Source organism: Streptomyces sp. NPDC047081 (assembly GCF_040643775.1).
Lineage (GTDB): Bacteria > Actinomycetota > Actinomycetes > Streptomycetales > Streptomycetaceae > Streptomyces.
The window spans coordinates 1-112,710 of sequence record NZ_JBEYUY010000020.1; the positions used below are offsets into that span (position 1 = coordinate 1).

Below are 112,710 nucleotides of genomic sequence, written 5' to 3' on the forward strand. Positions count from 1 at the left end.
GGACCGGCATGCCGAGGCCGCCCGCCGGGGTGCCGGACGCCGGGGCGCCGGCCGGGTCGCCCTGCATCGCGGCCAGCTCCGCCCGGCGCTCCGGCGTCGGCCGGGAGGCGGACGGGCGGGCCGCGCCGCGCAGGACGTAGGCGACCACGCCGAGGATCGCCGCGGTGATCAGCGCGGCGGCCCAGTCGGGCAGGCCGATCGCGAGGGCCAGCCCGACGGTGAGGGCGAGCGCCGCGCCCGCGTAGAGGGCGACCGCGCCGGACGCGGCGTACAGCATGGCCGTACGGCGCTGCTTGCGAGTCTGTTCGCGCAGTTCCTCGCGCACGGTCTCGCGCGCCACCTGCGCCAGCTCGTCGACCAGGTGCTTGTCCAGATGTTCCAGATGATCCAAGCCTTCCATGGCCGCCGAGTACCCGTACACCCGTACGCATAACGCGGCCCGTGACGACCGGAAAGCGCTGCGTCGGCGCCGGACCCCCGGGTACCCGCCCGCCCGCACAACCGGACGCACATCCCCTACCGCAGGAAGAGAAAGAGGATGACCGAGCGCACCGATGTGGTGGAGCTGCTCAAGGGGCAGCACACCAGGATCCGAGAACTGCTCGACGAGGTGGCGAACACCAAGGGCCAGGACCGGGCGCGCCACTTCCACGACCTCGTCCGGCTCCTCGCGGTGCACGAGACCGCCGAGGAAGAGGTCGTCCACCCCTTCGCCCGCAAGAACATCGACGGCGGCGAACTGGTCGTCAAGGACCGCGTCGAGGAGGAGGAGCACGCCAAGCAGGCGCTGTCCCGCCTCGACGACATGGATCCGGACTCGCCCGAGTTCCTGGACCAGTTCGCGGCCCTGCGCCAGGACGTGCTCGCGCACGCCGAGAACGAGGAGCGGTACGAGTTCGCGCACTTCGACCGGGTCGCGGACCGCGGCAGGCTGGAGACCCTGGCCCGCGCGGTGCAGGCCGCCGAGGCCCTCGCGCCGACCCGCCCGCATCCCGGCACCGACAGCGCCGTCAAGAACATGGCGGTCGGTCCGGTCGCGGCCGTCGTCGACCGCACCCGGGACGTCGTGCGCAAGGCGATGGGCTGACCCGCGCGCAAGGCGGCCGGAAAGGGTGACGATCATGCGAAGCGATCTCCTCTTCCGGCCGCCCCAACTAGGCTCGTCCGCATGGACATTCTGGGAGCCACGCTGCGCGTCTGCGTCGACGACCTGGAGACCGCGGTCCCCTTCTACGAACGACTGGCGGGCGGCACCGCGCTGCGTTTCGAGCGCGGTGGCGTCCAGGTGGCCGCGGTCGGCTGCTTCCTGCTGATGAGCGGGCCCGAGGCGGAGCTGGAGGTGCTGCGCAAGGTCGCCGCGACGATCGCCGTCAAGGACGTCGAGGAGGCCCACCGGGTCCTCACCGAGCTCGGCGCCCATGTCGTCGCCGGCCCGGTGGCGACTCCGGCGGGCCGCAACCTGATCGCGGTGCATCCGGACGGCATGGTGTACGAGTACGTGGACCGCAACTCGTAAGCCGCTCACCGCTCCTGTGCGATCGAGCGCGCCAACCGCCGTGCGGAGGGCCGCAGTTCACGCTCCACCGCCTTCTCCGTCCGCCGGTCCAGGACGACCTTCGGCGCGGACGGGCCGCGCCGGTCGAGGAGTTCGACGCGTAGGTGCGTCGGCGGATGGGTGGCGTCCTGCTGGTGCCACTCCAACGCGCTGACCCGGCGCAGCCGTTCACGCTCGCGCGCCGGTACGGCCGCCAGGCGGGCGGCGAGTTGCGGCCACAGCGTCTCGTGGGGGCCGGACAGGTCGGCCGCCAGCCGGTGCAGTTCGTCGTCGATCCGTCCCGCGTGCAGCAGCGTCTCCATCAGGTCCCGGGCGCCCTCGGTGGACGCGACCTCGGCGGCGAGGTCGTCGGCCAGGTACTCGCGCCGCGGGAAGCCGCGCAGCGACACCTTCTCCAGGAGGGTCAGGGCGCTCTGTGCCGCGCGGTGCGGGATCGTGAGCGGGGCCGCGATCAGCACACGGGTGACCGGCCTGTTCCAGCGCTCGGGCCTGAGCACCTCCACCCACAGCCGCAGCGTGTACAGGGCGCTGCCCACCACGCTGCCGTGCCGGGTGTCGCCGCCCGCGAAGTGGCCGAGTTCGTGCCCGAGCACGGCGACCTTCTGCTGCGGGGTGAGCACGGCCCACAGCCCGAGCCCGAGGTGCAGCACGCGCTGCCGCAGCCCGTGGGTGAGCACCCCGGCGTTGACCCGCCCGTCCACCACGATCACGTCGACGCTGCGCGTGCCCACTGCACTCGCGACCTTGTCGACGAGCCCGAACAGCCTTGGCGCGTCGGCGCGTTCCAGCCGCGGCACCCCGGAGCCGAGCCGCGGAAAGCGCGGCAGCAGGACCAGGAACAGCAGCACCAGCGGCACACCCACCGCCCAGGCGACCGGATTGCCCCCGCCCGCCACCAGCAGCCCGACTCCCGCCCCCAGCAGCGCGAACGACAGCCCGTGCACCACGAAGGCCAGGGTGTACGACAGGACGTAGGAGGCCGTCAGCCAGGCCCGCCGCCCCCGCGTGCCCTCACGGGCCAGCTCCTCGAAGGTCCCGGCGCTGTGCCGTCCGGCGAGCTCGCGCCGGCGTGCCGCGGTGCCGCCGAGGCCGTACACGAAGAGCTCGGGCGCCACGTTCCACTCGCAGCCCGTGCACCACACGGGATATCCCTCGTCGACGGGCATGCCCGCCCCGCACTGCGGACAGGTCTGTTCGGTCGTCTGCTCGGCCATGCGTGCCCCACCCCCGTCGCCGCCGTGTCGTACTCGTGTGCGGCGACGAGGGCGGGTACCGCTCCGGTTCGGCCGGGGCGGGGCCGACTTCCCTACGTCTCAGGACTCGGGCGGCCGCATACGGAAGTCGTAGTGCGCCGGCAGCGGTTCGTCGGTGACATGGCTCCACAGCCGGCCGATCGCCTCGGCCCCCTCCCGCAGGTCGGCCACCTCGAAGCCCGCGCGGAACACGTCCAGCGCCTCCTCGTCCCGCCCCTCCGCGCGCAGCAGCCCGGCCTCGATCAGCCGGAACCGGCCGCGCCCGCGGGTGGCCGGATGCAGCCGCCGCCACACGTCACGCGCCTGGGCGGTGCGGCCCACAGCGAGCAGCGCCTCGATCGTCTCGCGGCCCAGCCCGGCCGTGGCCGCCGTCCACGACTCGCCGTTGTCGCGCCGCTCGTGGCACAGGTCGTCGAAGGCGTCGGCGTACCGGTCGGCGGCCCGCTCGTGGTTGCCGCTCTCCTGGTCGGCGACGGCGAGGCAGCGCAGCAACGGCCAGAGGGACGGGGCGAGTTCGAGCGCCCGCTCCCAACTGCGCACGGCCTGCGCCCGGTCGCCCGCGTGCCACTGGGCGACGCCCAGGTGGTACTCGGTGAGCGGAGTGGCCGGCGCGGTCTCCAGCATGTCCCGCCAGTGCGCGGCGACGAGCGTCTGCCCGGGCGGCCGCACCCGGCGCGGCTCGGGGAAGGACCCGGCCCGCAACAGCTGCAGCCACGGCTCCTGCGCCTCGCCGAGCGTGTCCTCGTCGAAGGGCGTGCCGGGCAGCTTCCAGTCGGCGCGCAGCACTTCGAGCGCCCCCCAGCCGGAGCCGGTGGCGAGCACCTCGCCGGGTTCGGTGTCGGCGCACGGCTTCCAGGCGGCGTACGCGGCGTCCAGTTCGGCGCGCGGCAGGGCCGCCTCCAGCCGCACCTCGGCGCCCCGCAGCATGGCCGCCCACTCCCCCTCGGGGCGTGCGTCCAGCGGCCCGTACGCCTCCAGCCAGCTCAGCTCGCTCTCCGGTTCCAGCCGGACATGCTCCAGCTGGGTGCGGGCGAGCCCCGCCTGGATCTCGCAGTAGCCGCCGGTGCCCGGCTCGGTGAGCCACTCCTGCCAGCGCCGCCCGCCGGGGCCCGTCCCCCACACGAAGAGCTTGCGTCCGCGCAGCACGTCGGTGGACGTCTGCACCAGCCCGTGCCCGTCGGCGTCGAGGGCGGCGATCCAGCGCCGCCGCTCGTCCTCGATCTCATAGAAGTAGTCGGCGGCGTAAGGGCTGTTGAGCGGATACGTGCGGTCGATCCCGTCGTACGACGGCACGGGTACCCGGCGCAGCCGCCGCTCGTACCCGAAGTGCCAGGCCTCGTCGGCGGGCGCCAGCACCCGGCACTCCTCGGGCACGGCGATGTTGGACCACCAGTAGGTCGGCACGGGCCGCTCGTGCGGGTTGCGGATGCGGACGCCGACGTACAGGAAGTCGGAGCCGTCCGGCAGCCAGAGGTCGATCTGGAAGGGCAGGTCCCGCAGCCGGTCCCACTCCCACAGGCGGAGCATCTCTCCCCCACTGCCTGAAGGGCGTGGGAGGTGCCCCCACCCGTCGGGGGCGGGGACGCGGGCGGCGTGCAGGGGGGCGCAGGAGAGGGGCGTGTGGCCGGTGGCGCCGATGTTCCATTCGATGCCGCCGGAGAACCAGGCGCCGTTCAGCGCGAAGTTCGCGGGCTGGAACACCGGGTTGCGGTACAGGAGTTCGCGTCCGGTGGGCTTGTGGAGGAGGGAGGCGACGCGGCCGCCCAGGCCGGGCAGGACGGTGGCCTTCAGGCGGTCGTTCTCGATCACCAGGGTGTCGATCTCACGGGGCTCGCGTGTTCTGCCGTAACCGTCCCGGACGCGGACGGGCAGCAGGCTGCGCAGAGGCTCGTAGCCGACCTGCCGCGCCATCTCGCGGGGCAGTTCCTCACGGTCCCGTTCGTCGATGCGGTGCACCTCGTGCAGGAGTCGCAACGGGGGCAGCGGGTTGTCCGGGCCCAGCTCCGCTGCGGGCAACGTCAGTACCTCACGTCGGATCGTCGTCACGATCACCATGGAAGCCGCTCGCCGATGAGCTGACCAGGGGAGGTACCGGTCAGGATTCCGCAAAGGCGGACACGAGGGCGTCGGCGAGCAGCGCGCCGGCCGAGCCGCCCGGGTCGAGATCGGGGTCGTAGATCGTGACGTTGAGCCCGACGCACTGCGGGGAGGCGAGCAACGGCCGCAGCACCGCGACGAGTTCCTCCGGGAGCAGCCCGTCCGGATCCGGGCTGTCGACGGCCGGCATCACCGACGGGTCGAGCACGTCGGCGTCCAAGTGCACCCAGAACCCCTGGAGTTGGGGCACGGCGAAGGCCTGAGCGGTGGCCGTCGCGAGCGCGTCCCCGCCCCACTCCCGCACGTCACCCACCGTCACGACCGGAATCTTCAGGGCGGCGAGTTCGGCCCGCTCCTCCTCGAAGCAGTCCCGGATGCCGAAGTACCGCACGTCCTCGTCGCGCAGATACGGCTTCAGCCCCTCCAGGTCCGTCAGGTCGTCCTGCCCGCGCCCGGTGGCCAGCGCGACCTCCTCCCCGCCCGCCGCGCCGATCCGGTCGGAATTGCCGGGGTGCCGGAAGTCGGGCGAGGCGTCCAGCGAGACCAGCCCGTAGCGCCCGACGCGCCTCAGCGCGAGCGAGGCGCCGAGCTGGATGGAACAGTCGCCGCCGAGCACGACGGGAAAGTCCCCGGCCCGCACATGCCGCTCGATGCGGTCGGCGAGCCTCACGGTGTACGAGGCGATGGCGGCGGCGTTGAAGACCCCGTCGCCCTCCTGCCACTCCCCCCGGTCGTACCGCGGCGGCACGACGACCCCGCCCTCCAGCGCCCCCAGCCGCTGCACGATCCGCTGCTCCCGCAGGGCCCCGGCAAGCTTGTAGCAGCCGGGCACGGTGCCGGGGGCGGGCGGGCGCAGGCCCAGGTTGGAGGGGGCGTCCAGCACGACGAAATTCCGCATGCGGTTCATCCTCGTCGACGTACAGTCGGGCCTTCAACGCGATTCGAGGCGGGAGCGGACGGATGGGCGAGCAGCACACGTACCGGGTGATCGTCCGGGGCACGTGGGACGGGCTGAGCGAGGAGGCCCGCGGGCGGCTGCTGGCCGAGGCGGCGGACCACGGCATGGCGAGCATGCGGTTCTCCGAGGAGGGCTCGCTGTCGTACGAGCCGGCGCCGCTCAAGCACTTCTCCATGCGGTACGTGGTCGTGTCGGACGCCGCCGACGGCGAGGAGATGGCGGGCGCGATCGCGGAGGACCGGGCGGAGACGGTGCTGCGGGAGCTGGGCTACGGCTTCCGGGGCCTGAAGTCCACCGTCACGGACCTCGACACCATGAAGATCAACTTCAAGCCCGCATCTCGGCGGTGATCGCCCAGCGCTCGTGATCCCGCCAGGCCCCGTCGATGAAGAGCATGGCCGGCGAGAAGCCTTCGAGCCGGAAGCCGCACGAGCGAGCCATGGCGATCGACGCGGCGTTCTGCGGCTGTACGTTGATCTCCAGCCGGTGCAGCCGCATCGCGCCGAAGGCGTACCCGACCACCAGGTCGAGCCCCTCCCGCATCAGCCCCCGCCCGGCGGCGTGCGCGAACGCGCCGTAACCGAGCGCGCCGCTCTGGAAGCCGCCCTCGACGATGTTGTTGATGTTGATGAACCCGGCGATGGCCCCGTCGCCGTGCTCGCTCTCCTTCTCGCACACCATGAACCCGGCCTTGGTCCGGTCCTCGATCAGCCGGGCCGCGTACGCGGTGTACCCGTTGGCCGTGTCCGGCGGGAACAGCCAGGGCTGGTGCAGGTCCTTGCTCTCCCGGGCCCGGGCGGCGAACTCGGCGCCGTCCTCGTAGGTGAAGTGACGTATCCCCACGCGGGGGCCCTCGGCGAGATAACGGGATGCATGCGGCATCCAGCCACCCTACGGCGTGCCAAGCGCTCCGCTGGGAGAGCAGCGAGGGGTTGTCGGTCGGCTGCGGCGCCATCGTGGCTGGTCGCTCCCCCACTCTCGGCTTCGCTCGAGCGGGAGGGATATGTCACAGCCCCGCTCCCCTGACGGCGTTGCCGAACCGCAGCCGGCTTCCCCAGGACGGCTCAGTTCCGCCGCCTCATGAAATACGCCCCGCACAGAGCGCCGATGACGCCCGTGGCCAGCAGCGCCATCCACAGCGGCATCGTGACCTCGGGGATCAGCAGCCGGATCCTGGTCGCGCGGGTGTTCTCGAAGATGAAGATCAGGGCGAGAACGGCGAGGAGCAGCACGATGATCCGGGAGGGGGTCATCAGCTGCCGGCCCCGGCCCCCGCTCTTGGCGCCGCTCTCGGCGGTCTTCGGGCTCATGCGACCAGGGTGGGCCCGGGGCCCCGCGCCCACACGGCGGGGGCCGCCGTCCGGGTGACGGAGCGGCCCACCCGGACGGTCAGCGCAGGGCGGGCCGGTCGAGGGTCAGCGTGCCCGCGCCGGCGTCGAGTTCGGCGCTCACCCCGAAGGGCACGGTCAGCGCGCCCGCGCAGTGCCCGAACCCGAACTCCTCGGCGACGGGCACCCCGAGGCCGCCGAGCCGGTCGACGAGCATCGCGCGGACCTTCTCGTACGGATCACAGTCCTGCCACGACCCGAGCAGCACCCCGCTCACCCCGTCGAGCCAGCCCGCGCACAGGAGTTGGGTGAGGTAGCGGTCAAGGCGGTACGTCTCCTCGCCGACGTCCTCCAGGCAGAGCAGTCCGCCGCGCGCACCGGGCCGGACGTACGGCGTGCCCAGGTCCGCGGCGAGCAGGGACAGACAGCCGCCCAGGGTCACGCCCCGCGCCCGGCCGGGGACGAGGGCGGTGCCGCCGGAGGTGATCGTGCGGACCGTCTCCGGGGCGAGAAGCGTGGCCTTGAGGTGTTCCTGGGCCTGAGTGTTCTTGATGAAGTCGATCCCTGCCGCCATCGGCCCGTGCAGGGTGACGAGGCCGAGCCGGGTGGCGAAGGCCTCGTGCAGCGCGGTGATGTCGCTGAAGCCGACGAAGACCTTGGGCCCGGCGGCCCGCATCGCGTCCCAGTCGAGGAGTCCGACCATGCGCTGGACGCCGTAACCGCCCCGCGCGCACAGCACCACGTCCACCGCAGGGTCGCACCAGGCTGCCTGGAGGTCGGCCGCGCGGTCGGCGTCCGTGCCCGCCAGGTAGGTGAACTCCCGGTGCCGGTCCAGCACATGGGGTGCCACGACCGGGTCGAGGTCCCAGCCGCGCAGCACGTCGAGGCCGGCCTGGAGCCGCTCCTCCGGCACCGGCCCGCTGGGCGCGACGACGGCGACCCGGGCGCCGGGCGCGAGCCGGGCCGGACGGACGAGTTCCCGTACCTCTTCGGTCACTTGGACAGCTCCAGGGTCGGGATGTCGCGCGGGTTGAGGCCGAAGACCTGGGCGTAGAGGGAGAGTTCGGACTCCAGGGCGCGGATCATGGTCTCCGCGCGGCGGAAGCCGTGGCCCTCCCCCTCGAAGGCGATGTACGCGTGCGGCACCCTCCGTCCGGCCATCCGTTCCAGGAACCGCTCGCACTGGGCGGGCGGGCAGATCACGTCGTCGAGGCCCTGGAGCAGCAGGAAGGGCGCGGTGATGCGGTCGGCGTGCTCGGTGGGCGAGCGTTCCGCGTACCGTCCCGGCACCTCGGCGAGGGGTCCGACGAGGGTCTCCAGGTACTGCGACTCGAAGTCGTGGGTCTCCCCGTCGCCCCAGGAGGCGAGGTCGAGGATGGGGTAGATGATCGTGCCGCACGCGTAGACGTCGGTGCTCGTGAGCGAGGCGGCGGCGGTCCAGCCGCCGGCGCTGCCGCCGCGGACGACCAGCCGGTCGCGGTCGGCGGTCCCCTCGTCGGCGAGGGCGAGCGCGACGGCCGCGCAGTCCTCGACGTCGACGACGCCCCACTGCTCGCGCAGCCGCTCCCGGTACTCCCGCCCGTACCCGGTCGAGCCGCCGTAGTTGACCTCGGCGACGCCGATGCCTCTGGAGGTGAAGTAGGCGATCTCCAGGTCGAGGACGAGGGGCGCGCGGCTGGTGGGGCCGCCGTGCGCCCAGACGACGTAGGGCGGCAGTTCGTCGCCTGGCGGGACGCAACCCGGGTTGTGCGGCGGGTAGATGTGCGCGTGGATGTCGCGTCCGGCGGGGCCGGTGAAGGTGCGGATCTGCGGCTCGGGGTAGTGCGCGGGGTCGACGGCGTCGTCGTGCTCGGCGCCGATCACGCGGGCTCTGCCGATGGGGGCGCCCCCGCGCGAGCCTGTTCGAGCGTGGGGGAGTGCGTCCAGCTCTACGACCTCGTAGGCGCTGCGCGGGCTCGCGCCGACGGCGACCACGCGCTCGCCGTGCACCGCGAGGGTCGGCGCGAACTCGGTCCAGGGGCCGGCCGCGTCGACGATCTCGCCGGTCTCCGGGTCCAGTATCCCGAGGGCGGTGGCGCCGCGGCCGTGCACGACGGCGATCAGGCCGCCGTCCAGCGGGGCGAACCAGCGCTGGCCGAGCTTCCACAGCGGTCCGGCGAACTCCTCCTCGCGGGCGCAGAGCGGGCTGCCGTCGCGGTAGAGGTTCCACCAGCCGGTGCGGTCGCTCGCGTACAGCAGGGAGCCGTCGGCCGCCCAGTCGACCTGCGCGATCGACTCCCGGGGTCCGCCGGCCACGGTCCGCTGCCGATGGAGCGTGCCGTCTTCGGCGACCCCGGCGACGACCAGTTCCGTGCCGTCCCACGGCATCCGCGGATGGTCCCAGGCCAGCCAGGCGGCGCTGCGTCCGTCGGGCGAGAGGCGGGGGCCGGTGACGAACCGGTGCCGGGCATCGGTGAGTTCACGTACCGCGTCCCGGTCCTGGGCGGCCGAACCGTCCAGGGGTACGGCGGCCGGCACGCGGCGCAGATCGGTGGGCCCGTCGCCGGTGAACTCCTCCAGGACGCACCACACTTCGCCCCGGTCGAGCACCAACCGCGGTTCCGCCCAGCGCAGTCCGCCGCCCACGAGGGAGAGGGGCGTCAACGGCACTGGCTCGCCGTCGAGTTCGTACCGGTAGAGCCGCTGGTCGGCGAAGTTCACGAAGACCACCAGCGGGCGGCCGTCCACGACCGCCCCGGCCCAGGGGTGGCCGCCGTACTCGATGACACGGCTGCGGACGTTCCACGGCGGGGGCAGCACCGGCTCCTCCCGGCCGCCGACGAGCCGCCGCACAAGCGTGCGCCGGCCGCCCTCGGTGGGCCGTGGCTCGGTCCACCACGCCTCGTCGCCGACGAAGCCGACGTACTCGGGGTGCCCGTCGTGCGCGGCCGCGAGGGCCGCGTCGATGGGCGAGGGCCAGGATCCGTACGGCAGGGTCTGCACGTTCTCCCCCAACTCGCCTAGGCCGTGCGCAGAAAGCGGTCGAGTACGCGTACCCCGAAGTGCAGCGCCTCGACCGGGACGCGCTCGTCGACGCCGTGGAACATGGCCTGGTAGTCGTAGCCCTCGGGCAGCTTCAGCGGGGTGAAGCCGTAGCCGGTGATGCCGAGGCGCGAGAACTCCTTGGCGTCGGTGCCGCCGGACATGCAGTACGGCACGACCTGTCCCTCGGGGGCGAACTCCTCGACGGCCGCCCGCATCTTCGCGTACGTGGGCGAGTCGAGGGGGGCCTGGAGGGCGATCGACCGGTGGTGGTACTCCCAGTCGACGTCAGAGCCGGTGAGCTTGTCGAGCGTGGCCCTGAACTCGTCCTCGACGCCGAACAGATGGCGTCCGTCGACGTACGCCACGGCCTCGCCCGGAATGACGTTGACCTTGTAACCGGCCTCCAGCATGGTCGGGTTGGCGCTGTTGCGGACGGTCGCCTCGACCAGCTTGGCCGCGGGCCCGAGCTTGTCCAGCAGGCCGTCCACGTCGTCCAGGTCGCTCTCGATGCCGTAGAGCAGGGCGAGTTCGGTCAGCGCGGCCCGCACGGTCGGGGTGAGCCGCGCGGGCCACTCGTACTCGCCGATCCGGGTGATCGCGGCGGAGAGCCGGGTGACGGCGTTCTCCCGGTTGACCTTGGAGCCGTGCCCGGCGCGTCCGCGCGCCGTGAGCTTCAGCCAGCCCGTGCCGCGCTCGCCCGCGGCGATCGGATAGAGCTGCCGCCCTGCGCCGTCGTGGAAGGTGAAGGCCCCCGACTCGCCGACGCCCTCGGTGCAGCCCTCGAAGAGGGCCGCGTGCTCGCGGGCGAGGAACTCGGACCCGTCCCGGGCGCTGTCCTCCTCGTCCGCGGTGAACGCGACGACGACGTCCCGCCGGGGCCGGATGCCCGCACGCGCCCAGCCGCGTACGACCGCGAGGATCATCGCGTCCATGTTCTTCATGTCGACCGCGCCGCGCCCCCAGACGACCCCGTCGCGGATCTCCCCGGAGAAGGGGTGCACGCTCCAGTCCTCGGCCCGGGCGGGTACGACGTCCAGATGACCGTGGACCAGCAGCGCGTCGGCGGTCGGGTCGGAGCCCTCGATGCGCGCCACCACGTTGGTCCGGCCCGCGGTGCGCTCCAGCAGGACGGGTTCCAGGCCCGCTCCGGCCAGTTGTCCGGCCGCGTACTCGGCGGCGGGCCGCTCCCGGCAGTCCCCGCCGCCGCGGTTGGTGGTGTCGATGCGGATGAGGTCGGACGTGAACCGCACGACCTCGTCCAGTGCCTGCTCGTCAGCCATACTGCTCCTCCACGGCGGCCGAGACGATGGTGGTGACCGCCTTGAAGGTACGGATCCCCTCGTACATGGTCTCGCTGGTGTACGCCACTTTCCGCTCCCCGATCCGGCTCACGCCCGGCACCACGGTCGCGGCCAGGGCGAGATGCTCGGCGTCGAACTCGAGCGCGACGGTGAACGGCCCTGCCTGCACCGGTTGTTGACGGACCGCCAGCCGCGCCGCCTCCTTGGCGGCGGCCCGGATGTCGGCGGCGGTGCGGGCCGGGGTGCGGCACACGGCCGCGTACCGCGAGACATGGTCCTTGACGGCGACCTTCAGCGCCTCGGGTGCGTACCCGAGGGCGTCCTCGCAGGCCACGTCGTCACCGGTCACCAGGACGACGGGTACCCCGTACTCGGCGACCACGCGCGCGTTCAGCAGCCCCTCGCTGGCCCGTTCGTCGTTGAGCCACACGCCGGTGATGGAGTTGGCGAGGTAGGTGTGGGCGAGCACACCCTCCATGCCGGCGCCGGCGTGGTAGCCGACGAACGCGATGCCGTCGACGTCTCCGTGCTGCACGCCCTCCACCATGGACAGCGACTTGTGCCGCCCGGTGAGCATCTGCGTGCGCTCGTCGAGCTGTTCGAGGAGCAGGTTCCGCATCGTCCAGTGCGCCTCGTTGACGAGCACCTCGTCCGCGCCGCCGTCGAAGAACCCGAGCACGGCGGCGTTCACGTCCGAGGTGAACATCGACCGGCACCGCTCCCACTGCGGCGTCCCCGGCAGCACGTCGGCCGGCCACGTCACCCCCGTGGCACCCTCCATGTCGGCGCTGATCAGGATCTTCATGGAGCGTCACGTTACGCGCCACGGGGGAAACGGGCCAGGAAGCGGCGGCCGGAGCGCGCCTCCGAAAGCAGCCTCAGAGGGTGCGGCCCAACAGCTCCAGCAGCGCCGTCCAGTGCCGCTCCGACGCCTCGGCGCCGTACATCGCGGTGTCGGCCTGGGTGAAGCCGTGGTGGGCGCCCGCGTAGACCTCGCTGCGATGGCGCACCCCGGCCGCGGTCAGGGACTTCTCCAGGCGGTCGATCTGCTCCGCCGGGTTGGTGGAGTCCTGGTCGGCGTGGCCGAAGTACAGCTCGGCCGTGACGCGGTCGGCGAGCAGGTGGGGGCTGTCCGGCGCGTCGGTCGCGAGGTAGGCGCCGTGGAAGCCGGCCGCGGCGGCGACGCGGTCCGCGTGCGTGCCGGCGGTGCGCAGGGCGAGCCCCGCGCCCATGCAGTAGCCGGTGACGCCGACCGGGCCGTCGGTGGTCAGCGGGGACGCGGCCAGCCAGTCGAGGTAGAAGGCGGCGTCCCGCATCGCGCCCTCGGGGGTGAGGGTGCGCGCGGCCGGCCCCAACTGCCCGATGATCTCCGGGCGTTCGGCCGGGTTGATGAAATCGGGGAGCTCGACCACGGGCGCGGGCCCGAACCGGTAGAAGACGTTCGGGACCAGCACCGCGTAACCGGCCGAGGCCAGCCGGTCGGCCATCGACCTCAGGTGCGGGCGCAGGCCGAAGGCGTCCATGTAGAACAGGACGGCGGGGCGCGGGGTGCTGTCGTCGGGGGCGGCGAGATAGGCGTCGACGGTCCCGTCGGGGGTGGTGATCTCGACGGCGGTGCCCTGTACGGCGGTCATGGGCTCTCTCAGTTCTCGCGGATCGCGGCGTCGGTCAGTTCCTTCACCCGGGCGGCGGGGACGGGCACGCCCGGCGACTGGAAGAACCAGCGCTGCGCCTCCTCCTGGCTCAGCCCCTCCGGCCGCTCCCCCATGTACGGCCCCACATAGGCGGGCGTCCCGGGCGCGAGCCGCCAGCTGTCGGCGAGGCCGCCGATGTCGACGGCGTCGTACCCGAAGGCGTCCAGCAGGTCGACGACCCGCGCCTTGGCCTCCGTGTCGTCACCGGCGACGGGCAGCGCGCTGCGGTCGGCGGCGCCCGCGGGGCGGGCGAGCGTGACCAGGTGGTGGAAGTCGATGGTCGCGAACGTCTTCACCACCCGGGAGTCCGCCAGGTGCCGCTGCACCAGGTCGCTGGAGGTCAGCGCGCCCCCGTCCAGTTCGGCGATGTCGCCGTCGCGCTGCGGGTGGAAGACCATCGCGTCGACGACCGCCTTGCCCGCGAGCGCGGCAGCCGGCAGTTCGCCGTAGGCCTTCAGCGGTACGGCCGCCACGACCAGGTCACCCGCCTGGGCGGCCTCGGCGGGGGTGGCCGCGCGGGCGCTCGGGCCGAGGTCGCCGACGAGGTCGGCGAGGGTCTCGGGGCCGCGGGAGTTGCTGAGCACGACGTCCAGTCCGGCGGCGACGGCCAGCTTGGCGACCGCACCGCCGATCATGCCGCTGCCGATGATTCCGAGGGTCTTGGTCACTCTGGCGCACCTCCGCGTCGTATGTGAAACTGAGTGTCACGCTAGCCACTGAGTTTCGACACTGCAAGCGAGGTTCTACGAGGGAGTTAGGATCGCGGGGTGACGGGAGCAGCGCGTACGAACACGAGGGACATCGCCCGAGCCGCCGTACGGGCCGAACTGGCCCAGGTGGCCTTCGAGCTGTTCCGTCGGGAGGGATTCGACAAGGTCACCCTGGACGACCTCGCGGCGGCCGCCGGCGTCTCCCGCTCCACCTTCCTGCGCTACTTCGGCACCAAGGAGGACGCCGTCCTGGGCGCCTTCGACGGACATGACCGGCGGGTCGCCGACGCCCTGCGCGCCCGGCCGGCCGGCGAGGACGAGTGGACGGCGCTGCGGCGGGCGCTGGACACGGTGATCGAGCGGTACCACCTGGATCCGGCCGGCTCCCTGGAGACGACCCGGCTGGTCCGGGACACCCCGGCGCTGTGCGCGCGACACCTGGAGAAGCAGTACAGCTGGCGCCCGGCCCTGTCCGAGGCCCTGGCCGAGCGCGCGGGCGCCGAGCGGCCCACGCTCGCGCAGTCCGTCCGCGCGGCGGCCGCCCTGGACTGTCTGAACGTCGCCCTCGACCACTGGCTCGCCTCGGACGGCGGCCAGGACCTGGTCGCCCTCCTCGACGAGGCCTTCTCGGCGTTCACGACGGGCTGACCCCCACCCACCCCCAACCCCTCTCCCCTTGCCGGGAGTTGGGGTTCTTTGCCGTGCGTTGACAAAAACCAGGAGCTTGCACTTAGGTTTGCCTTACCTAAGTTTCACCTGTCCTTCGAGAAAGGTGCGCTCCCGTATGAGAGCCGTTCCGTCCGCCCGTACCGCCGCCCGCGCGGGCCTCGCCGCCGTCGCCGCCGCCTCGCTCACCCTGGGCCTGGCCACCTCCGCCTCCGCCGCGACCTCGACCCGCACGGTCACGGACGCGGGCACCACCTACAACCTGTCGCTGACCGCGCCCGACACCGCGGCCGCGTCCGGCCAGACCATCACCGTCTCCGGATCCGGCTACAACACGAGCCAGGGCGTCTACGTCGGTCTGTGCGTGGTCGAGGGCGCGCCGGGAGCGAACAAGCCGAGCCCCTGCCTCGGCGGCCAGGACGAGTCCGGCACCACCGGTGCCTCGCACTGGGTCAACAACACCTTCGGCGGGCTCTTCGCCAACAGCTCCAAGTTCGGCACCGGCGGCACCTTCAGCGTGCAGATCTACGTGAAGGCCACGCTCGACGACGGCAGCGTCTGCGGCGAGGACGTCACCTGCGCCGTGGTCACCCGCGCGGACCACTTCGACAGCGAGGACCGCAACTACGACGTCCACGTCCCGATCACCTTCCAGTGAACCGCGTCCATCACACCGGCCCGGCGGCGCTCCTCGGCGCCGCCGCGCTCGTGACCGCCTCCCTCGCGACGGGCTCCACGGCCAGTGCGGCCGGCAGTCCGGCCACCGGGGTCGGCCAGGCGGGCCAGCGGCTCACGGTCTCCGCCACCGCCGGCCTGGACCCCGAGGGCGAGACGATCCGCGTCACGGGCGAGAAGTACGACGCGACCAAGGGCATCTACGTCGCCCTGTGCAAGGACAACGGCGACGACCGGATCCCCGGCCCGTGCCTCGGCGGCGCGGACACCAGTGGCGGCGCGAGCGCCTCGAAGTGGATCGTCCCGAAGGGCGACCCGAACGAGGGCGAACTCGCGCTCGCCTACGGCGACGGCGGCACCTTCGACGTCGAACTCGCGCTCAAGGCCAAGGACACCAACGTCGACTGCACACAGGTCGCCTGCTCGGTCGTCACCCGCGTCGACCACCGCGGCACCGGCGACCGCTCGCAGGACGTCCGGGTCCCGGTCGCCTTCGCGGGCACGACCCCCGGCGACGGCGAGGGCGTCGACGTACCCGCGGGCACCGTCAGCTACGTCCGCACGGCCGAGTTCACCACCGCCGGCCGACCGCAGGACCTCCTGCTGCATCCCGACTCCGGGAAGCTGTACGTCGGTTCGGCGGACATCCCCGACACGGCGGACGTCAACGAGCGCGGCCTGTACGCCCTCGACCCCGCGGACGGCAGAGTGCTCTCCCACGTCGCGCAGGCCCCCGGCTCGACCGGTGCCCTGGCCGCCCGCAACGTCCCGCTCCTGATCGCACCGCTCGCGGGCGACGGGGTCGTCTTCCACTACCCGTTGCGCGGCATCGGCACCGCCAAGGACGGCGACACCGCCGCGCAGGGCGTCTGGCTGACCGGCGCCACGGTCACCGGCGCGGGCCCCGGCACCGACGCAAGCACGGTGCTGGTCGCCCAGGGCCCGGCCCTCTCCGAGATCGAGACCGCCACCGGAGCAGTCCGGCGCACGGTCACCCTCGACGGCGGCTCGGCCCTCGGCGTGGACGGCGCGCACGGCGCGGCCTGGTCCGCCGGTGCCACCGGCGGCCTGCTGCGCCGCGTCGACACGGGCTCCTTCACGGTGACGGCCACGGCGCAACTCCCCGACGGTTACGTCACCTTCCTCGAAGCCGACCCCGCGACCGGCAACATCTGGGTGGGCAGCGGCACTTCGGTGCTCGTCCTCGACCGCGACGCCAGGCTGCTGGCCACCCTGGAGGGCCAGGACCGGCCCACGGCGGCGGCCTTCGACACGGCCACGGGAGAGGCCTTCGTCCTGCGGGAGGACTACGGCAACGCCGACAACGGCGCGGACAACGTCGGGTCCCTGGAGGTCTACGACACGAGCACCTTCCAGCCGGCGGCCGAGCCCGTCGCCCTGCCGGGCAACCGCGCCGACGCCTACGCGGGCGTCGCCGTCACGCCCGGCGGCGGGTCCGTGTACGTCACCGATCAGGCCGAGAGCAAGGTCGTACGCCTCGACCGGCGGATGTCCCCGAAGGTCGCGCGGTCCCCCGCCGACCAGTCCGTCGCCCCGGGTGAGGAGGTCACGTTCACGGCCACCGCCGAGGGGACCCCGGAGCCGACCGTGCGCTGGCAGGTCAGTACCGATGCCGGACAGACCTGGTCGGCGGTCGAGGGCGCGACGGACACCACGTACAGCTTCACCGCCCTGGCCTCGCACGACGGCCACCGCTACCGCGCCGAGTTCACCAACTCCGCGGGCACGACCCGGACCGCGCCGGTGACGCTGACGGTCACCGAGGCGGGGGGCGGGGAGACGGGCGGGGACGACAGCGGGGGCGTGACCGGCGGGGAGGACAGCGGCGGGACCGACCCGGGCGAGAGCGGCGGCACCACAGGCGGCGACTCCGGCACCGCTGCCAGCGGCGGAACCGGCTCGGGCACGGCGGCGACCGGTGGCACCGGCTCCGAGACGACCGGCGGGTCCGACGTCTCACCGTCCGGAACCGCCGGGACCGGTACGGAGGCCACGGACACGTCCGCCACGAGCGGCAGCCTCGCCGCCACCGGTGTCGGCGCGCTGTCCGTCGCCGCGCTCGCGGCCGCCCTGACGGGCGCGGGCTGGGCGGCCTACCGCCGGGGACGCTCCGTCAACTGACCCGCCCCCGGCGCCTCCTGGCCCAAGTCCGCCCCGCGGCAGCAGCTTCACGCCGCTGGGCGGACCCGACCCGTCGGACGGGGTCAGATGGACACGGCCACCGCGTTGAACGTCGTCTCCGGGGTCTGCGGGCTGGTGAAGCGCGCGTTGACCAGATACAGCCGGTTGCCGAACCGGGCCGCGGTGGTCGGGACGTCGAAGCGCGGGTCGGTGATCGTGCGGCGCAGGGTCGCGGTCGTGGCCCTGGCGTCGAGGTCGAACACGCTGATCAGGTTGAGGCGGTTCTGCACGACGTACAGGGTGCGGCCGATGCGCCACAGCCCGTCGCCGTTGGCCACGTCGGCCGCGCCGGACAGGGTTATCTCGGTCGCGTGGCCGGTCTTCGGGCTCACGTTGTAGAGCTTGCCGGGTGTGCTGCTGACGACGATCAGGCCGCGGCCGTCCGGCGCGGCGACGATGCCGTTGGCGTTGTTGACGTCCGGCGTCTGCACCCAGTCGCCGGTCAGCGGCAGGGCGCGCACCTCGCCGTCACGGCCGCGCGGGACACCGTACAGGGAGGCCGCGCGGGAGTCGGTGAACCAGGCGCGGTCGCCGAGCAGGGTGACGTCGTTGATGAAGTGGCCGGTGGCCTCGGTGAGTTGGTGCGTCTTGAGCAGCTCGCCGGTGCGGGAGTCGTGGACGCGGGCCACTCCCGTGCTGCCGGCGACGTAGAGCAGTCCGTCGCGGTCCAGCTTGAGGCCGACGGCGACCTGGCCGGTCGCTCCGGCGTAGAGGACTCCGCCCGCGCCGGTGCGCAGGTCGGTGCGGTAGATGGCGCCGTTCGCGCGCGAGCCCATGTACGCGAAGGGCTTGCCGCCGATCGCGATGCCCTCGGGGAGCCAGCCGTCGGGGAGCGGGAACTCGGTCGGCCAGGTCGACTCACCGGCGGACGGGGCGGCACTCGCCGTACCGGCGCCGGCCGCGACGGCGAGACCGGCCAGCGCGGCCGAGCCGAGCAGTGCTCTCCGGGACGGATGGTGGGGGTGGGTCCGGGTCATGGTTCGGGCCTCCGGGGATGGGGGGACGGGACGGCGAACACGTGGCTGGACGAACATCGGGAAGTCGATGACCCGGCCTTGACCGAGATTTCGATTCCTGTTCGTGTCAAACGAACCACCGCACACGGGAGTTCCCCGCCGCCCCACCCCTTCCACACGTCGATCAGCGCGCTCCGCGCAAGCGCCGGCGTCAGCTCGTCCGACCCGCCACCACCCACTTGGACGGCAGCACGATCCGCGTGCCCTCGGGCGTGAACTCGGTTGTCGTGAGCGGGAGTTCGCCGCTCGCCAGGATCGTCAGGCCGGCCGTGCGGAAGTACTCGGGTACGGACGCGTCGGCCACCTCGCCGGGGGCGATGCCGTGCTGGAAGATCGGGGCGAGCTTGGGCGGCGGTCCGGCCGGGCTCTGTGCCAGGCCCAGCAGCACCGGCTTGGCGTCCTCGGAGAGTTCGACGAGGAAGGCGCGCCCCCGGTCGCCGAGGAGCGCGGCGATCCCGTCCACCATGGGCTGCCGGTCGTCGGGTTCGGCCTGGTGCAGGACACCGCGCATATAGACGTTGGCGTCGCCGAGCTCCGCGTGCAGCGACTCCGTCTCGTTCTTCTCCACGGCGTCCAGCACCCGGTAGGTCGCCTGCCCGGCGGGGTCGGCATGCCGGGCGTGCTCGATCGCGGCCCCGGACAGGTCGGCGCCGACGACATGCCGGAAGCGGTCGGCGAGGAACCGCGTCTGGGTGCCGTTTCCGCAGCCGAGGTCGACCATCGCGAGGCCGGGGTCGGCGAGGTGCGGCTCGAACAGCGCCAGATGGAGGGCGGCGGTCAGAGCCGGCTCCGCGTCCCAGAAGACGGCCCCCTCCTCCTCGGGGGCGTCCCGCCAGAAGCCCTCCCAGGCCTCCCGGTACCGACTCGTCACGCTCATGGCCAACTCCCCAGGGTGCGCCGCGAACCCCGCCGCAAGTGACGGGCCAGTACGGTCTATCGCGCCCTGGTCACGGCTACAAGCGCGTCGCGCATTCCTTCACTCCGCATTCGACCCGCGTCCGCCCCTGTGCGCCCCTCGCGCCCCTGTGGTGCTGTCGGCCGGGGTGCGGTTCAGCGCCGCGGCAGGGTCAGTTCGAACCAGACAGTCTTGCCGGTCTTCGTACGACTCGTGCCCCACTCGCGGGCGAGCGTGCTGACCACGCGCAGGCCGCGCCCGAACTCGTCGGTCGGCCCGGCGCTGAGCAGCGTCGGCAGCTCGTGGTCGTCGTCCTCCACCTCGCACAGCAGGGTGTCGCCGCGGACCAGCCGCAGTTCCACGGGGCGGCTGTGGGAGTGCCGTACGGCGTTGGTGACGAGCTCACTGACCATCAGCTCGGCGTTGTCGGCGAGCTTCGCGAGCCCCCAGTCGTGCAGTTGCTCGCGGACCGCGGCACGCGCGCGTGGCACCTCGATCGGGTCGAGGGTGATGCGCCATTCGGCGACGTCGTCCGTCTCGATGCCGTTCAGGCGGGCCATCAGCAGGGCGACGTCGTCCTTGCGGCCGCCGCGGGTGTTGAGGGCGCGGATGATGGAGTCGCAGGCGTCGTCCATGGACGCGGCCGGGTGGGCGGCGGACTCGCTGAGGGTGGCGAGACCCACGCCGATGTCCTCGCCGCGCACCTCGACCAGGCCGTCGGTGCACATCACGAGCCGGTCGCCGGGCTCCACGCGCACGCGTACCGCCTCGAAGGGCACCCCGCCGACCCCGATGGGCGCGCCGGTCGGCAGGTCGAGCAGCTCGCTGTGGCCGTCCTCCGCACGGACCAGCACGGGCGGGATATGGCCCGCGTTGGCGATGTGCAGCTCGCTCGCGATCGGGTCGTAGACGGCGTACACGCAGGTCGCGAGGTAGTTGTCGCCGAGGCGCTGGGCGAGGTCGTCGAGATTGCGCAGCAGTTGGGCGGGCGGCAGGTCGAGCGCGGCCATGGTCTGCACGGCCGTACGCAACTGGCCCATCATGGCTGCCGAGTTGAGGCCGTGGCCCATGACGTCGCCAACGACCAGGGCGGTGCGGGCGCCGGGGAGCTTCACGGAGTCGAACCAGTCGCCGCCGACGCGGCCGAGGAGTGTGCCGGGAAGGTAGCGGGTGGCGATGTCGCAGCCCGCCATGCGCGGCGGGATGTGCGGCAGCATGCTGTCCTGGAGGGTCTCGGCGACGCTCTCCTGGTAGGTGTACATGCGCGCGTTGTCGAGCACGAGGCCCGCGCGGGCGGCGAGTTCGGCGCCGGTGACGCGGTCCATGTCGTTGAAGACGGGCCGCTCCGGGTGGCGGAGCAGGATCATGAAGCCCAGGACGACGTTCCGTGCCTTCAGGGGTACGACCAGCATGGAGCGGCCGGTGATGAGGGGCCGGATGTCGCGCTTCTCGAACTGCGCGGCGATGGCGTGGCCCATCTCCTCGCTGATGCGCGGCACCAGGACGGGTTCGCCGCTGGTCATGCACTGGAAGAAGGGCGTGTGCGCCGGGAACGGCATGGCCTCGCCGACCGGCACGACGTCGTCCCAGCGGCCGGGCTCGTCGGTGTGCTCGACGGCGACCCGGTGCCACATCGTGGTGGTGTCGGGCACGCCGTCCGGGAACCCCTCGCCCGCGACGACCTGTTCGCGCAGATAGGTGCCGGCGACGTCGGTGAAGCGCGGTACGACGGCCTTGCTGACCTCGATGATCGTCCGCGAGAGGTCGAGGGAGGTGCCGATGCGCCCGCTGACCTCGTTCAGGAATTCCAGGTGCTCACGGACGGCCGCGTACTCCAGGTCCTCGCCCTCGTCGGCGGTCTCCTGCGGCACCGGCAGGCCCTCGGCCACCGCGCGGGCGGCCCGCTCGCGGCGCGCCCTGCGCTCGGCGCGCCGGGGCACGCCCCAGTCGGGGGTGACGGGCACCCGGTCGTTCTGGCTGAACTCCAGGACGGGATAGCCCAGTTCGAGGACCTGCGCGACGATGCGGGCGCTCTCGTCGACGCTCATGCTGGGCAGGATCTCGGGCAGCCGGCGGGCCAGCTCCTCGGCGCCGGGGAAGTCCGTGTGCAGGGCGAAGCCCGGGGCGATCCGCTCGAAGGCCATGTCCCCGTCGACGCCGTCGGCCTCGTCCTGACGCAGGCCCGCGGTGTCGGCGGCGAGCACCAGCAGCCGCTCGTACCCCGGCCCCACCAGGGGGTACGCCCACCACAGCACGTCGACCCGATTCCTCCCCCACCCTTCGGGCGGGGGGACCCCCATCTCGCTTCGCGAGGGGACCGTGAGCCGGGCGCGGCCCGCGGCCGGGTAGGAGAGCCGGCCGCCGAGGGAGGATTCGAGGTCCGGGCCGAGTCCGCCGTAGTCCGCGTACGGGCCGTAGAGCGGGGTCTCGTCCTCGTCGGGCAGGGCGCCGGAGACGGGCAGCAGGTCGACGGCCGGGTGTCCGATCGCCTCGTCCTTGGCGACTCCGAACAGACGGCGTGCGCCGGTGCTCCAGTGCGAGACGAGGCCGTCGCGGTCCACCACGACCACGGCCAGCGGGACACGACCGGCGTGCCCGGCCGGCGCGCCGTTCCCAGCAGCAGGGCTGGGAGGTGCGTCCCTCTCGGTGCCACGATCCATGGCCCAGGCCCTCTCTCCGCACGGCTCCGCAAGATCTGTGTCGCCCACTCCACGGTACGGCTCCCGTCATCGGTGATGTGCGGCAATACGGGAATTGATGCGGGGCGGGCGCACGGGCGCCTGGGCGTGTGCGCCGGAGTGGTTCAGTCCTCGTGCCCCAGCTGCAGGTCCCGCTCGGTGCGCCCCCCGCCGGCCACCTGGAGCACGGTCGCGACCGGCGGGTAACCGGCGGCGATCACGGTGTACTCGCCGGAGGAGAGATCGACGAACCGGAACGTTCCGTCGGCTCCCGTGGTGAGCGTGTCCACGACATTCCCGGCCGCGTCGAGCAGCGTCACGCGCGCGTCCTCGACGGGCCGCCCGCCCCCGGCCCGCACGGTCCCCCGCAGTACGGCACCGCCCGCGAGCTCGACGTCCTGGCGGGTCTCCCGGGAGGCCTGGACGCTGACGGGGAGCGCGGCCGGGCGGAACGCGGGCGCGCTGGCCGCGAGGGTGTACTCGCCGGCGACCAGCTCGGTGATGACGTAACCGCCCTCGCGGGAGCTGCGGGTGGTGGCGACGACCTCGCCGTGCACGTTGGTGAGGGTGACGGTGGCGTCCCGTACGACGCTGCCGTCCGCGGTGACCACGCTGCCGGCGAGCCGCCCGGCGCCGCCGAGGACGATGTCCAGCTCGACGGGGCGCTCGCCGACGGTGACGGAGACGGCCTGCGGCTGGTGGCCGCCCGCTGCGGCGATCAGCACGTACGACCCCGAACCGGGCGTGGACAGCGCGTACCGCCCGTCCTCGCCGCTCGCGCCCCGCCCGATCTGCTGCCCGGCCACGTCGATGAGCGTGAGCGCCGCGCGCGGCACGACGGTGCCGTCGGGGTGCTGCACCGTGCCGCAGACAGGGATTCCGGCGGCGTACGGCGAACGCGCCTGCGGGATCGGGGCGTTCACGGGCGCGGGCTCGGTTTCGGCGGCGTTGTGGGACACCAGCGGTTTCTCCTTGAGGAAGAAGGCGATGAGCAGGCCGAGGGCGAGCACCGGCACCAGGTAGAGGAAGATCCGGGGCATGGCGTCGGCGTACGCCCGGATGTAGCCGTCGCGCAGCGGCGCGGGCAGGGCGTGGACGAGCTGCGGTGTGATGGACTCGGGGTCGGGAAGACCGGCACCCGCGCGCGTGGGCAGCCGTTTCGCCAGAGCGTCGGAGAGCCGGTCGGCGAAGAGGGTGCCGAAGATCGCGGCGCCGACGCTGCCGCCGATCTGCCGGAAGTAGTTGTTGGCACTGGTCGCGGTGCCGAGGTCGGCGGGGCGCACCGAGTTCTGCACGGCGAGGACCAGTACCGGCATGACCAGGCCGATTCCGGCGCCGAGGACGGCCATCCAGATGCTGTAGTGCAGCCGCGGCGTGTCGACCTGGAGCCGGGACAGCAGCCACATGCCGACGACCGAGAGAGCGCTGCCGAGCAAGGGGTAGATCTTGTAGCGCCCGGTGTGGCTGATGAGCTGCCCGGAGATGATCGAGGCGCCGACGATCCCGCCCATCATGGGCAGCATCAGCAGTCCGGACCCGGTGGCGGAGACGCCGTCGACCATCTGCAGGAAGGTCGGCAGATAGCTGGCGGCCCCGAAGAGCGCGACGCCGATCACCAGGCCCACGAGACCGGTGACGTTGAAGACGGAGTCCCTGAACAGCCGCAGCGGGATGAGGGGTTCGGCGGCGAAGCGCTCGGCGACGAGGAACAGCACGCTGGCCGCCGCGGCTCCGGCGCCGAGCCCGAGGATCACCCGCGAGCTCCACGCGTACTCGGTGCCGCCCCAACTGGTCAGCAGGACCAGGCATGTCGAAGCGGCAGCGAGCAGCAGCGCACCGAGGATGTCGAGGCGCGGCCTGGTCCGCGGCTTCGGCAGCTTCAGTACGACGGTGACGACGGCCAGGGTGACGATGCCGAAGGGGACGTTGAAGTAGAAGCACCACCTCCAGGAGAGGTGGTCCGTGAAGTAGCCGCCCAGCAGGGGTCCCGCGACGGAGGCGAGCCCGAACGCGGCGCCGATCAGGCCCATGAACCGGCCGCGCCGCCGGGGCGGCACGATGTCCGCGATGATCGCCTGGACGCCGATCATGAGCCCGCCCGCGCCGACGCCCTGGACGGCGCGGAAGGCGATCAGCTGGTCCATGGACTGCGCGCGGCCGGCCAGCGCGGAGCCGATCACGAAGACGACGATGGCGAACTGGAAGACGCCCTTGCAGCCGAGCAGGTCGCCGAGCTTGCCGTAGACCGGCAGGCCCACGGTGGAGGTCAGCAAATACGCGGTGATAGCCCAGGACATCCGGTCGAGGCCGTGCAGCTCGCCGACGATCTTCGGCAGCGCGGTGGCGACGATCATCTGCTCCAGCGCGGCGAGCAGCAGCGCGAGCATCAGCCCGAGGAAGACCAACCGCACCCGGCGCGGGCTCAGTTCGGCCGGTGTCGCGGGTGCGGGGGCGGCGGCCCGCGCGGGCGCCGGCGGCGCCGTTTCCTCGTGCACCAGAGTGATCCCGCCCACGTACCGCTCCCCTCGTCGCGCCGCCTGACAAATTCCCGCTTAAAGCGACAACTCCGAGCAAGCGCGACGAGTTACGGCGGATCGGTGTAACGCACCGAGATCCACTCGATCCGGTGAGGGAGGTCAACGACCCCCGCTCACCGGGGACTTACTTCTCGACCTCGGTCGCCAGGTTGGCGAGCACGGCGTCGTAGATCCGGCCGAGGCCCTTGGGTGCGAAGGTCTTCTCGAAGAAGCCGCCGATGCCGCCGGCGCCGTTCCAGACCGTGCTGACGACCACGCGGGACTTGCCCTCGCCGGCCGGGGTGACCGTCCAGGTGGTGACCATGGAGGAGTTGCGGTCCTTCTCGACGAGCTGTCCGTCGGTGGGCTCGGTGACCTCCAGGAGGCAGTCACGGACGCGCTTGCTGGTGGCCTGGAGCTTCCAGTGGACGAGGGTGCCCTCGCCGTCGCCGCCCTCGCGCACCTCGTACTCGCTGAAGTGCTCGGGCAGCAGCTTCCGCCGGGTGCCGCTGTAGTCGGCGAGGGCGTCGAACACCTTCTCCGCGTCCGCCGCGACGACCCGCTCCGTAGTGGCCTCGACCTGCGCCATCGATTTCCTCCAGGACTTGCGTTCTCGGGGTTGGGGCAAGCCAACCACCCCCGCCCAGGGCCGCCCAAATCGGGGTGCCCGAGGGGGTCGGAAGCGATCAGAAAGAGCACTTGCCCCGTAATTCGAACACGTGTTTCACTCTGGGGGCAGCGCTACCAAGGAGGCGTCATGCGCTGGGAGAACCTCACAGTGGACTCCGGCGGTCACAGCCGGGCGGCCGACTCCGCGCTGTTCGGCGCGGACGCGGTCGTGAGCAGGACCTTCGACACACCTGAGTTCCGCGGCATCACGTTTCACGAGGTGCGGGCGCGCTCGATCATCAACCGGGTGCCGGGCGCCTCACGGATGCCCTTCGAGTGGACAGTCAACCCCTACCGCGGCTGCTCGCACGCGTGCGTTTACTGCTTCGCCCGCAAGACGCACACCTATCTGGACCTCGACTCGGGGATCGACTTCGACTCGCAGATCGTCGTCAAGGTGAACGCGCCGGAGCTGCTGCGCCGCCAGCTGGGCTCGCGCCGCTGGCTGGGCGAGCACATAGCGATGGGCACCAACGTCGACTGCTATCAGCGCGCCGAGGGCCGCTACCGGCTGATGCCGGGCATCCTGGCCGCCCTGCGCGACCACGCGAACCCCTTCTCGATCCTGACGAAGGGGACGCTGATCCTGCGCGACCTCGACGTGCTGGTGCAGGCGTCCCAGGTGACGGACGTCGGCATCTCGGTCTCGGTCGGCTTCACCGACCCCGAGCTGTGGCGAACCGTGGAGCCGGGCACGCCGGCCCCCGAGCGCCGCCTGGACGTCGTGCGCACCCTGGCCGAGCACGGCATCGGCTGCGGTGTGCTGATGGCCCCGGTGATCCCGTTCCTGAGCGACCACCCCGCCCAACTGCGTGCCACCGTGCGGGCGATCGCGGCCGCGGGCGCCACCTCGGTCACGCCCCTGGTGCTGCATCTGCGCCCGGGCGCCCGGGAGTGGTTCATGGCCTGGCTGGCCCACCACCACCCGCACCTGGTGCGCCGCTACGAGCGCCTGTACGCGGACGGCGCCTACGCGCCGAAGTGGTACCAGCGCCGGATCACCCGTCAGGTCCACGAGCTGGCCCAGGAGTACGGGATCGGCCCCACGCGCGCGGGGATGCCGCGCCGGATCCCGCCGCCGGAGCCGGTCGAGGCGGCCGTGTCCGAATCGACCCAACTCACGTTGATTTGAGAGCGTTCGAGCGCATCCCTCGATCCGATTGGGTCAAGTATTGCCAGAACGCGTTCCTCCGGTGCCGCTTTCCGGGACGATGCGGCGAGGACCGTGAGACTCGCGGTCCGCTGCCCCTCCGTCCTGGGAGGACTCCATGAGAAAACGCGCAGCCGTGCTGTGCGGCGCCGCCGTCGTCGTGGCCGGGACCGTCACGGCCGTCCCCGCCGACGCGAGCGCCCCGAGCAGCGCGGCAACCGCTCAAGCCGCGAAGATCACCTGGAAGAAATGCGGCACCACCGACTACCCGACGCTCCAGTGCGCGTCCCTCAAGGTGCCGCTCGACCACCGGAACCCGTACGGGAAGAAGATCACGCTCGCGCTCTCGCGCGTGCCGCACACCGCCAAGAAGTCCCAGGGCCCGCTGCTGGTCAACCCCGGCGGCCCCGGCGGCAGCGGTCTCTCGCTCGCCGGCTTCGTCGCGACCTCGCTGCCCAAGGCGGTCGCGGCCCAGTACGACGTCATCGGCTTCGACCCGCGCGGGGTGGGCAAGAGCACGCCGGCCCTGGACTGCAAGCCGGGCTACTTCAACCCGGTGCGCCCGGACTCGGTGCCGAGCACGCCCGCCATCGAGAAGGCCAACCTGGAGCGCGCCAAGTCCTTCGCCGCGGCCTGCGGCAAGAAGTACGCGAGCGTGCTGCCGTACATCAACACCATCCAGGCCGTGCAGGACATGGACTCGATCCGTGCGGCCACGGGCTACAAGAAGACCAGCTACTTCGGTTACTCGTACGGCACCTACCTGGGCGCGGTCTACGCCAAGCTCTTCCCGCAGCGCGTCAAGCGACTGGTCCTGGACTCGATCGTCGACCCGACCGGCGTCTGGTACGACGACAACATCGGGCAGGACTACGCCTTCGACGCCCGCCAGAAGGCGCTGATGGCCTGGATCGCCAAGTACGACTCGACGTACAAGCTGGGCACCGACCCGGCCAAGATCGAGGCCAAGTGGTACGCGATGCGCAAGGCGCTCGCGAAGAAGCCGGCGGGCGGCAAGGTGGGGGCCTCCGAGCTGGAGGACACCTTCATCCCGGGCGGCTACTACAACGGCTACTGGCCCTACCTGGCCGAGGCGTTCGCGGCCTACGTGAACGACAAGAACGCCGATCCGCTGGTCGAGGCCTACGAGAACTTCGCCGCCGTCGACGCGTCCGGGGACAACGGCTACAGCATCTACACCTCGGTGCAGTGCCGTGACGCCTCCTGGCCGCGCGACTGGAACCAGTGGCGCAAGGACAACTGGGCGGTCTACGACAAGGCACCGTTCATGACCTGGAACAACGCCTGGTACAACGCGCCGTGCGCGTTCTGGCCGACCGACTCGTTGCGGCCGGTCAACGTCGCCAACGGCAAGCTGCCGCCGACGCTGCTGTTCCAGGCGACGAACGACGCGGCGACCCCGTACGAGGGCGGCGCGACGGTGCACGAGCTGCTGGCCGGTTCGAGCTTCGTGGTCGAGCAGGGCGGCGGCAACCACGGCATCACGCTGAGCGGGAACGCCTGCCTGGACAAGTACCTCGCGAAGTACCTGACCGACGGCACCGTGCCGCGCAGCGGCGGCGAGATCGACGCGGTCTGCCCGAAGCTGCCGGACCCGAAGCCGCTGGCCTCGACGGCCGCGGCGTCGAGCTCCGAACGCGGGTCGACCCTGCACGGCCTGCTCGGCTTCCGCGGCTGAGCAGTTGACCGACCGTCGGGGGCGGGCGTTGTCAGACCCGTGGTCCACCATGGACGCATGAGTGAGCTGACCAGGATCCCCGCCCCCGACGGCGTCTTCCCCGCCGCCCAGTACAGCCACGTCGTGCTGGGCACCGGCCGTCTCGTCGCGATCGCCGGCCAGGTCGCCGTGGACGAGGACGGCAAGCTCGTCGGCGAGGGCGACCCCGAGGCCCAGGCCCGCCAGGTCTTCGAGAACCTCCGCCGCTGTCTGGCCGCCGCCGGCGCGAGCTTCGACGACGTCGTCAAACTCACCTTCTTCGTCACGGACATGGCCCACATGCCGGCGATCCGCACAGCCCGCGCCGCCCACATACCCGACGACCGCCTGCCTGCGGCCTCTGCCGTACAGGTGGCCGCGCTGGTCCGGCCCGAATTCCTGATGGAGATAGAGGCGTTCGCGGTCGTGGCACTGTGAGCGGTCTCCACGTCCGCGAGATGACGTTCGACGACTGCGACCGCGTGGCCGAGATACGCGTCGGCGGCTGGCGAACCGCGTACCGCGGCCTGATCCCCCAGTCGTACCTGGACTCGATGAGCGTCCCGGACGACGCCGAGCGCCGCCGCGCGCGTCTCCTGGAAGGCAACCCGGGCGTGGTCAACGTGGTGGCCGAACGGGACGGCGAGGTCATCGGCTGGGCCTGCCACGGCCCGTACCGGGACGGTGAAGTCCCCACCGGGGGCGTGGAGTTGTACGCGATCTACGTCCACCCGGAGCGGTACGGCGCGGGCGTGGGACGGTCTTTGATCGAGGAGTCGATACGACGCTGCACGGCCGCCGGCCACACGCGACTGTATCTGTGGGTGCTGGAGGGCAACGCACGCGCCCGCCGCTTCTACGAACGCTCCGGCTTCCACCCGGACGGCGCCGCCGAGCCCTTCGAGGTGGACGGCGTCCCGGTGCCGGAGGTGCGGTACGTCAGGGAGTTGACGGGCTGAGCCCCGCGTCACCGCTGCTTGGGAATCCGCGCCAGCGCCCGCACCGCCGCCTCCGCCAGCGCCGGATGCGCGAGAGCCTCGTTCAGTACGGGTCTGGCGCGAGCGTCCTCCAGGCTGCCGAGCCCCTCCACGCAGGCGAGGGCGACGCGGCGGTAGGGGTCGTGCGGGCGCAGCCGCCGCCCAAGGGTGGTGATCAGGGCCGGTACGGACTCGGGGGCGCGCAGCTCCGTCAGCAGGCGGACCGGGTGCAGGGCGTAGGCGACGCGCAGTTCGTTCGTGGCGAGGGCCGCCGCCGCGCGGGCCGTGCGAGGGTCGCCGAGGCGGGCGAGGGCGTACGCGGCGGAGGCGCAGCGCTGCGGATCACGGTGGTTCAGGAACAGGACGAGGGACTCGAAGGCCCGCCGGTCGCCCGCGAGGCCCAGCCGGAACGCGGCCAGCTCCCTGGCCCACAGCGGCTGCCCGGGCTCGGTGAGCACTCCGGCCAGCTCGTCGGTGTCCTCGGTCGCCGCGAGCCGGTCGCAGGCGGCGCTGCCCGCGGCCTCCGCCCGTAAACGCTCCGTGAGTGATCGCAACTCTTCGTCCATGGCACCGAGATTAGGGGCCTGGTGGATCTGTCGGGACCTACATCACAAACACGGGGACTAGCGCGCTCGTTACCCGCCGGTTAAGCTCAATCGAGCGAGTCACCCACTCGCACCTGCTTACGTCGGCCTGGTGACGCAGCCGTCGTAAGGGCAGTCGGTTCGGTACCACAGGTACCGCAGCACGACCCGGCCTCGGGACAGGGCCGGTCGGTTTCCCACCGTTCGCTCCAGGCGTGTGCACGCCCATGGCGACGGCACCGGGCGTGTGCGCTCGCAGCCCGGCAACACCCGCATCCCTTTTCACGCACCCGGTGCGCCAGTGGTCCGGCCGCGAGACGGCCGCCCTTCGGCGCACCCGGGGGCGCTCCCAGTCGTCACCCTCATTCCTGGAGTCCCGCGATGGCCACTCCCCTGTCCGACACCCCTCTGTCCCCGCTGCAGACCATTGCCGTCGTCGGTCTCGGCACCATGGGCACCGGTATCACCGAGGTCCTCGCCAAGGCCGGTCGCGCGGTCGTCGGCATCGACATCAGCGAGGCCGCGGCCGCCAAGTCGGTCGCCGTCCTGGAGGCCGCCACCGCCCGCGCCGTGGAGCGCGGCCGGCTGACCGGGGAAGAGCGCGCCGAGCTGCTGGCCCGCGTGCGCACCTCCACCGACCTGCGGGCCGCGGCCGACGCCGACCTGGTCATCGAGGTGGTTCCGGAGTCGTACGAGATCAAGCACCAGATCTTCCGTGAACTCGACGGCATCGTGCGCCCGGAGACGATCCTGGCGACCGGCACCAACGCGCTGTCCGTGACCCGCCTGGCCGCCGACTCGGCGCGTCCGGAGCGTGTGCTCGGGCTGCACTTCTTCAACCCGGCGCCGGCCATGAAGCTGGTCGAGGTGGTCTCCTCGGTGCTGACCGCGCCGGCCGCGGTCTCCGCGGTCACCAACCTCGCCCTCGACCTGGGCAAGGAGCCCGTCGCGGTCGGCGACCGGCCCGGCTTCGTCGCCGACGGGCTGCTGTTCGGCTACCTGAACCAGGCCGCGGCGATGTACGAGGCGAAGTACGCCTCCCGCGAGGACATCGACGCGGCGATGCGGCTTGGCTGCGGTCTGCCGATGGGCCCGCTCGCGCTGCTCGACCTGATCGGCGTCGACACCGCCCGTACGGTCCTGGAGGCCATGTACTCCGAGTCGCACGACCGGCTGCACGCCCCCGCCCCCATCCTCAAGCAGCTCAGCGAGGCGGGCCTGACGGGCCGTAAGTCGGGCCGCGGCTTCTACACCTACGAGGCTCCCGGCAGCGCCACCGTCGTGCGGGACGCGCTGACGCCGCTGGCCGGCGCCGAGCGGGCCCCGGGCCGCGAGGTCCGCTCCGTCGGCGTCGCCGGCTCCGGCACCATGGCCTCCGGCATCGCCGAGGTCTTCGCCAAGGCCGGCTACGAGGTCGTGCTCGCCGCCCGCAGCGAGGAGAAGGCGCAGACCGCCAAGGCCCGTATCGGCAAGTCGCTCTCGCGCTCCGTCGACAAGGGGCGGATGACCGCCGAGGCCGCCGCGCAGACCCTGGACCGGATCACCGCGGCGGGCTCCTACGACTCCTTCGCCGAGGTCGACCTGGCCGTCGAGGCGGTCGCCGAGGACCTGGAGATCAAGCAGCAGCTGTTCCAGGCGCTGGACAAGGTCTGCAAGCCGGGCGCGGTCCTGGCCACCACGACGTCCTCGCTGCCCGTCGTCGCCTGCGCCCGCGCCACCTCGCGTCCGCAGGACGTGATCGGCATGCACTTCTTCAACCCGGCGCCGGCGATGAAGCTGGTCGAGGTCGTCCGTACGGTGTTGACCGCCGAGGACGTCCACTCAACGGTTCACGAAGTGTGTGGACGGATCAAGAAGCACGCCGTCGACTGTGGAGACCGTGCGGGCTTCATCGTGAACGCACTGCTTTTCCCGTACCTCAACAACGCGATCAAGATGGTGCAGGAACACTATGCATCTCTTGACGACATTGACGCGGCGATGAAGCTGGGCGGCGGCTACCCGATGGGCCCGTTCGAGCTCCTGGACGTGGTCGGGCTGGACGTCTCCCTTGCGATCGAGAAGGTCCTGCACCGCGAGTTCCGCGACCCGGGCCTCGCTCCGGCCCCGCTCCTGGAGCACCTGGTGGCCGCGGGCTGCCTCGGCCGCAAGACCGGCCGTGGCTTCCGCGAATATGCCCGCCGCTGAGGGCGCCGGCGACTGGTTCAGAGGCGGCGAGGACTGGGGTGGACTGCTCGACCCGGGCAGTCTTCCCCCGCCCCCGGGACCCGGCTCTCCCCCGCCCGCTCCGGGCGGGGGAAGCCCCGTACATGCGCAGCAAGCTGCGCACATGCAGTACGTTCGGGTCATGTCCCAGCCCGCCAAGTCCTCACGTACACCAGCTACGCCCGACGCGCCGGAAAGTGCCGCAGGCAGTCGCGCGGCCGCCCAGCGGCTCAAGATGCGCCGAGAACTGGCGGCCGCGGCGATGGAGCTGTTCTCGACCAAGGGGTACGAGGCGACCACCGTCGACGAGATCGCGGCCGCGGCCGGAGTGGCCCGCCGCACCTTCTTCCGCCACTTCCGCTCCAAGGAAGAGGCGATCTTCCCCGATCACGACGACACGTTGATCCGCGCGGAGGCCGTGCTCAACGCGGCCCCGCCGCACGAGCACCCGCTCGACACGGTGTGCCGCGGCATCAAGGAAGTCATGCGGATGTACGCGGCCCGGCCGGAGATCTCGGTCGCCCGCTACAAGCTCACGCGCGAGGTGCCCACCCTGCGCGAGGCGGAGATCGCGTCGGTGGCCCGTTACGAGCGCCTCTTCACCCGCTACCTGCTCGGCCACTTCGACGAGCACGCGCACGACGACGACGCCAACGACGACCCGCTGCTGGCGGAGGTCGCCGCGTCCGCGGTCGTCACCGCCCACAACCACGTCCTCAGACGCTGGCTGCGGGCCGGCGGCCAGGGCGACGTGGAGGCACAGCTGGACCACGCCTTCGCGATCGTGCGCAAGACGTTCGGCACGGGCATCGGGGCGGGCCGTACGACGCCTCCGCAGCCGTCCGCCCCCGCGACGGTCTCCACCCAGGGCGAGGTGCTGGTCACGGTCGCCCGCACCGACGCGCCGCTGGACGAGGTCATGCGGACCATCGAGCAGGCGCTCAAGGACCGCTGAGGGGCCCTGGGAGGCTCCTTCGCCGCTGTGATGACGGCCACCCTTCGGGGTGGCCGTTTTGGCATGTCAGGGCACCTTTTCGAGCAGATTTCAGAGCGCGTTCGATCGATCATCGCTCATTTGTTACGTAAAGATTTCACCTGAGAAGAATCTCTGGCACTCAGTGCCTTGCACGGTGGCACGCGGTGTCTTACGTTGAAGGAGTCCGGGCGGCCGGCGAGCAGAGACCTTTCGCTCGCCGGCTGTCCCAGCAAGTCATCGACTCGCCCGCCCGGACGCCTGCGTCACAGGCAACCTCCCGCGCCACAAAGCGCTGCCGAAGCACCACCAGCCGAACCGACGGCACTTCCCAACACCCTCAGCAGCACACCGACGTAACCCTCAGCACCCCTCCCTCAGGGTGCGTATCGCCGGAGGCAACACCGTGACCACGAAGGACATCCTGGACGCGATCCAGTCGCCGGACTCGACGCCGGCCGACTTCGCCGCCCTGCCGCTCCCCGAGTCGTACCGCGCGATCACCGTGCACAAGGACGAGACGGAGATGTTCGCGGGCCTGGAGACCCGCGACAAGGATCCGCGCAAGTCGATCCACCTGGACGAGGTGGCGCTGCCGGAGCTCGGCCCGGGCGAGGCCCTGGTCGCCGTCATGGCATCGAGTGTCAACTACAACTCGGTGTGGACCTCGATCTTCGAGCCGCTGTCCACCTTCGGCTTCCTGGAGCGCTACGGCCGCCTCAGCGAGCTCACCAAGCGGCACGACCTGCCGTACCACATCATCGGCTCCGACCTCGCGGGCGTCGTCCTGCGCACCGGCCCGGGCGTCAACGCCTGGAAGCCCGGTGACGAGGTCGTCGCGCACTGCCTGAGCGTGGAGCTGGAGTCGAGCGACGGCCACAACGACACCATGCTCGACCCCGAGCAGCGCATCTGGGGCTTCGAGACCAACTTCGGCGGCCTCGCCGAGATCGCCCTCGTCAAGTCCAACCAGCTGATGCCGAAGCCGGACCACCTCAGCTGGGAGGAGGCCGCCGCTCCGGGGCTCGTGAACTCGACCGCCTACCGGCAGCTGGTCTCCCGCAACGGCGCCGGCATGAAGCAGGGCGACAACGTGCTGATCTGGGGCGCGAGCGGCGGCCTCGGCTCGTACGCCACGCAGTTCGCGCTGGCCGGCGGCGCCAACCCCATCTGTGTCGTGTCCTCGCCGCAGAAGGCGGACATCTGCCGGGCGATAGGCGCCGAGGCGATCATCGACCGCAACGCCGAGGGCTACAAGTTCTGGAAGAACGAGCAGGAGCAGGACCCGCGCGAGTGGAAGCGCTTCGGCAAGCGCATCCGCGAACTCACCGGCGGCGAGGACGTCGACATCGTCTTCGAGCACCCGGGCCGCGAGACGTTCGGCGCCTCCGTCTACGTCACCCGCAAGGGCGGCACCATCGTCACCTGTGCCTCGACCTCGGGCTACAACCACGAGTACGACAACCGCTACCTGTGGATGTCCCTGAAGCGGATCATCGGCTCGCACTTCGCCAACTACCGCGAGGCCTGGGAGGCCAACCGGCTGGTCGCGAAGGGCAAGATCCACCCGACGCTGTCGAAGGTCTACTCCCTGGAGGAGACCGGGCAGGCCGCCTACGACGTGCACCGCAACCTCCACCAGGGCAAGGTCGGCGTGCTGTGCCTCGCCCCCGAGGAGGGCCTCGGCGTGCGCGACGAGGAGATGCGCGCCAAGCACCTCGACGCCATCAACCGCTTCCGCAACATCTGAGACACCCGGGGTCATAGATGACTGAGCGTCAGAACGCCGACGGGGCAAGGGAGAAGGACCGGCCGTGGCTCATGCGCACGTACGCCGGTCACTCCACGGCCGAGGCGTCCAACGAGCTGTACCGGCGCAACCTCGCCAAGGGCCAGACCGGCCTGTCGGTCGCGTTCGACCTGCCGACGCAGACCGGCTACGACTCCGACCACATCCTCGCCCGCGGCGAGGTCGGCCGGGTCGGCGTGCCGATCGCGCACCTCGGTGACATGCGCCGGCTGTTCCAGGACATCCCCCTGGAGCAGATGAACACCTCGATGACGATCAACGCCACCGCCATGTGGCTGCTGGCGCTCTACCAGGTCGTCGCCGAGGAGCAGGGTGCGGACATCACCAAGCTCCAGGGCACGACCCAGAACGACATCGTGAAGGAGTACCTGTCGCGGGGCACGCACGTGTTCCCGCCGGGTCCCTCGCTCCGTCTGACGACGGACATGATCTGCTACACGGTCAACCACATCCCCAAGTGGAACCCGATCAACATATGCAGCTATCACCTCCAGGAGGCGGGGGCGACCCCGGTCCAGGAGATCGCGTACGCCATGTCGACGGCGATCGCGGTGCTGGACGCGGTGCGGGACTCGGGGCAGGTGCCGGCCGAGAAGTTCGGTGACGTCGTCGCCCGGATCTCCTTCTTCGTGAACGCGGGCGTCCGCTTCATCGAGGAGATGTGCAAGATGCGCGCCTTCGGCCGCATCTGGGACAAGATCACCCGCGAGCGCTACGGCATCGAGAACGCCAAGCAGCGCCGCTTCCGGTACGGCGTCCAGGTCAACTCCCTCGGTCTGACCGAGGCGCAGCCGGAGAACAACGTCCAGCGGATCGTCCTCGAGATGCTCGCCGTGACCCTCTCGAAGGACGCGCGCGCGCGTGCCGTGCAACTCCCGGCCTGGAACGAGGCGTTGGGCCTGCCCCGCCCCTGGGACCAGCAGTGGTCGCTGCGCATCCAGCAGGTCCTCGCCCACGAGAGCGACCTGCTGGAGTACGAGGACATCTTCGAGGGCTCGCACGTCATCGAGGCGAAGGTCGCGAAGCTCGTCGAGGAGTCCCTCGCCGAGATCGACCGGATCCAGGAGATGGGCGGCGCGATGGCCGCCGTCGAGTCGGGCTACCTGAAGTCGCAGCTCGTCTCCTCGCACGCCGAGCGCAGGGCTCGTATTGAGTCCGGTCAAGAGAAGATCGTGGGCGTCAACATCTTCAATACGACCGAGCCCAATCCATTGACCGCCGATCTCGATACAGCCATCCAGACAGTCGATCCAGCTGTCGAGGCACGGGTCATCGCATCACTGCAGAACTGGCGCGACACCCGCTACCAGCCGCCCTTCAACCACCCGCGCCCGTGCAAGGCGCTGGAGAAGCTGAAGGAGGCGGCCAGGGGCACCGGCAACCTCATGGAGGCCACCCTGGAGTGCGCCCGTGCGGGGGCCACGACCGGTGAGTGGGCCGGTGCCCTGCGCGAGGTGTTCGGCGAGTTCCGCGCCCCGACGGGTGTCTCGTCCGCGCCGGTGGCGGTCCCCGCCGAGGAGGGCTCGGCCATGGCCGAGGTGCGGCGCAAGGTCGAGCTGACGGCGAAGGACCTGGGCGTCGGCAAGCTCCGCTTCCTGGTCGGCAAGCCGGGCCTGGACGGGCACTCCAACGGCGCCGAGCAGATCGCCGTGCGGGCCCGGGACGCCGGCTTCGAGGTGGTCTACCAGGGCATCCGGCTGACGCCGGAGCAGATCACGGACGCGGCCCTCGCCGAGGACGTGCACGCGGTCGGCCTGTCCATCCTGTCCGGCTCGCACGCCCAGCTGGTCCCCGACGTGCTGGAACGGCTCCGTGTGGCCGGTGCCACAGACATCCCCGTCATCGCCGGTGGGATCATCCCCAATGGTGACGCCGAGCAGCTGAGGGCCGCCGGAGTGGCCGCCGTCTTCACCCCGAAGGACTTCGACATCACCGGAATCATCGGCCGCATCGTCGACGAGATCCGGAAAGCGAACAAGCTCGACCCCCTGGAGGTCCCCGCATGACCACGCCCGTCAACCGTCTGCGTCCGCGACGCTCGTGCCTCGCGGTCCCCGGAAGCAACCCCCGCTTCCTGGAGAAGGCGCAGGGCCTCCCCGCCGACCAGGTCTTCCTGGACCTGGAGGACGCGTGCGCCCCGCTCGCCAAGCCCGAGGCCCGGCACACGATCGTCAAGTTCCTCAACGAGGGCGACTGGACGGGCAAGACGAGGGTCGTGCGCGTCAACGACTGGACGACCGAGTGGACGTACCGGGACGTCGTCACGGTCGTCGAGGGCGCCGGGCAGAACCTCGACTGCATCATGCTGCCCAAGGTGCAGACGGCCCAGCAGGTCGTCGCCCTCGACCTCCTGCTGACCCAGATCGAGAAGACCATGGGCTTCGAGGTCGGCAAGATCGGCATCGAGGCGCAGATCGAGAACGCCCAGGGCCTCAACAACGTCAACGAGATCGCGACGGCCTCCCAGCGCGTCGAGACGATCATCTTCGGCCCGGCCGACTTCATGGCGTCGATCAACATGAAGTCGCTGGTCGTGGGCGAGCAGCCGCCCGGCTACCCGGCGGACGCCTACCACTACATCCTGATGAAGATCCTGATGGCCGCCCGCGCCAACAACCTCCAGGCGATCGACGGCCCCTACCTGCAGATCCGCAACATCGACGGCTACCGCGAGGTCGCCCAGCGCGCCGCCGCCCTCGGCTTCGACGGCAAGTGGGTGCTGCACCCGGGCCAGGTCGAGGCGTCCAACGAGATCTTCTCGCCCTCGCAGGAGGACTACGACCACGCCGAGCTGATCCTGGACGCGTACGACTACTACACGTCCGAGGCGGGCGGCAAGAAGGGCTCCGCGATGCTCGGCGACGAGATGATCGACGAGGCCAGCCGCAAGATGGCGCTGGTCATCTCCGGCAAGGGGCGTGCGGCCGGCATGCAGCGCACGTCGAAGTTCGAGATCCCGGAGGCCTGAGCGCGATGCAGTTCGGACGCACCTACGAGGAGTTCGAGGTCGGGGCGACGTACAAGCACTGGCCGGGGAAGACGGTCACGGAGTACGACGACCACCTCTTCTGTCTCCTCACCATGAACCACCACCCGCTCCACATGGACACCAACTATGCGGAGAAGACGACGGACTTCGGCAAGAACGTCGTCGTCGGGAACTACATCTACTCACTGCTGCTCGGCATGAGCGTGCCGGACATCTCCGGCAAGGCGATTGCCAACCTGGAGATCGAGTCGCTGAAGCACGTGGCGCCGACCTTCCACGGCGACACGATCTACGGCCAGACGAGCGTGCTCGACAAGTGGCCCTCCAAGTCGAAGAACGACCGCGGGATCGTCTACGTCGAGACCAAGGGCTACAAGCAGGACGGCACCCTGGTCTGCGTGTTCCGCCGCAAGGTGATGGTGCCGACCGAGACGTACATCAAGGAGCGCGGCGGCGAGCAGCCCGGCCGCCCGGAACTTCAGGAGGGCTGAGCCCCATGGCACGCCTCGCCCAGACCGCCGGTCTGACCGACGTCCAGCAGGAGATCCTCTCCACCGTCCGCGACTTCGTGGACAAGGAGATCATCCCGGTCGCGACCGAGCTGGAGCACCGTGACGAGTACCCGCAGCAGATCGTCGACGGGCTCAGGGAGTTGGGCCTGTTCGGTCTGATGATCCCGGAGGAGTACGGGGGTCTGGGCGAGTCGCTGCTCACCTACGCCCTGTGCGTCGAGGAGATCGCCCGCGGCTGGATGTCGGTCTCCGGCATCATCAACACCCACTTCATCGTGGCCTACATGCTCAAGCAGCACGGCACGCAGGAGCAGAAGGACCACTTCCTGCCGCGCATGGCGGCCGGCGACATCCGCGGTGCCTTCTCGATGTCGGAGCCGGGCCTCGGCTCGGACGTGTCCGCCATCACCTCCAAGGCGGTCAAGGACGGTGACGAATACGTCCTCAACGGCCAGAAGATGTGGCTGACGAACGGCGGAACGTCAAGTCTGGTCGCCGTACTCGTCCGAAGTGATGAAGGACACCCCGAGGGCACGGCGCCCCACAAGTCGATGACGACCTTCCTGGTCGAGAAGGAGCCCGGCTTCGGAGAGGTCCGCCCCGGCCTCACCATCCCCGGGAAGATCGACAAGATGGGCTACAAGGGCGTCGACACCACCGAGTTGATCATGGATGGCCTGCGGATTCCGGCCAACCGCGTGCTCGGCGGCGAGACCGGCCGAGGTTTTTACCAAATGATGGACGGGGTCGAGGTCGGCCGCGTCAACGTGGCGGCGCGTGGCTGTGGCGTCGCTCAGCGTGCCTTCGAACTCGGCGTCCAGTACGCCCAGCAACGCCACACTTTCGGCAAGGCGATCGCCCAGCACCAGGCCATCCAGTTCAAACTGGCGGAGATGGCCACCAAGGTCGAGGCCGCCCATGCGATGATGGTGAACGCCGCACGCAAAAAGGACTCCGGCGAACGAAACGACCTTGAGGCAGGGATGGCGAAGTACCTCGCCTCCGAGTACTGCAAGGAGGTCGTGGAGGACGCCTTCCGGATCCACGGTGGCTACGGCTTCTCCAAGGAGTACGAGATCGAGCGCCTCTACCGCGAGGCGCCGATGCTGCTCATCGGTGAAGGTACCGCCGAGATCCAGAAGATGATCATCGGTCGCAGGCTGCTCGAAGAGTATCGATTCCAGGGCTAGATGTCCGGATACGGGGTGTTTTCTTGGAGAAGAAGATCACACCCCGTAGGCACTCTTCAGCCGCCGACTCGGCTTCCTGGCTTGCCCAGTTGTGGCCGTCGACCGGTACGATCCCCGGAAAGCCGCCGTCCCCCGTTACAGCGCGGCATCATCCGCTACGAAGGTCATCCATGCCCCACAGCCAAACCTCTGCACCACGCGACAGCCTGGCAGGCGTACGTCTTGCGCGCGGAGCATCGCCGTGGCTTCTGCCGACCGTCGCCACCGCAGCCCTCAGCCTGGCCCGGGCGCGCCGTTCCGGCGTCGCCAAGGCCGTGGCCGTGCCCGCCACCGCGCTCGCGGCGGGCATGCTGTGGTTCTTCCGCGACCCCGAGCGCGAGATCGCTCAGGGCCGGGTCATCTCGCCCGCCGACGGTGTGGTGCAGAGCATCATGCCGTGGAAGGACGGCCGTACCCGCGTCGCGATCTTCATGAGCCCGCTCAACGTCCACGTCAACCGCGCGCCGCTCTCCGGCGAGGTGACGTCGGTGGAGCACATCCCCGGCGGGTTCGTTCCGGCGTTCAACAAGGAGAGCGAGAACAACGAGCGCGTAGTCTGGCATTTCGACACCGAACTCGGCGACATCGAGATGATCCAGATCGCCGGCGCGGTGGCCCGTCGCATCGTGCCCTACATCCCGCAGGGGACGAAGGTCGAGCAGGGCGACCGCATCGGTCTGATCCGCTTCGGCTCGCGCGTCGACATCTACCTGCCCGAGGGCGTGGAGGTGGCGGTCGAGGTCGGTCAGAAGACCGTGGCTGGGGTGACTCGCATTGACCGTGATTGATCCTTCAGATACCCAGGCGGGCTGGGTTCCCGAGGCCGAAGAGGTGGACGACGAGGAGGAGATGCCTCTTTCTCTCCGCCTCTCAATAGCGGACACCCTCACCCTCGGCAACGCGACGTGCGGCTTCATGGCGGTGTACTTCACCACCACCGGCATCCTGATCCCGCACCTGACCGACAGCCAGGAATCCGGCATGGCCCGCAACAGCGCGGCCACCGCGGTCATCCTGATGCTGTGCGCGGCGGTCTTCGACCTGTTCGACGGCCTGGTCGCCCGCAAGCTGCGCTCCTCCCCCATGGGCGCGGAGCTGGACAACCTCTCCGACCTGATCAGCTTCGGCCTCGCACCGGCGTACTTCGTGCTGGTCTACGGCATGGTCGCCGACGACGCGTACCAGAAGGTGGCGGCGGTCGGGGCGATCGTGGTGCTCCTGGCCGTGGTGCTGAGACTCGCGCGCTTCTCGTGTGTGACGCCGACGAACGGCATGTTCCAGGGCATGCCGTCCCCGTTCGGCGCGCTCACGGTCGTCTCGATCGTGCTCCTTGAGCTCCCGTTCTTCGCGACGCTCCTGGCGATCCTGGGCACGGCCTGGCTGATGGTGAGCCGCGTCGAGTACCCGAAGCCGCGCGGGCGCAGCGCGGCGGCCATGCTCACCTGGATCGTGCTGAGCATGGGCCTCCTGGCGGCGTGGGCCTTCGACGCCCCCAGCGGCCAGCTGCTCCTCCAGACGGGCTGCGCGCTGCAGCTGGTCATGGGCGCGGTCATCCCGCTGTTCGCCACGGCCCGCCGGGTGAACAACTTCCGCGACAACCGCCGAGAGGCGCGGGCGGCCCAGCTTCCGTAGCGGATCCCGTACGACGACGAAGGGCCCCGAGCCGACCGGCTCGGGGCCCTTCGTCATGCCGTCCGGCTCCCGCTCAGGTCAGGAAGTCGCGCGCGATCTGCTCGGCGACCCGCTCCAGGATGGGCCCGGCGTCCGAGATGCACTTGGCGACGTCCGGCTCGGCGTCCGTCAGCGGGTACGCCCGGCGGATCCCGGCCCGGCCCAGCGCCTCCGGGGGCAGGGCGAGGCGGCCGCAGACCGCGACGACCTCCTTGTCGGCGGCGCGGGCCGCGGCGGCGACGCCCGCGGGGGCCTTGCCGTGCAGGGTCTGCTCGTCGAGGGAGCCCTCGCCGGTGATCACCAGTTCCGCGCGCTCCAGGGCCGGCGCGAAGCCCAGGACGTCGAGCATGACCTCGATGCCGGGGCGGAAGCGGGCGCCGAGCAGGAGGGCGCCGTAACCGATGCCGCCGGCCGCACCCGCGCCGGGCGAGGCGGCGTACTCGGCGGCCTTCGCGCCGATCGCCCCCTCCAGCACCTTGGCGTAGTGGGCGAGGGCCGAGTCCAGGGTCTCCACGTCGTCCGGGGAGGCGCCCTTCTGCGGGCCGTACACGGCCGGGGCGCCCTTGGGGCCGGTGAGGGGGTTGTCGACATCGCTGGCGAGGACCAGCTCGACGGAGGCGAGGCGCGGGTCCAGGCCGGACAGGTCGGCCGAGGCGAGCTCGCCCAGGCCGCCGCCGCCCGGCGGGACCGGCTCGCCGTCGGCGTCCAGGAAGCGCGCGCCCAGCGCGGAGAGCATGCCGGCACCGCCGTCGGTCGTGGCGCTGCCGCCGACGCCGAAGACGATCGTCCGCGCGCCCGCGTCGAGAGCGGCCCGCAGCACCTCGCCGGAGCCGTACGTGGAGGCCGTCAGCGGCGCGAAGACGCCTGCTGGGAGCCGCTGGAGGCCGCTGGCCTCGGCCATCTCCACGACCGCGGTGTCGCCGCGCAGCGCGAAGGCCGCCGTCACGTCGTTGCCGAGCGGGCCCGCGACCAGGAGCTCGTGCCGCTCGAAACCGGCCGCGACGGCGGCGTCCACGGTCCCGTCACCGCCGTCCGCCACGGGTAGCGAGGCCACCTCGGCGTCCGGCACGACCCGGCGCAGCCCGGCCGTCACACGCTCGGCGACCTGCACGGCCGTCAGCGACCCCTTGAACTTGTCCGCGGCGATGAGCACGCGCTGTGTCACCTGTATCCCCTTGCTCTCCGGGCCTCACGCACGTCAAGGCCAGTCGCGCCGCTGCGACCTTAACCGGAGACCGCCCCCGCCGTCATGCACCGCCCGGACCCTGAGAACGGCGTGGGAACAACGTACGAGCGCCGTGTCAGGCGCCTGTGCGGACGCCCAAAACCCGCGCGGGCGCCCCCGGAATTGGGTAAACCGGTCCTATGACCCCTGTGGGCACCGAGCCAGAGCTCGCCGACCGCGTCCTCGGGGGCTGGCTCGGCCGGATCGCGGGCAACATGCTCGGCAAGCCGGTCGAGCAGGGCGACCTGTGGACGCGGGACCGTATCGACCGCTATCTCCGGCAGGCCGCCGCCCTGCCGCTGACCGACTACCTCCCCGAGCCCGCCGACGAGAGCGACGGCTTCGAGCTGCGCCCCGAGTGGCGCGAGTGCGTGCGCGGGCGCATCCACGGCAGCTGCCGGGACGACGACGTCGACTACGCGATCCTGGGCCTGGACCTCCTGGAGACCCACGGTTTCGGCTTCAGCACCGAGCAGGTGGGCGACCTGTGGCTGCTGAGACTGCCGTACCTGCAGACCTTCACGGCGGAACGGGCGGCGTACCGCAATCTCGCGAACGGCCTCAAGCCGCCGCTGACCGCCACCTACGACAACCCCTACCAGGAGTGGATCGGCGCCCTGATCCGCGCCGACATCTACGGTTGGACCAGCCCCGGCCTGCCGCGTCGCGCGGCCTCGCTGGCCCGCCGGGACGCGGTGCTGTCGCACACCGGGAACGGGGTGTACGGCGCGATGTGGGCGGCCGCGCTGATCTCGGCGGCGTTCACGGCGCCGACGGTCCGGCACGCGGTCGACGAGGCGCTGTCCGTCGTCCCGGCCTCCAGCCGCCTGGCCCGTACCGTACGGCGGGTCGTCTCGCTCCATGACACCCGGATGACCTGGGAGGACACGCTCACCACGGTCGCCGAGGAGACCGCCGGGCTCGGCTGGATCCACACCATCCCGAACGCGGCCGTCCTCACCGCGGGCCTGCTGTACGGCGACGGCGACTTCACCCGCACCATCACGCTCACCGTCCGCGGCGGCCTCGACACCGACTCCAACGGCGCGACGGCGGGCTCGGTGGCGGGCGTGCTCACCGGCGCGGAGGCGATCCCGGCGCAGTGGAAGGAGCCGCTGGAGGACACGGTCCGCAGCGCGGTCTTCGGCTTCGACGGGGCCCACATCAGCGAGCTGGCGGAGCGGACGCTGCAACTGGCGGAGGCGGAGCCCTAGGGAGCGGGGGGTGCGTTCGTCGGAGCCTGCGCCGTCGCTTCCGTGAACACCCCGGCCGTCAGTCCCATCGCCCGCAGCACCAGACGGTCGCGCAGTCCGTCCGGCAGGAACCGCAGCAGGGCGAGTACGCGGCCGTCGCGGCCGGTGGTGCGGAGCGTGGCGGGGCGACGTGCGGTCAGGGCGCGGACGACGGCGTTCACGGCGGGCTCGACGGAGCCCAACGTCTGCCGCGCGGCGGTCGCTCGTACGGCGTCGAGGGCGGCGGCGTAGTACCGCTGGGTCTCCGCCGAACCCACCCGTCCGAGCGCCGCACTCGCCTTGTCGGCCGTCGCGAAGATGGCGGTGTCCATGGCGCCGGGTTCGACGAGGGAGACCTTGACGCCCTGGTGGCGCAGTTCCGCGCGCAGGGACTGGGTGAGCGCCGACAGGGCCGCCTTGGACGCGGCGATCGGGCCGAAGAAGGGCGGCGGGACGCGCGCGGAGACGGCGCCGATGTTCACGATCCGGCCGCCCGCGGTCCGCAGGGCGGGCAGGAAGGCACGGATCACGGCGGCCTGCCCGATCACGTTGATCTCGAACTGCCGCCGCCATGCCTCGGCCGGCGTCAGTTCGACGGGGCCCTGCCCCATGACGGCGGCGCTGTTGACGAGGCCGTCGAGACGCGACCCGACCGCTTCAGCGGCAGCGTGGACGGACTCCTCGTCGGTGAGGTCCAGCCGTACGGGCTCGAAGCCGGCGTCCCGCAGCGCGGTCGCGTCCGCGGGCCTGCGGTGGGCGGCGTACACGATCCAGCCGTCGGCGTGCAGCCTGCGGGCCACGGCGGAGCCGACGCCGCCGGTGGCGCCGGTGACAAGGACGGTTCGGGGCGGGGTCAGCTCAGCCACAGGGGCCGCCTCTCACAAGGGAGTTCGGTGTCCCTTCACCCTCCGCCGGACTGCGGGCCGCTTGAAGAGTGCAGAATTTACTGGTGGCAGCGACACCACCACCAGAGGCGAAGGATCATCCGCGCAAGGCACTCGGCGCGTTCCTGCGCTCCCGCCGCGAGCGCGCCGATCCCGCGGGGACCGGGCTGCCTCCCGGTGGGCGGCGCCGTACGCCCGGCCTGCGCCGCGAGGAGGTCTCGCTGCTGTCCGGTGTGAGCCTGACCTGGTACACGTGGCTCGAACAGGGCCGCGACATCAACGTCTCCCCGCAGATCCTGCTGGCCCTCTCCCGCGCGCTGCAGCTGGACGAGGTGGAACGCGCCCATCTGTTCCGCCTGTCGAGCCTGCCCGTCCCGGAACCGACCGAGCGATCGCGCGACGTCCCGGACGCGATCCGCACCTTCCTGGACACCCTCCTGCCCAACCCGGCGTTCGTGATCGACCGCTGCTTCGACGTCCTGGCCTGGAACCGGGCGCAGGAGCAGATCCTGGGCGACGCCCTGCTGGACCGTGCGCCGGGCGAGCTGAACAGCGTCTGGATGCTCTTCCGCGAACCGCTGCTGCGGACCCTGATGCCCGAGTGGGAGGCGGAGGCGCGCTGGCTGACCGGGCTGCTGCGCCAGCAGGCGGCGTACGAACTCGACAACCCCCGCTTCACGGAACTGATCGACGAACTCCTCGCCACCAGCGCGGAGTTCGCGGCCCTGTGGCCGCAGCACGACGTCGTCGAGTTCCGCTCCTCCGTCCGCCGCTACCGTCACCCGGACGTCGGCGACATCGAGGTGTCGTACGTGCGCATGGCACTGGAGGAAGCCCCCTGGCTGAGCCTGATCTGTCACTTCCCCGAGCCGGGCAGCGAGGACGAGAGGCGTCTGCGCAAGCTGGTTGCCCTTCCTGGATGACCAGCCTGGTTACCCTGCACTCATGACCAGCTCCGAAGAATTCGCCGCGTACATCGCGGGTCTGCCCCGCGTCCTCTCCGGTGCCGCCGCCCTCTTCCGCGACGCGGAGGGGCGGGTGCTGCTCGTCGAGCCCAACTACCGTGAGGGGTGGGCGCTTCCGGGCGGCACGATCGAGTCCGACGGCGGCGAGACCCCGCGCCAGGGCGCGCACCGCGAGACGCTGGAGGAGATCGGCCTCGACCGCAGGCTCGGCCGGCTGCTCGCGGTGGACTGGGTGTACCGCCCGGGCTGGCCGCCGCTGGTGGCGTACCTCTACGACGGCGGAGTCCTCACCGAGGACGACTTCAAGGCGATCCGCCTCCAGGAGGAGGAGCTGCTGTCCTGGCGCCTGGTGGCCCCCGAGGACCTCCCGGACTACCTCCCCGGCCCCTTCGGCCACCGCGTCCTGGCGGCCCTGGACGTCCTGGCGGCGGGCTCGGGCACGGCGGAGCTGGAGAACGGCCGGCGGGTGGACCTCGACCTGTGAGCGACGGCCGCCCGCCGATATCCATTAGCCCCCGCCCCCGGCCCGTCCTACCCTCGGCCCCATGAACAGGCCTCTCGTCGCCATCCTCAGTGGCGCCGGCATCTCGACGGACTCCGGCATCCCCGACTACCGCGGCCCGGGCGGGCTGTGGCGGAAGGATCCCGAGGCCCAGAAGCTGGTGACGTACGAGTACTACATGGGCGATCCGGAGATCCGGCGGCGGTCGTGGCAGATGCGGCGCAAGAACCGCACGCTGAAGGCCGAGCCCAATGCCGCGCACCTCGCGGTGGCCGAGCTGGAGAGGTCCGGCGTGCCCGTGCGGGTCATCACGCAGAACGTCGACGGGCTGCACCAGCTCGCCGGGATGCCCGCCCGCAAGGTGCTCGAACTGCACGGCAGCGCACGGAGTTTCGTGTGCACCGGGTGCCATGCGCGCGGACCGATGGAGGACGCCATCGCCCGCGTCGAGGCCGGCGAGGACGATCCGCCGTGCCTGGAGTGCGGCGGAATCCTCAAGTCGGCCACGGTCATGTTCGGGGAGCGGCTCGACCCCGTCGTGCTCGGCGAGGCCGTCGCCATCACCAAGGCCTGCGAGGTCTTCGTCGCCGTCGGCAGCAGCCTGCAGGTGCAGCCCGCCGCCGGGCTCGCGGGTGTCGCCGCCGATCACGGGGCGCGGCTCGTGATCGTCAACGCCGAGCCGACGCCGTACGACGACCGCGCCAACGAGGTCGTACGGGAGCCCATCGGGACCGCCCTGCCCGCGGTGCTGCGCGCGCTCGGCGGTGGTTAGAACAGGGCCGTTCCGCTCTCGAACTCCAGCAGTCGGCGCTTGCGGTCCAGGCCGCCGCCGTAGCCGGTGAGGCTGCCGTTCGCGCCGACCACGCGGTGGCAGGGGACGACGATGCCGATCGGGTTCTTGCCGTTGGCGAGGCCGACCGCGCGGGAGGCGGAGGGGTTGCCGAGGGCCTCGGCGAGTTCACCGTAGGAGCGGGTCTCGCCGTAGGGGATGCGGCGCAGCTGGTCCCAGACAGTGCGCTGGAACGGGGTGCCGTTCAGGGAGAGTTGGAGGGTGAACTCCTTCAACTCCCCCTTGAAGTAGGCCTCCAGCTGTTCCTCGGCCTCGGCGAAGAGGCTCTCGTCCCGGCCGCCGAAGGTCTCCTCCGGTGGGCGGTGGCGCTGTTCGGTCATGTAGAGGCCGCACAGGACGCCGTCCTCGGCGACGAGGGTGAGGGGGCCGTAGGGGCTGTTCATGACGGTGTGCTGCTTCATCGGTTTTCCTTATGCGGGCTCATACAGGCTTATACGGGCAGGAAGTTGATCGGGTGGCTGTCCGTCGCCCACAGGTACTGGACCGCGTACGCCCGCCAGGGGCGCCAGGCCGAGGCGCGGGCCGTGAGGGCCGCCGGGGTTGAGGGCAGGCCCAACTCCTGGGCGGCGCGGCGGATTCCGAGGTCGGTGGGGAGGAAGGCGTCGGGGTCGCCGAGGGCGCGCATGGCGATGACGTCGACCGTCCAGGGGCCGAAGCCGGGGAGGGCCAGGAGGCGGGCGCGGGTTTCCGACCAGTCGCTCTCCACGCCCAAGTTGACGGTTCCGTCGGCGAGTTGGCGTACGAGTGTGGTGAAGGTGGTGCGGCGGGTGCGGGGCATCGCCAGGGACTCGGGGTCGAGGGAGGCGAGGGCCTCGGGGGTCGGGAAGAGGTGGGTGAGGCCGCCTTCCGGGTCGTCGACCGGGTCGCCGTGCGTGAGGACCAGGCGGGCGGCGTGGGTGCGGGCCGCGGCCGTGGAGACCTGCTGGCCGAGGACCGCCCGTACGGCGAACTCGGCCTCGTCGACCGTGCGCGGGACGCGCCGGCCGGGCGCCTTGTCGACCAGCGGCGCGAGCAGCGGGTCCGTGCGCAACTGGTCGTCGATGGCGACCGGGTCGGCGTCGAGGTCGAGCATGCGGCGGCAGCGGCTGATGGCGACGGGCAGGTCACGCAGGTCGCTGAGGGTGAGGCGGCAGGCGATGTGGTCGGACCTGGGGGTGAGGGTCGCGATGCCGTGGCCGTACGGGAGTCGGAGGGTGCGGCGGTAGGCGCCGTCGAGCCACTCCTCCACGCCGGGTACGGCGGTGGCGGCGAGGTGGCCGAAGAGGTTGTCGGGGTTGAGGGGGCTGCGGAAGGGGAGGCGGAGGGTGAGCGTGCCGGGGGTGCCTGCGGTCGAGAGCGCCTTCGTCTTCGGCAGGCGGGCGCGCAGTTCGCTGGGTGTGAGGGCGAAGACCTCGCGGACGGTGTCGTTGAAGGTGCGGATCGAGGAGAAGCCGGCGGCGAAGGCGATCTCGGCCATGGGCAGCGGGGTCGTCTCGATCAACAGGCGTGCGGTCTGGGCGCGTTGGGCGCGGGCGAGGGCCAGGGGGCCGGCGCCGAGTTCGGCGAGCAGCTGGCGCTCGACCTGCCGGGCGCTGTAGCCGAGGCGGGTGGCGAGGCCTGGCACGCCCTCGCGGTCGACCACGCCGTCGGCGATCAGACGCATCGCGCGGGCCACGAGGTCGGCCCGCTGGTTCCACTCCGGGGAGCCCGGGCTGGTGTCGGGACGGCAGCGCTTGCAGGCCCGGAAGCCGGCCTGCTGACAGGCGGCCGCGCTCGGGTAGAAGGTCATGTTCTCGGGCCTGGGCGGTACGACCGGGCAGCTGGGCCGGCAGTAGATCCGGGTGGTCAGGACCGCCGTGAAGAACCAGCCGTCGAAGCGGGCGTCCTTGGACTGGACGGCGCGTACGCAGCGCTCTCGGTCGGTGTGCATCCCGTTCTGCATGCGTCCAGCATCGACGATGGGCCGGGCGTGGGCTGGCGAGAATCCGACATCAACCTCGCGCGGGCTGGGACGCCACGGATCACCTACCGAAGGCGGCCGCACGCAGCCCACATGAACAGTCGTTCATACGTTCCTGTGCGATGGGTAGGATGCCCTCATGGGTCATGGAGCCGTCACCGCCGCGCAGGACGCCACCGAGCGCGTACGTCTGGACGCGGGCAATGTCGCCAAGGTGGCCACCACGCTGCAGGCCCTGTCGACGCCCTCCCGGCTGCTGATCCTCGCGCGGCTGCGTGAAGGGCCGCTGCCTGCCACGGAGTTGGCGGCCGAGGTGGGCATGGAGCAGTCGGCGTGTTCGCACCAGCTGCGGCTGCTGCGCAACCTGGGGCTGGTCGTGGGTGAGCGGCGGGGCCGGTCGGTGGTGTACGCGCTGCACGACCACCATGTCGCCGAACTCCTCGACCAGGCCGTCTACCACGTCGAACATCTGCGGCTGGGGATCAGTGACACTGGCGAGTGAGCCGTCCGTCGCCTCGCGGCGGCAGATGTGGCCCCTGTACGCCGCCGGTTTCACCACGGCCTTCGGCGCGCACGGCATCGCCGCGAACCTCGGGGGCGCCGGGAAGGACACCGTCACCTCGCTGCTCGTGCTGGGCGGGCTGCTCGCGCTGTACGACGGTGCCGAGGTGCTGCTGAAGCCGGTGTTCGGGACGCTGGCGGACCGGGTCGGGGCGCGGCCGGTGCTGCTCGGGGGGCTGGTGGCGTTCGCGGTCGCGTCGGCGCTGTACGTACTCGCGGACAGCCCGGGGTGGCTGTGGGCGGCGCGGCTGGGGCAGGGGGCGGCGGCCTCCGCCTTCTCACCGTCGGCGTCGGCGCTGGTGTCACGGCTGAATCCGGCCGCCAAGCAGGGGCGGGCGTTCGGGAGTTACGGGTTCTACAAGTCGATCGGCTACACGCTGGGGCCGCTGCTCGGCGGGGTCCTGGTGTGGGCGGGCGGGCTGCGGCTGCTGTTCGCCGTGCTGGCGGTGCTCGGTGCGGGTGTGGCGCTGTGGGCGCTGGCCGCCGTACCCGTCGTACCGCCGCTTCCCCGGGCCCGGCAGACGGTGCTGGACCTGGCGCGGCGGCTGGCGGACCCGGCGTTCCTGGGGCCGACGGCGGCGCTCGCGGGGGCGACGGCCGCGCTGTCGGTCGGGGTGGGTTTCCTGCCGGTGTCGGGCCGGGCGGCGGGGCCCGGGACGGTGGCGACGGGGGCGGCGGTGTCGGTGCTGGCGGCCTGCGCGGCGGTCGTACAGCCGCGTGCGGGACGGGCGTTGGACGCGGGGCGCCTGACCGCGTGCGGCGGACTCACGGCCGGACTGTTGCTGGCTGCAACCGGGCTGGCCTGCGCGATGCTCCCGGGGCTGACCGGCGTACTCCTCGCCGCGGCCCTCATCGGCGCCGGCACGGGCCTGATCACCCCGCTCGGTTTCGCGGCCCTGGCCTCCTCGACCCCGAAGGAACGGCTCGGCCAGACCATGGGCGCGGCGGAACTCGGCCGCGAACTGGGCGACGCGGGCGGCCCGTTGCTGGTGGCGGCGGTCGCCACGACGGCAACCCTGACGTACGGGTATGCGGCGCTGGCGGTGGTGCTGGGCGGGGGGACTGCGGTGGTTGCGATGGTGCGGGGGCGGGTGCGCGGTGGGGCGGGGGCGTGAGCGGGCCGAGGGCATGAGCGGGCTCAAGGTGCGGGGTGGAGCGAGGGCCTGAAACCGCTCCGGGCCCCGGATAGGGCGAGGGCCAGAGACAGCTCGGGGCGCGCACGTAAGCCGCGCACCTGCGCCACCACGCGCCACGCGCGCTAAGCCGAGCGCATGCGCCGCGCGCCCGCCCTCCCCCGGCGCGCGGCGCGTTCAATCGCGGCGGCGGACACGCGCCCGCTGCCCACCCCACCCCACCCGATCGACGCGCCCCCCGCCCACCACACCCGCCAGCCCCGTCACACCGCGCGGCGCCCCACCGCCTCCTGCTCGGAAGCCAGCGCCCAGATCACGAAAACATCGATCGCCATCATGATCACGGACCACACCGGCGCGTACGGCAGGAACAGGAACTGGGCGATCAGGCTGAGCGAGGCGAGCAGGATGCCTGCGAAACGTGCCCAGGAGGCGCCCTTGAGCACGCCGTAACCGGTCGCGGCGACCAGGGCGCCCAGGATGACGTGGATCCAGCCCCAGCCGGTGAGGTTGAGCTCGTACACGTACGTGCCGATACGGCCGTACACGTCGTCGTCGGCGATCGCGGCGATGCCCTGGAGGATGGCGAGGACGCCGTTGCAGAGCATCAGCACACCCGCGAACACGGCGCCGCCGGTCACCCAGCCGTCACCGCCGCCCCGAGGCGAGTGCGGCGGCCGACCGGCCGTCCACGGTTCGCCGATCTCGCTCCGGGAGGTTCCGGGCTTGCGCGGTGCGTCCTGGCTCATCGGCGGTGATCCCTTCTCGCTCCCCCGCGGTCGGCTCAGTCCGAGCCTTCGGGTGAGCGATGGGTACCGCCATTCGGGGTACGCCGACCGGGTGAGGCCCGGCTCGTCAGCCGTCGCTCTCGCCCAGCAGCTCGCGCAGGGCCTTCTCCTCCGCCGGGCTCAGGCCGGTGACGAAGTGCTGCAGGGCGGCGATGGGATCGGGGCCCCGGTCCAGGGCCCGGTGCATGGCCTCGGCGGTCATCTGCGCCGCGTTCTTCACCGGGCGGTAGGCGCCGCGCCGGCCGTCCGCGTCCCGATGCACGAGACCCTTGTCGTGCAGGCGCCGCAGGATGGTGTGCACGGTGTTGTAGGCGAGGTCGCCGCGGAGTTCCGCCTGGATCTCGGCGGGGGTGAGCGCCCGGTCCGTCGCCCACAGGGTCGCGAGGACCTCGCTCTCCAGCTCGCCCGGGTTGCGCCGTTCGGCCCTGCGGCGAGGGGTCGTGCCTGCCATGGCCACCACCTTACGGCGCGTAGGGTCCGTCGGTCACCGACTCGTACCTCCCCCTTACCCGCCTCCGACCCTCGTCCGACCTACGGGTTGTAGTGTGACGATTTGGGTAGACCCTACAACCTGTAGGGCCGGAGGGATGAGCGATGGCAAGGGCCTCCGACGCCGCAGCCGCGCGGGCGGGCGCGACCGCGCTCTCGCGGACGCGCACACCCGCCCGGCGCACACCGTCCTGGGCGCGGCCACCCGCCGGCGAGGCACCCCACAAGCCGACGGCCGACCGCCTGCTCATGGCCGTACCGGCCGCCTTCACCCTGCTCCAACTCGTCCTGGTGCGCGCCGGAATGGGCCTCGGCTGGGACGAGTCGGTGTACGTCAGCCAGGTGAGCGGGCACGCCCCGGCGGCGTTCTTCAGCGCGCCGCGCGCCCGTGGCATCAGCCTGCTGGTCGCCCCGATCGCCTCCTGGTCGTCGTCGACCCCCTTGCTGCGGGTGTACCTCGCGGTCATGTCCGGCCTCGGCCTGTACTGGGCCCTGCGCGCCTGGCGCGGCCTCTTCCCGACCGGCGTGCTCGCGGCGGGCGGCGCCCTGTTCGCGTCCTTGTGGATCACTCTCTTCTACGGTCCCCAGGCCATGCCCAACTACTGGGGGGCCGTGGGCGCCCTGGCCGCCGTGGGCTTCGTCCTGCACGCGCACCGCGAACGCGACCGGCGCGGACCCCTGTGGGGCCTGGCCGCGGGCGCGGCGCTGATGGCGTGGATGCGGCCCACGGACGCCGTCTGGGTCACCGTCCCGCTGCTCGTCCTCTGCCTCCGGGACCGCCGCCCGCGCCTCCTGCTCGCGCTCCTCGGCGGTCTGGCGGCGGGCGCGGCCGAGTGGATCGTCGAGGCGTACGTCCGTTACGGCGGCCTCGGCGCCCGGCTCTCCGCCGCCTCCCGCATCCAGGGCGGGCTGGGCCTGCACGACGCCGTGACCGACCAGCTGCGCAGCCTGGGCGGACGGGCGCTGTGCCGGCCGTGCACCGGGGCGGTGCCGAGCGCGCCGGTGATCGCCTGGTGGTTCGTCCTGCCGCTGCTGGCGGCCGCCGCACTGGTGATCGCGGTACGGGGCCGCCGTACGACCGCCACGGCGCTGCCGCTGGCCTGCGCCGTGACCGCGGCCGTGCCCTATCTCTTCCTCATCGGGTACGCGGCGCCTCGCTTCCTGCTGCCCGCGTACGCGCTTCTCGCGATCCCGGTCGCGGACGCGCTGACCCATCTGGTGACCGCGGCGGCGGGGCGGTGGCGGCTGGTCGCGGTGACGCTGGTGGCCGTCGGGGTGGCCGGTCATCTGGCCGTGCAGTTCGCGGTGTTGGAGGTCACGGTGTCGCGCACGACGGCCGACCACCGCGTCTGGGCCGACACGGCCGTGCAGCTGCGCCGCCTCGGAGTGCGTCCGCCGTGTCTGCTCACCGGGGGCGATTCCGTGCCCGTCGCCTTCTCCGCCGGGTGCGCCTCGGCGTACACGGCGGGCCATGACGCGAGCACGACCGCCGCGGCCCTCGCCCGCACCGCGCACCGCATGCCGGTCGCGTTCCTGACGACAGGCCCCGACCGTCCGCCGGCGTACGCGCGCGGTTGGCAGCGGTCCCGGGTGGCCGACGGTTACGTGTACGTCGCGCCAGCGGCTGTCGGGGAGCACGGGCAGGCGTGACGGGGCGGCTCGTGGTGTGTGCGTTGTGTGCGTTGTGTGCGGTCAGGAGGGGTTCAGGTCTCGGGTGACCGTGTCGGCCGTATGACATCGGACCGTGGTCCGTCGCCCTCCGTCGGCTCAGGTCTCGGCCATCCGGTCAGGCCCCATCGGCACAGGCCCAGCCAGGTGGCGGCGAGCAGCCAGCCCGCGAGGACGTCGCTGGCCCAGTGGACACCCAGGTACACCCGCGTCGCTCCGACGGCGGCCGCCCAGCACACGGCGAGCGCGCAGGTCGTACGGGCGAGGTCCGGGCGGGTGTGCCGGGTGACCGCCCAGCAGACCAGGCCCGCGGTCAGGGCGGAGGTGGTGGCGTGGCCGGAGGGGAAGGCGAAACCGGAGGCGTGCGTCGCCCAGTCGGTGCGGGCGGGGCGGGCGCGGGCGAACAGCTCCATGAAACCGCTGCGCACCAGCTGCCCGGCGAACAGCACGGCCAGGACACCGACGACGGCTCTCAGGCGGCCTTCGGCCCCGCGACCCGCGAGCAGCCCGGCCGCCGCGACGATCAGATACGGCCAGGGCCCCGTCCCCGTCGCGGTGATCCCGCGCGCGAGCGCGTCCGCGACCGGCGGCCGATGACGGAGCGCCCACACGTGAGCCGCCCCGTCGCCGGGCAGCGGGGCGCCGTGTCGTACGCCCACGGCGGTGGCGAGGGCGACGAAGAGCAGGGCGCAGACGAGGACCGGCAGCAATGGCCCTCGCCACGGATGCCCCGGCGCCTCCACCTCAGCCACCGCTGCTCGCCTCACACCGATCACCCCTCCAAGCCGCTCACTGCGAGGCCCCCGGAGAGGCGCGGCGGGCGCGGGCGCGGCGGGCCTCCAGGGCGAGGGGGGTGAGGGAGACCAGGACGATCAGGGCGACCACGGGGAGGAGGTAGCGGTCGACGTTCGGGATCGAGGAGCCGAGGGCGTAGCCGCCCAGGGTCAGGCCGGTCGTCCAGAGGAGGCCGCCGGTCAGCTGCCATACCGTGAAGACCCTCGGCGGTACGTCGAGTGCGCCGGCCAGTGGGTTCAGCACCGTCCGCACCACCGGGACGAAGCGGGCCAGCACCACCGCCTTCGCATGGCCGTACCGCGTGAGGAGCTCCTCCGCGCGCGCCGCGCCCTCGTGCAGTTTTCTCGCGCGGCTGCGGGCCAGCAGGGCTCTGCCACCCCGGCGCCCCGCCCAGTACCCGAACTGCGCTCCGGCCAGCGCTCCCACCGCCGCGGCGACCAGCACCTGCGGCAGCGACAGGTGTACGGACCCGCCCGCGCCGCCGGCGCACACCAGACCTGCCGTGAACAGCAGGGAGTCGCCGGGCAGGAAGAACCCGACCAGCAGACCCGTCTCGGCGAACAGCACGACAGCGATGCCGATCGCGCCGTAGGCGGACAGCAGGGATCGGGCATCCAGGACGTTCACCGCCTGCGCGACGGCGAACTGTGCGGCTGCCATGGGGCGGCCCCTCTCATACTGGACGTGGACGGAGCGGGCACGGACCCGAACCGAGCGACTACAGTCACGTAGACCGTCTACCGAACTGTAGACGACTGAGAGCCGAGGAGCGTTCCCATGCCCGAGGGGCAGATCGACGAGTCGGGCGACGGCCGGACGGACCGTCGGCCGGCGGGTGAGCTGGAGGCCGGTGTGCTGGCCGCGCTGTGGGCCGCCGACGGGCCGCTCACGCCCGGCGCGGTCCAGCTGGAGCTCGGCGGCGGCCTCGCCCGTACCACCGTGACGACGATTCTCACCCGGCTGCACGCGAAGGGCGTGGTCAGCCGGGCGCGTTCGGGCCGCGGCTATGCCTACGCCCCGGTCCAGGACTCCCACGGCCTCACCGCCCGCCGTATGCACGCCGAACTCGACAAGGACGAGGACCGGCGCACCGTCCTCGCCCGTTTCGTCTCGGACCTGAGCCCCGAGGACGAAGAGCTGCTGCGCGCGCTGCTGGAGGGCGATCCCGGGGCGGCGGACGACAGCCGGTGAGGCGGAGCCCGTTGTCGGTGGCGCCTCGTACGCTGGTCGCAAGGGAATGGGCCGCCAGGGACAGGAGGGGAGGGACAGCGTGATCTACGCCGTGTGGCTTCCGCTGCTCGTGCCGCTGCTCGCCGCGCCACTGGCCCGGCGCGGCGCCGAGTCGCTGCCGCCCCGGGCCGCCGCCTGGGCGCTGACCTGCCTCGCGCTGGTCCTCGCCCTGTCCAGTACGGCGGCGCTGGCGCTGCTGGCTCTCGACGGCGCCCTCCGGCTGCCGTTCGTGGCGGCGCTGGGCCATCTCTCCCCGAACCTGCTGGGCGACGGCTCGCCCGCCATGGCACCGGCCGCCGTCCTGGCCGCGGTCGCGCTCGTCGGGCTCGGCGGTCTGGTGCTGCACCGGACTCGCCGTCATGTGCGTGAACTGCGTGTCGTGCACGGGCAGTTGGACGGTCAGGCGAGTGCGGGTGATCTGACCGTACGGCAGGACGAGTGTCCCGACGCGTACGCCCTGCCGGGGCGGCCGGGCCGCATCGTGGTGACCACCGGCATGCTGCGGGCGCTCAGCGCGCCCGAGCGCGAGGTGCTGTTCGCCCATGAGCGCGCCCATCTCGCCGGGCGCCACCATGTCTTCCTCGCCGCCGCCGAGTTCGCCGCCGCCCTGCACCCGGCCCTGCGCGGGCTGCGCGTACCGCTGTCGTACGCGCTGGAGCGCTGGGCCGACGAGTGCGCCGCGCGCGTGACGGGCGACCGTGCGCTCACCGCCCGTGCGGTCGGCCGGGCCGCGCTCGCCGTGAGTGCGTCGGGTCCCCGGCCGCGGCCCCGGCTGTCCCTCACGGCCACCGCGGGCCCGGTCCCCCGCCGCGTCACCGCCCTCCTCGCCCCCGCCCCGACCGTCGCCCGCGCCCATCACCTCCTCCCCCGCGCCCTGGCCGCCCTGCTGCTCGCCTGCGTGGCCCTGTCGGCGACCGCGGCCCTGGAAGCGGCCACCGACCTGCACGCGGGCATCGAGATCGCGCAGGGGGAGGGCGGCGGGCACGGCTTCGCCGAAGCCGACGGCGACTGAGCGGTCGTAGCCGCGCAAGGCTCTGCTGAGGGCCGCCAAGACCTGCGGTAGTCGCGAGGATCCGCTCAGCCGCCAAGAACCTGCCGTAGCCCAAAGAACCTCCACCGCCCAACACCTCACGCGGAACGCACCCCTTCGCACCAGCTCTTATGGCATGCTCCGGTCAACCGATACACGCAGCCCACGACCTCTCCCGGCGCACCCAGGCCGGGCGGCGGTCGCCGAGCAGGCCGGAATCCCGGCCGCCGCAAAGGAGTTTCGCGTGAGAAAGACCCCCCACAGATCCATCGCCGCGCGCGTGCTGGCCGTCGCCGCGCTGGCCGCGGTCGCACTCCCCGCCCTACCCGCGTCCGCCGCCCCGCCCTCTGCGGCAGCCGCCTGCACACCGGCCCAGGTGGTCGGCAACGGCGGTTTCGAGAGCGGGACTTCGCCGTGGACGCAGTCCTCGACGAGTGTCATCACCAGCCGCTCCGGGCAGAGCGCGCACGGTGGTACGTCGTTCGCCTGGCTGGACGGCGTCGGCAGCACGCACACCGACACGCTCTCGCAGAGCGTCACGATCCCGTCCGGCTGCGCCAAGGCGACGCTGACCTTCTGGCTGCACATCGACACCGCCGAGACGACCTCGTCGACCGCGTACGACAAGCTGACGGCGAAGATCGGTAGCACGACGCTGGCCACGTACTCGAACCTCAACAAGGCCACCGGCTATGTGCAGAAGTCGATCGACGTGTCGGCGTTCGCGGGCCAGACCGTGAGCCTCGCCTTCACCGGCACCGAGGACTCCAGCCTGCAGACCAGCTTCGTCCTCGACGACATCGCCCTAGACACGTCCGGGGACACCGCCCCGCCGGCCGACTCGACACGGACGCCGGCCGCACCCTCGTACACCGTCAGTCTGAGCAGTGACAGCGCCGGTACCGTCTGGACCGGTCACGAGAGCGCGACCTTCACCAACGCCTCGTCCACCGCGCTCAGCGAGGTGTATCTGCGGCTGTGGGACAACTACCACGGCACCTGCTCGGCGATGCCGATCACGGTCAGCAACGTCAGCGGCGGTACGGCCGGTGCGCTGTCCGTCGGCTGCACGGCGCTGCAGATCTCCCTGCCGGCACCCCTGGCGCAGGGCCAGAGCGCGACGATCGGCTTCGACCTGGGCATCACCGTGCCCAGCGGCGCCGACCGGTTCGGGCACGACGGGGCGTTCAGCTTCATCGGCAACGCGCTGCCGGTGCTGGCGGTGAAGGACGGTTCGGGCTGGCATCTGGACCCGTACACGAACAACGGCGAGTCGTTCTACTCGCTGGCCGCCGACTTCAAGGTGACCCTCGACCACCCGAGCGGCCTGCTGGTCCCGGCGACGGGTACGTCGGTGGACACGCCCGGCTCCAGCGGACGTACCGTCACCACGGCGACCGCGTCCAACGTGCGTGACTTCGCCTGGGCGGCCGGGCCGTTCAGCAAGATCTCCGGCACCTCGACGGCCGGGACGGCGATCAACGTGTACTCGGTGTCGGGCATCAGCTCCTCCGACGCGCAGTCGATGCTCTCCACGGCCAAGACGGCGGTCGACGCTCACGCGGGTCGCTTCGGGGCTTACCCGTACGGCGAGTTGGACGCGGTGATCGACAACAACTACTGGTTCGGCGGCATGGAGTACCCGGGCTTCGTCCTCGACCTCGTCAGCACGACCGCGCTGACGCACGAGATCGGGCACCAGTGGTGGTACGGCATCGTCGGCGACGACGAGTACAACAGCCCCTGGCTGGACGAGGCGTTCACGGACTACGCCACCGATCTCGCCCTCGGCAAGACCGGCACGAGCTGCTGGAACAGCGTCTCCTGGGCCTCGACGGCGGAGAAGATCACCAACTCGATGGCGTACTGGGACGCCCACTCGTCCCGCTACTCCACCGTCGTGTACGGCTACGGCAAGTGCGCCCTGCACGACCTGCGGCGGCTCATCGGCGACACGGCGATGACCAAGTTGCTGAAGGACTACGCCACTTCGCACTGGTACGGCGTCTCGACCACGGCCGAGTTCAAGGCGGCCGCGCAGGCCGCCACGACCACGGACCTGACCTCCTTCTGGAGCACGCACCGCATCGACGGCTGAGCCTTCGCCCGGCCTTTCAGCGGGCCTGCGCGGCGAACGCCTCGTAGGCCCGCTGGTCGAACAGCACGAACCTGACCTCCTCGACCGAGGTGTCCGCCGCCCGCACCGTCTCCACGGCGATGCGGGCGCCGTCGTCCATCGGCCAGCCGTAGACGCCGGTGGAGACGGCGGGGAACGCGACCGTCTTCGCGCCGAGTTCGTCGGCGATCCGTAGGGACTCGCGGTAGCAGGAGGCCAGCAGCTCCGAGCGGTCCTCACTCTGGCTGTACACGGGGCCGACGGTGTGGATCACCCACTGCGCGTCCAGTTTCCCGGCGGTGGTGGCGACCGCCCGGCCGGTGGGCAGGCCCTTGCCGTACTGCGAGGCGCGGAGCCTGCGGCAGTCGGCGAGGATCTCCGGGCCGCCCCGGCGGTGGATGGCCCCGTCGACGCCTCCGCCGCCGAGCAGCGAGGAGTTCGCCGCGTTGACGATGGCGTCGACGGACTGCTGCGTGATGTCGCCCTGGACGAACGTGATGCGGGTCATGAATGCCTCTATACCAGCCCGGCCAGGGCCAGCAGCAGCGACTTCACCTCCGTCGCCGGGTACGCGTCGCGCGTCAACGCCCGTTCGGAGCAAAGCAGTACGGGGGTGTGGTCGGGATCGTCCGGGAGGCGGCCGTGGCTGCCGCGGATGCCCGAGGGGTCCAGCGGCACCGTGCGGATGCGGTACCGGAAGCCTGCCTTCTTGCGCAGGACCGAGCCGACGGCGCGGAGCTTCACCGCCGGGACGGTCTCGTCGTAGAGCAACTCGGCCGGGTCGTAGCCGGGTTTGCGGTGGATCTCGACCTGGCGGGCGAAGTCGGGGGCGCGGGTGTCGTCGAGCCAGTAGTAGTACGTGAACCAGGCGTCGGGGTCGGCGAGCGTGACCAGTTCGCCGGAGCGTTCGTGGTCGAGTCCGTGGGCCGCCTTGCCGTCGGCGTCCAACACCCGCTCCACGCCGTCGAGTTCGCCGACGAGCTTGGCGACCGTCTCCGTGTCCGCCGGGTCCCGCACGTATACGTGGGCGATCTGGTGGTCGGCGACGGCGAAGGCGCGGGAGGTCCAGGGGTCGAGGTACTCCATGCCGTCCTGGGTGTGGACCTCCAGGAGACCGGCCCGGCGCAGGGCGCGGTTGATGTCGACGGGGCGGGATGCGGGGGCGATGCCGTACTCGCTGAGCACGACGACAGTGGCGCCGGCGCGCTCGAAGTGGTCGATCAACGGGCGCAGGGCGTCGTCGAGTTGGCGGGCCGCGCGGATGGTCTCGGGTGAATTCGGGCCGGTGCGCTGGGGCTCGTAGTCGAGGTGGGGGACGTAGACGAGGGTCAGGTCGGGGTCGTGTTCGTCGAAGACCTGGCGGGCGGCGCCGAGGATCCACTGCGTGGAGGGCAGGCCGGCGTTCGGGCCCCAGTAGGTGAAGAGGGGGAACGGGCCCAGGCGGTCGGTGAGTTCGTCGTGCAGGGACGGCGGCCAGGTGTAGCAGTCGGGTTCCTTGGCGCCGTCGGAGTAGTAGATCGGGCGCGGGGTGACGGTGAGGTCGACGTCGGCGCCCATGGCGTACCACCAGCAGATGTTGGCGACCTTGTAGCCGGGGGTGGTCTTTCTGGCGGTCTCCCAGATCTTCTCGCCGCCGACGAGGGCGTTGTGCTGGCGCCACAGCAGTACGTCGCCGAGGTCGCGGAAGTACCACCCGTTGCCCACCACGCCGTGCACGGAGGGGAGTTCGCCGGTGAGGAGGGTCGACTGGACGGTGCAGGTGACGGCCGGGAGGACGGTGTCGAGGCGGGCCCGGGAGCCACGTTCGCCGAGGGCGGCGACGGCCGGCATGTGCTTGAGCAGATTGGGGGTCAGCCCCACGATGTCGAGGACGACGAGGCGTTTCATGACGGGTCCTCCTTGAGGCCGAGTCCGGTCAACCGGTCGCGGGCCCAGGCGAGTTCGGCGGCGATGCCGCCGGGGAGGTCGGTAGGGGGTTCCGGGAGGACGGACCAGGTGTAGGTCTCGACCTCGATGTGGTCGCAGAGGGCGGTGGGGCCGCCGAGGAGCCCGGCGAGTACGTCGGTGAGGTGGCCGGCCGTCGTGCGCAGGGGTGGTTCGGGGTCGGCGTGGAGGGGGGCGTGGAAGTGGGTGCGCCAAGGGCCGGAGGTGGTGGGCAGGCCGCCCTCGAGGGCCTCTCCGAGGTCGTCGGTGCCGAGTACGGGGGCGTCGGCGCCGGGCAGGTCGGTGGAGGGCTCGCAACCCGCCGCCGGGGACGCGACCGGCACGCCGCTGAGGCTCTCCGCGCCCCGCGGTGTCCGCGTCTGGTGCAGGAACCGCGGCTCGGCGAGTCTCCGGAGGGCAGCTCGCGCCGCGGGGTCGGCGGGGCCGGTCGCCTCGACCGCGCAGGAGGCCTGGAGTTTCACGATCGGGAGGCCGGCCCTCGCGAGGCGGTCCAGGGCGGCGGACGGCTCCTCGAAGCCGACGGCGAGGTGGCAGGCGTCCAGACACACACCGAGCCGGTCCGGGTCGAGGCCGCCGAGGTGCCGTACCGCCTGGGCGGTGGTCTCGACGACGCAGCCCGGCTCCGGTTCGAAGCCGACGCGGATACGGCGGCCCGTCTCGACCTCGATCGTGGCGAGCCCGGCGGTCAGCCGGTCCAGGGCGTGCCGTGCCGCGTCGGCCCGTTCCGCCGGCCAGGGCTCGCGCCAGGCCAGCGGCAGGGTGGAGACGCTGCCCCGCTCGGCGTCGTCGGGCAGCAGCGCGGCGAGGACGCGGGCGCAGTCGAGGGTGTACCGCAGCCGGGCCTCGTCCGCCCAGTCGGGGAGGTAGACGTCCTTTTTGACGACCTCGCGGTGGAACCCTGCGTACGGGAAGGCGTTGAGGGTGACCGTCTCCAGCCCGCGGAGGGCGAGTTCGTCCCTCAGCTGCCCCAACGCCCGTTCATCGGCGACGAGTTCGGTGACGACGTCACGGGCGAGCCAGAGGCCGACGCCGAGCCGGTCGGCATCCAGCCGCTGCCGTACGGGCTCGGTGTACTCGGCGAGTTGGGAGACCACGCCGTCCAGGTCCTCGGCCTGGTGGACGTTGCTGCAGTAGCCGAGGTGGACGGTCGTGCCGTCCGGGTGGCGGAAGCGCATGCGCGGCTCACTCTCCCCCGCGCCGGACGGAGTTGCCCTGGAACGTGGACGCGTCGTCGGGCTTCCGTTCGTCGAGGTCGAGGCGGCCGCTCTGGCCGTAGAAGGCGACGGGGTTGCGCCACATCACCTGGTCCACGGTGTCGTCGTCGAACCCGGCGGCGAGCATCGCGTCGGCGGTCTTCCTGGTCTTGAGGGGGTCCGAACTCCCCCAGTCGGCAGCGGAGTTGACGAGCACCCGCTCGGTGCCGTGCTTCTGGAGGATCTCGACCATGCGGCCCTCGCTCATCTTGGTCCTCGGGTAGATCGAGAACCCGGCCCAGCAGCCGCTGTCGAGGGCCATGCCGACGGTGAGTTCGTTGAGGTGGTCGAGGAGCACGAGCTCCGGGGCGATGCCGGACTCCCGTACGACGTCGAGGGTCCTCCTGGTCCCGGCGGCCTTGTCGCGGTGCGGGGTGTGGACGAGGGCGGGCAGGCCGTGGTCGACGGCGAGTTGGAGCTGGCGGGCGAGGGCCTCGTCCTCCTCGGGGGTCATCGAGTCGTAGCCGATCTCGCCGACGGCGACGACCCGGTCCTTGGCGAGGTAGCGGTCCAGTTCGTCCAACACCGGCGTGCAGCGCGGGTCGTTGGCCTCCTTGGGGTTGAGGGCGATCGTGCAGAAGTGCTGGATGCCGAACTGGGCGGCCCGGTACGGCTCCCAGCCGAGCAGCGCGTCGAAGTAGTCGTAGAAGCTCTCGGGCGAGGTGCGGGGCTGGCCCAGCCAGAAGGAGGGTTCGACGACGGCGCGCACTCCGGCGGCGTGCATGGCCTCGTAGTCGTCGGTGGTGCGGGACGTCATGTGGATGTGCGGATCGAAGATGCGCATGTCAGGCCTGCTCCTGGAGTTGTTCGGCTGCCGGGCCCGCGCCGAGCGCGGCCAGGGCGCGGGCGGCGGAGGCGGGGCGGGTGGGTGCCAGGGAGCGGGCCTGGGCTGCGAGGGTGTCCGCGATGTCGGGGAAGGCGCGGACCAGGGGCCAGATGTCGGGGGGTACGTCCCGTCCGGCGGCGATGCGTTCGTGGGCGAAGTCGGCCAGCATGCGGGCGAGTTCACGGTCGGTGCGGGCGTCGAGGCCGGCCACCCGGGTGAGCGGGATGTCGAGGAAGACGCATTTGAGGACGGCCTGCCGGTACTCCGTGTCGGGGAGACGGGTGGCGGCGTACGGGCCGAGGGCGGCGGCGATGACGCCGGTGTCGTTGCCTCGGAGGGCTTCGCGGACGAGGGTGAGGCCGATGTCGCCGAGGTCGTGGAGCAGGGGCAACGCCCGTAGCACCGCCCGTTGTTCGGCCGGATCGCCGTGCCGGTAGAGGCCCGCGACCTCCTCGGCGAGTGCGGGGCCGTGCAGGGGCAGGGCGGTGAGCAGGACGGCTCGGGCGGCCTCGTCCGTCGTCCAGTGCGCGTCGAGCACGGCCTGACCGCAGCGTCTTCGCGCCGCGGGGAACAGGGCCCGTATCGAGGTGGGTTCGGCGGCGATGCGGGCGGTGGCCGCGTCGAGCCAGGCGCGGGCCGCCGGGGACAGGGCGTCGGGGTGGAGGGCCTGTCGGGGGTCAGGGGGCGGGAGGGGTACGGAAGGCATGGCGGGTCGGCCTCCGGTGGGGCGGGAGGAGTTACTGGGGGCGAGAGGAGTTACTGAGGGCTACGCGCGTCACGCAGCCGCGGCGCGCAGGAACTCGATGGAACGGCGGGCGACTTCGGGGGCGTCCAGGGCGCCGCCCTGGATCTCCACCGAGACCAGACCGTCGTGCCCGAGGGCGCGCAGGGCGGCCAGCACCGGCGGGAAGTCGATCTCGCCGGCGCCGAGTTCGAGGTGCTGGTGGATACCGCGCCGCATGTCCTCGATCTGGACGTTCAGCAGGCGAGGCGCCGCCAGCCGGACGCACTCCAGCAGGGACCGCTCCTCGACGCAGTGGGCGTGTCCGATGTCCAGGGTGATGCCGAACAGCTCGTGTCCGCCGAGGAGTTCGGCCAGTACCAGGCAGCGCTCCACGGTGTCGACGAACATGTACGGCTCCGGCTCGAAGGCCAGCGCGACGCCGTACCGCTCCGCGGTCTCCAGCACCGTCCCGAGCCCGGCCGCGAGCCGCTTGAACGCCTCCGCCTCCGCCAGACCGGCCGGCGCGGGACCGCTGCAGAGGTGGACGGTGGGCGATCCGAGGTCGGCCGCGATACGAACGGCCCGCTGCAGCAGGTCGGTTCGCCACCCGTCCGGGTCCGCCATCAGCGTCGGCAGGTGCTTGCCGCGGGGGTCGAGGAGATACGGCGCGCCCGTCTCCACCGTGAGGTCGAGGCCGTAGCGGTTGAGGGCCCGGGCCAGCGCGGTCAGGCGCTGGGAGAGGTCGTCGGCGTACGGGTCGAGGTGGATGTGGTCGAGGGTGAGGGCGACGCCGTCGTAGCCGAGGTCGGCGAGGATGCCGAGGACCGCGTCGAGCCGGTGGTGGGTGAAGCCGTTGGTGCCGTAGCCGAATCTCAGGGGGGTGGGGGGAGGTTCCATGCCGGGGTTCCTCACACAGAGGTCAGGTGGGGGATATGCGGCGGGCGAGCCGCCGCGCGAGGGGGTGGGCGACACCGAGGACCGTGGCCGCGACCGGTGCACCGGCGCGGGCGGTCAGCGCCGCCTGCAGGGGCATGAGGGAGAGGATCCCGGCCCCGACGGCCCGCCGGAGATACTCACCGGAGGGCTTGCGTACGGCTTTGAACTGGGCGGATCCGTAGGCACCGAGGTAGGCGAGTGCGGCACCGGCGGTGGCGAGGGTGGTGGGGGTGGAGCGGCGTGGAATGCTTCGGGTGAACTGGCGCAGAGCCGGAGCCGCCGTCGCCAGTGCTGTGGCCGTCGTCGCGGCCAGCGTCGCCGCCGGGACCCGGGCCCGGGCGCCGTGGATCTCGTGGCGGCTCAGTGTCATCAGCGTGTACGTGTGGGCGCCGACCAGGGCGGCCGGGCCCGCTCCCCTGCGTAGCGCCCTGCCGACCGGCTGCCCGTGGGTGGCCGCCAGCGCGCCCGTCAGGACGTCCAGGCCGCGAGCGCCCGCCATGGCCGCCGCTCCCGCCGGCGTGTCCTTGAGGCCGAGGTCGTACGCCCAGACAAGGCCGGTCAGCGGCACCGCTCCCAGCAGGCCCCGGCGTCCGCCCGCGACGGCGGCGAGTCCGAGGCCGGCCGCGGTCAGTCCGCCCGCGACGGCGAGCGCGGTGCGCCGCGGCACCCGGCCCGACGGCACCGGCCGCTCGGGGCGTTCGACGGCGTCGACCGTGGCGTCCGCGTAGTCGTTGAGCGCCATGCCCGCCCAGTAGAGACAGACGGACGACCCCATCACGCCGAACGTCCGCACGGTCAGGGGATTTCCGGCGGCCGCCGCCCCCGCGAGCACATCGCCCGGCACGCTCAGCGCGGCCGGCGCGCGTACGAGAAGCGCGAGGTCGGAGAGTCGCGCCCGCTGGTCTCTCATGAGCGCACACTACTCAACACGCTTGAACTTTCACACTGTTCTCATGACTCTGCCCAAGTGACAAAGGGAACACAAAGTTCCCTTTCGTCGTCCTCAACTCCGTACGCAGGAACGGCGTCCGGGCCCGGCGAGTGCTACCCCTGCTGCCGCAGCCGCCGCCACACCGCCTTCGCCGCGTTGTGCCCGGACATGCCGTGCACTCCGGGGCCCGGCGGGGTGGCCGAGGAGCAGATGAAGACGGCCGGGTGCGGGGTGGTGTACGGGGACAGGCTGAGCTTGGGACGCAGCATTGTCTGCAGTCCGCTCACCGCGCCGGAACCGATGTCGCCGCCGACGTAGTTGGCGTTGCGCGCGGCGAGTTCGGCCGGCCCCGCCGTGGCCCGGGCGAGGACGCGGTCACGGAACCCCGGGGCGAACCGCTCCAGTTGGCGTTCCATGGCGTCCGTGAGGTCGCCGGTCCAGCCGCTCGGGACATGGCCGTAGGCCCAGAAGACCTGCTTGCCCTCGGGCGCGCGGCCGGGGTCGACCACTCCGGGCTGGACCGTGATCATGAACGGCCTTTCGGGCGCCCGCCCGTCACGCGAGGCGTTGCGCAGGGCCGTCCCGATCTCCGCGCTGTCCGCGCCGATCTGCACGGTGCCCGCCCGCCGGGCCTCCTCCGCGGTCCACGGCACCGGGCCGTCCAGCGCGTAGTCCACCTTGAACACGCCAGGGCCGTACTTGTAGTTCTCGTAGTAGCGGCCGAAGCCGGCGATACGCGCCAGGGCGGTGGGCGAGGTGTCGAAGACGTACGCGCGCGCGGGCGGCAGGTCGTCGAGGCGCTTGACCTCGTAGTCGGTGTGCACCAGGCCGCCGAGGTCCTTCAGATACGCGGTCAGCGCGTCCGAGATGGACTGCGAGCCGCCGCGGGCCACCGGCCAGCCGCGGGCGTGCGCGGCGAGGGCGAAGACCAGGCCGATGGCACCGGTGGCGAAGCCGCTGAGGGGGGCCATCACATGGGCGACGAGGCCGGCGAACAGGGTCTTGGCGCGCTCGTCGCGGAAGCGGCGGCTCAGCCAGGTCGACGGCGGCAGGCCGACCAGGCCGAAGCGGGCGAGGGTCACCGGGTCGCGCGGGAGCGCGGTGAGGGGCAGGGACATGAAGTCCCGGGCCAGGACGTCCCACTTGGGGAGGAAGGGCTCGACCAGCCTGCGGTACGAGCCGGCGTCGCGCGGGCCGAAGGAGGCGGCCGTCTCGGCGACGGATCGGGCCAGCACGGCGGCCGTGCCGTCGGTGAAGGGGTGCGCCATGGGCAGCTCGGGGTGCAGCCACTCCAGGCCGTACCGCTCCAGTGGCAGGGCCCGGAACGCCGGGGAGTTGATGCCGAGGGGGTGGGCGGCGGAGCAGGGGTCGTGCAGGAAGCCGGGGAGGGTGAGTTCCTCGGTGCGGGCGCCTCCGCCGACGGTGTCCCGGGCCTCGAAGACGGCCACGGAGAAGCCGCGGCGGGCCAGCTCCACGGCGGCCGTCAGGCCGTTCGGCCCCGCACCCACCACGACTGCATCGAGCATCGACGGCACCTGGACCCCTTCGTCAGCCTTCGGCCACGGGGTCAGGATATGCCGGGGGTGTTGTGGGGTCGTGGGGTATGTCTCGGAGGTGGTGTGATCTTCGCCCAAGAGCTCGGGTAGGGCGGTTGTTCGCGGGTGCGGGCGTGTGGGGGCTTGTCGCGCCCACGCGGCGGAGCCGCATATACATACAGCCCCGCGCCCCTAAAAGCATCAAATCGCCCCATTTCTCAAGAGTTCCATCACCTTTTGTGCCGTTGCTGCGTCTCGGGCCGTCGTGAAGGGGAGGGTGTTGCCGCCTGTTATGCGGAAGGGGGCGCCCGTCAGGGTCAGGTGGGTGCCGCCTGCTTCCTCCACCAGGAGGATGCCTGCCGCGTGGTCCCACGCCGCCTCCCAGCTGAAGACCGTGGCGTCCAGCTCGCCTCGGGCTATGGCCAGATACTCCAGGCCCGCCGAGCCGCAGGGGCGGGTGGTCACTCCGTCGGTCCAGAGGCCGAGGAGGGCCCGCTTCTGGGCGTCCGTCGTGTAGTCCGGGTGGGAGGTGGCCACTTCGAGGTCTCGGCCCGGCGTGGGCGAGCCGGAGTGCAGGCGTTCGCCGTCCAGGTAGGCGCCCTGGCCCCGTAGCGCTGTGGCCAGTTGGTCGCGGGCCGGGGCGTACGTCCAGGAGGCCAGCAGGACTCCGTGGTGCGCCAGCGACACCAGCGTGGCGAAGCCGGACTCGCCGCGCACGAACTGGCGCGTGCCGTCGACCGGGTCGACTATCCACACCGGCGCTTCGTGCTGTATCGCCTCGTACGTCGCCGGATCGGCGTGCACCGCCTCCTCGCCGACCACGACCGAGCCGGGCAGCAGCGCGCCGAGCGCCTCGGTGAGACGCCGCTCGGCGAGGCGGTCGGCGTCGGTCACCAGGTCGTGCGGGCCGCTCTTCTGGTCGACCTCGTCCGCAGCGAGCCGGCGGAAGCGGGGCAGGATCTCGGCCGCGGCGGCCTCGCGGACCGCCTCCTCGACGTCGGCCGCGTGCTGGGCCAGAAACTCTTCGATGGTTTCCGTGTCTACGATCATGGCTCCATGAGAGCACGCCCCACTGACAATCCACGCCGGATGGGTGGACTTCCGGTGGAATCGGCATGAAATCGGAGTGCGCGACCGGAGGCTCGCGGCGCTTCGGTCGCCCGCCCTCCGCGCCTGCTCAGCGGCCCACCGCGTATCCCTGCATCCCCCTCGGGTTCGCCGCCGCCGACAGCACTCCGTTCTCCGGATCCCGCGCCACCGCGCACAGCCGTCCCTCCGACCAGGCGTCGCCGACGGTCACGTCGTGGCCGCGCCGGCGTAGCTCCTCTATGACGTCCGCGCCGATACGGGACTCGACCGTGACGCTTCCCGGCCGCATCCCGCGCGGGTAGAAGGAGCCCGGGAAGCCGTCGTTGTGCCAGTTCGGGGCGTCGATCGCGCCTTGCAGGTCGAGGCCGCCGCGGACCCGGGCGCGCAGTGCGACGGCCAGGAAGAAGTGCAGCTGCCACTGGTCCTGCTGGTCGCCGCCGGGCGTGCCGAAGGCCATGACCGGGACGCCGTCGCGCAGGGCGATGGAGGGCGTGAGGGTGGTGCGGGGGCGGCGGCCCGGGGTGAGCGAGTTCGGCAGGCCCTCCTCCAGCCAGGTCATCTGGAGCCGGGTGCCGAGCGGGAAGCCGAGCTCGGGCACGACGGGGTTGGACTGGAGCCAGCCGCCGCTGGGGGTGGCGGCGACCATGTTGCCCCAGCGGTCGACGACGTCGAGGTGGCAGGTGTCGCCCCGGGTGGCGCCGTCGGCGCGGACGTCGGGTTCGCCGGTACGCGCGCGTGCCGCGCCCTCCGCGACCGGCTCGCCCGGCACCGGCGACGTCGGCGGCTTGGCCACGGTCGGCTCGCCCGCGCCCATCGGGTCGAACCCGGGGGCGTCCGTCATGACCACGTGCGCGTGCGTGCTGAGTCGCGGGGTGAGCCCGTCCGGGCTGCCGGGGCGCAGTTCGTACGAGGCCTTGTCGCCGACGAGGGCGCGCCGGGCCGCGTTGTAGTCGGCCGACAGCAGCTCCCCCAGCGGAACCTCGGCGGCGTCCCCGTACCAGGCCTCCCGGTCGGCCATGGCGAGCTTGCAGCCCTCGATCAGGAGGTGGACGTACTCCGCGGAGCCGTACTCGGGCAGTTCGGGCGGCAGCAGGGCGAGCTGCTGGAGCAGGGCCGGGCCCTGGCTCCAGGGGCCGGCCTTGCAGACGGTCCAGCCGTTCCAGTCGTACGTCGCCGGGCTCTCGTAGGTCGCGGACCAGCCGGCGAGGTCGGCGGCCGTGAGCGTGCCGGTGTGGCGCTCGCCGCTGGTGTCCATCGTGGGGCGCCCGGCCTGCCGTACCAGCGCCTCGGCGATGAATCCCGAGCGCCAGACCTCGCGCGCGGCCTCGATCTGCGCGATGCGGTCGCCGGCCCCGGCGACCTCGGCGAGCAGGCGCTTCCAGGTGGCGGCGAGGGCGGGGTTGCGCAGCAGCTCGCCGGGTTGCGGGGAGCGGCCGCCGGGCAGGTAGACGTCCGCCGAGGAGGTCCACTCCGTCTCGAACAGCTCCCGTACCGTCTCGACGGTCGCGCCGACGTTCTCCACGGGCGCGTGGCCGTCCTCCGCGTATCCGATGGCGTACTTGAGTACGTCGGCGAGCGGCTTGGTGCCGTGGTCGCGCAGCAGGAGCATCCAGGCGTCGAAGGCGCCCGGGACGGCGGCGGCGAGCGGGCCGGTGCCGGGGACGAGGTCCAGGCCGAGCCCCTTGTAGTGCGCGACCGTCGCCCCGGCCGGCGCGACGCCCTGGCCGCACAGCACCCGCACCTCGCCGCCGGCCGGCGCGAGCAGGATCGGCACCTCGCCGGCGGGACCGTTGAGGTGCGGCTCGACGACGTGCAGGACGAACGCGCCCGCCACGGCCGCGTCGTAGGCGTTGCCGCCGTCCTCCAGCACCGCCATCGCCGACTGCGAGGCCAGCCAGTGGGTGGAGGACACCATGCCGAAGGTGCCCTGCAGGGTGGGCCGGGTGCTGAACCGCATCTCTCACCTCACGGGTCGAGCCGCTCCGGCCGGTCCGAAGCGATCACTGCCACGGAGCATTTCACTCCACGGAACAGGGGCTGCGAAAGACGGACGAGGGGCTGCGGAACAGCGGGCCTACGAAGATTTTGCGATTCCACGAGCACCTCATGAACCGGCTCCCACCTGCGCGAAGTCCCCTTTGTCCGGCTGTGCGGCCGACCGGTAATCCCCAGTTCACCAACTCCCCCTTCCTCCGGGTCTACGCGCGTGGTGTCATGCACACGCTCACCACCCCCCACGTGGGCATCAACTCGACTAGGAGTCACGCATGTTGTGGAAGGTCATCGGCCGCGCAGGGGTCGCCGTGGCGGCCGGCGCCGCCATGCTCGTCACCGCGTCCCCCGCGAACGCCGCGAGCTACTCCGCCTTCGCCTTCTCGCTGAGCAGCAGCGAGCCCACGATCTACGACTTCATCAACTCGGCCACGTCGTCGCTCGACATGACGATGTACGAGCTGGAGGACACCACCGCCGTCAACGACCTGATAGCCCTGGAGAACAAGGGCGTCACCGTGCGGGTGGTTCTCGACCAGGCGCACAAGTCCGCCAACAACTCGGCGTACACCGCGCTGACGAACGCGGGTGTCGGAGTGGCGTGGTCGTCCACCAGCTTCGTCTACACGCACCAGAAGACGATCACCGTCGACGCCACCAAGTCGCTTGTCCTGACCGGGAACCTGACCTCGCAGTACTACTCGACGGGCCGGGACTACGGTGTGTTCACCGACGACACCCGTGATGTCGCCGCGATCGAGAAGGTGTTCAACGCGGACTACGCGGGGACGTCGATCACGCCGACCGACGGGGACCATCTGCTGTGGTCGCCCACCGACTCGCGCACTCGGCTGCTGTCCGTGATCAACGCGGCCACCAAGACGCTCGACGTCGAGGAGCTGGAGTTCAGCGACAGCACGGTGGTCAACGCGATCGTGGCGAGAGCGAAGGCGGGCGTCGCGGTGCGGGTGGTGCTGGAGACGCCCAGCAGTTACTCCAGCCAGGTGTCCGCGGTGAAGGCGGCGGGCGGGAAGGTCGTCGGGTACTCCGACCCGGACGGGTTCTACATCCACGCCAAGGCGATGGTCGCCGACTACGGGCTGTCCACGCAGGAGGTGGAGGCCGGGTCGATGAACATCAGCAGCAACTCGCTGTCGAACAACCGGGAGTTGGGGATCATTCTCACGGGGACGGGGGTGGCTCAGTCGGTGGCTACGACGATTGAGACGACGTTCAACAGCGACTATGCGGGTGGTACGGCCGCGTAGGTTCTCGCTGGGTTTGGTCGCCGGCTGACCGCCGGTGGGGGCTGGTTGCGCAGTTCCCCGCGCCCCTTATAGGGGCGCGGTACCGCACCGGCGACAATCAGGGCCGTCTGCCTGTTGTGAGCAAGTGGGCGCTTGCGCCCAGGAGGGTTGGCTCTGACTCTGTGCGCCGGGTGGCCGCCAGGACGATCTCTCGGCGGTCGGGGGCGTCCAGCCAGTCCTCTACTCCGCCCATCAGCCAGGCCAGGCCCTCCAGGCCGTACTGGCCCTCGACTGTCAAGCCCGCGTCGGTGAACTCGGCGGGGACCTCGGTGGGTTGGGCGAAGTAGGCGACGGTGAACAGGCCGCCCTCGCCGTCGTGGCGGCCGTCGGTGCTCGCCGCGTCGGTGCGGGCACGCTGGGCGGGGTCGAAGTAGCGCTCCTCGCGGAGCAGGTCGTGCAGGCCCGCGTAGCGGTTGATGGTGGCCGCCACCACCGGACCGCCCGGTCGGACCACGCGGCGGGCCTCCGCCAACGCCCTTACGCGGTCGGACCGTTCGGGCAGGTGGTACAGCGGGCCGAGGAGCAGGATCGCGTCGTACGAGGCGTCCTCGTCCGGGAGGGAACGGGCGTCGCCAGGTCTCGCCTTCACTCCGGGCAGGCGGGACGCCTGTTCGACGTGCAGCGGTACGGGGTCGACCAGTTCGACCTCGTACCCGTCCTCGGCGAGCCACTGCGCGTGTACGCCGCTGCCGCCGCCGACGTCCAGTACCCGTGCGGGGGCCGGGGGCAGGATGCGGCGCAGTACGTCCTGGGTGCGCCAGAACTCCAGGCGGCCCGCGGGGGCGCCGCCCTCTCTGAGGCGGGCGTCCTCCTTGCCGCGGGCGTAGTAGCCGAGGATCTCCTCGTGGACGGCCGGGGGTTGTTCGCGTGTCGTCTCGGTCATCGCCCCAGGCTGCTGATCCGCCCGGCCCACGTGCAACGGGTTAAGCCCCGCGTGGGGCCACCAGCCCCGACTCGTAGGCGAAGACGACCAGTTGGGCACGGTCCCGGGCGCCGAGCTTCGTCATCGCCCTGCTGATGTGGGTCTTGGCCGTGAACGGGCTGATGACCATGTGCGCGGCGATCTCCTCGTTGGTGAGGCCGTGCGCGGCGAGGGCCGTCACCTCGCGTTCGCGGCGGGTGAGGCAGTCGAGGCCCGGAGGTGTGGCGCGGTCCGGTGGGCGGGCGACGAACTCGCCGATCAGGGTGCGGGTGACCGACGGGGAGAGCAGGGCCTCGCCGCGGGCCACGACCTCGATGGCCTGGAGGAGGTCGGCGGGTTCGGTGTCCTTCAGCAGGAAGCCGCTCGCGCCCGCGCGCAGGGCCTCGAAGACGTACTCGTCGAGGCCGTAGTTGGTGAGGATCACGACCCGGACGGCCGCGAGTGCGGGGTCCGCGGCGATCCTTCGGGTCGCCTCGATGCCCGTCATGACCGGCATCTGTACGTCGATCAGCGCGATGTCGGGCACCTGCGCACGGACGAGGGCGAGCCCCTGCTCCCCGTCGGCCGCCTCACCGACGACTTCTACCCCCTCCTCGGCCTCCAGCAAGGCCCGGAACCCGGCCCGCATGAGCGCCTGGTCGTCGACGAGAGCGACCCGGATCATGCCGCCGCCCTGCACGTCCTCCTTCATCCCGCCTCCCCCAGCGGCAGCGATGCCCGTATCTCGAAGCCGCCCCCCTCGCGTGGTGCCGCGTGCAGGGTGCCGCCGAGGGCCGTGACGCGTTCGCGCATGCCGGTGAGGCCTACGCCCGGCGTGGTCGGGCGGGCCGGATCGGCGGTGCCGTCGTCCGCCACGTGGATCGTCAAGTCGTCGTCGGCGTAGGCGAGTTCGACCGTGACCTTGGCCGGGCCCGCGTGCCTTGCCGCGTTGGTGAGGGCCTCCTGGACGATGCGGTACACCGCTCGGTCGACCGTCGCCGTCAGCGGGCGTTCCTCGCCGGTGACCGTGAGGTCCACGGACAGGCCAGCCGCGCAGGCGCGCTCCACCAGGAGAGCCGGCGTGCCCGTGGGTTCGTCGCCGCGCAGCAGCTCCAGAGTGGCTCGCAGCTCGCGCATCGCCTCGCCGCTCGCGTCCTGGATGGCGAGCAGCGCGGGCGGTATCTCCTCGCCGCGCTTGCGGGCGAGGTGCACCGCGACCCCGGCCTGGAGCTTGACGATGGAGATGCTGTGGGTGAGGGAGTCGTGCAACTCCCTGGCTATGCGCAGGCGTTCCTCGCCCGCACGGCGCAGCGCCGCCTCCTCCCGGGTCCGCTCCGCCTCCAGCGCGCGCTGCTCCGTCTGGCGCAGATACGCCTGCCAGTTGCTGTCGGCGAGACCGGTGACGACCGCGCACAGGAACCAGCCCGCGAGCAGCATGGCCCGCTCGACCACCTCCTGGCTCGTCGGCCCGGTCGCCATGAACGCCGCCAGGAACACTCCGCTCGCCGCGGCCGCCAGGCCCCGGTGTCCCACCCGGGCCGCCGTGTGCACCGCGGCGAAGACGGGCAGCGCGGAGACCGGGCCCGGGTGGGCGTGCAGCACGTACGCCGAGCCGCTCGCGGTGGTGACGGCCAGCACCGCCCGCGGGGCCGCCCGGTAACCGGCCAGCGCGGCCGAACCGACCGCGATGAGCGCGTAGTCGAGGGGCCCGGTGTCCGCGTCGAAGGCGGCCACGGTCATGACGAGGGCACCGACGACGACCGCGAGGGTTGCGTCGGCGAGCCGCCTGCCTGTCACGAAGTGCCCGCTCATGCACGCACAGTAGACGGCCGCACCGACAACGGCGTCAGACCTGTGGACGGCTCCCCCACTACTCCCCACGCAGTACTGGACGGCCCTCGCAGACTCCTCGTCGTACTGCCGACAACCTCCACGCGTACGACGACGTCACCCACTCCGCCCGCGCATGCTGCTGACCATGTCCACACCCTTCCGTCACACCCAGCCACCGTCGCCCAGGTCGGCCACCGGCCGCGTCGCCGAGGTCTACGAGCAGATCGCCGCCGACTTCGGCATCGACCGGCCGCACACCTTCGTGGTGCTGTCCTCCGCGCCCGAACTCCTCGCACCCACCTGGGCGCTGATGCGCGAGTCCCTGATCGCCGGCCCCGGCAGCCGTACCGGCAAGGAACTCGCCGCGCTCGGGGTCTCGCTCGCCAACCGCTGCCCGTTCTGCGTGGACGCGCACACCGTGCTGCTGCACGCGACCGGCGAGCACGCCCTCGCCGAGCAGCTGGCCCGCGACGAGGACCCGGCGAACGCGGAGCACGAGCGCCTGCTGGACTGGGGCCTCGCCACCCGCGTGCCGGGCGCCGACCTGCGGCCGTACCCCTTCCCGGACGAGCAGGCCCCCGCCTATCTGGCCACGGCCCTCGTCTTCCACTTCATCAACCGGATCGTCTCCGCGCTGCTGACCGAGCAGCTGCTGCCGGGCGGCCTCCAGCGGTTCCGCGCGGTACGCAGCATCGCGGGGCGCGCGCTGTCGCGGACCGTGCGCCGCACCCCGGAGCCCGGGGCCGCGCTGGCCCTGCTCGACTCCCCCGGCCCCGGCCCCGAGTGGGCCGCCGGCACCCCGGTCGGGCCCGCCTACGCCGCTCTGGGCGCGGCCGCCCGGGCGGGCGCGGGCCTGCTCGACGCCGACGACCTGGACCTCGTACACACGACTCTGCGGGACTGGGACGGCGAGCACCCCTCGGCCGTCCTGCGTGGGTTCCCGCGGCGCCAGGAGCGGCCCGGGGCGCGGCTGGCGCTGCTGGCCGCGCTCGCGCCGTACCGCATCACGGACGAGGACGTGGCCGCCTGGCGCCGTCCCGAGCACACCGATCACTGTCTGGTACATCTCGTCGCGTACGGCGCCTTCGCGGCCGTGGACCGCATCGAGAGCGCGCTCGCCCTGCCCGCCGCGTCATGACCGGGACGGCCACGAGTCCGGTGCGCCAGGCCGCACTGGTGCACGACGCGCTGTTCGCGGGGGCCGGCGTCAGGCTGGCCGACCGGGTGCTCGACGTCGGCTGCGGTACCGGGGAGGCGACCCGGATCGCCGCGCGGATCGCCGCCCGCGGGCATGTCGTCGGCGTGGACGTCTCGGCGCCGCTGTTACGGACGGCGCGCGAGCGCACCGCGTCCGAAAAGCTGCGGAATGTCGTGTACGTGGAGGCGGACGCCGAGGTCCATCCGTTCCCGCGCGCCGGGTTCGACGTCATCCTGAGCGGGGGCGGGGTGACGTCGTTCGCCGACCACTCGGCCGCGTTCGGGCGGCTGGCGCGGGCACTGCTGCCCGGCGGGCGGCTGGCGTTCGTGTGCCCGCGCGTGGGTGCCGTGCCGGCTCTGCGGGATCCGGCGCGCATCCGCGCGACCCTGCGGAGATACGCGAACGTCGTGGTCAGCCCGCTCGCCCTCGGCCCCGCCGATCTCTGGCTGGTGACCGCACTGAGGGAGCGTCAGCCATGAGGGCTCAGTGACCGCACAGGCACGGAGCGAGTTCGCACTTCCGTCTCACAGGGACTCGTGTGAAACTGGCGCCCCGTCCGCAGTGCGGACTGCTCCGCACACCGTCCCCCACCGAAAAGTGTGCCCGTGCGCGAATTTCCTCTGCCGGTCGCCCTGACGGCACGCCTGTCCCCGGTCGTCGTGCTCGCCGCGGCGGGCTGGGCACTGTCGTCGGGCCCCGCGGCACCGGCCGACGAGCACAACACCTCGCACAAGACGAGCACTTCGTCGCCCTCCGCGCCGTCCACGCAGGCCGTGTCCAAGTCGTACGACTCCGCCCCCGCCCCCTGCGGCGCGATCACCACGGCGACGATCAAGTCGTTGGTGCCGGGCGCCAAGACGGCCGGCAAGGAGATCAAGTCGACGGACTCGAAGCTGCGCCGCACCTGCTCCTGGAACGCGCTCAAGGGGTACGACTACCGCTGGCTCGACATCTCCTACGAGGTCATGACCTCGGACGAAGCGGCGCAGAAGGAATACAAGGAACGACTTGCGGAGAAAAGCGGCGGAGGGGATGTTCCGGGCCTCGGTGACGAGGGCTACTCCGTCGTGAACCTCACCACCGAGGACAAGCAGCAGACCCGCGAGGGCGTCGTCATCGCGCGCGTGTCCAACGTCCTGGTGGTCACCACCTACAACGGCAGCGACTTCGAGTCGAAGAAGGCGCCGAGCACGAGCGTGATCAACACCGGCGCGATCAAGGCGGCGAAGGACGCGGTGACCGCGCTGAAGGGCAGCCAGAGCCAGTAGCTCCGGCTGCCCTTCGAGTGGCGGGGCTCAGGCCTCCGGGCGGTTCTTTCCGGTCAGCACCATCAGGAGCAGGTAGAGCACCATCGAGGTGCCGAGGCCCACCGCCCAGCCGTAGTCCGCGAGGGACTTCAGGAACGGGATGGGGCGGCCGTCGATCAGCGGCTTGAAGCTGGCGCCGCCGATCGCGAGGACACCGCCCACCACGAAGGCGACGACGGCCCGCCAGTTCCAGCCGCCCTCGTACCAGTAACGGCCGCCTGTACGGTACAAGTCGACGAGGTCGAGCTTGCCGCGGCGCAGGATCCAGTAGTCGGCGATGAGGATGCCGGCGACCGTGCCGAGCAGACCGCCGACCAGACCGAGCCAGGTGAAGATGTAGCCCTGCGGGTCGGAGTACAGCTTCCACGGGAAGATCAGTACGCCGATGACGCAGGTGGCGAGGGCGCCGGTGCGGAAACTGATCTTCCGGGGCGCGATGTTGGAGAAGTCGAAGGCCGGGGAGACCAGGTTGGCCGCGATGTTCACGGAGAGGGTCGCGACCAGGACGGTCACCAGGGCGTACAGCAGGCCGAGGACGTTGTCCGTCTTGGCGGCGAGCTGGACCGGGTCCCAGATCGTCTGGCCGTACACGGCCTGCGAGCCGGAGGTGACCAGCACGGACAGGAACGCGAAGAGCGTCATGGTGGTCGGCAGGCCGAGGGCCTGGCCCCAGGTCTGCGCCTTCTGCGACTTGCCGTAGCGGGTGAAGTCGGGGATGTTCAGCGACAGCGTCGACCAGAAGCCGATCATGCCCATCAGGGACGGCCAGAACAGCTTCCAGAAGCCGCCGCCCCAGCCGAGCTTGGAGGGCTGGTCGAGCAGCGGGCCGAAGCCGCCGGCCTTGTTGCTCATCCAGATCAGCATCACCAGCGCGCCAACGATGACGAAGGGCGCGGCCCAGTTCTCGAAGCGGCGGATCGTCTCCATGCCGCGGTAGATGATGGCGACCTGGATCGCCCAGAAGATCGCGAACGACAGCCACATCGTCCAGGCGTACCCGCCGATCTTCCCCGCGTCGGACCAGCCGTTGCCGATCAGCTTCCCGGCGAGGAAGTAGATCGCCTCACCACCGATCCAGGTCTGGATGCCGAACCAGCCGCACGCCACCAACGCCCGTACGACGGCGGGGAGGTTGGCGCCGCGGATACCGAAGGAGGCCCGCGCGAAGACCGGGAAGGGGATGCCGTACTTCGGTCCCGCGTGCCCGGTGAGCAGCATCGGGACCAGCACGATGACGTTGGCCAGGGCGATGGTGAGCACCGCCTGCTTCCAGTCCATGCCGACGGCGATCAGACCGGAGGCCAGGGTCCAGGAGGCCGTGTTGTGGGCCATGCCGACCCACAGCGCGGAGAAGTTGTACGTGGTCCAGGTGCGCTTCTCGATCGGGACCGGGAGCAGGTCCTCGTTCGCGTACGGACCGCTGGGCATGGGGGACCCCGGCGCGATCTCCACGCGCCCGTCGTCGAGGGTGACTTGAGCGGTCAGCGGTATGGCCGTGGGAGCGGTGTCGGTCATGGGCAGGCCAATCAATGAGGGGTGGGTCCGGAAAGGCCGTGCGGGTCTCCGGCCCCCTCCCCGGGGAGGTGGGGAGGGGGTGAACTGGAGTGGGGGGACGGTGGGTTGAGCGGGGCTGCTGCGGGTCAGGCGTTGACGGCGGGGATGATCTTCGTGCCGTACGCGTCGATCACGCTCTCCTGCGCGTCGTGCATGTCGTACACGGCGAACTGGTCGACACCCAGCTCGCGCAGGGCGTTGAGCTTCTCGATGTGCTTCTCGACGGGTCCGATGAGGCAGAACCGGTCGACGATCTCGTCGGGGACGAAGGCGGTGTCCGGGTTGTCGGCGCGGCCGTGGTGCGAGTAGTCGTACCCCTCGCGGGCCTTGATGTAGTCGGTGAGTTCCTCGGGGACCTGGGCGGAGTGCTCGCCGTACTTGGAGACCAGGTCGGCGACGTGGTTGCCGACCATGCCGCCGAACCAGCGGCACTGGTCGCGGGCGTGGGCGAGGGCCTCGGGCGAGTCGTCCTCGGTGACGTAGGCGGGGGCGGCGACGCAGATCTTGACCTCGGAGGGGTCACGGCCGGCGGCGACGGCCGCGTCCTTCACGGCCTTGACCATGTACTCCGTGAGATAGAGGTCGGCCAGCTGGAGGATGAACCCGTCGGCCTCCTCGCCGGTCATCTTCAGCGCCTTGGGGCCGTACGCCGCCATCCAGACGGGGAGTTCGGCACCCGGCTTGATCCACGGGAACTTGACCACCGTGCCGCCGAGGTCGGCCTCCTCGCCGCGGCCCAGCGCCCGGATGACCTTCATCGCCCCGCTGATCCGGGCCAGGGTGTTGGGGGTGCGGCCCGCGACGCGCATCGCGGAGTCGCCGCGGCCGATGCCGCAGACGGTGCGGTTGCCGAACATGTCGTTGAGGGTGGCGAAGGTGGAGGCGGTGACCTCCCAGGTGCGGGTGCCGGGGTTCGTCACCATCGGGCCGACGGTCAACTTCTGGGTGTTGGCCAGGATCTGACTGTAGATCACGAACGGTTCCTGCCACAGCACCGCCGAGTCGAAGGTCCAGCCGTAGGTGAAGCCGTTGCGCTCCGCCCGCTTCATCAGGCTGACGACCTTCGAGGCCGGCGGATCGGTCTGCAGGACGAGTCCGAAGTCCATGTGCGCCACTCCTAGTTGAGGTACTGACAGGTGGAGCGCGGGGTGTAGACGCCGTGCCCTGCGTGGCCGGTGTACTCCCGCTCGGTGATGACGAGTTCGCCGCGCGAGAGCACCGTCTCGACCCGGCCGGTGATGCGCTTGCCCTCGTAGGCCGAGTAGTCGACGTTCATGTGGTGCGTCTCGACGGACATGACCTGCTCGGCGTTCGGGTCGTAGATGACGACGTCGGCGTCCGCGCCGGGAGCGATGGTGCCCTTCTTCGGGTACATGCCGAACATCCGGGCCGGGGTGGCGCAGGCGATCTCGATCCAGCGGCGGCGGCTGATGTGCCCGTCGACAACTGCCTGGTGCAGCAGGTCCATTCGGTTCTCGACGCCCGGCAGACCGTTGGGGATCTTCGAGAAGTCCCCGCGCCCGAGCTCCTTCTGCCCGACGAAGCAGAAGGGGCAGTGGTCGGTGGAGACGACCTGGAGGTCGTTGGTCCTGAGGCCCTGCCAGAGCTTGGCCTGGTGCTCCTTGGGGCGAAGGGGCGTGCTGCACACGTACTTGGAGCCCTCGAAGTCGGGCTCGGCGAGGTTGTCGGTCGACAGGAAGAGGTACTGCGGGCAGGTCTCGCCGAAGACCGGCAGCCCCTCGTCGCGCGCCCGTGCCAGCTCGGCGACTGCCTCCATCGCCGAGACGTGCACGACGTACAGGGGCGCCCCCGCGACCTGCGCGAGCTTGATGGCGCGGTGCGTGGCCTCCGCTTCGAGAAGGGCCTTGCGCACCTCGCCGTGGTAGCGCGGGTCGGTCTCCCCTCGCGCCAGCGCCTGCTCCACCAGCACGTCGATCGCGATGCCGTTCTCGGCGTGCATCATGATCAGGCCGCCGTTCTCGGCGGAGCGCTGCATGGCGCGCAGGATCTGGCCGTCGTCGGAGTAGAAGACGCCGGGGTAGGCCATGAACTGCTTGAAGGAGGTCACGCCCTCCTCCACCAGCAGGTCCATCTCCTTGAGCGTCTCCTGGTTCACATCGGAGACGATCATGTGGAAGCCGTAGTCGATCGCGCAGTTGCCCTCGGCCTTGGCGTGCCAGGCGTCGAGGCCTTCGCGGAGGCTGTGGCCGACGCTCTGTACCGCGAAGTCGACGATCGTGGTGGTGCCGCCCCAGGCGGCGGCCCGGGTGCCGGTCTCGAAGGTGTCGGAGGCGAAGGTGCCGCCGAAGGGCAGCTCCATGTGGGTGTGGGCGTCGACGCCACCGGGGATCACGTACTTCCCGGTGGCGTCGATGACACGCTCGGCACTGAAAGCCTCGGCCGCGGGCGTGCCGGAGGCGGCGAGGGCGGCGATGCGGCCGTCCTCGATCAGCACGTCGGCGTGGATCTCGTCGGACGCCGTGATGACGAGACCACCGCGGATGACGGTACGGCTGCTCATGGTCCCTCTCCTGCCAGAGTGAACGGTTCGGTCAGGGTGCGGTCAGCGGCGGGTAGGCGTCGGGACGGCGGTCGCGGTAGAACTGCCAGCGGTCGCGCACTTCCCGCAGCTTGGCCATGTCCAGGTCGCGGACGACGAGTTCGGTCTCCTTGTCGGAGGCCACCTCGCCCACGAACTGGGCCTCCGGGTCGACGAAGTAGGTCGTCCCGTAGAAGTCGTTGTCGCCCAGCTCCTCGACGCCGACCCGGTTGATCGCGCCGACGAAGTACTCGTTGGCGACGGCCGCCGCCGGCTGCTCCAACTGCCAGAGGTAGGCGGACAGTCCGCGCGAGGTGGCCGACGGGTTGAAGACGATCTCGGCGCCCGCGAGACCCAACGCCCGCCAGCCCTCGGGGAAGTGGCGGTCGTAGCAGATGTAGACGCCGATCTTCCCGACCTTCGTGTCGAAGATCGGCCAGCCGAGGTTGCCGGGACGGAAGTAGAACTTCTCCCAGAATCCCGGGACCTGGGGGATGTGGTGCTTGCGGTACTTGCCGAGGTACGAGCCGTCCGCGTCGATCACGGCCGCGGTGTTGTAGAGGACGCCGGGCTGCTCCTCCTCGTACATCGGCAGGATCAGGACGATGCCCAGTTCCTTGGCGAGCGCCTGGAAGCGCTTGACGATCGGCCCGTCGGGGATCTGCTCGGCGTACTCGTAGAACGCCTTGTCCTGGACCTGGCAGAAGTAGGGCCCGTAGAACAGCTCCTGGAAGCACAGCACCTGAGCACCCTGCGCGGCCGCGTCGCGGGCCGCCTGCTCGTGTACCTGGATCATGGATTCCTTGTCGCCCGTCCACGCTGTCTGGAAGAGGGCGGCGCGAATCACTCGGCTCATCGGGACCTCCGGTCGCTCGGTGTGCGAGAAGACTAGGAAGTCCGAAAACCGGCTTTGAGTTGCACGGTGTCACGTCTGAAGGCGTGCGGCGTGCCACGGTGTCACCCTCTCGTGGGCCCATGTTTCACCGCCGTTTTCCCAGGTCGTCGCATGTTTCACCCCTGTTGCGCGTCGTGCGCGAGGAGTGCGATGTGCACCGAGGCCGCCTGCTCGAAATCGTCGAGATCGACACCGAGCCGACCCTGTATGGCTTCCAGCCGGCGATACAGCGCGGGCCGGGAGACGTGGTGGAGCTGAGCCGTGCGGGACTTGTTGCGGCCGGTGGCCAGATAGGTCCGCAGCACGGACAGCAGATCGTCACCGGCCGAACACAGCAGCCCGTCCAGCTCCCGCTCGGCGAAGGACTGCACGTGCGGGTCGTCCCGCAGCAGCCGGATCAGCCCTCGCAGATGTACGTCCTTCAGGCGTACGACGGCCGGGAGGTCCAGGGCGTGCGCGGAGTCCGCCACGGCGTCGGCGACGTGCTGCGCCTCGCGCAGTCCAGCCGGTACGTCGTCCCAGGCGATGCGGGGATCGGCCGCGGCGACGACCGTGCGGACGGCCTCGGAGCGCAGCCGGGCCGCGAAGTTCGCCACGAGCACGGAGGCGTCCTGGTCCCGGGCCAGGCTCAGCAGCACGGCGGTGGCCTCCTCGGCGAGCTCGGCGACGAGGCCCGGCAGCCCCAACATCCGCAGGACACGCTCCAGTTGGGCGGGCTCGCCGTCCCGTACGACCAGCGGTACGAAGGTGCGCCGGTTGACGGGCAGTCCGGCGGCACGCGCGCGTGGCAGCAGCTGCCGTGCCGGTACGACACCGCTCACCAGGTCGGTCAGCAGGCTCTGCGCCGACTGTTCCTCCCAGGTGTGGGCGGAGTTGCCGCCCAGCATGCGGTGCAGGACGAGGGCCTCGGCGCCCCGGTCGGCGAGGAGCCGTCCGGTGGCGGTGTCCCCGCGGTACCCGCACAGCACGATCTGGCCCCACCGCTCCCCGCGTCCGCCCAGCTCGGCGCGGATCCAGCCGTCGCCCTCGGTGCCGCCGGCCTGCCGGGAGATCCGCTCCCAGTCGCGCAGCACGTCGTCCACGGCGGACCGCTCCCCCGCCGTGGCGAGGACGCGGTGCGCGAGGTTGGTGACGACGACCGGGCAGGCGCTGTGCTGGGCGACCTCGTCGAGGAGGCTCTGCAGCGGGGCGCCCGCGGTGATGAGTCCGGTCAGGGCGGTCCGTACGGACTCCGAGAGGCTGACGGCGGCGAACTTCCGCCGTACCAGCCGGGCCTGGACCTCCTCCGTCAGCTCCGCGAAGGGGAACGGCCGGTGGAGGACGACCATCGGCAGCCCGCAGCGCTCGGCGGCCCGGCGCATGACGTCCGGGGGCGCCGGAAAGGCACGCCCGAGGCCGAGCACCACGGCCGAGGCCTCCGCGCGGTGCAGGGACTGGATGTACTCGGCCTGCTTCTCCTCGTCGCCGGCGAGCAGCACGCCGGTGGTGAGGACCATCTCGCCGCCGCTGAGCATCACGCCCACGTCGGGCGCCTCGGCGACGTGCACCCAGCGCACCGGCCGGTCGAGCTGGGCCGCACCGGCCACCACCTCGGGCTCCCCGGCGAGGACCCGTTCCATGGTCAGCACCTGGCGCACGGACAGCGCCGGTTCGAGGCTCCCGAAGGTGGTGGTCATGACGGCAGTTCCCTTGCTCAGTCCACTACTGCGACAGGCTCCTCAGAGCGCGTTCGAGGATCGCGGCGCCCTCCTCGGCCTCGGCGACCGTGAGGGACAGCGGCGGCGCGATCCGCAGGGCGCTGGTGTTGTGGCCGCCGCCCTTGCCGATGAGCAGCCCCTCGGCGCGGGTCGCCTCCAGGACGGCGGACGCGGCCTGCGGGTCGGCCTCGTCGGTGCCGGGCTTGACCAGCTCGACGCCGAGCATCAGACCCCGGCCGCGCACCTCCCGTACGTGCGGAACCTGCGCGGCGACGGCCCGCAGCCGCTCGACGAGCAGTCCGCCGACGCGCCGGGCGTTGCCCTGGAGGTCGTGTTCCAGCAGGTAGTTGAGGTTGGCGAGGCCGGCGGCCATGGTGATCTGGGTGCCGCCGAAGGTCGAAATACTGTTGGAGTCGAGGCAGTTCATGATCTCGGCGCGGGCGACGACCCCGCCGATCGAGCTGCCGTTGCCGATGCCCTTGGCGAAGGTGAGGATGTCCGGCGGGCCGCTCTGGCCGTGTGCCTGCCAGCCCCAGAAGTTGTCGCCGGTGCGGCCCCAGCCGGTCTGCACCTCGTCGGCGATCCACAGGATGCCGCGCTCGGCGAGGACCTCGCGGAAGGCGGCGTACAGACCGTCGGGCGGGGAGGTGAAGCCGCCGACGCCCTGGATGGGCTCGGCGATCAGGGCCGCGGGCGGGCGGGTGTGGCCGAGGAGGTCCGTGAGGTCGTCGACGCAGGCCTCGATGAAGGCGTCGTCGCTGAGGTCGGCGTAGGGGCCGCGGGTGCGGACGCCGCCGTGGACGTACAGGGTCTGGAGCGGGGACAGGGAGGTCGGGGACCAGCCGCGGTTGCCGGTGATGCCGACCGCGCTGAAGGAGCGGCCGTGGTAGCTGTTGCGCATCGCCAGGATCGTGTTGCTGCGGCGGTAGGTGGTGGCGAGCAGGAGAGCCGTGTCGTTGGCCTCGGTGCCGGAGGTGGTGAAGAAGACGCGGGCGTCCGGGATGCCGCTCAACTGGGCGATGCGCTCGGCGAGTTCGACCATCGGGCGGTTGAGGTAGAGGGTGGACGAGTGGAGGATCCGTCCGGCCTGCTCGCTCACCGCCTTGGTGACCTCGGGCAGGGCGTGCGCGGTCATCGTCGTCAGGATGCCGCCGAAGAAGTCGAGGTACTTGTTGCCGTCCGAGTCCCAGACGTACCGGCCCTCGCCGTGCGTGATCTCGAGGGGGTCCTCGTAGTAGAGCGCCAGCCAGTCCGGCAGGACGGACCGATGACGTGCGTACAGGTCGCTCACGGCTGCACCAGCCCCTCGTAGGCGTCGGGTCGTCGGTCTCGGTAGAACGCCCACTGCTGGCGCACTTCCTCGATCAGGTCGAAGTCGAGGTCGCGGACGACGAGTTCCTCGCTCTTGTCGCTCGCCGTCTCGCCGACGAACTGACCGCGCGGGTCGACGAAGTAGCTCGTCCCGTAGAAGTCGTTGTCGCCGTACTCCTCCTGGCCGACGCGGTTGATGGCGGCGATGAAGTACTCGTTGGCGACGGCCGCGGCGGGCTGCTCCAGCTGCCACAGGTAGGCGGACAGGCCGCGTGAGGTGGCCGACGGGTTGTAGACCAACTGGGCGCCGTTGAGGCCGAGTTGCCGCCAGCCCTCGGGGAAGTGGCGGTCGTAGCAGATGTAGACGCCGACCTTGCCGACGGCGGTGTCGAAGACGGGCCAGCCGACGTTGCCGGGCTTGAAGTAGTACTTCTCCCAGAAGCCCTTGACCTGCGGGATGTGGTGCTTGCGGTACTTGCCGAGGTAGGTGCCGTCGGCGTCGATCACGGCGGCGGTGTTGTAGTAGAAGCCGGACTGCTCGACCTCGAAGACCGGGACGACGATCACCATGCCGGTCTCGCGCGCGAGTTCCTGCATACGAACGACGGTCGGCCCGTCGGGCACCGGTTCGGCCCAGCCGTAGTGCTCGGGTTCCTGGACCTGACAGAAGTAGGGCGCGTTGAACACTTCCTGGAACCCGATGATCTTCGCACCCTGGCGGGCCGCCTCGCGGGCGTGCTCCACGTGTTTCGCCACCATGGACTCGGTGTCGCCGGTCCAGGTGGCCTGGACCAGAGCGGCACGTACGACGTTGGCCATGAGCTGCTCCTTCGGCGGGACGTCAGAGCCTCTACGCCCGTAGACGACGGCCGTAGAGGGATGAACGTAAGCCTCCGGGAGAGCCTTGCCAAGACCATCGCCGTTAACCCGCGGAGTCGATCTCGTTTCGCACTCCTGTGGGTGAGCGGGGACTGTGTCAGGCGGCGAAACCGGCGACCCGGAGGGCGTGCACCAGGTCCCAGTGTCGCTCGTCCGACACTCCTCGCGCGGCTTCGAGCAGCAGCGGTACGAGGGCCGACGGGTCCGGCTCGGCGCTGCGGGCGGCCTCCTCGGGGGTGCGGACCCTGACGTACGCGTCGAGCAGCGCGCGCACCTCACGCCGGCGCCCCTCGGCGGCGAGCCCCAGCACGGCCCGGCCTATCTCGCCGGCGGGGCGGGCGACGCCCTGCCGCAGGATCTGCTCGCCGTCGGAGTCGCGCCCGGCCGCGACCAGCGCGTCCGCGGCCGCGACGAGCCGGTCGGCGGGCAGCGAGGCGGCCTCCCACAGCAGCGTCGCCCAGTCGGCGCCGAGCCCGGCCCGCTGCAGCTCGACGGCGAGCAGCGGGAACCGCACGGCGGGCCAGTAGGCGGCCTCGACGAGCAGGGCGTGCGCCTCGCCGCTTCGGCCCTCGGCACGCAGCCGCACGAGCCGCTCGACGGCCCCGGCGACCTCACGGGCCCCCTCCGCGTCCAGAGCCTCGACCACCGGCTCCGCCCGCTCGGGCGCCTCCGCGGCGCCGGCGAACCGGGCTCCGCGAGGGGTACGGCCGCCGTCGGCGGTGGACGCGGGGAGGACTGCCAGGGCAGTCGGGGGTACGACGACGGGCGCGGCGTCCTCCTCGGCCATCCCGGCGAAACGGGCACTGCCCCGGCGCTTGCGCTTCTTGGGGGCGGGGGGTTCGGGGGCGGGGTCGGGTTGCACAGGGGCGGACTCAGCGGCGGTGGTGTGCTGCGGGGCCGACGGAGCCGCGGTGGTTTGGCGCGGTGCGGGGTGCTCGGAGGCCGTCGAGACCGCGGCGCCGTACTGCGGCGCGGGCCGTTCCGACACCGGATGAGCGGGGGCCGGGTACCGCGGTGCCGGGGCGGAGGGGTGGAGCGTGCGGCCGGACGCCGTGGAGTGCGGGGCGCCCTGGAACTCCGGGGCGACGGGCTGGGGCTCGCCCGGAGCCGCCGTCTCGAAGGGGCCGCGCCACGCGGCCGAGGGCTCCTGTCCGCCCCGTGCGCGCGAGTTCTCCGGCCCGCGCCGCACGTTCGCCGCGCCTTGGCCGTACGAATCGATCGGCGCCCGCGATTGCCGGCCCCCTGTCTCGTACTCACCTCGCGCCCCGCTGGCGGCCGCCGGGTCGTCGGGGCCGTGCCGCTGGGGGAAGCCGGTGTCGGGTCCGCCCCTCCGGAACGCTCCCCCTTCGGCGGTCGGCGCCTCGATCTCCTCGTACTCCCGGTCGATCCGGTAGACCGCTCCCCCGCTGAGCCGGCCCCGTCGTGTCGTCGTCATCTGTTCGCCGGTCGGCCTGCGGTCCAACTCGGCTATCCGGCCGCGGAGTTCGGCGCAGCGGGCGGTGGCGCGTTCGTGGTCGTCGTGGGCCCAGGCCAGGTCGAGGCGGATGGTGTCGGCCTGCTGCTGTGTGGTCGCGGAGGCGAGCATGCGGGCCAGTTCCGCCTGGCGTTCGGCGGCGTAGCGCTGTTCGCGGAGCATGACGTCGAGACGGTCGCCGAGGGCGTCCCGGGCGCCGGGGCGGGCGTCGTACGCGGTGAGCGCTGCCGTGTGCATGGGGCGGACCCGGGTCAGTTCCTCGGCGACGAAGGCCGGACCGTATTCCGCGGTGAGGTCCTGCAGCAGCGCCTCCACCACGTCCCAGGGCGGCACTTCACGCCCTTCGAGACAGGCCCGCATGCCGTCCGGATCGCGCTGCCAGAACACCGCGCACCAGCCGCCGCCCTGGTCCAGGCGCGCCAGCAGGCCATTCAGGTAGTTCGCGAACTCCCGCACCCGACCCGGGAGTTGATCCACAGCCATCGCCCAACTCCCGCCAGACCGGAGCACTCCGCTTCCGTAGGCAACACCAGTCGTGTTACGGGGTTGCTACGGGGAGTTTTCGACGGGCGTGCAGACACGTCATTGCGCGATCTTGACCGATGTGCGGCCGATCACGCGAGCAGTGGCGCGCAGCGCTCCACCAGGTCGTCCATCGACAGACCCAGCGTCCGGGCCAGCGCGGCCACCGTGAAGAAGGCCGGCGTCGGGGCCCGACCGGTCTCGATCTTGCGCAGCGTCTCCGCGGAGATGCCCGCCGCGGCCGCCACGTCCGTCATGCTCCGTCCGCCGCGGGCCTCGCGCAGCAGCCGGCCGAGCTGCTCGCCGCGTTCGCGTTCTTCCGGGGTGAGAGGGGTGCGCACCATGCCGCCATTCTAATCCCGGATTTCAATCCGGTCTAACAACCCGGTATATTAATTGGCATGGTGGAACTGAAGACGGACACATCGATCGACGCCATGTACGAGGCGGGCCAGGTGGTCGGGCGTGCGCTCACGGCCGTGCAGAAGGCCGCTGACGTGGGCGTTTCTCTGCTGGAGCTGGACGAGGTGGCACGCGAGGTGCTGCGCGGGGCGGGAGCCGGCTCGCCCTTCCTCGGCTACCGTCCCTCCTTCGCGCCCACGCCCTTCCCGGCCGTCATCTGTGCCTCGGTGAACGACGCGATCGTGCACGGCATCCCGACCCGCTACCGGCTGCGCGACGGCGACCTGGTCTCCATCGACTGCGGCGCCGAACTGGGCGGCTGGGCGGGCGACTCGGCGATCAGCTTCACGGTCGGCGAGCCGCGCCCGGCGGACGTACGGCTCATCGAGACCGCCGAGCGGGCCCTCGCGGCCGCCGTCGACGCGGCGGTCGTCGGCAACCGCGTCGGCGACATCGCGCACGCGATCGGCACGGTGTGCCGGGACGCGGGCTACGGCATCCCGGAGGGCTTCGGCGGACATGGCATCGGGCGCCGTATGCACGAGGACCCGGGCGTCCCGAACGAGGGCCGGCCCGGCCGGGGTTACCCGCTGCGGCACGGCATGGCCCTGGCGATCGAGCCGATGCTGATGGCGAGCGGGCGGGACGGCTATCACGCGGCGGCGGACGGCTGGACGCTCCGGACGGACGACGGTTCGCGGGCGGCGCATGTGGAGCACACGGTGGCGATCACGGAGAGCGGGCCGAGGATCCTGACGGCACGCTGAGCGAGGCCACGGTGCGCTGTCGGCCTGCCTGCCCGATCATCGGGGGCTCGGGGGGCGCACGTGGGGTTCAAGCGGCTGTTCGGGATCCGGGATCCGGAAGACAGGGGTGTCCGGACCAGCTGGAAGTCACCTTCCAGACCAACGCCGTGGGCGCCCTGGTCCATGTCCGGCGCGCCGCTCCCCACGAGGTCGGTCACGCCGACTGGGGCGTGCGGGTACGCAAGGTGCTGGAGGAGCTCGTACTCATCGAGTCCCTCTGACGGCCCGGGTCCGTCCGCTGGAGGTGCTGCCCACCGGGGTTCGTGCGAAGGTGTTCTACGAACGCGCGCCCAAGGTGTGATCCGCTCGCGCACGGGTTACCCGACTCCGGCATGTCGATCAGCGAGGGCGTCCCCGGCCCGCGCAGGGACGCCGGATGGGACAGCCATGACCAGCGGCTTCAGCGGACCCGAGGGCTACGACCCCTTCGGTGAATTCCTCGCCCGATTCTTCGGCGGACCACGCCCCGGCCCGCGGCAGATAGACATCGGACGGCTGCTCAGCCAGCCGGCCCGGGAACTCGTGCGCGGCGCCGCCCAGTACGCCGCCGAGCACGGCAGTCGCGACCTCGACACCCAGCACCTGCTGCGCGCCGCCCTGACCAGCGAGCCGACCCGGAGTCTGCTCAGCCGCGCCGGCGCCGACCCGGACTCCCTGGCGTCGGAGATCGACGAGCGGTCCGGCCCGGTCCAGCACACGCCCGAGGAGGCGCCACCGCCCACCTCGCTCTCGCTCACCCCGGCCGTCAAGCGCGCCCTGCTGGACGCGCACGACCTGGCGCGGGCGAGCGGCGCGGGCTACATCGGCCCCGAGCATGTGCTCAGCGCCCTGGCCGCGAACCCCGACTCGGCCGCCGGGCACATCCTGAACTCGGCCCGCTTCGCGCCCACCGGCCCGCCCGAGGCCCCGGACACCGCGCCGGGCGGCCGCACCGAGCAGGCGCGCGCCACGGGCACGCCCACCCTCGACAAGTACGGCCGTGATCTCACCGACCTGGCCCGGGAGGGCCGTATCGACCCGGTGATCGGGCGGGACGACGAGATCGAGCAGACCATCGAGGTGCTCTCCCGCCGCGGCAAGAACAACCCGGTGCTGATCGGGGACGCGGGCGTCGGCAAGACCGCCATCGTGGAGGGGCTGGCCCAGCGGATCGCCGACGGGGACGTGCCCGACGTGCTGACCGGGCGGCGCGTGGTCGCCCTCGACCTGACCGGCGTGGTCGCGGGCACCCGCTACCGCGGCGACTTCGAGGAGCGGCTCAACAACATCGTCGGCGAGATCCGCGCCCACTCCGACCAGCTCATCGTCTTCATCGACGAGCTGCACACCGTCGTCGGCGCGGGCGGAGGCGGCGAGGGCGGTGCGATGGACGCCGGGAACATCCTCAAGCCGGCGCTGGCCCGCGGCGAGCTGCACATCGTCGGTGCCACCACGCTGGAGGAGTTCCGCCGGATCGAGAAGGACGCGGCACTCGCCCGCCGCTTCCAGCCGATCCTCGTCCCCGAGCCGTCCGTCGCGGACACCATCGAGATCCTGCGCGGCCTGCGCGACCGTTACGAGGCCCACCACCAGGTCCGTTACACCGACGAGGCGCTGGTTGCCGCCGTCGAGCTGTCCGACCGCTATCTCACCGACCGCCGCCTGCCCGACAAGGCCATCGACCTCATCGACCAGGCCGGGGCCCGGGTACGGCTGCGGGCGCGGACCAAGGGCACGGACGTACGGGCCATGGAGCGCGAGATCGGACAGCTGACCTGCGACAAGGACCAGGCGGTCGCGGACGAGCAGTACGAGAGGGCCACCCAACTACGGGATCAGATCACCGAGTTGAAGCAGCGGATCGCCGAGGCCGGCGGGGAGGACAAGGCCGACGAGGGCCAGGATCTCGCGGTCACCGCCGAGGCGATCGCCGAGGTGGTCTCGCGGCAGACCGGCATCCCGGTCGCCAGCCTCACCCAGGAGGAGAAGGAGAAGCTGCTCGGCCTGGAGGAGCACCTCCACGAGCGGGTCGTGGGCCAGGACGAGGCCGTGAGCGTGGTCGCCGAGGCGGTCCTGCGCTCCCGCGCCGGGCTCGCCAGCCCCGACCGGCCGATCGGCAGCTTCCTGTTCCTCGGCCCGACCGGCGTCGGCAAGACCGAGCTGGCCCGCGCGCTCGCCGAGGCCCTGTTCGGCAGCGAGGAGCGCATGGTCCGCCTGGACATGAGCGAGTACCAGGAACGGCACACCGTCAGCCGCCTGGTCGGCGCCCCGCCCGGATACGTCGGCCACGAGGAGGCGGGCCAGCTCACCGAGGTCGTGCGCCGGCACCCGTACTCGCTGCTCCTCCTGGACGAGGTCGAGAAGGCGCACCCGGACGTCTTCAACATCCTGCTCCAGGTCCTGGACGACGGCCGGCTGACCGACTCCCAGGGCCGCACGGTCGACTTCACCAACACGGTGATCGTCATGACCAGCAACCTCGGCTCCGAGGCGATCAGCCGCCGGGGCGCGGGCATCGGCTTCGGCGCGGGCGGCACGGACGCGGACGAGGAGGCCCGCCGCGAGCAGATCCTCCGGCCGCTGCGGGACCACTTCCGACCGGAGTTCCTGAACCGCATCGACGAGATCGTGGTCTTCCGCCAGCTGACGACGGATCAACTACGGCAGATCACCGACCTGTTGCTGGAGAAGACGCGGCGGCTGCTGCACGCCCAGGGCATCACGGTCGACTTCACGGACGCGGCGGTGGACTGGCTGGCCGAGCGAGGCTTCCAACCGGAGTACGGCGCCCGCCCCCTGCGCCGCACCATCCAGCGGGAGGTGGACAACCAACTGTCCCGGCAACTGCTGGACGGCACGATCGCGGAGGGCGGCACGGTGACGGTGGATGTGGAGGAGGGGCGCCTCGTTTTCAGGAAGTAGGGTTCACGACTTCACGGCGTGGGGTTCACGACCATCGCCGAACCCCCGCCTCGCCGCACCGTCTCCGCCGCGGCCAGCCACTTCCCGTCCGGCAGCCGCTGCACGCCCGTCGCCGCCCCGATCTCGGGATTCAGCGAGAACGAGTGCCCGATGGCCTCCAGCTGGGACCTCAAGTCGCTGTTGTACAGGCCGGGTTCGAGCTCCGTCTTCGCCGCGTTGCGCTGGCTGGCGCGCGGCGCGGCGATCGCGTCGACCAACGGCAGATGACGGTCGAGGAACTCGGTCAGCACCTGCAGCACGGTCGTGATGATGGTCGCCCCGCCCGGCGAACCGACGGCCACCACCGGCTTGTTGTGCTGGTCGAGGACGATCGTCGGCGAGATCGACGACCGCGGCCGCTTCCCGGGACCCGGCAGGTTCGGGTCGTGCACGGCGGGGTTCGCCGGCGTGAACGAGAAGTCCGTCAGCTCGTTGTTGAGCAGGAACCCGCGTCCGGGCACGGTGATCGCGCTGCCGCCGGTCTGCTCGATGGTCAGCGTGTAGGACACGACATTGCCCCACTTGTCGGCGACCGTCAGATGGGTCGTGTTCTCGCCCTCGTACGTCGTGGGAGCCGCCGTACCGCCCGACGCGCACGCCGCCGGATTGCGCGGATCGCCCGGCGCCACGGGACTGGTCAGCACCGCGTCGTCCTTGATCAGGCAGGCCCGCGAGTCGGCGTACTTCTGCGACAGCAGTTCCTTCGTCGGTACGTCCTCGAAGGCGGGGTCCCCGACCCAGCGCCCCCGGTCCGCGAACGCGATCCGGCTGGCCTCGATGTAGTGGTGCAGGTACTGGACCTCGCCGGCCTTGGAAAGGTCCGTGTTCTCAAGGATGTTGAGCGCCTCGCCGACGGTCGTGCCGCCCGAGGACGAGGGCGCGATCGAGTACACCTTCAGGCCGCGGTACCCCGTCTCGGTGGGCGCCTGGAGCTTCGCCCCGTACGCGGCCAGGTCCGCGTCGGACAGCTTGCCCGGCCGCGCGTTCCAGCCCGAACTCGCGTCCACCGGCGGATTGTTCACCGTGTTCACGATGTCGTCGCCGAGGTCGCCGTGGTAGATCGCGCCGACGCCCTTCTTGCCCAACTCCTCGTAGGTGCGGGCGAGATCGGGGTTCTTGAACGTCGAGCCGACCACGGGCAGCTGCCCGCCCGGCAGGAACAGCTTCGCCGTGTCCGGGAAGTACCGGAAGCGCGTCTCGTTGGACGCGGTCTGCGTGCGGAAGGTGTCGTCGACGGTGAAGCCGTCGCGGGCGATCCGCTCGGCCGGCCTCAGCACCGAACCGAGTCCCCTGCTCCCCCATTTGTCGAGCGCCGTCTGCCAGGTGGCGGGCGTGCCCGGGGTGCCGACGCTCAGGCCGCTGCTGACGGCGTCGGCGAAGGCGAGCGGCTTGCCGTTCTCCACGAAGAGGTTGGAGTCGGCGGTCAGGGGCGCTCTCTCGCGGCCGTCGATCGTGTGCACCGTACGGGACTTGGCGTCGTAGTAGACGAAGTAGCCGCCGCCTCCGATACCCGAGGAGTAGGGCTCGGTGACGCCGAGGGCGGCCGCCGTGGCGACGGCGGCGTCGACCGCGTTGCCGCCCTTCCGCAGCACCTCGATACCGGCGGCGGAGGCGTCCGCGTCTACGCTGGCGACCGCGCCGCCGTAGCCGACGGCGACCGGCACTTTCGCTGCGGCCGTACTCCCCGAGGACGGTGGCGCCGCCGCCCCCACCGAAACCACGGCGGCCGATACCGCCAGGACCGACAGTTTCCGCGCGACAGGGCGACGCATCCGTACCTCCAGTCCAGGACCGTCCGCGCAGCGTAACCACATCACCGGAGCCCCGACAGACCCAATCCGGGCAGCTGTCATACGAATGCCACAGATCGAACACCGGTACGTACCAGCCATCTCGGCCCGCTAGCATGCGCGCCCATGAATGACGACGTGCGCAACATCGTCCTGGGCGTGGTCGCGGCCGGCCTCAGCGCCACCCTCGGCTGGCTGGCCCGTACCTACCTGTGGAAGCGGAAGCTCCGCCGCAAGCAGGCGTTCTTCGGGCTGCCCGACAACTCCGAGTCGCTGCTCGTCGTCAACCGCGACGCCAGCAGCCCCGATCTCGCGGTGCACCGCTACGACGTGTTCGCACTGCTGGAGCTCTCCGCGCTCATCAAGGACTGCGGGGCGCATGCCGAGGTGATCACACAGGACATGGCCCGGCAGGGCTTCGGCGAGCGCACGGAGTTCTGTGTGGGCGGGCCGAGTTCGAACCGGCGCATGGCCGCCCATATGAACGCCATGCTGCCGGGGGTCCGGGTGAACAACGATCCGGAATCGGGTGCGGACTGGCTGGCGTTCCAGATCGGCAGTGAGCGCTACCGCGTGGAGAAGGGCGTCTCCGAACACGTGCTGCTGGCCCGCCTCACGGCCGGGCAACCCGGCCTGTCCCGGCCGGTGTTCCTGTTCTGCGGCCAGACCGCGATCACCAACCAGGCCGCCACCCGCTACCTCGCCCGCAACCACGAGCGCCTCGCCCGCAAGTACGGAAACAACGGGTTCGTGCTGCTGCTGAAGGTGGTCAACTCGCAGGCGTACGGCCCGGATGTCGCCGAACTCGTCGCGGACGTGACGCGGGCGGCACAGGCCCCGCTCCCGACGCCCGCGGCTCCCCGTAACTCCCACCGCTCGTCCTGAATTCATTCACATGACAACAATCGTTACTCGCACGTAACTTACCGACGGGTTACTTGCGGTAAGAGGTCGCGGTTACCGTCTGGTCACTTTGCACTTACACGAGTGAGGAGTGACCCGTGGGACTTCATCGCAAGGCCCTGCGTACGTCCGCCGTGGGCGCCGTGTCCGCGACCCTGATCGCCGGTGGCGCCTTCGGGCTCGCCCCCACCGCCCAGGCGGCCGACGCCGTCCGCTTCGTCGACATCTCCGGCGACGGCGGCACCGTGCTCAAGGCGAACGTCATCACGCCCGCGGGCGCCGACGGCACCCGGCACTACCCGCTGCTCGTGCTGCCCACGAGCTGGGGCCTGCCCCAGGTCGAGTACCTCGCGCAGGCCCAGAAGCTCGCCGACTCCGGCTATGTCGTGGTCAGTTACAACGTCCGCGGCTTCTGGCAGTCGGGCGGGGAGATAGAAGTGGCGGGCCCTCCCGATATGGCCGACGCCTCCAAGGTCATCGACTGGGCGCTCGCCAACACCCCCGCGGACGCACAGCACATCGGCATGGCGGGCGTCTCGTACGGCGCCGGCATCAGCCTGCTCGCGGCCGCACACGACAAGCGCATCAAGGCGGTCGCCTCGCTCAGCGGCTGGGCCGACCTGATCGACTCGATCTACTCGGGCCGCACCCAGCACGTCCAGGCGGCCGGGCTGCTGGACGGCGCGAGCCTGGTCACCGGCCGGCAGAGCGCCGAACTCCGGCAGATCTTCGACGACTTCTACGCCTCCAACCTGTCCAAGGAACAGGACATGATCAATTGGGGGAAGAAACGTTCGGCCGCTACATACGTGGATCAAATCAACAAGAACGGCGCCGCGGTCATGATGGCCAACGCGTGGGGCGACACGATCTTCCCGCCCAACCAGTACGCGGACTTCTACGAGAAGCTGACCGGCCCGAAGAGACTGGAGTTCCGCCCCGGCGACCACGCGACCGCCGAGCTGACCGGCCTGTTCGGGCTGCCCAACGACGTGTGGACGGACACCGAGCGCTGGTTCGACCACTACCTCAAGGGCGAGGACAACGGCATCGACCGCGAGGAGCCGGTCCAGCTCAAGTCCCGTTCCACCGGCGGCTACGAGGGCTACCCGGACTGGAAGTCGGTGGGCGCGACCCGAAAGAAGCTCGCCCTCGCCGGCACGACCACGATCCACGCCAACGTCGACTCCGGGGCGGACGGCGGGATCGTCTTCCTGTCCAGCATCCTCGACCAGGTGGCCCAGCTGCCCCCGGTCGCCTCGATCCCCCTGCTCCCCCGCCGCTGGGCCGCCGTGTGGCAGTCGGAGAAGTACGCCACGGCCCAACAGGTGCGCGGCACCGCCAAGTTGCACACGACGCTCACTCCTACCAAGGAGAGCGGCACCCTCGTCGCCTACCTGTACGACGTGGGGCCGCTCGGCCTCGGCAAGCTGGTCAGCAACGCGCCGTACACCTTCCACGGGCGTACGCCCGGAAAGCCGTTCGACGTCGACCTGGAGCTGTACTCCACGGCCTACGACGTCCCGGCAGGGCACCGACTCGCCCTGGTCGTCGACACGGTCGACCCGCTCTACATCGAGCACAACCCGTCCGGCGCGCAGCTGACCTTCTCCTCGCCGGCGGACGACCCGTCGTACGTGTCGATTCCGCTGCGCGAGCAGTGATCTCCGGCTGCCGCCGGGCGGGTACGGCTCTGTGACCGTCGCCCCCTACTGCCTCGGGGCCGTAGGGGGTACCCCGCTCCCCCCGCTCAATGTTTGAGGATCTTGGACAGGAAGTCCCTGGCACGCTCGCTGCGCGGTGCGGTGAAGAACTCCTCCGGGGTCCGGTCCTCGACGATGCGGCCGTCGGCCATGAAGACGACGCGGCCCGCGGCCGAGCGGGCGAAGCCCATCTCGTGCGTGACGACCACCATCGTCATGCCGTCCTCGGCGAGTTGGCGCATGACCTCCAGCACCTCGTTGATCATCTCCGGGTCGAGCGCGGAGGTCGGCTCGTCGAACAGGAGGGCCTTGGGCTCCATGGCCAGGGCGCGGGCGATGGCCACGCTCCCCCAGTGCCTGAAGGGCCTGGGGGCAGCCCCAGCTGCCGGCCGCCGGAGAGCTGGGCGGGGAACTTGGGCGCCTGGTCGGCGAGTCCGACCCGGTCCAGGAGGTCGCGGGAGCGCCGGTCGGCCTCCTCCTTCCTGCGGCCGCGGACCAGCCGCGCGAGCGCCTTGCCCTCCTCCGGGAGCGGCTGTCCGTCGAGCAGGATCGAGCCGGACGCGATGGTCTCCAGCCGGTTGATCGTCCTGCACAGGGTGGACTTGCCCGACCCGGACGGGCCGATGACGACGACCACCTCCCCCTTGCCGACGGTGAGGTCGATGTCCTGCAGGACATGCAGCTCCCCGTAGTACTTGTTGACGTCACGCAGCTCGATCAACGGATCGACGGCCATTCGCAGCCCTACTCACTCTCAGCTGTGTCGTGGTTGCCGCAAACTATCCAGACAAGACTGGAGTTAATACACGACACGCACTTTTCGGGCATTAGCCGTATTTAAGCCGAACCATGAGTCACACAAGCCCCACCGATCACGCCTCGGCGACCTCGGCGTACAGCTGCGAGAGCTCGGGCACCCCGCTCTCGGCCCACTCGTGGCCAGAGGTCACGACGTCGAACTCGCGCCCCGAGGCGAGCTTCACGACGGGCTGACCGTCCGGCCAGATCTCCCAGACGGCACCCGGCACGGTGCGCACGATCACGGTGCCGAGGTACAGACCGGCGTCGTTGCCCAGCCAGTGCGCCGTCTCCTCGTCGCCGCGCCAGCGCGGCAGCAGTTGGTCGAGCGCCTCCAAGGAGGCGGCGGAGTCGTCGAGTTGGACGCCGTCGCGGCCGGCCTGGGAGCGCAGCAGCTCGCACTCGGAGAGGAGTTCGGCGATGCCCTCCGCGTCACGCACCGGGGGGCTGTCGCGACGCCTGCCGAGGAAAGGGATGTTCATACCTTCAGCGTCGCATCGACCACCGCCCTCGCACCACAGGCGCGCGCATGCCCTTGCCAAGGTTATTCATCTTCCGTAGAGTTCATCGGGTCATGAGTTCAACGTCTGTTGACTTCGACGCGGAGAGGCTGGGACCCGTGCAGAAGATCCCCTTCCAGGTGAACGAGGGCGGGCTCGTCGCACTGCTGCCGAACGGGCACGTCGAGTTCCTCGCCGCCTCGGCGCGGGAGCTGATCGAGCGCCACAACTCCGGACTGCCGGTGTCCGCCGAGGAGTTGATGACGTACGCGGTCACCGATCCGCTGGTGACGCTGGACCGCTTCCATCTGCCGGCGCCGGCGATCGCGTTCGTCGAGACCACGAACCTGTGCAACCTGCGCTGCAAGCACTGCTACGCGGACTCCGCGCTGAAGCGGCCGGACGAGATGTCCACCCCGGCGATCAAGTCGTTGCTCGACGACTTCGCCGAACTGGGCGTGCTCCAGGTGTTCCTGACGGGTGGTGAGATCTTCTCGCACCGGGACGCGGTCGAGATCATCCGGCATGCCCGCGGCAAGCCGTTCAGCACGCAGATCTTCACCAACGGGCTGCTGGTGACCGAGGAGCGGCTCGCGGCGATCCCGCCGGGCCAGTCCTTCTTCATCAGCTTCGACACGGCCGACCCGGAGCGGACGGTGCGCGGCCGGATGGACTTCCCGAAGCTGGAGCGCGCCTTCGAGGCGATGCGCCGGCACGGGCATGTCTTCCGTACGGCGATCTCGGTGCACCGGGGCAACATCCGGGACGCCGAGGAGATCTTCGACTGGTGTGCCGAGCGCGGGTATCCGCGGCCGCAGTGGCTGGAGACGCATCCGGTGGGCCGGGCGCTGCTGCACCCGGACATGCTGCTGCGGCCCGAGGACGTGGACGAGGTGTTCGACGTCTACCGGCGCTGCATGGAGCGGTATTCCAGCGCGCCGGGCGACCTGGCCGCGGAGGCGGCGGAGAGCGCCGGGCAGCCTGCGCCGCGGGCCGCGGACGAGATCCGCGGCGTGGACACGATCCAGTTCTGCCAGCGGCTGGAGCGGGCCGTCGGCCAGGAGAAGTGCGGGCGTTCGGTCGTCTACGTCAACAGCCGCGGGGACGTGTACCCGTGCAGCAACTGCATGTCGGGACAGCTCTATCAGGCCGGGAACGTCACCCGGCGGCCGTTCGCGGAGATCTGGGAGTCCGGGTTCGACGAGTTCCGTGACTTCCGCTTCGAGGACCACTCGGTGTGCGGGAGCTGCCCGGTGGCGCGGGAGGACATCTGGTGCCAGTTCCGGTGCCCGCCGCTGGCCCGCAACCTCACCGGGGATCCGAGGGGCTGCGGCGCCACCGAGTACCTCCAGGAGTTCATGCTGCGCGCCGGCCGCTACTGGCGGGAGCGCAAGCAGAGGGACGTACACCTGACGCTCACCCCGCGCTAAGCGGACCTGGTGAAGTCGGCTGCGGTACGGCAGCGCCGCCAAGGGGCGCGGGGAACTGCGCGACCAGCCACGACGGCGCCGCAGACGAACGACGACACATCGCCGCACATCCAGCGGAGCGCTTAGGCGCCGTCCCGCGCCCGGCGAACCGGCCGGGCCCCATCGCCCCCGCTCCCGACGACGTGGGCGGGCCCCCACCCGGGTGGCGGCGCAGGCCGTCGCCCCTCAGTGAAGGGAACAACGTCATGCCGGAAGAGAAGAAGGTCATCCGCATCCATCTGGAGCCGGGGCAGGAGGGCGTGACCCTGAGCGCCGTCGGCGCCGCCTCCGCCACCGCGCCCGCCGAGACGCTCGTGGAGGCCACCAACATCACCGAGGCCACGGTCATCGAGGTCGAGGTCTGACCAACGCCCGTGCCGACAGGAACCGGAGCGGAGCAACACCTCCAGGGCCCGTAGAGGGACGGGTCCGAGGAGTGCGCGGTCTGCAACGAGCCCCCCGGATGAGGCGAGCAGAGCGCCGCACGGCCTTCCCGGCCCGTGAGGGACGGGCCGGGAAGGGCCGGGAAGGGCCGGGCCCGAACCAGGTGTGAGGAGACGAGGTCGCGATGAGCAAGACGGTTGCTTCAGCCGGCACCACCGCCGTGCGCCCCGGCACAGGGCTCGCGCGGCTGCTCCGGGAGAACCCCGCGCTGCGGATCGGCCAGGACGACTACAACATCAACGTGACCGCCAACTACGGCGAGCGGCTCACGCCCGCCGAGGTCGGCGACGCCCTGCGCGAGCACCCGGGAGCGGGCCGGCCCGCGCATCTCTACTTCCATGTGCCGCTGTGCGCGTACATCTGCCACTTCTGCAACTACGTCAAGCGCAAGGTGCCGGGCGGCGCGGAGGGCGAGCGCGCGACGCGGCTGTGGACCGACCTGCTGCTCGACGAGTCGGGGCGCCGGCTCGCGCACGAGCCCTGGCTGGCCGACGCTTCGATCGAGTCCGTCTATCTCGGCGGCGGAACCGCCTCGTTACTCGGCAGCGAGCAACTGGAGCGTCTGGTACGGCACATGAGGGAGCGTTACTCGCTGACCGGCGACTGCGAGATCTCCCTCGAGGGCAACCCCGACAACTTCCTGCGCGACGAGCTCGCCGAGGCCTGCGCGATCGGCTTCAACCGGTTCAGCGTCGGCGTGCAGTCCCTGCAGAGCGAGGTCAACGCGTTCGCGGGGCGCGGCCACGACGCGGCCATGTCGATCAGGGCCATCGAGAAACTGCGGGCCACCGGAAAGCCGTTCAACGTCGACATGATGTTCGGGCTGCCCCACCAGACGCCCGCGAAGGTCGCCGACGACATCCGCTGTCTGATCGACCACGGCGTCCCCACCATCACCATCTACCGGCTGCGCAACGCGGACCGCGCGAAGATGGGCATCGGCAACCGGGCCCTGTGGAACGTGGAGAGCGTCCGCGACCGGCTGCGCGAGGAACACCGCTTCCCCGGCCTCGACGAGACCTACGCGATGCGCGAGGCCATCGTCGAACTGCTGCTGGACGCCGGCTACCACCCGAGCCCCTGCGGCTGGTGGAACCGGCCCGGCGTCTACCCGGACGGCAACATCCCGCGCGTCTCCCGCAACAAGTGGCAGCGCCACGACTCGATGATCGCGTACGGCCCCGGGGCGTACGGCTGGCTCACCCGCGACGACGACACGGTGGTCCAGACCCACAACATCGCCGACATCAGCGGCTACGCACGCCGGTTGCAGGAGGGGCCCGGGCTGCCGCTGGCCTTCGGACGCCGGCTCGCGGGCCTTGAGGCGATCGGCCTCGTGCTGGGCTTCAACTTCAAGGCCAACCAGCCCATCGACGCGGGGCGCTTCCGCCGCCGCTTCGGGGTGGAGCTGTTCCAGGACGAGCCGTTCGCCTCGGTCTTCGCCGAGCTGCTGGAGCGCGGGCTGGTCGAGCCGGTGCCCGGCGAGCCGGAGAGCGTGATACCGACGCTGGACGGCGAGGCGCTGCACGAGGAGATCATCAGCGTCTACTTCCACCAGCGCGTCGGCAGTTTCGCCGACGCCGTCTGCCGGAGGTGAGCCGGTGACCACCGTCCACCGCCACCTCCGGTGGCACAGGGACCGGGGCGGGACCGCCTACCGCACGAGGCGGTCCTTCCCCGCGACACCCGCGAACGCCACCGTGGTGCTCGCGGGCCCCGGAAGCGTCTCGGCCCTCGACGGCGAGGGCCGAGACGACCGGCTCCTGCGGGACCTGACGGAGCGTCTGGTCGTGGGCGGAGCACAGGTCCTGGACTGCGACATGCCCGCTCGCGACCCCAAGTCGCCCGCCACCGAGGAGGACCGGCGGGTGCGCTGCGAGCGGCTCGGCCAACTCCTCGATTCCAGCCGCCACTTGGCGACCGGCCCGCTCTCCCTGATCGGCTTCTCGCTCGGCGGCCAGGCGTTGTTGCGACTCCTGGAGTCCGGCGCGCCGCCGCGCGCCGACCGGGTGGTCCTGGTGGGCACGGTGGTCGAGGAGGACGTCTTCATGACCTCCCGGATCCCGGCCGTCGAGCTCGTGTACGGCGGTCACGACCTGGTCGGCTACCTCGCCGACGCCTCCGACGACAAGCTGCCGCCCGCCGTCTTCGACCCGGGCATGTACGCCGACTGGTCCGCCCGCCATGTCATCGGCACCCACACCCCCGCCGTCCGGGTCCATGTGCTCGAAGGGCTCGGCCACACCCTCCACCCGTGCGGCACCGGCCCGGCCCGAGACCCGCTCACGGCGCTCACCTCGCTGGTGGGGGCCGAATGGTGACGAACCGTCAGCAGTGTCGCACTGGTCCGACCCCCCGCCATCGGTAATCCGCCCGACCCAGTCGCCCGAAGGAAAGAGGACCACATGTCCGCCAGCGAGACGCTCTCCAGTCGGCGTTTCGACAAGATCGCCGGCAACTTCGCGACCAGCGAGGTGCACCGGTCGAGCCCGACGATGGAGGCCCTGCACGAGACGCTGGGCCCGCAGACCGGTGCCGAGATCTGCGACGTCGCCTGCGGCGCGGGTCATCTCGCGCTGTCCTTCGCCGACGAGTACCCGTCCCGGCTCGTCGGTGTGGACCCCGCGCCGTCCATGCTGGAGTCTTTCCGCCGGCTCGCGGCCGACCGGTCCATGACAGTGGAGACCGCGCAGGCCGCGGCCGAGGAACTCCCCTTCCCCGACGGCTCGTTCGACCTGGTCGTCTCCCGGCTCGCACCCCACCACTTCCAGGACATGCCCAAGGCGATCGGCGAGATGGCCCGGCTGCTGCGCCCCGGCGGCCGGCTCGCCGTCATCGACCTGGAGGGGCACGAGGACCCGGAGACCGACGCGCTCAACCACGAGCTGGAGGTCCTGCACGACCCGACCCATGTGCGCAGCTACACCCTCACGGAGTGGATCGCCTTCCTGCAGGGCGCCGGACTGAACGTCCCGGTGGCCCGCGGCCGGCAGGCCGAGAGCCGCACCGGGGTGCCGGTGAAGCGCTGGTGCGAGATCGCCTCCTCCGGCGCCGAGGCCGAGCGGGCGATCCGCCGCCGGCTGGCCGAGGCACCCGAGGCACAGCGTGCGGCACTGGGCATCCGGCAGGACGGCGAGGAGTTCCTCATCCCCGTGCGCACCTGCATGCTGATCGGCGTCAAGCCGCTGGGCGGGGTGCGCTGAGATGCCGGTGATCAGGCTCTACTCCCCCGCCGAGAGCCCCGGCGCCACCGCCCTGGCCCAACTGGCCGACGCGGTGACGGAGTTGCTCGGTCTGCCGGCCGGGCAGTGCTGGGTGTGGTGGCAGCAGCTCAGGCCAGGCACCTACCACCGCCCCGAGTGGCGCGGCGACCCCGAGAACCCGGCGCCGGTCGGTCTCGTCATCTGCAAGGAGAGCTACGGCACCGATCAAGTCGGGGCGCTGCTGCGGGTGTTGCAGGGGCGACTCGCCGAACTCCTCGGTGTGCGGCGGGAGGAGATCTATCTGACGGTGCAGCGCGCCACCGCCGGCGAACTCCTCGTACGGGACGAAGTGTGGTCACCCGACGCCGGACAGCCGGCGCCGGAGGCGATCGCGGACCTCGTGCCGGTGGCGTACGTGCACAACGAGCGGCGTGAACTCACCGACGACCACTGGGGAGATGTGGCCTCGGTGATCCGCCTCGACGGCGGCCGGTTCACCCCCGAGGCGCTGCTCTCGCTCGACTCCTTCTCGCACCTGGAGGTCGTCTTCCACTTCCACCGAGTGCCGCCCGGGAAGATCCAGACGGCCGCCCGGCATCCCCGCAACAACCCCGAGTGGCCGCTGGCCGGGATCTTCGCCCAGCGCGGCAAGAACCGGCCCAACCGCATCGGCGTCTCGCGCTGCCGGCTGCTGAAGGTGGACGGGCTCGACGTGCACGTCCTGGGCCTCGACGCGGTGGACGGCACGCCCGTGCTCGACATCAAGCCGTACCTGAGGCAGTTCGGGCCGCGCGAGGAGGTCGTACAGCCGGAGTGGGTGGACGACCTGATGCGGGACTACTACTCCGGATCGCCGGAGCCCGAACTGCCCTGAAGTCCCCTCAACTCCCTTCTACGGAGGCCGACATGAAGAGTCCCGCCGGGCGGGGGCGGCTGCCGGGTCCGGCGCTCGCGCTGCTCGCCGCCGTGTTCGTCGACGCGCTCGGCAGCGGGCTCTACATGTCGGTCTCCGTCGTCTTCCTCACCCGGTATCTGGGCCTGGGCGACGGGCAGGTGGGTGTCGGGCTGTCCGTCGCGGGCGCGCTGTCGTTCGCGCTGCTGGTGCCGACCGGGATCCTGGCGGACCGGGCGGGCGCGCGCCGCACGCTCATGGCCGCTCATCTCGTACGGGCCGCGCTGCTGACCGTGTATCCGCTCGCGTCGGGCTTCGTGCCGTTCCTGTGCGTGGTGTCCCTGCTCGCGGTGGCCGACCGGGCGGCCTCGCCGCTGCTGCAGGGCCTGTTCGGTACGGCGGTCGAGGGCCCGCAGCGGGTGCGGGCGATGGGGCGGGCCCGGTCGCTGCAGAACCTGGGGCTGGCGTTGGGCGGTCTGGTGGCCGGGGCGGTGCTGGTGGCGGACAGCGACGCGGTGTACCTGGGCGTCGTATACGCGAACGCGGTGTCGTTCGTGGTGGCCGCCCTCCTGGTCGCGCGGCTGCGGGCCGGGCAGGACGACGGGCGGTCCGGTGTACGACCGCTGCCGTGGCGGCAGCGGCTCGGGGTCTTCCGGGACCGCCGCTTCGCCGCGCTCACCGCGCTCAACTCCCTGGTCAGTCTGCATGTGACGGTCCTGACGGCGGGCGTACCGCTGTGGGTGCTGGCGCACCCGTCCGCGCTCCCCCGCGCCGTCATCGCCTGGGCGGTGGTGCTCAACACCGTCGTCGTGGTGCTGTTCCAGGTGCGGGCGACCCGCGCCACCGAGACCGCGGCGGACGGCGGCCGGGCGCTCGGGCTGAGCGGGATGCTGCTGGCGGTGGGCTGCGGCGCGCTGGCCATCACCGGGGCGCTGCCCATGCCGTACGCCGTCGCGGTGCTGCTCGCCGCGGTGGCTTTCCAGGCGTTCGCCGAGATGCACCAGCAGGCGGGGGCCTGGGCGATCTCGTACGAACTCGCCCCCGAGGACCGCCGTCAGGTCTATCTCGCCTTCTTCAGCCTGGGCAACGCCGCGCGCAACACCTACGGGCCGCTGGTCGTCACCTTCCTGGTGGTGCGGCAGGGCGTCGTGGGCTGGCTGCTGCTCGGGGCCCTCGTACTCGGCGCCGGGACGTGGGCGGCAAGGTCCAGCCGCCTGGCCCCCGCGACCGGCACCACGTCCGCACCGGCCGCACCGCTGACCGACGTCCAAGGAGAAACCCATGGCCAACGCGCCTGAGCAGTCCGTCATCGTCGTCGGGGCCGGACCCACCGGACTCGCGCTGGCCTGTGAACTGGCCGCCGCCGGAGTGTCCTGCACCGTCCTGGAACGCCGTACCTCCCCGTCCGCGCAGTCCCGGGCCATGGGCCTGTACAGCAGGACGATGGAGGTGCTCGACCTGCGCGGCCACGCCGACGCGCTGACGGCGGTGGGCCGGCCGGTGGGCCGCATGGTGCCCGCGCGGGGCGCGGTGCTCGACTTCACCGAGCTCGACACGCGCTTCCCGGCGCTGCACGTGATCCCGCAGAGCCGCACCGAGGAGGTGCTGCAGCGGCACGCCCTCGATCTCGGGGTCATCGTGCAGCGCGGGGCCGAGGTGTTCGGGCTCGAGCAGGACGGCTCGGGGGTGGTGCTGCAGGTGCGCACCGAGAGCGGGGAGTGGGAGGAGAGCGCGGACTACGTCGTCGGCTGCGACGGGGCGCACAGCGCGGTGCGCGAGCTTGCGGGCATCGCGTTTCGCGGTCGTACGTACGACATCGCGCCGGTCCTCGCGGACGTACGGCTGCGCAAGCCGCCGCCGGACGACGTGCTGGTGCTGTCCGGGGGCGGCGGGGTGATGGTGTCGGTGCCGTACGGGGACGGGCTGTACCGGATCGCGGTGGCGCGGCGGGACCGGCCGTGGACGCGGGAGGCGGTGACGCTGGAGGAGCTGTCCGAGCTGCTGACGTTGTCGCTGGGGTTCGATCCGGGGCCGTACGACGCGGAGTGGCTGGCCCGCTTCAAGATCCATCAGCGGATCGCGGACAGCTATCGGACCGGGCGGGTGCTGCTGGCCGGGGACGCGGCGCACCTGCACTCGCCGCTGGGCGGGCAGGGGCTGAATCTGGGCATCCAGGACGCCGTCAACCTGGGGTGGAAGCTGGCGGCGGCGGTGCAGGGGTGGGCGCCGGCGGGGCTGCTCGACTCGTACGAGACGGAGCGGCGGCCCCAGGCCCAACGCATCCTGCGCGCGACGGACCGGGCGACCGCGCTGGCCACGAGTCCGTCGGGGGCGGTGACTGCGGCCCGGCGGGTGGTGCTGGCGGGGCTGCTGGGGCGGCGGACTGTGCGGCGCGTTGCCGGGGAGGCGATCTCGGGGCTGCGGGCGGGGTATGGGGGGCGGGGTGGTTCGGGAGGGGCCGGCTTGGGGAGTGGTCGGGGTGCTTCGGGGCTGGGGGGCACGGGGCGGAGGAGTTCGTTGCTGCGGGCCGGGCTGGGAGGGCTTGGTGTGGGGAGCGGTGAGCGGGCGTCGGGCTTGCGGGCCGGGCTGGGGAGCTCGGGTGGGCGGGCCGGACTGGGTGGTTCGGGTGTGCGGGCCGGGCTGGGTGGCTTGGGGTCGCTGCGGGCTGCCGTAGGGGGTTCCGGTGTGCGGGTCGGGCGGCGGGTGGGCGACTTGACGGTGCCGCGGCCTGGGGGTGCGCCGGTTCGGTTGTACGAGTTGATGCGGGACGGGCGGTTCGTGTTGCTCGATCTGACCGTGGACGGGCGTGGGGCCGGGGTGGCCGAGGCCTGGGGGTCGCGGGTGTGTCCTGTGCTTGTCGCCGGGCCTGTGGGTGAACTCGGTGGTGTGGCTGGGTTGTTGGTGCGGCCGGATGGTTATGCGGCTTGGGTGGACGGGGAGGGGGATCCGGGCGGGTTCGAGGGGCGGGTGCGGGAGGCGTTGCTTCGGTGGTGCGGGGCGGAGGGGCCGGTGGCTCGGCGGGGGGTGGAGGCGGGGCCCGGGGAAGGGGCGTTGGCGGGGCGGGAGCGTGAGTCGGAAGCGGCGGAGGTCGAGCCGGAGGAGTCGGCGGAGGTTGAACAGGCGTGACGCGGTGGGGTGGTTGCGGCTTGCGGATCTCGCCCCCGCCGCCCCTACCCGTCCCATCCCCAGGGGCTCCGCCCCTTCGACCCCGGCGGGGACTACGTCCCCTGCACCCCTCATGGGGCTCCGCTCCTGCACCCCGCCGGGACTCCGCCTGTACACCCCACCGGGACTCCCCCTCCACCCCGCCCGTACACCCCGCCAGGGCTCCCCTCTGCACCCCGCCGGGGCCCCGCCCGGACCCCGTTCGGCCCTGAAGGGGCCTCGTCCTCAAACGCCGGACGGGCTGGAGGGGGGCGACCGGCGCCGAGAAGGCGTCGCCCTGGCGGGTGGGTGGGGCTGGGGATGGCAAACGCTCGGGCTCGAACCGCGGACGGAACGGAGGTACCGACCGGCACCGAGAGAGCACCGCCCCGAAGAGTGGGTGAGGCGGGATGGCAAGTGGTCGGCCTCGAACCGCGGACGAAACAGAGGTACCGACCCGCACCGAGAGAGCACCGCCCCGAAGAGTGGGTGAGGCGGGGTGGCAAGTGGTCGGCCTCAGGTCCAGGGAGTCGAGGTACCAGCCGGCAGCGAGCGAGGAGCGGCCGGTGGGCGGTGAAGGGTGGCAGACACCTCGGCGGCGATCCCAACACGCCCTCTGCAAGGCACAGTCGCGGCACCGCCGCTCCAACCATCTGCCCCGTCCACGACCCGCGTCCCACACGAAAGGCCCCCGTCATGGCACACCCCGCATCACCGCGTTCCCTCCGTACCCGCGAGGCGATTCTGCGGGCCGCTCGGGTGCGGTTTGCCGCTGAGGGGTATCAGCGGGCGACCATACGGGCCATCGCCGCCGGCGCCTCGATAGATCCGTCCATGGTGATGCGGTACTTCGGCAGCAAGGAGCAGCTCTTCGACGCCGCCCTCGACGTCGACCTGGGCCTACCCGACCTCACCGGCACCGATCCGGAGCGGCTCCCCCAGACCCTCGTCGCCCACTTCCTCGCCCCCTGGGAGGACGACTCCGACGAGGGCTCCCTGCGGCTCCTCCTGCGCTGCGCGGCCACCAACGAACGCGCCGCCGAACACCTGCGCCACATGCTCCACGAGCAGTTCACCAGCAGCCTCACCGGCGTACTGGGCCACGAGCGGGCCGCCGCCGGGAGCGGGCTGCTCGCCGCGCAGTTGCTGGGGGTGGCGTTCACCCGGTACGTGCTCCGGCTGCGGCCCATCGCCGACCTCTCCGTGCCCGCCCTCGCCGAACTCGTCGCCCCCTCGATGCGGACGGCCCTCGCACTGCACGTACCCTCGCCCCTGTGACAGCCACATTCGTCCTGGACGGGACACGCATCCGTACCCTCGAGGACTTCTGGCGGGAGATCGGCGAGGCCGTCAACGGCCCCGGCGGCTACTTCGGCAAGAACCTCGACGCCCTCATCGACTGTCTGCGGGGCGGGTTCGGGACTCCCGAGGACGACGACTATGTCATGGAGTGGCGGGATCATGCCGTGTCCCGCGAACGTCTCGGGCATGCGGAGACCGCTCGGCAGCTGGAGATCCGGCTCTCCCACTGTCATCCCACCAACCGGCCCGCCGTCGCCGCCGAGTTGGCCGCCGCCCGCGCCGGGCAGGGCGACACCGTCTTCGACTGGCTCGTCCGGATCTTCGAGCAACAGGTGCCCGGCGTCCTGCGGTTGAGCTGAAGGGGCAACTGCCGCTCCTCGTCCCTCAGTTGCGCCAACTCACCGGCGAGCGGTACGGCGCGGCGGGGGCAGGCCGCTCCCAGAGCGGGACGACCCGTACCGACTCCTCGTCCTCGGCCTCGGCTTCCGCCTCCACCGTCGCCGCCCGCGCCAGCAACACCGCCGTCAGCGCCGCGAGTTCGTCGGGCGCCGGCTGCCCGCCCCTGAGGATGCGGACCAGCGGCCTCTCCACCTCCGGTCCCGTATCCGACGTCCCCGTCTCCCGTGTCGTCATCCGGCGCTCCTCATCAAGTCGTCCACCTCAAGGCGTCCATATCCCCCAAGTCCCCCGTCACTGCGGCGGATTCCCGTGCTTCCGCGCCGCCAGCTCCGCATGCTTCGTCCGCAGCATCCGCAGGGACTCCACCAGGACCCGGCGCGTGTCGGCCGGGTCCAGGACGTCGTCCAGGAGGCCGCGTTCGGCGGCGTAGTACGGGTGCATCAGCTCGGCCTGGTACTCCTTCACCAGCTGGCGGCGGGTCGCGTCGGGGTCGTCGGCCGCCTTGATGCGGCGGCGGAAGATGACGTTGGCCGCGCCCTCCGCGCCCATCACCGCGATCTCGTTGGTGGGCCAGGCGTACGACAGGTCCGCGCCGACCGAGCGTGAGTCCATGACGATGTAGGCGCCGCCGTATGCCTTGCGGAGGATGAGGGAGATGCGCGGGACGGTGGCGTTGCAGTAGGCGTAGAGGAGCTTCGCACCTCGGCGGATGATGCCGTTGTGTTCCTGGGCGACCCCGGGGAGGAAGCCGGGTACGTCGACCAGCGTCACCAGCGGGATGTTGAACGCGTCGCACATCTGCACGAAGCGGGCCGCCTTCTCGCTGGCGTCGATGTCGAGGACGCCGGCCTGGACGAGTGGCTGGTTGGCGACGATGCCGACGACCTGGCCGCCGAGTCGGGCGAGTGCGCAGATGACGTTGGCCGCCCAGCGTTCGTGGACCTCCAGGAACTCGCCGTCGTCGACGATCTCCTCGACCACCCGGCGCATGTCGTAGGGGCGGTTGCCGTCGGCGGGGACCAGGTCGAGGAGGGCCTCGCAGCTGCGGTCCGCCGGGTCCTCCAGGGGGACGGCCGGCGGGGTCTCGCGGTTGTTGCGCGGGAGGAGGGAGAGGAGGTAGCGGACCTCCTCCAGGCAGGTCTCCTCGTCGTCGTAAGCGAAGTGCGCGACACCCGACACCTCGGCGTGCACGTCGGCGCCGCCGAGGCCGCCGAGCGAGACCCGTTCGCCGGTGACCGCCTGGACGACGTCGGGGCCGGTGATGAACATCTGGGAGGTCTCGCGGACCATGAAGACGAAGTCGGTGAGCGCGGGCGAGTACGCCGCGCCGCCCGCGCACGGGCCCAGCATCACGCTGATCTGCGGGATCACGCCGGACGCCCGGGCGTTGCGGGTGAAGATGCCGCCGTAGCCGGCGAGGGCCGTGACGCCCTCCTGGATACGGGCTCCCGCGCCGTCGTTGAGGGACACCAGCGGGGCGCCCGCGGCGACCGCGCGGTCCATGATGCGGTGGATCTTCTCGGCGTGGGCCTCGCCGAGCGCGCCGCCGAAGATGCGGAAGTCGTGCGCGTAGACGAAGACCGTGCGGCCGTGGACCGTGCCCCAGCCGGTGATGACGCCGTCGGTGTGCGGCTTCTTGTCCTCCAGGCCGAAGCCGGTCGCGCGGTGCCGGCGCAGCTGCTCCGCCTCGTGGAAGCTGCCCTCGTCGAGGAGCAGCGCGATGCGCTCACGGGCGGTGAGCTTGCCCTTGGCGTGCTGGGCCGCGGTGGACTTCTCGTCGGGGCCCTGTGCTATCTCGTCCTTGAGTGCGCGCAGGGCGGCCGCACGGCCGTGGATGCCCGTCGCGGGTGTGGTCCCGGGCGTGCCGGGCTCGCGGGGGCTCATGAGGCGACCGGCGAGAACGGCTCGCCCGCGGTGAGGAGTTCGGGGAACGTGCCGTCCGCGGCCGGCCGGGCGTCCGCCCCGCCCAGCGTCCACTCCAGCAGCGCCGTACCGACGCTCATCCCGCCGCCGAAAGCGGCCAGCACCACCAGCTCGCCGGGGGCGATCACGCCCGTGCGGTCGATTTCGGCCAGGGTGACCGGCACGGAGGCGGCGCCCGTGTTGGCGTAACGCTCCAGAGTGAGGTGGAGCGCGGCGCGGTGCAGGCCGAGGTCGGGCCAGAGCTCGGCGAGCATGATGCCGTTGGCCTGGTGCGGGACGAAGTGGCGTACGGCGTCCGGGAGTACGGCCGCTCCGCGCAGGAGGCGCCCGATCTCGTACGGCAGGTTCTGCTGGACGAAGGAGCGGACTCCGCGTCCGTCCATGCGGAAGTAGTGGCCGCCCTCGGCCACCGTGCTCGGCGAGGCGGGCCGGCGGCTGCCGCCGGCCTCGACGCGGATCAGGCCGTGGGCGTCGCCGCGCGAGACGAGGGAGACGTGCCTCAGGCCCTGTCCGGCCGGGACCGGGCCGAGGACCACCGCGCCGGCGCCGTCGCCGAAGAGGGCGGCCGTGCGGCGGTCGCTGTAGTCGAGGATGCGGGAGTAGATGTCGGCGCCTATGACGAGGGCGTGCCGCGGCTCGCCCGGGGCGGTCCCGGCGAGCAGCCGCTCGGCGGTCTTCAGGGCGTAGACGAAGCCGCTGCACACCGCGTTGACGTCGAAGGCGGCGGCCCGGCGGGCGCCGATACGGTCCTGGACCAGGGCGGCGGTGGCGGGCTGGGGATGGTCGGGTGTGGAGGTGGCCACTACGACGTAAGCAAGTTGACTGGCCGTCAGACCTGCGCGGTCCAGGGCGCGTTGGGCCGCCACGGCGGCCAGGTCCGAGGTGGCCTCGTGGGGAGCGGCGCGGCGCCGCTCGCGGATGCCGGTCTTGCGGACGATCCATTCGTCGGTCACGCCGGCGCCGTGCCCGATCTCCGCGTTGCTGATGACCGTCTTGGGCAGGTACGAGCCCACTCCGGTGATGCCGATGGACTGCACGATTCCTCCTCGGGCAGCGGCGAGCCTCTAACTCACCATGCGTTGAAATCATCGCAGAGCCGCTTGACTAATTCAACACAGAGAGAGTTCACTTGAGCATGAATTAGCGTACGGCGCATCCGGCGCCGTACGGACGTTCACCCAACGGGAGATGCTCACCATGACCGCCTCCACCACTGCGACCACCACGGACACCCGGGCCGAGGCGACCCAGACCCTGATCTCGGCGGGCCGCACCCTGTTCACCGAACGGGGTTACCGGCAGACCGGGTTCACGGACCTCGCCGCGGCGGCCGGCCTGGAACCCGGGTACGCCCGTGAGCTGCTGCCCGACAAGGCGGCGGTGTTCGGCGCACTGGTCGAGCGGACCGTGCGGGTCGCCGGGCTGCTCGGGCCCGCGCTGGCCGAGGGCGTCGACGAGGACCTGCCGGCCCGGCTCGCCCGCACCTTCCTCGCCCTGTGGGAGCCCGGCGAGGACGGGGAGTCCCCGCTGATCGAGGTGTTCCGCGTCGCCCTGTCCGACCGGGAGGCCTCCGCGGTCTGGCGCGAGCGCATCACCGAGGTCCTCAACGGCTCGGTCGACCAGGAACTGCCCGGCGAGGACGCCGTGTTGCGCACCGCGCTGTTCGGCGCCCAGCTCGGCGGCACGGTCGTCGCCCGGCACCTGACCGGAACGGCGGCGGTCGCGTCGGTGGAGATCGAGACGGTCATCGAGACCATCACCCCGGCCCTGCGGCGTACGCTGCTGGGGTCCGCCGACGCTCGGTAGGCCCGGAAACGGACGGCGACAGCCGGTCGGCGGGAGGGCGACCCGCACGTCAACGGCCCGGTACGGAACGGGCTTTCCCAGGCGGCACCTGTGGATGGATTCCGCACGTGGCGGCTGCTAGGATGTTTTCACTGTGTAGTGAATTGTTATCCGGCAACCCCCCATGAAGTGCAGTGATTCCATGACATCCAGGCGCGCGGACGGTTCCGCCACTCCTGCCCGAAAGTCCACCTCCACTTCACGGACGGGTGCTTCAGCGGTGAAGAAGCCCCGTCCGCACCGCGCCCGCAGCGGACGCCGGCCCGGCGACAGCGGCACGCGCGAGCAGATTCTGGAGTCGGCACTCCACCTGTTCTCGGACCGCGGCTACGCCCGGACGACGATCCGCGCGATCGCCGAGGGTGCCCAGGTGGATCCCGCGCTGGTGCACCACTTCTTCGGCAACAAGGAGGGGGTCTTCGAGGCCGCGATCAACTCCACCTTCAGCGTGTCCTCCCGTTTCGAGACGATGGTCACGACGGAGGCCGAGCCGGGCACCTCGGAGGCGGCCTGGCTGGCCCGCACCTATCTGTCGTTCTGGGAGGACGAGCACTCGCGGTCCGCCATGACCGCCATCTACCGCGCGGGACTCGCCGACGCGAGCACCTCGAACGCGCTGCGCTCGCGCGTCGAGGACAGCACCAAGGCCTGGGCCGAGCGGTCCGGGTACCGGGACCAGCCGGATTCCGAGACGCGTGCGGCCCTGGCCTCCGGCCATCTGGTCGGCCTCGCCCTGTTGCGCTACGTACTGAAGATCCACCCGCTGGCCGACATGGAGTTCGAGGAGTTCCTCTCATGGGTGGTCCCCGCCCTGGAGATGCGCCTGTCCCCCTCGCTGGAGCCGCGGGTACGGCAGTCGGCCGAGCGGGAGTGAGACGGAGGCCGGGCCACCGGAGGGTGCGGCGGACCGGGGCCCGGTCGTGGGGCCTTCCGGTCCGCCCGTGACGCCTCCGGGCCCGAAGGGTCAGCTCCAGCTCCGCCAGACGGCCTGCACCGCCACGAAGGTGACTCCGGGGCCCGCCGCGAGCAGGAGGCCGCGGTCGCCCTCCGCGGGGGACTTGGCGAACGTACGCTGCAGGACGTCGAGGACCGAGACCGACCCGACGTTGCCCAGTTCGCGGAGCGAGTCCCGGGCCAGG

At 71.6% G+C, this 112,710-nt stretch carries 103 protein-coding genes and 1 pseudogene (1 of these 104 only partly in view); 49 read left to right on the forward strand and 55 right to left on the reverse strand.

Features of this window, described 5'->3' with window-relative positions; translation table 11 throughout:
* On the reverse strand, positions 1-400 hold a 400-nt coding region (locus ABZ848_RS31805; RefSeq protein ID WP_360837493.1), incomplete at its 3' end, for a phage holin family protein.
* A 138-nt stretch (positions 401-538) separates the two neighbouring features.
* Between ABZ848_RS31805 and ABZ848_RS31810 the strand changes: the two genes are divergently transcribed.
* Together ABZ848_RS31810 and ABZ848_RS31815 are read left to right on the forward strand one after the other, a co-directional pair.
* Positions 539-1,087, forward strand: a complete 549-nt coding sequence (locus ABZ848_RS31810) for a hemerythrin domain-containing protein (protein WP_360837495.1) — start codon at positions 539-541, stop codon at positions 1,085-1,087.
* A gap of 81 nt (positions 1,088-1,168) precedes the next feature.
* Positions 1,169-1,516: a VOC family protein gene (locus ABZ848_RS31815; RefSeq protein WP_242763268.1), complete on the forward strand. Its 348-nt coding sequence runs from the start codon at positions 1,169-1,171 to the stop codon at positions 1,514-1,516.
* Positions 1,517-1,521: 5 nt separating this feature from the next.
* On the opposite strand, the gene ABZ848_RS31820 is transcribed toward ABZ848_RS31815, so the two are convergent.
* From ABZ848_RS31820 to ABZ848_RS31830, 3 genes are all read right to left on the reverse strand, one after another.
* Positions 1,522-2,769, reverse strand: coding sequence for a M48 family metallopeptidase (locus tag ABZ848_RS31820; protein WP_360837497.1), 1,248 nt, complete (start codon positions 2,767-2,769; stop codon positions 1,522-1,524).
* Between the two features lie 99 nt (positions 2,770-2,868).
* Positions 2,869-4,863 carry a DUF5107 domain-containing protein gene (locus tag ABZ848_RS31825; RefSeq protein WP_360837498.1) on the reverse strand — a complete coding sequence of 665 codons (1,995 nt, stop codon included), beginning with the start codon at positions 4,861-4,863 and terminating at the stop codon, positions 2,869-2,871.
* 40 nt (positions 4,864-4,903) lie between these two features.
* On the reverse strand, positions 4,904-5,803 hold the full coding sequence (locus ABZ848_RS31830) for an arginase family protein (protein ID WP_360837500.1): 900 nt from the start codon (positions 5,801-5,803) through the stop codon (positions 4,904-4,906).
* A 62-nt stretch (positions 5,804-5,865) separates the two neighbouring features.
* On the opposite strand from ABZ848_RS31830, the gene ABZ848_RS31835 reads away from it, so the two are divergent.
* Positions 5,866-6,213, forward strand: coding sequence for a DUF6204 family protein (locus ABZ848_RS31835; RefSeq protein ID WP_360837501.1), 348 nt, complete (start codon positions 5,866-5,868; stop codon positions 6,211-6,213).
* On the opposite strand, the gene ABZ848_RS31840 is transcribed toward ABZ848_RS31835, so the two are convergent.
* From ABZ848_RS31840 to ABZ848_RS31875, 8 genes are all read right to left on the reverse strand, one after another.
* On the reverse strand, positions 6,191-6,745 hold the full coding sequence (locus ABZ848_RS31840; protein WP_360837502.1) for a GNAT family protein: 555 nt from the start codon (positions 6,743-6,745) through the stop codon (positions 6,191-6,193). The two genes, ABZ848_RS31835 and ABZ848_RS31840, sit on opposite strands and share 23 nt — an antisense overlap.
* Positions 6,746-6,927: 182 nt before the next feature.
* A complete protein-coding gene (locus tag ABZ848_RS31845) occupies positions 6,928-7,173 on the reverse strand; it encodes a LapA family protein (protein ID WP_360837504.1) in 246 nt (81 codons plus the stop codon).
* A gap of 79 nt (positions 7,174-7,252) precedes the next feature.
* Entirely contained in the window at positions 7,253-8,188 is a 936-nt protein-coding gene (locus ABZ848_RS31850) for an LD-carboxypeptidase (protein ID WP_360837505.1), read from the reverse strand.
* Positions 8,185-10,173, reverse strand: coding sequence for a prolyl oligopeptidase family serine peptidase (locus tag ABZ848_RS31855; protein ID WP_360837507.1), 1,989 nt, complete (start codon positions 10,171-10,173; stop codon positions 8,185-8,187). The genes ABZ848_RS31850 and ABZ848_RS31855 overlap by 4 nt, the downstream gene beginning before the upstream one ends.
* A gap of 17 nt (positions 10,174-10,190) precedes the next feature.
* Positions 10,191-11,495 carry a M20/M25/M40 family metallo-hydrolase gene (locus ABZ848_RS31860; RefSeq protein WP_360837508.1) on the reverse strand — a complete coding sequence of 435 codons (1,305 nt, stop codon included), beginning with the start codon at positions 11,493-11,495 and terminating at the stop codon, positions 10,191-10,193.
* Entirely contained in the window at positions 11,488-12,321 is an 834-nt protein-coding gene (locus ABZ848_RS31865) for a M55 family metallopeptidase (protein WP_360837509.1), read from the reverse strand. The genes ABZ848_RS31860 and ABZ848_RS31865 overlap by 8 nt, the downstream gene beginning before the upstream one ends.
* 73 nt (positions 12,322-12,394) lie before the next feature.
* Positions 12,395-13,150, reverse strand: coding sequence for a dienelactone hydrolase family protein (locus ABZ848_RS31870; RefSeq protein ID WP_360837510.1), 756 nt, complete (start codon positions 13,148-13,150; stop codon positions 12,395-12,397).
* An 8-nt stretch (positions 13,151-13,158) separates the two neighbouring features.
* On the reverse strand, positions 13,159-13,878 hold the full coding sequence (locus ABZ848_RS31875) for an NAD(P)-binding domain-containing protein (protein WP_360837511.1): 720 nt from the start codon (positions 13,876-13,878) through the stop codon (positions 13,159-13,161).
* 99 nt (positions 13,879-13,977) lie between these two features.
* Here ABZ848_RS31875 and ABZ848_RS31880 point away from each other — a divergent pair, with 99 nt between their 5' ends.
* From ABZ848_RS31880 to ABZ848_RS31890, 3 genes are all read left to right on the forward strand, one after another.
* A complete protein-coding gene (locus tag ABZ848_RS31880; protein ID WP_360837512.1) occupies positions 13,978-14,568 on the forward strand; it encodes a TetR family transcriptional regulator in 591 nt (196 codons plus the stop codon).
* 136 nt (positions 14,569-14,704) lie between these two features.
* A complete protein-coding gene (locus ABZ848_RS31885; protein ID WP_360837513.1) occupies positions 14,705-15,244 on the forward strand; it encodes a hypothetical protein in 540 nt (179 codons plus the stop codon).
* A complete protein-coding gene (locus ABZ848_RS31890) occupies positions 15,241-17,403 on the forward strand; it encodes a hypothetical protein (protein WP_360837514.1) in 2,163 nt (720 codons plus the stop codon). Before ABZ848_RS31885 ends, ABZ848_RS31890 begins: the two co-directional genes overlap by 4 nt.
* A gap of 83 nt (positions 17,404-17,486) precedes the next feature.
* Here the strand turns inward: ABZ848_RS31890 and ABZ848_RS31895 are convergent, their stop codons facing one another.
* The 5 genes from ABZ848_RS31895 to ABZ848_RS31915 all read right to left on the reverse strand — a co-directional run bounded on the left by ABZ848_RS31895 (position 17,487) and on the right by ABZ848_RS31915 (position 25,157).
* Positions 17,487-18,440, reverse strand: a complete 954-nt coding sequence (locus ABZ848_RS31895) for a superoxide dismutase (protein ID WP_360837516.1) — start codon at positions 18,438-18,440, stop codon at positions 17,487-17,489.
* A 190-nt stretch (positions 18,441-18,630) separates the two neighbouring features.
* On the reverse strand, positions 18,631-19,356 hold the full coding sequence (locus tag ABZ848_RS31900; protein WP_360837518.1) for a class I SAM-dependent methyltransferase: 726 nt from the start codon (positions 19,354-19,356) through the stop codon (positions 18,631-18,633).
* 173 nt (positions 19,357-19,529) lie between these two features.
* Entirely contained in the window at positions 19,530-22,034 is a 2,505-nt protein-coding gene (locus tag ABZ848_RS31905) for a SpoIIE family protein phosphatase (RefSeq protein ID WP_360837520.1), read from the reverse strand.
* 143 nt (positions 22,035-22,177) lie between these two features.
* Entirely contained in the window at positions 22,178-24,565 is a 2,388-nt protein-coding gene (locus ABZ848_RS31910; RefSeq protein ID WP_360837521.1) for an MFS transporter, read from the reverse strand.
* Between the two features lie 148 nt (positions 24,566-24,713).
* The gene (locus tag ABZ848_RS31915) at positions 24,714-25,157 is read right to left on the reverse strand and encodes an SRPBCC family protein (RefSeq protein WP_360837522.1); all 444 of its coding nucleotides are present in this window, start codon (positions 25,155-25,157) and stop codon (positions 24,714-24,716) included.
* Between the two features lie 168 nt (positions 25,158-25,325).
* Between ABZ848_RS31915 and ABZ848_RS31920 the strand changes: the two genes are divergently transcribed.
* The 4 genes from ABZ848_RS31920 (at position 25,326) to ABZ848_RS31935 (ending at position 29,063) form a co-directional block, all read left to right on the forward strand.
* Entirely contained in the window at positions 25,326-26,369 is a 1,044-nt protein-coding gene (locus ABZ848_RS31920) for an Rv2578c family radical SAM protein (protein WP_360837523.1), read from the forward strand.
* A 136-nt stretch (positions 26,370-26,505) separates the two neighbouring features.
* A complete protein-coding gene (locus ABZ848_RS31925; protein WP_360837524.1) occupies positions 26,506-28,086 on the forward strand; it encodes an alpha/beta hydrolase in 1,581 nt (526 codons plus the stop codon).
* A 57-nt stretch (positions 28,087-28,143) separates the two neighbouring features.
* Positions 28,144-28,542: a RidA family protein gene (locus ABZ848_RS31930; protein ID WP_360837525.1), complete on the forward strand. Its 399-nt coding sequence runs from the start codon at positions 28,144-28,146 to the stop codon at positions 28,540-28,542.
* Positions 28,543-28,562: 20 nt separating this feature from the next.
* Entirely contained in the window at positions 28,563-29,063 is a 501-nt protein-coding gene (locus ABZ848_RS31935; protein ID WP_360837723.1) for a GNAT family N-acetyltransferase, read from the forward strand.
* A gap of 8 nt (positions 29,064-29,071) precedes the next feature.
* Here the strand turns inward: ABZ848_RS31935 and ABZ848_RS31940 are convergent, their stop codons facing one another.
* Complete coding sequence (locus tag ABZ848_RS31940; protein ID WP_360837526.1) at positions 29,072-29,647, reverse strand: adenylosuccinate lyase; 576 nt, start codon at positions 29,645-29,647, stop codon at positions 29,072-29,074.
* A 399-nt stretch (positions 29,648-30,046) separates the two neighbouring features.
* Here ABZ848_RS31940 and ABZ848_RS31945 point away from each other — a divergent pair, with 399 nt between their 5' ends.
* The 9 genes from ABZ848_RS31945 to pssA all read left to right on the forward strand — a co-directional run bounded on the left by ABZ848_RS31945 (position 30,047) and on the right by pssA (position 41,015).
* A complete protein-coding gene (locus ABZ848_RS31945) occupies positions 30,047-31,852 on the forward strand; it encodes a 3-hydroxybutyryl-CoA dehydrogenase (RefSeq protein WP_360837527.1) in 1,806 nt (601 codons plus the stop codon).
* Between the two features lie 160 nt (positions 31,853-32,012).
* On the forward strand, positions 32,013-32,825 hold the full coding sequence (locus ABZ848_RS31950) for a TetR family transcriptional regulator (protein WP_360837528.1): 813 nt from the start codon (positions 32,013-32,015) through the stop codon (positions 32,823-32,825).
* Positions 32,826-33,249: 424 nt separating this feature from the next.
* Positions 33,250-34,593, forward strand: a complete 1,344-nt coding sequence (ccrA, locus tag ABZ848_RS31955; protein WP_360837529.1) for a crotonyl-CoA carboxylase/reductase — start codon at positions 33,250-33,252, stop codon at positions 34,591-34,593.
* Positions 34,594-34,610: 17 nt separating this feature from the next.
* Positions 34,611-36,659, forward strand: a complete 2,049-nt coding sequence (locus tag ABZ848_RS31960) for a protein meaA (protein WP_360837530.1) — start codon at positions 34,611-34,613, stop codon at positions 36,657-36,659.
* Positions 36,656-37,621: a CoA ester lyase gene (locus ABZ848_RS31965; protein ID WP_099932428.1), complete on the forward strand. Its 966-nt coding sequence runs from the start codon at positions 36,656-36,658 to the stop codon at positions 37,619-37,621. Before ABZ848_RS31960 ends, ABZ848_RS31965 begins: the two co-directional genes overlap by 4 nt.
* A gap of 5 nt (positions 37,622-37,626) precedes the next feature.
* Positions 37,627-38,133, forward strand: a complete 507-nt coding sequence (locus ABZ848_RS31970; RefSeq protein WP_360837531.1) for a MaoC family dehydratase — start codon at positions 37,627-37,629, stop codon at positions 38,131-38,133.
* A 5-nt stretch (positions 38,134-38,138) separates the two neighbouring features.
* Positions 38,139-39,344, forward strand: a complete 1,206-nt coding sequence (locus ABZ848_RS31975; RefSeq protein WP_242763353.1) for an acyl-CoA dehydrogenase family protein — start codon at positions 38,139-38,141, stop codon at positions 39,342-39,344.
* Positions 39,345-39,514: 170 nt separating this feature from the next.
* Entirely contained in the window at positions 39,515-40,171 is a 657-nt protein-coding gene (locus ABZ848_RS31980; RefSeq protein ID WP_242763357.1) for a phosphatidylserine decarboxylase, read from the forward strand.
* A 61-nt stretch (positions 40,172-40,232) separates the two neighbouring features.
* Positions 40,233-41,015, forward strand: coding sequence for a CDP-diacylglycerol--serine O-phosphatidyltransferase (gene pssA / locus ABZ848_RS31985; protein ID WP_360837534.1), 783 nt, complete (start codon positions 40,233-40,235; stop codon positions 41,013-41,015).
* A 73-nt stretch (positions 41,016-41,088) separates the two neighbouring features.
* Here pssA and ABZ848_RS31990 read toward each other — a convergent pair whose 3' ends face one another.
* Entirely contained in the window at positions 41,089-42,207 is a 1,119-nt protein-coding gene (locus tag ABZ848_RS31990; protein ID WP_360837725.1) for a glycerate kinase, read from the reverse strand.
* Positions 42,208-42,419: 212 nt separating this feature from the next.
* Here ABZ848_RS31990 and ABZ848_RS31995 point away from each other — a divergent pair, with 212 nt between their 5' ends.
* Positions 42,420-43,493 carry an ADP-ribosylglycohydrolase family protein gene (locus ABZ848_RS31995; RefSeq protein ID WP_360837536.1) on the forward strand — a complete coding sequence of 358 codons (1,074 nt, stop codon included), beginning with the start codon at positions 42,420-42,422 and terminating at the stop codon, positions 43,491-43,493.
* Here ABZ848_RS31995 and ABZ848_RS32000 read toward each other — a convergent pair.
* The gene (locus ABZ848_RS32000; RefSeq protein WP_360837538.1) at positions 43,490-44,377 is read right to left on the reverse strand and encodes an SDR family NAD(P)-dependent oxidoreductase; all 888 of its coding nucleotides are present in this window, start codon (positions 44,375-44,377) and stop codon (positions 43,490-43,492) included. The two genes, ABZ848_RS31995 and ABZ848_RS32000, sit on opposite strands and share 4 nt — an antisense overlap.
* A gap of 83 nt (positions 44,378-44,460) precedes the next feature.
* On the opposite strand from ABZ848_RS32000, the gene ABZ848_RS32005 reads away from it, so the two are divergent.
* The 3 genes from ABZ848_RS32005 (at position 44,461) to ABZ848_RS32015 (ending at position 46,634) form a co-directional block, all read left to right on the forward strand.
* The gene (locus ABZ848_RS32005) at positions 44,461-45,318 is read left to right on the forward strand and encodes a helix-turn-helix transcriptional regulator (protein ID WP_360837540.1); all 858 of its coding nucleotides are present in this window, start codon (positions 44,461-44,463) and stop codon (positions 45,316-45,318) included.
* Between the two features lie 22 nt (positions 45,319-45,340).
* Entirely contained in the window at positions 45,341-45,844 is a 504-nt protein-coding gene (locus ABZ848_RS32010) for an NUDIX hydrolase (RefSeq protein WP_360837542.1), read from the forward strand.
* Between the two features lie 61 nt (positions 45,845-45,905).
* Positions 45,906-46,634 carry a Sir2 family NAD-dependent protein deacetylase gene (locus ABZ848_RS32015; protein WP_360837544.1) on the forward strand — a complete coding sequence of 243 codons (729 nt, stop codon included), beginning with the start codon at positions 45,906-45,908 and terminating at the stop codon, positions 46,632-46,634.
* Here ABZ848_RS32015 and ABZ848_RS32020 read toward each other — a convergent pair.
* Complete coding sequence (locus ABZ848_RS32020; RefSeq protein WP_360837546.1) at positions 46,631-47,113, reverse strand: methylated-DNA--[protein]-cysteine S-methyltransferase; 483 nt, start codon at positions 47,111-47,113, stop codon at positions 46,631-46,633. The two genes, ABZ848_RS32015 and ABZ848_RS32020, sit on opposite strands and share 4 nt — an antisense overlap.
* A 29-nt stretch (positions 47,114-47,142) precedes the next feature.
* The gene (locus ABZ848_RS32025; RefSeq protein ID WP_360837548.1) at positions 47,143-48,633 is read right to left on the reverse strand and encodes an AlkA N-terminal domain-containing protein; all 1,491 of its coding nucleotides are present in this window, start codon (positions 48,631-48,633) and stop codon (positions 47,143-47,145) included.
* A gap of 157 nt (positions 48,634-48,790) precedes the next feature.
* Between ABZ848_RS32025 and ABZ848_RS32030 the strand changes: the two genes are divergently transcribed.
* Together ABZ848_RS32030 and ABZ848_RS32035 are read left to right on the forward strand one after the other, a co-directional pair.
* On the forward strand, positions 48,791-49,153 hold the full coding sequence (locus ABZ848_RS32030) for a metalloregulator ArsR/SmtB family transcription factor (protein WP_360837549.1): 363 nt from the start codon (positions 48,791-48,793) through the stop codon (positions 49,151-49,153).
* A 25-nt stretch (positions 49,154-49,178) separates the two neighbouring features.
* On the forward strand, positions 49,179-50,327 hold the full coding sequence (locus ABZ848_RS32035; RefSeq protein WP_360837726.1) for an MFS transporter: 1,149 nt from the start codon (positions 49,179-49,181) through the stop codon (positions 50,325-50,327).
* A 281-nt stretch (positions 50,328-50,608) separates the two neighbouring features.
* Here the strand turns inward: ABZ848_RS32035 and ABZ848_RS32040 are convergent, their stop codons facing one another.
* Complete coding sequence (locus ABZ848_RS32040) at positions 50,609-51,094, reverse strand: hypothetical protein (RefSeq protein WP_360837551.1); 486 nt, start codon at positions 51,092-51,094, stop codon at positions 50,609-50,611.
* 106 nt (positions 51,095-51,200) lie between these two features.
* Entirely contained in the window at positions 51,201-51,584 is a 384-nt protein-coding gene (locus ABZ848_RS32045) for a BlaI/MecI/CopY family transcriptional regulator (RefSeq protein ID WP_360837552.1), read from the reverse strand.
* 143 nt (positions 51,585-51,727) lie between these two features.
* Between ABZ848_RS32045 and ABZ848_RS32050 the strand changes: the two genes are divergently transcribed.
* Positions 51,728-53,272, forward strand: coding sequence for a hypothetical protein (locus ABZ848_RS32050; protein ID WP_360837553.1), 1,545 nt, complete (start codon positions 51,728-51,730; stop codon positions 53,270-53,272).
* 53 nt (positions 53,273-53,325) lie between these two features.
* Here the strand turns inward: ABZ848_RS32050 and ABZ848_RS32055 are convergent, their stop codons facing one another.
* On the reverse strand, positions 53,326-54,042 hold the full coding sequence (locus ABZ848_RS32055) for a phosphatase PAP2 family protein (protein WP_360837555.1): 717 nt from the start codon (positions 54,040-54,042) through the stop codon (positions 53,326-53,328).
* A 37-nt stretch (positions 54,043-54,079) separates the two neighbouring features.
* Complete coding sequence (locus ABZ848_RS32060) at positions 54,080-54,745, reverse strand: DedA family protein (protein WP_360837557.1); 666 nt, start codon at positions 54,743-54,745, stop codon at positions 54,080-54,082.
* Positions 54,746-54,862: 117 nt separating this feature from the next.
* Between ABZ848_RS32060 and ABZ848_RS32065 the strand changes: the two genes are divergently transcribed.
* The 3 genes from ABZ848_RS32065 (at position 54,863) to ABZ848_RS32075 (ending at position 58,443) form a co-directional block, all read left to right on the forward strand.
* Positions 54,863-55,276, forward strand: coding sequence for a BlaI/MecI/CopY family transcriptional regulator (locus tag ABZ848_RS32065; protein ID WP_360837559.1), 414 nt, complete (start codon positions 54,863-54,865; stop codon positions 55,274-55,276).
* Between the two features lie 79 nt (positions 55,277-55,355).
* The gene (locus ABZ848_RS32070) at positions 55,356-56,327 is read left to right on the forward strand and encodes a M56 family metallopeptidase (RefSeq protein ID WP_360837561.1); all 972 of its coding nucleotides are present in this window, start codon (positions 55,356-55,358) and stop codon (positions 56,325-56,327) included.
* A gap of 262 nt (positions 56,328-56,589) precedes the next feature.
* On the forward strand, positions 56,590-58,443 hold the full coding sequence (locus tag ABZ848_RS32075) for a M1 family aminopeptidase (protein WP_360837563.1): 1,854 nt from the start codon (positions 56,590-56,592) through the stop codon (positions 58,441-58,443).
* Positions 58,444-58,459: 16 nt separating this feature from the next.
* On the opposite strand, the gene ABZ848_RS32080 is transcribed toward ABZ848_RS32075, so the two are convergent.
* The 10 genes from ABZ848_RS32080 to ABZ848_RS32125 all read right to left on the reverse strand — a co-directional run bounded on the left by ABZ848_RS32080 (position 58,460) and on the right by ABZ848_RS32125 (position 69,656).
* Positions 58,460-58,969, reverse strand: a complete 510-nt coding sequence (locus ABZ848_RS32080; protein ID WP_360837565.1) for an O-acetyl-ADP-ribose deacetylase — start codon at positions 58,967-58,969, stop codon at positions 58,460-58,462.
* An 8-nt stretch (positions 58,970-58,977) separates the two neighbouring features.
* Complete coding sequence (locus tag ABZ848_RS32085) at positions 58,978-60,348, reverse strand: nucleotide pyrophosphatase/phosphodiesterase family protein (protein ID WP_360837567.1); 1,371 nt, start codon at positions 60,346-60,348, stop codon at positions 58,978-58,980.
* Complete coding sequence (gene eboE / locus ABZ848_RS32090) at positions 60,345-61,580, reverse strand: metabolite traffic protein EboE (RefSeq protein WP_360837569.1); 1,236 nt, start codon at positions 61,578-61,580, stop codon at positions 60,345-60,347. Before eboE ends, ABZ848_RS32085 begins: the two co-directional genes overlap by 4 nt.
* A 7-nt stretch (positions 61,581-61,587) precedes the next feature.
* A complete protein-coding gene (locus ABZ848_RS32095) occupies positions 61,588-62,442 on the reverse strand; it encodes a TatD family hydrolase (protein WP_360837571.1) in 855 nt (284 codons plus the stop codon).
* Between the two features lies 1 nt (position 62,443).
* Positions 62,444-63,190 (reverse strand): EboA domain-containing protein, encoded by a 747-nt coding sequence (locus ABZ848_RS32100; RefSeq protein ID WP_360837573.1) that lies wholly within the window; start codon positions 63,188-63,190, stop codon positions 62,444-62,446.
* A 69-nt stretch (positions 63,191-63,259) separates the two neighbouring features.
* Complete coding sequence (locus ABZ848_RS32105) at positions 63,260-64,105, reverse strand: sugar phosphate isomerase/epimerase family protein (protein WP_360837575.1); 846 nt, start codon at positions 64,103-64,105, stop codon at positions 63,260-63,262.
* Between the two features lie 22 nt (positions 64,106-64,127).
* Positions 64,128-65,054 carry an SCO3242 family prenyltransferase gene (locus ABZ848_RS32110; RefSeq protein WP_360837577.1) on the reverse strand — a complete coding sequence of 309 codons (927 nt, stop codon included), beginning with the start codon at positions 65,052-65,054 and terminating at the stop codon, positions 64,128-64,130.
* A gap of 134 nt (positions 65,055-65,188) precedes the next feature.
* A complete protein-coding gene (locus tag ABZ848_RS32115) occupies positions 65,189-66,601 on the reverse strand; it encodes an NAD(P)/FAD-dependent oxidoreductase (RefSeq protein ID WP_242763403.1) in 1,413 nt (470 codons plus the stop codon).
* 210 nt (positions 66,602-66,811) lie between these two features.
* Positions 66,812-67,660 (reverse strand): inositol monophosphatase family protein, encoded by an 849-nt coding sequence (locus ABZ848_RS32120; RefSeq protein ID WP_360837579.1) that lies wholly within the window; start codon positions 67,658-67,660, stop codon positions 66,812-66,814.
* 127 nt (positions 67,661-67,787) lie between these two features.
* Complete coding sequence (locus ABZ848_RS32125) at positions 67,788-69,656, reverse strand: gamma-glutamyltransferase (protein WP_360837581.1); 1,869 nt, start codon at positions 69,654-69,656, stop codon at positions 67,788-67,790.
* Positions 69,657-69,966: 310 nt separating this feature from the next.
* On the opposite strand from ABZ848_RS32125, the gene ABZ848_RS32130 reads away from it, so the two are divergent.
* Entirely contained in the window at positions 69,967-70,959 is a 993-nt protein-coding gene (locus tag ABZ848_RS32130; RefSeq protein WP_360837583.1) for a phospholipase D-like domain-containing protein, read from the forward strand.
* Between the two features lie 97 nt (positions 70,960-71,056).
* On the opposite strand, the gene ABZ848_RS32135 is transcribed toward ABZ848_RS32130, so the two are convergent.
* Genes ABZ848_RS32135 through ABZ848_RS32145 form a run of 3 tightly spaced genes read right to left on the reverse strand, consistent with a single transcriptional unit; the run spans position 71,057 to position 73,711 of the window.
* Positions 71,057-71,881 (reverse strand): class I SAM-dependent methyltransferase, encoded by an 825-nt coding sequence (locus ABZ848_RS32135; RefSeq protein WP_360837585.1) that lies wholly within the window; start codon positions 71,879-71,881, stop codon positions 71,057-71,059.
* Positions 71,882-71,921: 40 nt separating this feature from the next.
* Complete coding sequence (locus tag ABZ848_RS32140) at positions 71,922-72,584, reverse strand: response regulator transcription factor (protein WP_360837727.1); 663 nt, start codon at positions 72,582-72,584, stop codon at positions 71,922-71,924.
* A 23-nt stretch (positions 72,585-72,607) separates the two neighbouring features.
* Entirely contained in the window at positions 72,608-73,711 is a 1,104-nt protein-coding gene (locus ABZ848_RS32145; protein ID WP_360837586.1) for a histidine kinase, read from the reverse strand.
* Positions 73,712-73,877: 166 nt separating this feature from the next.
* Between ABZ848_RS32145 and ABZ848_RS32150 the strand changes: the two genes are divergently transcribed.
* From ABZ848_RS32150 to ABZ848_RS32160, 3 genes are all read left to right on the forward strand, one after another.
* Positions 73,878-74,870, forward strand: a complete 993-nt coding sequence (locus ABZ848_RS32150) for a carboxymuconolactone decarboxylase family protein (protein ID WP_360837588.1) — start codon at positions 73,878-73,880, stop codon at positions 74,868-74,870.
* On the forward strand, positions 74,867-75,409 hold the full coding sequence (locus tag ABZ848_RS32155; protein ID WP_360837589.1) for a methyltransferase domain-containing protein: 543 nt from the start codon (positions 74,867-74,869) through the stop codon (positions 75,407-75,409). The genes ABZ848_RS32150 and ABZ848_RS32155 overlap by 4 nt, the downstream gene beginning before the upstream one ends.
* A gap of 126 nt (positions 75,410-75,535) precedes the next feature.
* Complete coding sequence (locus ABZ848_RS32160; RefSeq protein ID WP_360837591.1) at positions 75,536-76,198, forward strand: hypothetical protein; 663 nt, start codon at positions 75,536-75,538, stop codon at positions 76,196-76,198.
* 27 nt (positions 76,199-76,225) lie between these two features.
* Here ABZ848_RS32160 and ABZ848_RS32165 read toward each other — a convergent pair whose 3' ends face one another.
* The 9 genes from ABZ848_RS32165 to ABZ848_RS32205 all read right to left on the reverse strand — a co-directional run bounded on the left by ABZ848_RS32165 (position 76,226) and on the right by ABZ848_RS32205 (position 87,452).
* Positions 76,226-77,752 carry an NCS1 family nucleobase:cation symporter-1 gene (locus ABZ848_RS32165; RefSeq protein WP_360837593.1) on the reverse strand — a complete coding sequence of 509 codons (1,527 nt, stop codon included), beginning with the start codon at positions 77,750-77,752 and terminating at the stop codon, positions 76,226-76,228.
* 125 nt (positions 77,753-77,877) lie between these two features.
* Complete coding sequence (locus ABZ848_RS32170) at positions 77,878-78,897, reverse strand: TIGR03842 family LLM class F420-dependent oxidoreductase (protein ID WP_360837595.1); 1,020 nt, start codon at positions 78,895-78,897, stop codon at positions 77,878-77,880.
* 11 nt (positions 78,898-78,908) lie between these two features.
* On the reverse strand, positions 78,909-80,312 hold the full coding sequence (gene hydA / locus ABZ848_RS32175; RefSeq protein WP_360837597.1) for a dihydropyrimidinase: 1,404 nt from the start codon (positions 80,310-80,312) through the stop codon (positions 78,909-78,911).
* 31 nt (positions 80,313-80,343) lie between these two features.
* The gene (locus ABZ848_RS32180; RefSeq protein ID WP_028808905.1) at positions 80,344-81,186 is read right to left on the reverse strand and encodes a nitrilase-related carbon-nitrogen hydrolase; all 843 of its coding nucleotides are present in this window, start codon (positions 81,184-81,186) and stop codon (positions 80,344-80,346) included.
* A gap of 155 nt (positions 81,187-81,341) precedes the next feature.
* Positions 81,342-82,901, reverse strand: coding sequence for a PucR family transcriptional regulator (locus ABZ848_RS32185; protein ID WP_360837599.1), 1,560 nt, complete (start codon positions 82,899-82,901; stop codon positions 81,342-81,344).
* A gap of 25 nt (positions 82,902-82,926) precedes the next feature.
* On the reverse strand, positions 82,927-84,213 hold the full coding sequence (locus tag ABZ848_RS32190) for an aspartate aminotransferase family protein (RefSeq protein ID WP_360837601.1): 1,287 nt from the start codon (positions 84,211-84,213) through the stop codon (positions 82,927-82,929).
* Positions 84,210-85,052: a nitrilase-related carbon-nitrogen hydrolase gene (locus ABZ848_RS32195; RefSeq protein WP_360837602.1), complete on the reverse strand. Its 843-nt coding sequence runs from the start codon at positions 85,050-85,052 to the stop codon at positions 84,210-84,212. The genes ABZ848_RS32190 and ABZ848_RS32195 overlap by 4 nt, the downstream gene beginning before the upstream one ends.
* A gap of 157 nt (positions 85,053-85,209) precedes the next feature.
* Positions 85,210-87,069, reverse strand: a complete 1,860-nt coding sequence (locus ABZ848_RS32200) for a hypothetical protein (RefSeq protein WP_360837604.1) — start codon at positions 87,067-87,069, stop codon at positions 85,210-85,212.
* 131 nt (positions 87,070-87,200) lie between these two features.
* A complete protein-coding gene (locus ABZ848_RS32205; protein ID WP_360837606.1) occupies positions 87,201-87,452 on the reverse strand; it encodes a helix-turn-helix transcriptional regulator in 252 nt (83 codons plus the stop codon).
* Between the two features lie 57 nt (positions 87,453-87,509).
* Between ABZ848_RS32205 and map the strand changes: the two genes are divergently transcribed.
* Together map and ABZ848_RS32215 are read left to right on the forward strand one after the other, a co-directional pair.
* Positions 87,510-88,277 (forward strand): type I methionyl aminopeptidase, encoded by a 768-nt coding sequence (gene map / locus ABZ848_RS32210; RefSeq protein WP_360837608.1) that lies wholly within the window; start codon positions 87,510-87,512, stop codon positions 88,275-88,277.
* Positions 88,278-88,703: 426 nt separating this feature from the next.
* Positions 88,704-91,217, forward strand: coding sequence for an ATP-dependent Clp protease ATP-binding subunit (locus ABZ848_RS32215; protein WP_360837609.1), 2,514 nt, complete (start codon positions 88,704-88,706; stop codon positions 91,215-91,217).
* Positions 91,218-91,228: 11 nt separating this feature from the next.
* Here ABZ848_RS32215 and ggt read toward each other — a convergent pair whose 3' ends face one another.
* Complete coding sequence (ggt, locus tag ABZ848_RS32220; protein WP_360837610.1) at positions 91,229-93,028, reverse strand: gamma-glutamyltransferase; 1,800 nt, start codon at positions 93,026-93,028, stop codon at positions 91,229-91,231.
* A 144-nt stretch (positions 93,029-93,172) separates the two neighbouring features.
* Between ggt and ABZ848_RS32225 the strand changes: the two genes are divergently transcribed.
* Positions 93,173-93,931: a hypothetical protein gene (locus tag ABZ848_RS32225; protein ID WP_360837611.1), complete on the forward strand. Its 759-nt coding sequence runs from the start codon at positions 93,173-93,175 to the stop codon at positions 93,929-93,931.
* A gap of 116 nt (positions 93,932-94,047) precedes the next feature.
* Positions 94,048-95,613: a CocE/NonD family hydrolase gene (locus tag ABZ848_RS32230; RefSeq protein WP_360837613.1), complete on the forward strand. Its 1,566-nt coding sequence runs from the start codon at positions 94,048-94,050 to the stop codon at positions 95,611-95,613.
* 86 nt (positions 95,614-95,699) lie between these two features.
* On the opposite strand, the pseudogene ABZ848_RS32235 reads toward ABZ848_RS32230, so the two are convergent.
* Positions 95,700-96,388 (reverse strand): annotated as a pseudogene (locus tag ABZ848_RS32235) (amino acid ABC transporter ATP-binding protein).
* A 136-nt stretch (positions 96,389-96,524) separates the two neighbouring features.
* The gene (locus ABZ848_RS32240; RefSeq protein ID WP_360837615.1) at positions 96,525-96,932 is read right to left on the reverse strand and encodes a DUF6278 family protein; all 408 of its coding nucleotides are present in this window, start codon (positions 96,930-96,932) and stop codon (positions 96,525-96,527) included.
* A gap of 92 nt (positions 96,933-97,024) precedes the next feature.
* On the opposite strand from ABZ848_RS32240, the gene ABZ848_RS32245 reads away from it, so the two are divergent.
* From ABZ848_RS32245 to ABZ848_RS32290, 10 genes are all read left to right on the forward strand, one after another.
* Positions 97,025-98,380 (forward strand): radical SAM protein, encoded by a 1,356-nt coding sequence (locus ABZ848_RS32245; RefSeq protein ID WP_360837617.1) that lies wholly within the window; start codon positions 97,025-97,027, stop codon positions 98,378-98,380.
* A 245-nt stretch (positions 98,381-98,625) separates the two neighbouring features.
* A complete protein-coding gene (locus ABZ848_RS32250; RefSeq protein ID WP_158690554.1) occupies positions 98,626-98,784 on the forward strand; it encodes a hypothetical protein in 159 nt (52 codons plus the stop codon).
* Positions 98,785-98,987: 203 nt separating this feature from the next.
* Positions 98,988-100,460 (forward strand): radical SAM protein, encoded by a 1,473-nt coding sequence (locus ABZ848_RS32255; RefSeq protein WP_360837619.1) that lies wholly within the window; start codon positions 98,988-98,990, stop codon positions 100,458-100,460.
* 4 nt (positions 100,461-100,464) lie between these two features.
* The gene (locus ABZ848_RS32260; RefSeq protein ID WP_360837621.1) at positions 100,465-101,184 is read left to right on the forward strand and encodes a hypothetical protein; all 720 of its coding nucleotides are present in this window, start codon (positions 100,465-100,467) and stop codon (positions 101,182-101,184) included.
* Positions 101,185-101,268: 84 nt separating this feature from the next.
* Positions 101,269-102,066 carry a class I SAM-dependent methyltransferase gene (locus ABZ848_RS32265; RefSeq protein ID WP_360837623.1) on the forward strand — a complete coding sequence of 266 codons (798 nt, stop codon included), beginning with the start codon at positions 101,269-101,271 and terminating at the stop codon, positions 102,064-102,066.
* A 1-nt stretch (position 102,067) separates the two neighbouring features.
* Positions 102,068-102,940: an SAM-dependent methyltransferase gene (locus ABZ848_RS32270; protein ID WP_360837625.1), complete on the forward strand. Its 873-nt coding sequence runs from the start codon at positions 102,068-102,070 to the stop codon at positions 102,938-102,940.
* Between the two features lie 32 nt (positions 102,941-102,972).
* Positions 102,973-104,256 carry an MFS transporter gene (locus ABZ848_RS32275; RefSeq protein WP_360837627.1) on the forward strand — a complete coding sequence of 428 codons (1,284 nt, stop codon included), beginning with the start codon at positions 102,973-102,975 and terminating at the stop codon, positions 104,254-104,256.
* The gene (locus tag ABZ848_RS32280; protein ID WP_360837629.1) at positions 104,240-106,084 is read left to right on the forward strand and encodes an FAD-dependent oxidoreductase; all 1,845 of its coding nucleotides are present in this window, start codon (positions 104,240-104,242) and stop codon (positions 106,082-106,084) included. The genes ABZ848_RS32275 and ABZ848_RS32280 overlap by 17 nt, the downstream gene beginning before the upstream one ends.
* A 714-nt stretch (positions 106,085-106,798) precedes the next feature.
* Complete coding sequence (locus ABZ848_RS32285) at positions 106,799-107,380, forward strand: TetR family transcriptional regulator (protein ID WP_360837631.1); 582 nt, start codon at positions 106,799-106,801, stop codon at positions 107,378-107,380.
* Entirely contained in the window at positions 107,377-107,763 is a 387-nt protein-coding gene (locus ABZ848_RS32290) for a barstar family protein (protein WP_360837633.1), read from the forward strand. The genes ABZ848_RS32285 and ABZ848_RS32290 overlap by 4 nt, the downstream gene beginning before the upstream one ends.
* Before the next feature lie 25 nt (positions 107,764-107,788).
* Here the strand turns inward: ABZ848_RS32290 and ABZ848_RS32295 are convergent, their stop codons facing one another.
* Genes ABZ848_RS32295 through ABZ848_RS32305 form a run of 3 tightly spaced genes read right to left on the reverse strand, consistent with a single transcriptional unit; the run spans position 107,789 to position 110,763 of the window.
* Positions 107,789-108,037, reverse strand: a complete 249-nt coding sequence (locus ABZ848_RS32295) for an acyl-CoA carboxylase epsilon subunit (protein WP_360837634.1) — start codon at positions 108,035-108,037, stop codon at positions 107,789-107,791.
* Between the two features lie 57 nt (positions 108,038-108,094).
* Positions 108,095-109,687, reverse strand: coding sequence for an acyl-CoA carboxylase subunit beta (locus ABZ848_RS32300; protein ID WP_360837636.1), 1,593 nt, complete (start codon positions 109,685-109,687; stop codon positions 108,095-108,097).
* Entirely contained in the window at positions 109,684-110,763 is a 1,080-nt protein-coding gene (locus ABZ848_RS32305; protein WP_360837638.1) for a ketoacyl-ACP synthase III, read from the reverse strand. Before ABZ848_RS32305 ends, ABZ848_RS32300 begins: the two co-directional genes overlap by 4 nt.
* Positions 110,764-110,923: 160 nt before the next feature.
* On the opposite strand from ABZ848_RS32305, the gene ABZ848_RS32310 reads away from it, so the two are divergent.
* Positions 110,924-111,532, forward strand: coding sequence for a TetR family transcriptional regulator (locus ABZ848_RS32310; RefSeq protein WP_360837640.1), 609 nt, complete (start codon positions 110,924-110,926; stop codon positions 111,530-111,532).
* 259 nt (positions 111,533-111,791) lie between these two features.
* Entirely contained in the window at positions 111,792-112,445 is a 654-nt protein-coding gene (locus ABZ848_RS32315; RefSeq protein WP_360837641.1) for a TetR family transcriptional regulator, read from the forward strand.
* A gap of 90 nt (positions 112,446-112,535) precedes the next feature.
* Here ABZ848_RS32315 and ABZ848_RS32320 read toward each other — a convergent pair whose 3' ends face one another.
* Positions 112,536-112,710, reverse strand: partial view of a type III polyketide synthase gene (locus ABZ848_RS32320; protein ID WP_360837643.1) — the 3' end only. Its footprint extends 887 nt past the window's final position; only the last 175 of its 1,062 coding nucleotides appear in the window; its start codon lies off the right edge, out of view; it ends in the stop codon at positions 112,536-112,538.

What these genes read in the sequence shown, in the direction of transcription:
- ABZ848_RS31810 (WP_360837495.1), top strand. Translation starts at nt 539, where the DNA reads ATGACCGAGCGCACCGATGTGGTGGAGCTGCTCAAGGGGCAGCACACC.
- ABZ848_RS31815 (WP_242763268.1), top strand. Translation starts at nt 1,169, where the DNA reads ATGGACATTCTGGGAGCCACGCTGCGCGTCTGCGTCGACGACCTGGAG.
- ABZ848_RS31820 (WP_360837497.1), bottom strand. Translation starts at nt 2,769, where the DNA reads ATGGCCGAGCAGACGACCGAACAGACCTGTCCGCAGTGCGGGGCGGGC.
- ABZ848_RS31825 (WP_360837498.1), bottom strand. Translation starts at nt 4,863, where the DNA reads ATGGTGATCGTGACGACGATCCGACGTGAGGTACTGACGTTGCCCGCA.
- ABZ848_RS31830 (WP_360837500.1), bottom strand. Translation starts at nt 5,803, where the DNA reads ATGCGGAATTTCGTCGTGCTGGACGCCCCCTCCAACCTGGGCCTGCGC.
- ABZ848_RS31835 (WP_360837501.1), top strand. Translation starts at nt 5,866, where the DNA reads ATGGGCGAGCAGCACACGTACCGGGTGATCGTCCGGGGCACGTGGGAC.
- ABZ848_RS31840 (WP_360837502.1), bottom strand. Translation starts at nt 6,745, where the DNA reads ATGCCGCATGCATCCCGTTATCTCGCCGAGGGCCCCCGCGTGGGGATA.
- ABZ848_RS31845 (WP_360837504.1), bottom strand. Translation starts at nt 7,173, where the DNA reads ATGAGCCCGAAGACCGCCGAGAGCGGCGCCAAGAGCGGGGGCCGGGGC.
- ABZ848_RS31860 (WP_360837508.1), bottom strand. Translation starts at nt 11,495, where the DNA reads ATGGCTGACGAGCAGGCACTGGACGAGGTCGTGCGGTTCACGTCCGAC.
- ABZ848_RS31865 (WP_360837509.1), bottom strand. Translation starts at nt 12,321, where the DNA reads ATGAAGATCCTGATCAGCGCCGACATGGAGGGTGCCACGGGGGTGACG.
- ABZ848_RS31870 (WP_360837510.1), bottom strand. Translation starts at nt 13,150, where the DNA reads ATGACCGCCGTACAGGGCACCGCCGTCGAGATCACCACCCCCGACGGG.
- ABZ848_RS31885 (WP_360837513.1), top strand. Translation starts at nt 14,705, where the DNA reads ATGAGAGCCGTTCCGTCCGCCCGTACCGCCGCCCGCGCGGGCCTCGCC.
- ABZ848_RS31895 (WP_360837516.1), bottom strand. Translation starts at nt 18,440, where the DNA reads ATGACCCGGACCCACCCCCACCATCCGTCCCGGAGAGCACTGCTCGGC.
- ABZ848_RS31900 (WP_360837518.1), bottom strand. Translation starts at nt 19,356, where the DNA reads ATGAGCGTGACGAGTCGGTACCGGGAGGCCTGGGAGGGCTTCTGGCGG.
- ABZ848_RS31905 (WP_360837520.1), bottom strand. Translation starts at nt 22,034, where the DNA reads ATGGATCGTGGCACCGAGAGGGACGCACCTCCCAGCCCTGCTGCTGGG.
- ABZ848_RS31915 (WP_360837522.1), bottom strand. Translation starts at nt 25,157, where the DNA reads ATGGCGCAGGTCGAGGCCACTACGGAGCGGGTCGTCGCGGCGGACGCG.
- ABZ848_RS31920 (WP_360837523.1), top strand. Translation starts at nt 25,326, where the DNA reads ATGCGCTGGGAGAACCTCACAGTGGACTCCGGCGGTCACAGCCGGGCG.
- ABZ848_RS31925 (WP_360837524.1), top strand. Translation starts at nt 26,506, where the DNA reads ATGAGAAAACGCGCAGCCGTGCTGTGCGGCGCCGCCGTCGTCGTGGCC.
- ABZ848_RS31930 (WP_360837525.1), top strand. Translation starts at nt 28,144, where the DNA reads ATGAGTGAGCTGACCAGGATCCCCGCCCCCGACGGCGTCTTCCCCGCC.
- ABZ848_RS31935 (WP_360837723.1), top strand. Translation starts at nt 28,563, where the DNA reads ATGACGTTCGACGACTGCGACCGCGTGGCCGAGATACGCGTCGGCGGC.
- ABZ848_RS31940 (WP_360837526.1), bottom strand. Translation starts at nt 29,647, where the DNA reads ATGGACGAAGAGTTGCGATCACTCACGGAGCGTTTACGGGCGGAGGCC.
- ABZ848_RS31945 (WP_360837527.1), top strand. Translation starts at nt 30,047, where the DNA reads ATGGCCACTCCCCTGTCCGACACCCCTCTGTCCCCGCTGCAGACCATT.
- ABZ848_RS31950 (WP_360837528.1), top strand. Translation starts at nt 32,013, where the DNA reads ATGTCCCAGCCCGCCAAGTCCTCACGTACACCAGCTACGCCCGACGCG.
- ABZ848_RS31960 (WP_360837530.1), top strand. Translation starts at nt 34,611, where the DNA reads ATGACTGAGCGTCAGAACGCCGACGGGGCAAGGGAGAAGGACCGGCCG.
- ABZ848_RS31965 (WP_099932428.1), top strand. Translation starts at nt 36,656, where the DNA reads ATGACCACGCCCGTCAACCGTCTGCGTCCGCGACGCTCGTGCCTCGCG.
- ABZ848_RS31970 (WP_360837531.1), top strand. Translation starts at nt 37,627, where the DNA reads ATGCAGTTCGGACGCACCTACGAGGAGTTCGAGGTCGGGGCGACGTAC.
- ABZ848_RS31975 (WP_242763353.1), top strand. Translation starts at nt 38,139, where the DNA reads ATGGCACGCCTCGCCCAGACCGCCGGTCTGACCGACGTCCAGCAGGAG.
- ABZ848_RS31980 (WP_242763357.1), top strand. Translation starts at nt 39,515, where the DNA reads ATGCCCCACAGCCAAACCTCTGCACCACGCGACAGCCTGGCAGGCGTA.
- pssA (WP_360837534.1), top strand. Translation starts at nt 40,233, where the DNA reads ATGCCTCTTTCTCTCCGCCTCTCAATAGCGGACACCCTCACCCTCGGC.
- ABZ848_RS31995 (WP_360837536.1), top strand. Translation starts at nt 42,420, where the DNA reads ATGACCCCTGTGGGCACCGAGCCAGAGCTCGCCGACCGCGTCCTCGGG.
- ABZ848_RS32010 (WP_360837542.1), top strand. Translation starts at nt 45,341, where the DNA reads ATGACCAGCTCCGAAGAATTCGCCGCGTACATCGCGGGTCTGCCCCGC.
- ABZ848_RS32015 (WP_360837544.1), top strand. Translation starts at nt 45,906, where the DNA reads ATGAACAGGCCTCTCGTCGCCATCCTCAGTGGCGCCGGCATCTCGACG.
- ABZ848_RS32020 (WP_360837546.1), bottom strand. Translation starts at nt 47,113, where the DNA reads ATGAAGCAGCACACCGTCATGAACAGCCCCTACGGCCCCCTCACCCTC.
- ABZ848_RS32025 (WP_360837548.1), bottom strand. Translation starts at nt 48,633, where the DNA reads ATGCAGAACGGGATGCACACCGACCGAGAGCGCTGCGTACGCGCCGTC.
- ABZ848_RS32030 (WP_360837549.1), top strand. Translation starts at nt 48,791, where the DNA reads ATGGGTCATGGAGCCGTCACCGCCGCGCAGGACGCCACCGAGCGCGTA.
- ABZ848_RS32035 (WP_360837726.1), top strand. Translation starts at nt 49,179, where the DNA reads ATGTGGCCCCTGTACGCCGCCGGTTTCACCACGGCCTTCGGCGCGCAC.
- ABZ848_RS32040 (WP_360837551.1), bottom strand. Translation starts at nt 51,094, where the DNA reads ATGAGCCAGGACGCACCGCGCAAGCCCGGAACCTCCCGGAGCGAGATC.
- ABZ848_RS32045 (WP_360837552.1), bottom strand. Translation starts at nt 51,584, where the DNA reads ATGGCAGGCACGACCCCTCGCCGCAGGGCCGAACGGCGCAACCCGGGC.
- ABZ848_RS32050 (WP_360837553.1), top strand. Translation starts at nt 51,728, where the DNA reads ATGGCAAGGGCCTCCGACGCCGCAGCCGCGCGGGCGGGCGCGACCGCG.
- ABZ848_RS32060 (WP_360837557.1), bottom strand. Translation starts at nt 54,745, where the DNA reads ATGGCAGCCGCACAGTTCGCCGTCGCGCAGGCGGTGAACGTCCTGGAT.
- ABZ848_RS32065 (WP_360837559.1), top strand. Translation starts at nt 54,863, where the DNA reads ATGCCCGAGGGGCAGATCGACGAGTCGGGCGACGGCCGGACGGACCGT.
- ABZ848_RS32080 (WP_360837565.1), bottom strand. Translation starts at nt 58,969, where the DNA reads ATGACCCGCATCACGTTCGTCCAGGGCGACATCACGCAGCAGTCCGTC.
- ABZ848_RS32085 (WP_360837567.1), bottom strand. Translation starts at nt 60,348, where the DNA reads ATGAAACGCCTCGTCGTCCTCGACATCGTGGGGCTGACCCCCAATCTG.
- eboE (WP_360837569.1), bottom strand. Translation starts at nt 61,580, where the DNA reads ATGCGCTTCCGCCACCCGGACGGCACGACCGTCCACCTCGGCTACTGC.
- ABZ848_RS32095 (WP_360837571.1), bottom strand. Translation starts at nt 62,442, where the DNA reads ATGCGCATCTTCGATCCGCACATCCACATGACGTCCCGCACCACCGAC.
- ABZ848_RS32100 (WP_360837573.1), bottom strand. Translation starts at nt 63,190, where the DNA reads ATGCCTTCCGTACCCCTCCCGCCCCCTGACCCCCGACAGGCCCTCCAC.
- ABZ848_RS32105 (WP_360837575.1), bottom strand. Translation starts at nt 64,105, where the DNA reads ATGGAACCTCCCCCCACCCCCCTGAGATTCGGCTACGGCACCAACGGC.
- ABZ848_RS32110 (WP_360837577.1), bottom strand. Translation starts at nt 65,054, where the DNA reads ATGAGAGACCAGCGGGCGCGACTCTCCGACCTCGCGCTTCTCGTACGC.
- ABZ848_RS32115 (WP_242763403.1), bottom strand. Translation starts at nt 66,601, where the DNA reads ATGCTCGATGCAGTCGTGGTGGGTGCGGGGCCGAACGGCCTGACGGCC.
- ABZ848_RS32120 (WP_360837579.1), bottom strand. Translation starts at nt 67,660, where the DNA reads ATGATCGTAGACACGGAAACCATCGAAGAGTTTCTGGCCCAGCACGCG.
- ABZ848_RS32125 (WP_360837581.1), bottom strand. Translation starts at nt 69,656, where the DNA reads ATGCGGTTCAGCACCCGGCCCACCCTGCAGGGCACCTTCGGCATGGTG.
- ABZ848_RS32130 (WP_360837583.1), top strand. Translation starts at nt 69,967, where the DNA reads ATGTTGTGGAAGGTCATCGGCCGCGCAGGGGTCGCCGTGGCGGCCGGC.
- ABZ848_RS32135 (WP_360837585.1), bottom strand. Translation starts at nt 71,881, where the DNA reads ATGACCGAGACGACACGCGAACAACCCCCGGCCGTCCACGAGGAGATC.
- ABZ848_RS32140 (WP_360837727.1), bottom strand. Translation starts at nt 72,584, where the DNA reads ATGATCCGGGTCGCTCTCGTCGACGACCAGGCGCTCATGCGGGCCGGG.
- ABZ848_RS32145 (WP_360837586.1), bottom strand. Translation starts at nt 73,711, where the DNA reads ATGAGCGGGCACTTCGTGACAGGCAGGCGGCTCGCCGACGCAACCCTC.
- ABZ848_RS32150 (WP_360837588.1), top strand. Translation starts at nt 73,878, where the DNA reads ATGTCCACACCCTTCCGTCACACCCAGCCACCGTCGCCCAGGTCGGCC.
- ABZ848_RS32155 (WP_360837589.1), top strand. Translation starts at nt 74,867, where the DNA reads ATGACCGGGACGGCCACGAGTCCGGTGCGCCAGGCCGCACTGGTGCAC.
- ABZ848_RS32165 (WP_360837593.1), bottom strand. Translation starts at nt 77,752, where the DNA reads ATGACCGACACCGCTCCCACGGCCATACCGCTGACCGCTCAAGTCACC.
- ABZ848_RS32170 (WP_360837595.1), bottom strand. Translation starts at nt 78,897, where the DNA reads ATGGACTTCGGACTCGTCCTGCAGACCGATCCGCCGGCCTCGAAGGTC.
- hydA (WP_360837597.1), bottom strand. Translation starts at nt 80,312, where the DNA reads ATGAGCAGCCGTACCGTCATCCGCGGTGGTCTCGTCATCACGGCGTCC.
- ABZ848_RS32180 (WP_028808905.1), bottom strand. Translation starts at nt 81,186, where the DNA reads ATGAGCCGAGTGATTCGCGCCGCCCTCTTCCAGACAGCGTGGACGGGC.
- ABZ848_RS32185 (WP_360837599.1), bottom strand. Translation starts at nt 82,901, where the DNA reads ATGACCACCACCTTCGGGAGCCTCGAACCGGCGCTGTCCGTGCGCCAG.
- ABZ848_RS32195 (WP_360837602.1), bottom strand. Translation starts at nt 85,052, where the DNA reads ATGGCCAACGTCGTACGTGCCGCTCTGGTCCAGGCCACCTGGACCGGC.
- ABZ848_RS32200 (WP_360837604.1), bottom strand. Translation starts at nt 87,069, where the DNA reads ATGGCTGTGGATCAACTCCCGGGTCGGGTGCGGGAGTTCGCGAACTAC.
- ABZ848_RS32205 (WP_360837606.1), bottom strand. Translation starts at nt 87,452, where the DNA reads ATGGTGCGCACCCCTCTCACCCCGGAAGAACGCGAACGCGGCGAGCAG.
- map (WP_360837608.1), top strand. Translation starts at nt 87,510, where the DNA reads ATGGTGGAACTGAAGACGGACACATCGATCGACGCCATGTACGAGGCG.
- ABZ848_RS32215 (WP_360837609.1), top strand. Translation starts at nt 88,704, where the DNA reads ATGACCAGCGGCTTCAGCGGACCCGAGGGCTACGACCCCTTCGGTGAA.
- ggt (WP_360837610.1), bottom strand. Translation starts at nt 93,028, where the DNA reads ATGCGTCGCCCTGTCGCGCGGAAACTGTCGGTCCTGGCGGTATCGGCC.
- ABZ848_RS32225 (WP_360837611.1), top strand. Translation starts at nt 93,173, where the DNA reads ATGAATGACGACGTGCGCAACATCGTCCTGGGCGTGGTCGCGGCCGGC.
- ABZ848_RS32240 (WP_360837615.1), bottom strand. Translation starts at nt 96,932, where the DNA reads ATGAACATCCCTTTCCTCGGCAGGCGTCGCGACAGCCCCCCGGTGCGT.
- ABZ848_RS32245 (WP_360837617.1), top strand. Translation starts at nt 97,025, where the DNA reads ATGAGTTCAACGTCTGTTGACTTCGACGCGGAGAGGCTGGGACCCGTG.
- ABZ848_RS32250 (WP_158690554.1), top strand. Translation starts at nt 98,626, where the DNA reads ATGCCGGAAGAGAAGAAGGTCATCCGCATCCATCTGGAGCCGGGGCAG.
- ABZ848_RS32255 (WP_360837619.1), top strand. Translation starts at nt 98,988, where the DNA reads ATGAGCAAGACGGTTGCTTCAGCCGGCACCACCGCCGTGCGCCCCGGC.
- ABZ848_RS32265 (WP_360837623.1), top strand. Translation starts at nt 101,269, where the DNA reads ATGTCCGCCAGCGAGACGCTCTCCAGTCGGCGTTTCGACAAGATCGCC.
- ABZ848_RS32270 (WP_360837625.1), top strand. Translation starts at nt 102,068, where the DNA reads ATGCCGGTGATCAGGCTCTACTCCCCCGCCGAGAGCCCCGGCGCCACC.
- ABZ848_RS32275 (WP_360837627.1), top strand. Translation starts at nt 102,973, where the DNA reads ATGAAGAGTCCCGCCGGGCGGGGGCGGCTGCCGGGTCCGGCGCTCGCG.
- ABZ848_RS32280 (WP_360837629.1), top strand. Translation starts at nt 104,240, where the DNA reads ATGGCCAACGCGCCTGAGCAGTCCGTCATCGTCGTCGGGGCCGGACCC.
- ABZ848_RS32285 (WP_360837631.1), top strand. Translation starts at nt 106,799, where the DNA reads ATGGCACACCCCGCATCACCGCGTTCCCTCCGTACCCGCGAGGCGATT.
- ABZ848_RS32295 (WP_360837634.1), bottom strand. Translation starts at nt 108,037, where the DNA reads ATGACGACACGGGAGACGGGGACGTCGGATACGGGACCGGAGGTGGAG.
- ABZ848_RS32300 (WP_360837636.1), bottom strand. Translation starts at nt 109,687, where the DNA reads ATGAGCCCCCGCGAGCCCGGCACGCCCGGGACCACACCCGCGACGGGC.
- ABZ848_RS32310 (WP_360837640.1), top strand. Translation starts at nt 110,924, where the DNA reads ATGACCGCCTCCACCACTGCGACCACCACGGACACCCGGGCCGAGGCG.